The organism is Desulfuromonas thiophila (genome assembly GCF_900101955.1).
Classification (GTDB): Bacteria; Desulfobacterota; Desulfuromonadia; order Desulfuromonadales; family Desulfuromonadaceae; genus Pseudodesulfuromonas; species Pseudodesulfuromonas thiophila.
In genome coordinates, this window is sequence record NZ_FNAQ01000007.1 from 1 (window position 1) to 82,390 (window position 82,390).

An 82,390-nucleotide genomic window follows, 5' to 3' on the forward strand; every position below is an offset into this window, starting at 1 on the left:
CTACAACGAGCGAAGTTCAGCGGAGCGCTGCAATGGTCGCTTCAAGGATGAGTTTGGCGGCCGCAGCATTCAGGTTCGCGGCCCGGACAAGGTCATGATGCATGCCATGTTCGGTATCGTCACTTTATTTGCCGACCAGTTGCTCAAAGTCACTGGTTGCTGATGTCAAAGAACAAGAAACTGGAGCTCTGAGGGGGGACGTCCGTCCGGAAATCCGGAAAAGATCCCTTTCTGGCCTGATTTTCGGGCCCAAGCCGGCACTCATGTCCCCAGATCGTTTGTCAACGCCTCAGCTCAGAACTTTTTGCAAGAGGCTCTATAGAAAGATATTATTTGAAATGGCTTTTTAGTCATGTAGATTTTTTTTCCGAAATGATAGAGCCTTTAAGAGATGGAGAAAGCTATAGGAATTCTGAAAATATATTTTTTTCATTTTATAAAATACTTTGTGAACTTTTTTTAGTAAAAACTGATAGTCATAGCAGTCTTAAGAGTGATTCCTTAATATCTCTCGTAGAAAGAAATATCTCCTATCTGGATAATATTTTACTTGTTTCAGATGAACATGAAAAAAAAATAAAAAAAATAAAATATATGCAACATAAAAGTCAGTATCAGTTTGACAACCTCTTGAAAAATTTGTTGGGGAATGAAAGTGAGCATGCTTAGTATATTTAATAAATTAGGTGATATAATATTTGAACCGATAAATTTGGTTACCGACTGGGCGCGTGAGCCCCTTAAAAAAAGAGATCATCTTAGATGTCTTGAAGCTAAAGAACATGAGATGAACCTAGAGGTAAAAAAGAAGACTGAAATAGTGAAAATTATATCCGAAATTGAAGAAATCAGGAAGGATAAAGATTTTTCAAGGATGAAAGCTGTTTCGGATGCTATCATGCAATACCAAGAATGTCTGACAAAGTTAAATATCAATGCTATAAATGCTATTGGTCATATGCAGCTGGATTTAAGAGAGAAGGCGCAGACTTTGGTTTATGATAAAACTAGAAAGTATAAGCAGCTACAAGATGATGCACACCTGCAAGCGCAGGATGAAATAATTAAAATTGAAACGATGTTTTCTGGTAATGAATCGGCAAAGAATATCTTATATCGTTCAGTAGATATAAGACTTGCCAATATTATTTCGACAGCGCAAAATTTCTTAGTAGAGTTGAATAATGACATTACTGTTCTAAACAAAAGTATAAACTTATTAACTGAACAGGGCCAAACTTTTATAGAAAGCCATCTGCAGCAGTTTCATGTGGTTACAAATAGTGGTTTGCTTCCACCTGTAAACCAACAAAAAATAAGCAGTGATGGCTTAGAGGAATGACTTATAACCATTTTACACAAAGCTCCCACCGGACCTTGTCCGGCGAGGGCTTTTGCGTGTGAACTGCTATTGGGAATTAGCTCAGACTGAAGAGTTTCTTGCTGTTGGTTTTTTTTGCTGGCTGCCATGTGGTTTGTCCCTCGCCCGCAGTGCTCGTTATGGTCGTGCGGGCGAAGACTTTGGCGAGGGGGGGCGTTGGCTTCGGCATGACGGATCAAGCGATGCCGGAAAATCTGTTTTGCTCAATGACGATTTCAAGTGCATTGACGCGATAAACGTAGGGTTTTTCGGTGTCAATTCCCAGTTCCTTGAGCAAGGTAGCAACGACATGGGGTTTTTTGCCGATGATTTCTTTCAAGGGAATGGTGATAGACATGGTGAGATCTTCTTTTTGTCTGGTTTTCACTCTGCGAAACATGACAAGCAGCCTTCCGTTGGATGGATTGAGGCGGTTGAACCCGGTTGTCTTGTAGATGTTCATTCGCAAAGAGCGGGCCAAAGCCGGGCTGTGATCAGTAAGGTCTCATTCAAGTGCTTAAAATTGAAATAGATTTTTGAGGCAGATCTTTTGGTGAATGCTGAAACTGCTTCATTTTGCTTTGCGAAATGGGGATCATGCTGCGCTGTCGTCAGGTTGCCGGTGTTGCAAAGTTCGTCATTTGGCTCTGTTTGCCGGGCTGATTGTGTTTGAACTGGCCTTTTTGTCCACAACTCCTAGGGAAATCAGGGACACCGGGATATCCAGGGAGACAAAAAACAGAGGAACTCATGGTTGGGCGGGCTGAAAATGGTACCAGCAACATTCCGTCAAGCGGAAAAGTCCTTTCGGCGGTTGTTGCAATCTTGGGATTGCCCTTGGTTTAAGGCGCTGTGCCCGCATAAAAAAACCCGCCAGGCATGTTAGCCGGCGGGTTTTTTATGAACCTATTGCTATTGAAGATCAGCGCAGGTTGTAGAACACCTGACGGCCATTGAAGCGGGCAGTGGTGCCAAGTTCTTCTTCAATGCGCAACAACTGATTGTATTTGCAGATGCGGTCGGTGCGGCAGAGGGAGCCGGTTTTGATCTGGCCGGCGTTGGTGGCGACGGCCAGATCGGCGATGGTGGCATCCTCGGTTTCGCCGCTGCGGTGCGAGATGACGCAGGTGTAGCCGGCCCGTTTGGCCATTTCGATAGCTTCGAGGGTTTCGGTGAGGGTGCCGATCTGGTTGACCTTGATCAGGATGGAATTGGCGATGCCCTTGTCGATGCCTTCGCGCAGGATGGCGCTGTTGGTGACGAACAGGTCGTCGCCGACAATCTGGATTTTATTGCCGAGGCGTTCGGTCAGCAGCTTCCAGCCGTCCCAGTCGTTTTCGGCCATGCCATCCTCAATCGAGATGATGGGATAGCGCTCGACCAGGTCGGCGTAGAATTCGACCAGTTCGGCAGCGGTTTTGCGCGGCTGGGCTTCGTTTTCCAGCAGGTAGACGCCATCCTTGTACAACTCTGAAGAGGCCACGTCCAGTGCCAGCAGCACTTCTTCACCGGCCTTGTAGCCGGCGGCGGCGATGGCTTCCATGATGACCTGCAGGGCTTCCTCGTTGCTGCCGAGGTTGGGGGCGAAACCGCCCTCGTCGCCGACGGCGGTATTGTAGCCCTTGGCCTTGAGTACCTTCTTCAGGGCGTGGAAGATTTCCGCTCCCATGCGCAGCGCCTGGCTGAAGCTGACGGCGCCGGCCGGCATGATCATGAATTCCTGAATGTCGACATTATTGTCGGCATGAGCGCCGCCATTGAGAATGTTCATCATCGGCAGCGGCAGTTCCTTGGCGTTGGGGCCGCCAAGATACTGATAAAAGGGCAGGCCAGCTTCCTGGGCGGCGGCCCGGGCGCAGGCCAGCGACACGCCGAGCATGGCGTTGGCGCCGAGGTTTGATTTGGTTTCGGTGCCGTCGAGTTCAATCAGGTGGGCGTCGATACCGGCCTGGTCGCTGACTTCCCAGCCGATCAGGGCATCGCTGATGGTTTCATTGACATTGGCCACCGCTTTGAGCACGCCCTTGCCCAGATAGCGGGCGCCATCGCCGTCGCGTAGCTCCAGGGCCTCGCGCTCGCCGGTGGAGGCGCCGCTGGGGACGGCGGCGCGGCCCATGACACCGCTTTCGAGGTAGACATCAACTTCAACGGTGGGGTTGCCGCGCGAATCGAGGATTTCGCGGGCGTAAATGTCGAGGATGTTGCTCATGCAGATCTCCTTCATGTGCGCTGTGACGCCCGTCGGCGCCGTTGCCGGGGCGGACGGGCGGGCCGGAAAAGCCTGTTTGCGTCCGCCGGTTTCTGTAGTATAGTCGGGCGCTGTCTTTATAGCACAGGCGCCCGTAATTGGAACCTTCTTTTCCGGGCCGGCCGCTGTCCGCAGCGGCTTTTGCCGGCAAACGCAATAAGGCGGCGCCGGCGCCCTGTGTGTTCCGCCATCACGAGGTCTGGTTGAAGAACGACTCCCTCCGCTGCAGCGTTACGCCGTCTGATACGCGTATCGCGCATGCCCTGTTTGGCCAGCACAATTGCCATCTGCGCCAGATTGAAACCCTGCTGCCGGTTGCCCTGCACAGCCGCGGCCAGACAGTGACCATCAGTGCCGCCGATCCCCTGGCGGCCGAACTGGCCCAGCGTCTGCTGCTGCAACTGGCCGAGCTGCTGGAAAAGGGTTACCCCCTCTACCCGGCCGATATCGACTGCGCTCTCAATATCCTGCGTGCCGATCGTTCGGCACGGCTGGTCGAGATCTTCTTCGATACGGTGCTGATTTCGGCCCGCCACAAGATGATCGGGCCGAAAACCCTCACCCAAAAACAGTACATCGACGCCATCCGTCAGCATGACATCGTCTTTGGTGTCGGTCCGGCCGGTACCGGTAAGACCTATCTGGCCATGGCCCTGGCGGTGGCGGCCTGGCAACGCAAGGAGGTGCGCCGGATTCTGCTGGTGCGGCCGGCGGTGGAGGCCGGCGAGAAGCTTGGCTTTCTGCCGGGCGACATCGCCGAGAAGGTCAATCCCTACCTGCAGCCGCTCTACGATGCCCTGTTCGACATGGTTGATTTCAAAAAGGGCCAGGAACTCATCACCGAAGGCCTGGTCGAGGTGGCGCCACTGGCTTTCATGCGCGGCCGTACCCTCAACGATTCCTTCATCATTCTGGATGAAGCCCAGAACACCACCAGCGAACAGATGAAGATGTTCCTGACGCGGCTGGGGTTCGGCAGCAAGGCGGTTATCACGGGCGATACCACCCAGGTGGATCTGCCGGCCGGCCGACCCAGCGGCCTGCTCGAAGCCTTGCAACTGCTTGAGGGTGTCGAGGGCATCGCCCAGTGCCATTTCACCGATGTCGATGTGGTGCGCCATCCGCTGGTGCAGCGCATTGTCCGTGCCTATGACCGGGCCCAGGCGGCCGCAACCGCCGGCCGGCCGGCGCAGAGGATCAGCGGATGACCCATAAACGCAGGCGGGAGGCCCAGCGGGCAGCGCGTTTCAGCGGTCCGCTGCAACGGCGGTTGCTGCTGTTACTGCTGGCCCTGTGGCTGACAGTGCTGGTGATGCCCAAGGGTGGTTTCGTGCCCGATGATTACCGGCCGGGCGATATTGTGTTGCGCGACATCAAGGCGCCGCGCGATTTTCTGGTACCTGAGCCGGCGCTGACCGAGAAGAAGCGCCAGGAGGCGGCGACGGCGGTCGTGGCGGTATACGACTACGATCCGCGCCCCGGCCGCATGCTGCTGAAGAATTTGCATGATGTGCTCGTTGCTCTGCGGCCACTGCCGGAAGAGTCTCACGAGACGCAGGAGATGACCGAAGCGCCACCGGAAAGGGTGGCCATGACCACACCGCTGGGTCAGGCGGATATCGAGGCGCTGCTGGAAACGGAACTGAGTGCCGAACAGCTGGCGCTGCTGCAGCACCTGGCGGCCAATGACGACTTTGTCACCCGCATGGGCGGTGTTAGTCATACCGCCTTGCGCCAGCGTACCGTTGCCAGTCTGGATCTGTTTCGCGGCAACTGGCGCGGTGTCATGACGGTGCGCGACCTGGCCACCCAGCAGGAATACCGTATTGAACGAGCCGATGAGGTGATCGGTCTGAGCGACGCTCTTGACCAGTTGCGGCTGGCGCTGACGACCCCGGCGGTGCGGCGCAACGATCTCGACGCTTTTCTGGCACTGTTGCAGAAGCTGCTGCGGCCGAGCCTGACCTTCAACCAGAGTGAAACGGAGAACCGCCGGCTGGCGGCGGCTGAGGCGGTGCAGCCGGTGGTGCAGCAGGTCAAGCGTGGCGAGATGATTGTGCGCGAGGGTGACCGCGCCAGCGATGAGCAGATCCGGCGGCTGCAGGCCCTGCGCGACTCGGCCGATCTGGCCAAGGGCGTGCGCACGGCGGTTGGCCTGTTTGGCGCCATCGCGCTGTTGTTCTGGGTGGTACACCATTTCGCCCGTCGCAATATCCGCAAGTACGCGCCCAACACCCGCGACCTGTTGTTCATGGTGCTGGTGTTCGGTGTGCTGTTCATGCTGCTCAAGGTGGGCATCTTCGTGTCGGGCGCCATGCAGAGCGCCTTTCCCTACATCGATTCGGCCTGCTATTACTATGCGCTACCCTTTGCTGCCGGTGCCATGCTGGTGCGCGTGGTGCTCAATTCCGAGGTGGCGCTGGTCTTTTCCATTTTGCTGTGTCTGATGATCGGCCTGCTGTTTGGTGATAATCTGTTCATGGCTTTTTACGCCCTGGCCGGCAGTCTGACCGCCGCCCACTGGGTGCGCCATAGCAAGGCGCGCAGCAATCTGTATCGCGCCGGCGGCTATCTGTCGCTGGTCAATCTGCTGATGGTGCTGGCCATCCACGCCGTCGGCGGTCATCCCTACGACTCCCAGCTGCTCTACCGTCTCGGTTTTGCCGCGGTTGGCGGTTTTATCTGCGCCGTCATTGTCAACGGCACCATCGCCCTGATTGAATCGGTCTTCAAATACACCACCGATTTCAAGCTGATGGAGCTGGCCAACATGAACACGCCGATTCTGCGGGAATTGATGATCCAGGCGCCCGGCACCTATCACCACTCCATTGTCGTCGGTAATCTGGTGGAGAACGCTGCCGAGGCGATTGGCGCCAATCCGCTGCTGGCGCGGGTGGCGGCCTACTACCATGACATCGGCAAGATTCGCAAACCGCTCTATTTTGCCGAGAATATCCGTGGTCAGGAAAACCGCCACGACAAGCTGGCGCCGTCGATGAGTGCCTTGATCCTGATTTCGCACCTGAAGGATGGGGTCGAGCTGGCGCGCGAGAACAAGCTGGGGCGCGAACTCATCGACATCATTCGTCAGCACCACGGCACCTCGCTGATCAAGTTCTTCTACGACAAGGCGCTGCAGCGTGACAAGGACGGTCAGGTCAACGAACAAGACTACCGCTATCCGGGGCCCAAGCCGCAGACGCGCGAGGCAGCCCTGATCATGCTGGCCGACGCCGTTGAGGCCGCCGGCCGCACATTGTCCGATCCGACGCCGGCCCGCATCCAGGGGATGGTGCAGAAGATCATCAACAAGATCTTCATCGATGGCCAACTCGATGAGTGCGAACTGACGCTGAAGGATTTGCACGAGATCGCCAAGAGTTTCAACCGCATCCTGTCCGGTATCTTCCACCAGCGGGTGGAATATCCCGAACCGGCCTACAAGGAACGTGACGCCAAACGGGAGGTCAAGAAGAAAACCGGTGAAGATCTACCTCGAGAATCAACAGACGAACCAATGGTTCCCGCGGCCGCGCCTGCGGCGGGTAGCGCGGACGATCTTAAGCGCCTTGGCATGTCCTGAGGATGCCGAGCTGTCGGTCATTGTGGTCGATGATGCCCGTATCCGCGAGATTAACCGCGACTATCTGCAGCGCGACAAGAGCACCAATGTCATCTCCTTTGCCCAGCAGGAAGGCGAGGGCGGCCAACTCTGCCCCGGCCTGCTGGGGGATGTGGTGATCTCGGCCGATACCGCCGCGCGCGATGCCGCTGAAGCGGGCGTGCCGCTGTTTCACGAGCTGGCCTTTCTGCTGTTGCACGGCATTCTGCATCTGGTGGGCTACGATCACGAACGCGGCACGGCCGAGCAGGCGGCGGCGATGGAAGCGAAGGAACAGGAACTGTTCGGTCTGCTGCGCGACAGCGGGCTGCTGGATGTGAGCCGGTTGCGGCCGGCTGCGGCCGAGGGAGATTGATTGATCATGGACGGAAGCGACCCGGACGCGAAGCGTCCCTTCTGGCAACGTTTGTTCGGTTGGCGTCGCCAGCCGGTGTTTTCCGAGGAAGAGTTGCACGAGCTGATCCAGGCCTCCGAGCAGCAGGGGGTGATCAACGCCGAGGAAGGCGAGATGTTCAGCTCCATCATCGAGTTCGGCGAAACCATCGTGCGCGAGGAGATGATTCCGCGCACCGAGATGCACTGCTGTCCGGTGGACGCCCGCCTGAGCGAAATGATTGAAATCATCATCCGCTATGGTCATTCGCGTATTCCGGTTTATGAGCAGACCCTCGACCATATCATCGGTCTGGTCTACGCCAAGGATCTGCTCAAATACTGGGGTGCCAGCGACGAGGCTGTCAGTTTGCGGCAGATCATGCGGCCGCCCTATTTTGTGCCGGAAACCAAACGCATTGAGGAACTGCTGCACGAATTCCGCAGCCAGCGGGTGCATCTGGCCATCGCTGTCGACGAGTATGGCGGCACCTCGGGCCTGATTACGCTGGAGGACCTGATTGAAGAGATTATCGGCGATATCAAGGACGAGTATGATGTCGAGGAGGATCTGCTGATCGACGAGGGCGGCGGCGTGGTCAATGTGGATGCCCGGCTGAACCTGTATGAGCTGGAGGACCATTTCGATTTGCCGGAGATTCCGCGCAACCAGTTCGATTCCGTTGGCGGGCTGCTGCTGCATCAGCTGGGCCGGGTGCCCAAGACGGGTGAAAAACTGGCCTATGAGCAGCTGTGTTTCGAGGTGCTCGACAGCGATGCCCGTGCCATTCACCGGGTGCGGGTGTGGCGCTGTGGCGCCGTGGCGGCCGAGGAGACCTATGGCGCGTCCTGAAATGCTGGCGGCCATCGCCAGCGGTATTCTGCTGGCGCTGCCCTTTCACTGGCCGGCCTGTTATGGGCTGGCCTTTGTTGCGCTGGTGCCCCTGATGCTGCACGGCCGGCGCCGGCCCTGGCGCAGCGGTCTGTTGGCCGGGGCGGTGTTTTACGCCCTGGTGCTGTACTGGATCAACCTAGTGATGGTGCGGTTTGGCCAGTTGCCCTGGGCCCTGGCTCTGCCGCTCTATCTGCTGCTGGTGCTCTATCTGGCCGGCTTCTGGGGTGCCGCCTGCTGGTGCTGTGAGCGCCTGCGCCAGCGGTTGCGGCTGTCGCCGCTGTTGCTCTGGCCAGTGGTCTGGTTGGTGGCCGAATACGGCCGCAGCTGGTTGCTGACCGGCTTTCCCTGGGGCAATCCGGTCTATGCCCTGATGGGACAGCCGCTGCTGCTGCAGAGCGCCGATCTGGCTGGTTTGTGGCTGCCTCTGGCCCTGCTGTTGCTGGTCAACGCTCTGGTGGCGCAGCTGTGGACCTGCGTTCGCCAGGATCGGCCCTGGCCGCGCGGCGCCCTGCTGCTGACCGGGCTGCTGTTGCTGGCCAACAGCCTGTACGGTGTCTGGCGCGGGCAGTCCGTGGCCGAAGATGGCGAGCCGCTACGGGTGGCGCTGATTCAGGGCAATATCGACCAGGATCTCAAGTGGAACCCGGCTCATCTGGAAGAAACCCTGCAGCGTTACGAGAATCTCAGCCGGCAGGCGCCCGCCGCGGCACTGCTGGTCTGGCCGGAGAGTGCCACGCCGTTTTTCTATCAGAGTGGCGGCGCGGCGGCCGAACGTGTCCGCCAGCTGGCCCGGCAGGGCCGCCAGACGCTGCTGTTCGGTTCGCCGGCCTACGATAACGCTAGCGATGGCCGCCGCCGCTATCTCAACAGCGCCTTTGCCATAGATTCCGAGGGGCGGTTGCTGGGTCGCAGCGACAAGGTGCATCTGGTGCCCTTTGGCGAATATGTGCCCCTGGCGCGGCTGTTGACCTTTGTCGACAAGCTGGCGGAAGGCATCGGTGATTTTATGCCCGGCCAGATGCGACCTCTGCCGCTGGCGGGCGTGGCCGGCGGCGTGTTGATCTGTTACGAAGCCATTTTCCCCGAGTTGGCGCGCCAGCAGGTGGCCCAGGGAGCGCAGCTGCTGGTCAACCTGACCAACGATGCCTGGTTCGGACGCACGGCGGCACCCTGGCAGCATCTGGCCATGGCGCGGTTACGGGCCATCGAAAACCGCCGTTATCTGGTGCGCAGCGCCAACAGTGGCATTTCCGCCATCATCGATCCGGCCGGCCGTTTGCTGGCTCACTCGCCGCTGTTTGTCGCCACCTCGGTTGAAGGGGTGGTGTATGGCCGCACGGACTTGAGTCTGTACAGCCGGCTGGGCGATCTGGTGCCCCGCTGTCTGACCCTGGTGGTACTGCTGTGGTTGTGGCAGAGCCGCCGTTCCCTGCCCGCTTTCTGAGAAGCCCATGACCCTCGCCTTTGCCGACCCCTATACCGACAGTATCGCCGCCGATCTGCAGTTGCGGCCGCAGCAGGTGGCTGCCGTTCTTGAGCTGCTGGCCGATGGTGCCACCTTGCCCTTCATTGCCCGTTACCGCAAGGAACGCACGGGCAGCCTCGACGAGGTGGCCATTGCCGCCGTACGCGATGCCCACGCCAGTCGCGACGCGCTGGAGAAGCGCCGTGCCGCCATTGTGGCCAGTCTGTCCGAGCGCGAGCTCTATGTTGACGATCTTAAGGTCGCCATCGACAGTGCCATCAGTCTGCGCCAGCTGGAAGATCTCTACCTGCCGCATCGTCCCAAACGTCGCACCCGGGCCAGCGTTGCCCGTGAACGTGGGCTGGAACCGCTGGCTCGGCAGCTGCTGCACGAGGGTGCAGCGGAACAGGTCGCCGCCGCCTTTGTCGCCGCCGACAGCGCTGTGCCGACAGTGGCGGAGGCCTTGGCCGGCGCGCGCGACATCATTGCCGAATGGGTCAGTGAGGACGCGCCGACGCGAGCCGCCCTGCGCGAGCTGTTTGCCGCCAAAGCCTGTCTGACCAGTAGCGTCGTGGCCGACAAGACGGCTCAGGCGCAGAAATTCAGTGACTATTTTGACTGGTCGGAAAAGGCCGCCACTGTGCCATCGCACCGGCTGCTGGCCATTCTGCGGGGCGAAAACGAAGGGTGCCTGAAGGTCGGTCTGCGGCCCGAGGCCGACGAGGCGCTGGCGCTGTTGCAGCGCCGTTTTATCCGCCGGCAGCACAGCGTCGAACAGTTGCGTCTGGCTCTTGAGGATAGCTACCGCCGCCTGCTGGCGCCGGCCATGGAAACGGAGCTGCGCAACCAGCTTAAACAGAAGGCCGATAGCGAGGCCATCCGCGTTTTTCGGGCCAATCTGCGGGAATTGCTCATGGCCGCCCCCCTGGGCCAGAAGGCGATTCTGGCGATTGACCCGGGGTTTCGGACCGGCTGCAAACTGGTCTGTCTCGATCCGCAGGGCAAGCTGCTGCACCATGCGGTGATCTATCCCACCATGAGCGAACGGGCCGTCGCCGAGGCCGGCCAGTTGCTGCAGGAGCTGGTGCGGCGCCATGCCATTGAGGCCATCGCTATCGGCAATGGTACTGCCAGTCGCGAGACCGAGGCCTTTGTCCGCCGCTGTGGCCTGCAGCCGCAACCGATCATTGTGCAGGTCAGCGAGAGCGGCGCTTCGATCTATTCCGCGTCGGAGATTGCCCGCCAGGAGTTTCCCGACCTTGATCTCACCGTGCGCGGCGCCATCTCCATCGGTCGGCGGTTGGCCGATCCGCTGGCCGAACTGGTCAAGCTCGATCCCGGCTCCATCGGTGTCGGCCAGTATCAGCATGATGTGGATCAGGTTGCCCTGAAGGCGGCCCTTGATGACACGGTGGCTTCCTGCGTCAACAGCGTCGGCGTCGAACTCAATACCGCCAGTGCCGCGCTGCTGGCCTATGTGTCGGGACTGGGACCGCAGCTGGCTCGCAACATTGTCGCCCATCGTGATGCCCAGGGGCCCTTTGGCAGCAAGGCCGAACTGAAGAAGGTCAAGCGGCTGGGGCCAAAGGCCTTCGAGCAGGCTGCCGGGTTTCTGCGCATTCGCACCGCGGCCGATCCGCTCGACCGCTCGGCGGTCCACCCCGAGCGTTTCGCCCTGGTGCGCCGGATCTGCCGTGACCATCACACCTGTGTGACAGAGCTGATGGCCAGCGCCGAAAAACGTCAGGCTATTGATCTGCGGCCCTATTGCGATGACGAGGTCGGGCTGCCGACCCTGACGGATATTCTGGCTGAACTGGCCCGCCCCGGCCGCGATCCGCGCCAGCAGTTCGAGGTCTTTGCCTTTGCCGAGGGCATCGAGAAGATCAGTGATGTGCAGGTGGGCATGCGCTTGCCGGGCATTGTCACCAATGTCACCAACTTTGGTGCCTTTATTGATATCGGGGTGCATCAGGACGGCCTGGCCCATATCAGCCAGTTGGCCGACAGCTTTGTCGCCGATCCGGCGACGGTGGTGAAGGTGGGCCAGCGGGTACAGGCGCTGGTGATTGCCCTCGATGTGCCCCGCAAACGCATCAGCCTGTCGCTGCGGTCGGCGCCGGCCGCTGCCAATGGTGATCGGGCGGCGCCAGCAGCCCGCCGGCGTGGCTGAGACTTTCTCGCCCGCGGGCAGAAAAAAAACCTGTCCCCGGCAGGGGCAGATATGTCAGTATGGCGGGCTGTCACCACCCGGGCGGATGCCTCCGGCACCAAGGAGAGAAATGAAATGTTTCGCGAAGAACATGAACAGATGGATCAGCTGCAGACCAAGCTCGACGAGCTGAGGAGGTATCTTTGACCTCGATGGCAAACGGGAGCGCATCGCCGAGCTGGAAGCGGAAATCGCCCGGCCGGATTTCTGGAATCAGGGCGATCTGGCGCAGGAGCGCCTGAAGGAACGCACCGGACTGCACAAGCAGGTCGACGGTTGGGATAAGGCCAGCGCCGCGCTGGAAGAGGCGCGTCTGCTGGTGGAACTGGGCGAAGAGGAACGCGACGAAAGCGTGCGCCAGGAGGTCAGTGCCAATCTGGCCCAACTGCGCCGCCAGGTTGACGCCATGGAGTTTGCCCGCATGCTTAGCGGGCCGCATGACGCCAATGACGCGATCTTCAGCATCAATGCCGGCGCCGGCGGCACCGAGGCGCAGGACTGGGCTGACATGCTGTTGCGGCTGTATCTGCGTTTTTGTGAAAAAAAGGGTTTCAAGACCACCATCACCGACTATCAGCCGGGCGACGATGCCGGCATCAAAAGTGTGACCTTTACCGTTGAGGGCGATTATGCCTACGGCTGGCTGCGGCCGGAGATGGGCATTCACCGGCTGGTGCGCATTTCTCCCTTTGACGCCGCCTCCAAGCGCCACACCTCGTTCTGCTCGGTGTTTGTCTTTCCTCAGCTCGATGACAGCATTGAGGTCGATCTGCAGGAAAAAGACATCAAGATCGATACCTTTCGCGCCAGTGGCGCCGGTGGTCAGCACATCAACAAGACCGATTCGGCCATCCGCATCACCCATCTGCCGACGGGTATTGTGGTGGCCTGCCAGAGCCAGCGTTCCCAGCACAACAACAAGGCCGAGGCGTTGCGCCAGCTCAAGGCGCGACTGTACGAAATGGAGATGGAGAAGAAGCAGGAACAGGCCAATGCCCTTACCGGCGAGAAGAAGGAAATCGCCTGGGGCAGCCAGATCCGTTCCTATGTGCTGCATCCCTATCGCATGGTCAAGGATCATCGCACCGGCCATGAGGTCGGCAATACCGACGCCGTGCTTGACGGCGATATCGAGGATTTTATCGTCGCCTATCTGCTGGCCCGCTGATCCGGCGGCTGGCAGGGTGCGTCGCAGGGATTGCTGGCTGCAGACGCGCCCGCCAAAGAAAAGATGGTGGCGCAAAAACGCGTCAACGGCGGTGCTGCCGCCCTTGTTTCGTGGCTTCGACGGACGTTGCTTTCGCCGCGTTGCTCAAGCACTGGCCCGCCTTGCCTTTGCCGCTTTTTGCCTGGCCATCCAACGCGATGCGGTTTGTCAAAGCATCAAGGAAAGGAAATGCATCCCATGGAAGAACTCAACGAACAGGTAGCCCAGCGGCTGGCCAAGGCCGAGCAATTGCGGGACGAGGGAATCAACCCCTACGCCAACGATTTCAGGGTCGAACATCTGGCTGCCGAGGTGCAGCAACGCCATGCCGAGGATGACGGCGCGGCGCTGGAGCAGGCTGACCTGTCCTATGTGCTGGCTGGCCGCGTCATGGCGCGGCGTGATTTCGGCAAGGCCGCTTTTGTGCAGTTGCAGGACCGCAGTGGCCGACTGCAGATCTATCTGGCCAAAAACCAGCTGGGTGAAGCCGGTTTTGCCCTGTACCAGCGTCTCGATATCGGTGACATCATCGGTGTGGTTGGCGTGCCGTTCCGTACCAAGACCGGCGAATTGTCGCTGCGGGTCGATCAGCTGCGGCTGCTGACCAAGGCGCTGCAGCCACTGCCGGAAAAATGGCACGGTCTGACCGATGTCGAAACCCGCTATCGCCAGCGCTATCTCGATCTGATCGTCAATCCGCAGGTCAAGGAGGTGTTCCGCAAGCGCAGCCAGATCATCGGCCTGATCCGCAGCTTCATGCAGCAGCGCGATTTTCTGGAGGTGGAAACACCGATGATGCAGCCGCTGGCCGGCGGCGCCACGGCACGGCCCTTCGTTACCCACCACAACACCCTGAAGATGGATCTGTTCCTGCGCATCGCGCCGGAGCTGTATCTCAAGCGGCTGGTGGTGGGCGGTTTCGAGCGGGTGTTTGAAATCAATCGCAACTTCCGCAATGAGGGCATCTCCATCCAGCATAACCCTGAATTTACCATGATGGAGTTTTATCAGGCCTACGCTACCTACCATGATCTGATGGACCTGACCGAAGAGTTGATCTGTCAGGTGGCCCGCCAGGTCTGTGGCGGGCTGGTGATTCCCTATGGCGGCAAGACGGTCGATTTGACCCCGCCCTGGGATCGGCTGACGGTCAAGGAAGCCATCCTCAAATATGGCGATATCCGTGCCGCTGAGCTGGATGACCCGGCAACGGCGCTGGCCTACGCCCGTCGGCTGGGGCTGGAGCTTGCCGAGCCCATCGGATATGGCAAGCTGCTGACTGAACTGTTTGACGCCGTGGCCGAACCCCGGCTGTGGCAGCCGACCTTCATTACCGAATACCCGACGGAGGTGTCGCCGCTGTCGCGCAAAAACGACCAGCGGCCGGAGGTGGTCGACCGCTTCGAACTGTTCATTGTCGGCCGCGAGCTGGCCAACGCCTTTTCCGAACTTAACGATCCGCTGGACCAGAAGGCCCGTTTTCTCAAGCAGCTGGAGGAAAAGGAGGCCGGTGACGAAGAGGCTCACGCCATGGACGAGGATTACATTCGCGCACTGGAATACGGTCTGCCGCCGACGGCGGGAGAGGGTATCGGCATCGACCGGCTGGTCATGCTGTTGACCGACAGCCCGTCGATCCGCGATGTCATTCTGTTCCCGCAATTGCGGCGGGAGCTGCGTTGAACCTCATGCGATACGGCCTGTTTGCGTGCTGGAGGGACGGTCGCTGATGCGCTACGAATGGCTCATCGCCCTGCGCTATCTGCGGGCCAAGCGCAAGCAGACCTTCATTTCGGTCATTTCGTTCATCTCGGTGGCCGGCGTGACCCTCGGGGTGGCGGCACTGATTCTGGTGCTGGCCATCATGACCGGCTTTCACGATGGCGTGCGCCAGCAGATTCTCGGCAACATTCCTCATGTGCTGGTACAGGCGCAGGACGATCGGGCGCGGGACTGGCCCGAGCTGGCCGAACGTTTGCGGCAGGCCGATCCGCGGGTTCGTGCGGTGGCGCCCTTTGTCAGTCAGCAGGTTATGCTGCTGGCCGGCGACCAGGTGACGGCGGTCAACCTCAAGGGGATTGACGCCGACAGCCGGGTTTTGCAGCAGGACTATCAGACTCTTGACGGCCGCTCCCTGGCGGAGCTGTTGTTGCAACCTGCGGGCCGCTATCCCGGTCTGGTATTGGCGGCGGACACCGCCGCCACCCTGGGTGTGGGGCTGGGCCAGCGTGTTGATGTCATCCCGCCCGATTTCAGCCTGACCCCTTTCGGTGTGATCCCCAAGATTCGCCCCTTCGAGGTGGTGGCTATCGCCCGCCAGCGCGGTGGTTTTCTCGATACCTACTATGCCTATCTGGGATTGGAGGCGGCCAGCAGCCTCATCGGCCGCACGGCCGGTCAGCTCAGTGGCCTGGAGATCGAACTGGCCGGCTTTGACCAGGCGCCGGCGGTGGCGGCCCAGCTGCAGCAGCAGCTGGACGCTGGTTTGACGGTGCGCAGCTGGCAGGATCTGTTCGGTTCCTTTCTGGCGGCGCTGAAGCTGGAAAAGCTTGGCCTGTTCATTGTGCTGGCGATCATTGTGCTGGTGGCGGCTTTTAACATCGGCACCACCCTGATCATGGTTGTCATGGAAAAAAACAAGGATATCGCGATTCTGCGTTCCATGGGGGCCAGTGCCGGCAGCATCCTGGCCATTTTTCTGTTCAAGGGGTTGCTGATCGGTCTGTGCGGCACCGGCCTGGGTACCGCTCTCGGTCTGACCCTGGCGCTCAAGGCTGATGCCATCATCCGTGGCCTGGAACGCAGTCTGGGCGTCACCCTGTTTGATTCGGCTGTCTATGGCATGGAACGTTTTCCGTCGCAGGTGGTGCCGGCCGATGTTCTGACCGTGATGGCCACCGCCATGGCCATCTGTCTGCTGGCAACCCTTTACCCGGCCCTGCGGGCCGCCCGGCTTGATCCGGCCGAGGCGCTGCGTTATGAATGAATTCGCTTCGTCCGCTTCTGCGGTCGCGCCAGCCGCTGTGCCCCTGCTGCAGGTTGAAAAACTTGCCAAGGTATTTCAGACCTGTCACGGCCCGGTAACGGTGTTGCAGGATCTCGATCTGAGCCTGAACGCCGGTGAGCGCCTGGCCATTATCGGCGCTTCGGGGTCGGGCAAGACCACGCTGATGCAGATTCTTGGCACCCTGGATCGGCCGACGAGCGGCCGTTGCCGTTTTGCCGGGCGTGACCTGTTCGCCGCTACGGCGGCCGAGCTGAACCGCTTTCGCAATGCCGAACTGGGTTTTGTGTTCCAGTTTCACCAGCTGTTGCCGGAATTCACCGCCCTGGAAAATGTTCTGCTGCCACTGCTGATTGCCCGCCAGAATCGCCATGCCGCCTTGCCGCAGGCCGAGGCGCTGCTGCAGCGGGTGGGCCTGGGCCATCGACTGCACCACAAGCCGGGCCAGCTCTCCGGCGGCGAGCAGCAGCGGGTCGCCATTGCTCGCGCTTTGGTGCGACGGCCGCGCCTGCTCATTGCCGACGAGCCGACCGGCAATCTCGATGGTGATACGGCGCTGGAGATCTATCAGCTGCTGGACGATCTGCATCGCAACAGTGCCCTGACCCTGGTGGTGGTGACCCACAACGAGGCGTTGGCGGCGCGCATGGACCGCATCTGCCGGCTGGAACAGGGCCGTCTGGTGACGCTGGCATGATCCGCTTTGGGCTGGCCGCCGGCCGTCGTGGCGGACTCCAGCTTTTACGTTTACAGGCTGCCGGCCATTTCCTATAATGCCGGCCTTTGAACAGACCGACGCCGGCCTGTCGCCCTGGCGGCAGTGCTGCCTTTATCTGGCAAGGAGAATCATCCGCATGGTGAAACGCGCGAGACTGCTGGCATTGCTGCTTCTGTTGCCGTCGCTACCGGCGGCGGCCGAGGAACTGTCCTTCGCCAGCGTCCGGATTGACGGGGTGCAGCGGGTTGACCGCGCCGCCGTCGAGGCGGTGATCACCACCAGGGCACGTGAGCCGGTGACTGCTGAAACCATTGATGCCGATCTGCGCGCCATCTACGCGCTGGGACATTTCGATGATGTGCGGGCTGAGCAGCGTGACAGCGACGGCGTGCCTCAGCTGGTTTACCACGTCAGTGAACGTCCGTTGGTGCGGCGCATCAGCATTCGCGGCAACGACAAACTCAAGGTCAGTCAGGTGCGCGGCGTGGTGACGCTGCGTACTCCCGGCATTCTCAAAACCCAGGATCTGCAGGCCAGCGAAACGGCTATCCGTCAGCTGTACACCAACGAAGGCTACTACGCCGCCGAGGTGAGCTCGCAGGTGGAGATGCAGGGCAAGAATGAGGCGACCGTCTTTTTCGATATTGTCGAGGGGCCCAAGGTCACCATCGACAACATTCATTTCGAGGGCAACCGTGTCTTCTCCGACCGCAAGCTGCGCAAGTTCATGCAGACGAAACGCTGGTGGATCTTTTCCTGGCTGACCAGCAGCGGGACCTACAACGAGGAAATGCTGCAGAACGACCTGGAACTGATCAAGGAGGAGTATTTCAACAAGGGCTATGTCCGGGTCAAGGTCAAGCAGCCGCATATCCAGCTGTCGGATGACCGCTCGGAGATGGACATCTACATTGAAATCGAGGAAGGCGAGTCCTACAGTACCGGCCAGCTGAGCCTTAAGGGTGACCTGCTTGAAAGTGAGGAGGTTCTGCTCAAAGGGGTGCAGCTGCGCACCGGCGAGACCTTCAGCCGTGAGCTGTTGCGCAAGAGTATCAAGAACCTCAACGACTTCTATGCCGACCGCGGCTACGCCTATGTTAACGTCACACCGCTGACCCAGATTGACGACGACAGCCGCAGTGTTGCGGTTGCCTTTACCATCGAGCAGGGGGTGCAGGTCCACATTGATCGGATTGAGATCGGTGGTAACAGCAAGACCCGTGACAAGGTGGTGCGGCGCGAGATGGTGCTGGTGGAGGGCGATCTCTACAGCGCCAACCGCCTTGAAACCAGCCGCAAGCGTATCAACAATCTTGGCTTCTTCAGCGAGGTTAATGTGGATGCCGTGGCGCACCCGGATGACCCGACGCGGATGGATGTCCATGTCGATGTCAAGGAACAGCCCACCGGTACCTTCAGCGTCGGTTTCGGCTATTCCTCCACCGACGGCTTCATCGGTCAGGGCTCCATCAGTCAGGACAACTTTCTGGGCAATGCCTGGCGCCTGAATCTGGCGGCTTCCATCGGCGGTGATTACAACAATTATCGCATCGGCCTGCTTGATCCCTATTTTCTTGATCGCAATCTGGCCTTGGGTTTCGATCTGTACAAGACCGACCGGGAATGGGATGAATACGATGTTGAGACCACCGGCGGCCAGATCAAGCTCGGCGTGCCGCTGTCGTATGAAAACCGCCTGTTCTTTGTTTATAAATACGAACAGAAGGAGATCTACGATGTTGATCCCTGGTCTTCGGTCTATATACGCAGCCAGGAGGGTAGGTCGACGGTCTCATCGCTCTATGCCTCCATTTCACGCAATACCACCGATTTCCGGCCCGATCCCAGCCGGGGGTACATGTCGGAATTCTCCGTCGAATACGCCGGTCTTGGCGGTACCGAACGTTTTGTCAAAACCATTGCCGATCATCGCCATTTCTTTCCGCTGATGTGGGACTGGGTGTTTTCGCCCCACGGTCAGATTGGCTACCTGACCGAGATCGGCGGCCAGGAACTGCCCCTCGACGAGCGGTTTTATCTCGGCGGTATCAACACCATGCGCGGATTCGATACCCGCGAGGTCGGCCCCTGGCAGCCGCGTGGCTATCCGCAGTACGACGAAAGCGGTAATCTGATTGGCTACGCGCCGTCAGAAACCGAGCGCGATTATATCGGCGGGGTCAAGGTGGCCTTCTTCAACTTCGAACTCATCTTCCCCCTGCTTAAGGACGCTGGTCTCAAGGGTGTGCTGTTTGTCGATGTCGGTAACGCCTGGGGTGAGGACGAGGAGTATTTCTCCGACATGCGTTACAGCGCCGGCGCTGGTATTCGCTGGAACAGCCCGTTGGGGCCGCTGCGGCTGGAATGGGGCTACAACCTCGATCCGTATGACTATGAAGACAAGTCGAAATTCGACTTCTCCATCGGCAAGTTTTTCTAGTGACCCGCCGTCTGTGATGACGGCCTTTCGAAAGGACATCTCCGTATGAAAACCCTGCTCAGTCTGGCAACCCTGCTGCTGCTGTTGGCCACTGCCGCCGGCGCCGCCGATCTCAAGCTCGGCTATGTCGATCTGCAGAAGGCCCTGTCGGTGTCGGAAGCCGGCAAGGTGGCCAAAGCCAAGATCGAAAGCGAGATCGCTGCCATTGAGGATCAGGTACAGCAGCGCCAGAGTGATCTGTCGGCTTTGCAGGAATCGCTCAAGAAGCAGGCAGCCCTGCTGGCAGAGGAGGCCCGCCGCGACAAGGAACTCGAATTCCAGCAGCAGGTGAAGGACTATCAGCGCTACGTCAAGGACAAGCAGGATGAGATGCGTGGCAAGGAAGCGGCCTACACCCAGCAGATCCTGCGTGATCTTGGTGCCCAAGTGGTCGAGCTGTGCAAGAAGGAGAAGATCAGCATGATGATGGAGAAGAGTCAGCTGGTTTACGCCAGCGAAGCTCTCGACTTCACCGACAAGCTTATTGAAGCCTATAACCGCGCCTACAAGGACGGTCACAAGAAATAGCCCTTCCACGAACAGGATGAACCGCGCATGGTAACACTGGCACAGCTGGCCGAATGGGTCGGCGGCCGGGTGGTGGGGGACGACCAGCTCCGGATTGCGGCGCTGGCGCCCCTTGACCAGGCCGGTCCCGGCACCATTACCTTTCTGGCCAATCCGAAGTACCTGCCGGCCCTCAGAACGACGCGCGCCTCGGCGGTGATCATCGATAAACCGCTGGAGCGCGCCGATCTGGCCTATCTGGTGTGTGACAATCCTTATCTGGCCTTCGCCAAGGTGCTCACCCGCCTGCATGTCCGGCCGCCGGCGCCTCTCGGGGTGCTGCCCGGTGCGTCGCTGGCGCCGACAGCGGAGCTGGGCGAACAGGTCACCGTTCATCCCGGCGCGGTGATTGGCGAACGGGTACGTCTTGGCGACGGCTGCCTGATTCACCCCAACGTGGTGCTTTATGCCGATGTTCAGATCGGTCCCGGCTGCGTGCTGCACGCCGGCGTGGTGATCCGTGAAGGCTGCCGCCTCGGTGCCCGCGTCATTGTTGGGCCCAACGCTGTCATTGGCAATGACGGCTTCGGTTTCGCGCCCGAGGACGGGGGTTATTACAAGATTCCCCAGGTCGGAATCGTTGAAATTGGTGACGATGTTGAAATCGGCGCCTGCGCCTGTATAGATCGCGCCACCTTCGGTGTGACCCGTGTCGGCCGAGGCTGCAAGATCGATAATCTGGTGCAGATTGGCCACAATGTCACGGTGGGCGAGGATACGGTGATGGCTGCCCAGGCCGGTGTCGCCGGCAGCACCCGCGTCGGCCGGCATTGCACCTTTGGTGGCCAGTCCGGCACCGCTGGCCATATCCGCGTTGGCGACAACCTGACCCTGGCCGGTCGGGGCGGTATCGTCGGCAACATTGCCGGTGACCAAGTGGTGTCGGGTGTCCCGGCCATTCCGCACCGCGATTGGCTCAAGGCCAGCGCGGCCTTCGCCCAGCTGCCGCAGATGCGGCGCGAACTGGCCGATCTGCGCAGACAGCTGGCGGCACTGCAGCAGGGTCTGACCGTATCGGATAAGTGAGTGAATTCCATGTACCTGACGACAACCGAAATTATGCAACGTCTGCCGCACCGCTACCCGTTTCTGCTGGTCGATGCCATCGAAAGCTATGACCCGGCCGAGGGCTGCATTGTTGGCATCAAGAATGTGACCATCAATGAACCCTTTTTCCAAGGGCATTTCCCTGGTCACCCGATCATGCCCGGTGTGCTGATTATCGAGGCCATGGCCCAGGTCGGCGGCCTGTTTGCTACCTTAAGCGACGCCATTGGCGGCGACAAGGTGACCTATTTCACCGGTATCGACGGTGCCCGTTTCCGCCGGCCGGTGCGGCCCGGTGATGTGCTGCGCATGTCCCTGAAGCTGCTGCGCTGCCGCCGGGGCATCTATCAGTTCCAGGGTGAGGCCCGGGTGGGTGAAGCCCTGGTGGCCGAGGCCGAACTCAAGGCTACCTTTGCCGACAAGGAAGGTTGAACAACCGCTATGGCGATACATCCGACAGCAATCATCGAGCCTGGAGCGAAGCTGGCGGCCGATGTCGAAATCGGTCCTTACAGTCTGATCCGCAAGGATGTGGTCATTGGCTCCGGCTGCTGGATCGGGCCGCATGTGGTCATCGAGGGCTATACCGAGATCGGTCGCGACAACCGCATCTTTCAGTTTGCCTCGGTTGGTGCCGAGCCTCAGGATCTGAAGTTTCACGGCGAGATCAGCACCCTGAAGATCGGCGATCGCAACACCATCCGTGAATCGGTCACCATTCACCGTGGCACCGAGGATGGCGGCGGTGAGACCCGTATCGGTAACGACAACCTGCTGATGGCCTATAGCCATGTGGCGCATGATTGCCGTATCGGTGATCATGTGATTCTGGCCAATGCCGCCACCCTGGCCGGCCATGTCACCGTTGAGGATCATGCCATCCTCGGTGGCATGTCGGCGGTTCACCAGTTTACCCGCATCGGCTGTCATGTGATGGTCAGCGGCGGTTCGATGGTGGCGCAGGACCTGGTGCCCTATGTCATTGCGCAGGGCGACCGCGCCACGGTGGTGGGATTGAATCTGGTGGGGCTCAAGCGGCGCGGCTTTGATGAGTCAACCCTGGCAGCCCTGAAAAAGGCCTATAAGCTGCTGTTCCGCTCCAGTTTGCGGCAGGAGGAGGCTCTTGAAGCCATCCTGCAGCAGGATACCGACTGCACCGATCAGGTGCGCCATCTGGTGGATTTTGTCCGCGCCAGTGTGCGTGGCATTGCCCGCTGACCGCTGCGCTCTGCCCTGCCTCGATTCGCGGAATCGCCCATGTCTTCCATGCCGTCCCCATTCCCTTATGGCGCCAGTCCGCAGCTGAGTCTTGCCACCGATCCCGACTGTCGCCGGGTGTTGCTGGTGGCTGGTGAGGCGTCTGGCGATCTGCTCGGTGCCCATCTGGCCCAGGCCCTGCTGCGCCAGGATTCACGGCTGCAGCTCTATGGTCTGGGCGGTGAACGCATGGCGGCGGCCGGCTGCCGCTTGCTGGCACCGGCCAGCGCTTTGTCGGTCATGGGGCTGGTGGAGGTGGTGCGTCATCTGCCGCGGATTCTGGCGGTGTTCCGCCTGCTGACCGGGGCTTTGCGCGGTCCGCTGCGACCTGATCTGGTGATTCTGATCGATTCGCCGGATTTCAATCTGCCTCTGGCGACACGGGCGCGCCGCGCCGGTGTGCCGGTACTGTATTACGTCAGTCCCCAGGTCTGGGCCTGGCGCGCCGGCCGGGTCAGACGCATTGCCCGTGATGTTGCCAAACTGGCAGCCATTCTGCCTTTTGAACCCGCCTGCTATCAGGGCTTGCCTCTTGATGTGCGTTATGTCGGCCATCCTTTGCTGGATGAGGTCGATCGTGCCGGCGCCGAACCACCGCTGCCGGCGGCAGCCTGGCCGGAACGGACCACTGCCTGGCCGCTCATCGGACTGTTTCCCGGCAGCCGGCCGACGGAGCTGGCCTTTTCCGTGCCGCTGCTGCTGGAAACCGCCCGTCGTCTGCGCCAGATTTATCCGACAGCTGCGTTTATTGTTCCGCTGGCCCCCGGTCTGGCGGCCGCACCCCTGCGCCAGGCTATCACCGCCGCTGGTCTGCCGATTCGCCTGACCGACGCCAGTGTCTACGCTGTCGCGCGGTCGTGCACGCTGGTGCTGGCGGTGTCCGGTACCGTCACCCTGCAGGTGGCGCTGATGGAGACGCCTTTGATTCTGTTCTATCGCACGGCACCGCTGTCCTATGCTCTGGGCCGCCTGCTGGTGCGTATCCGCCATTTCGGCCTGCCCAATATCATTGCCGGTCGCCGGCTGGTGCCGGAGCTGCTACAGCATGAGGCCAGCCCTGAGCGGCTGGTGGCCGAGGCGCGGCGTCTGCTTGATCAGCCGGCCCTGGTTCGACAGCTGCGTGATGAACTGCGTGGTCTGCGTCAGCAGATGGGCACACCCGGTTGTGCCGAGCGGGTGGCCGCCATGGCCTTCGAATTGCTGGGACAGCGGCCATGAAGCCGCCGGTCCTGCAGGTCTATCGCCGGCTGCTGACCTACTCGCGACCCTACGCCCGCCGGATCGTTGTGGCCATGCTGGCTTCGCTGGGCGTGGCGGCGACGGATGTTGGTGTCGCCAAGCTGGTGCAGCCGCTGGTCGACGAGGTGCTGGTGCGGCGCGAGCTGTGGCTGGTCAACCTGGTGCCACTGATCGTCATCGGCCTGGCCCTGCTCAAGGGCCTGTCCCGTTATGTGCAGGAATACTTCATCAAGACCGCTGGCCAGCTGGTGGTGCAGGATCTGCGCAACGATCTCTATCGTCATTGCCTGCGCCAGTCGCTTGGCTTCTACAGCCAGACGCCGGCCGGTGCCCTGGTGTCGCGTGTGGTCAACGATGTCGGCATGCTGCAGAAGTCGGCTGCCGATGAACTGGTGGCCATGGTGCGCGAGGGCCTGACCCTGGTTGGTCTGGTGGGTCTGCTGTTCTACAATGACTGGCGCCTGGCGCTGGTGGCCTTTGTGGTGTTGCCGGTGGCACTGGTGCCGGCCAGCCATATCGGGCGGCGCATCAAGAAGTATGTCCACAAAAGCCTCTCCAACATGGGCAATTTGACCGGAATCCTGCACGAGGCCTTCAGTGGCATCAAGGTGGTCAAAGCCTTTACCGGCGAGGAGACCGAGCGGCGCAAGTTTGAGGATGAAAATCTGCGTTATTATCAGCGGCTGGTCAAGGTGATCCGTTACGATTCGGCCACCGCGCCGTTGGTGGAGTTGCTGGCCTCTTTTGGCGCCGCTGGCGTGCTCTGGTATGGTATTCATCGGGTGATGAACGGCGCCATCAGCCAGGGCGAGCTGTTTTCCTTTGTAACCGCCATGGGCATGATGTACGGCCCGATGAAGCGCCTGATCAAGACCAATAACGTTATCCAGAAGGCTGTCGGCGCTGCCGAGCGGGTGTTTGAAATGCTCGATCAGGCGCCCGGTCTGGTTGATGCCCCTGACGCGCTGACGCTGGCGCCGGTGCGTGGCCAGGTCTGCTTTGAACGGGTCTGGTTCGCCTATCAGGGCGAGGACTGGGTGTTGCGCGATTTCAGTCTGGTCGTGCCGCCGGGTCGGGTGGTGGCACTGGTTGGCGCCAGTGGTGCCGGCAAGTCGACCCTGATCGCGCTGCTGGCCCGTTTCTACGCCCCGCAGCGCGGCCGCATTCTGATTGATGGCTGCGACATCGCCGGGCTGACCCAGACCAGTCTGCGGGCCCAGATGGCGCTGGTGGATCAGGAAACCTTTCTGTTTCACGACAGTCTGCGCAACAACATCCGCTATGGCCGGCCGCAGGCGACTGATGCCGAGGTGGAGGAGGCGGCCCGGCAGGCCTATGCCGATGAGTTCATTCGTCAGCTGCCCGAGGGCTACGACACCCCGATCGGTGACCGGGGCGTGCGTCTGTCCGGCGGCCAACGCCAGCGCGTCTGTATTGCCCGCGCGATTTTGCGCGACGCCCCGATCCTGTTGCTTGACGAGGCTACCAGCGCCCTCGACAGCGAAAGCGAAGCGGTGGTGCAACAGGCGCTGGTCAACCTGATGCGGGGCCGCACCACCTTTGTGATCGCCCATCGGCTGTCGACCATTCGCCATGCCGACGAGATTCTGCTGCTCGAAGACGGCCAGCTGCTTGAGCGTGGCCGCCACGACCAGCTGCTGGCGGCGAGGGGCGCCTATCACCGGCTCTACAGTTTGCAGTTTCATGACCAGGTGGCGCCATGAAGGCGGTTGTCAACCGCCTGCTGTTATGGCTGGCGCCACCGCTGGCGGCTGTGCTGATTCGCTGTATTCATTACACCAGCCGCTGTACCGTGGAGGGCGCTGACCAGCTGGAGCGCCTGTGGCGCCAGGGCCACTACGCCATTTTGTCGTCCTGGCACGACCAGCTGTTACTGCTGGTGCGGGGCTATGGCGGTCAGGCCCGGATCCTGATCAGTCCGTCCTTCGATGGTGAACTCATTGCCCGCACCATGGCCTGTTTTGGCCATCAGGCGGTGCGCGGTTCGTCCAGTCGGGGCGGCCGGGCGGCGTTTCGCCAGTTGCTGCAGCTGGCGCGGCAGCCCGGTGAACTGGTGATCACGCCCGATGGCCCGCGCGGTCCGCGTCATCAGATCAAGGAAGGCGTCGTGCAGTTGGCACGGTTGTCCCGTCGGCCGGTGGTGCCGCTGGCGCTGGCCTGCAACCGGGGGCATCGCTTTGCCTCCTGGGATCGTTTTTTGCTGCCGTATCCCTTTGGCCGGCTGGTCTATGTTTATGGTGAACCGCTCTGGTGCGCTGCCGACGAGCCGCCGCAGGTGTTTCATGCCCGGCTGACGGCCGCGATGGCGGCGGCCAGCCAACGGGCCCGGCAGATTCTGGAGGCTCAGGGTGTATCTGCTGTATGATCTGCTTGTCAGCCTGACGCTGTTGCTGCTGGCACCCGGCTATCTGGTGCTGGGCTGGTTGCGTCGCAAGCCGCGCCAGGGTCTGGCCCAGCGTCTGGGATGCTTTCCGGCGGATCATTTTGCCGCCCTGCGCGGTCGGCCGGTAATCTGGATTCACGCGGTATCGGTTGGCGAGACCCGTGCTGCCGTACCGCTCATTCGCCACTTGCGGCAGCGCTGGCCACGGGCTGCGCTGGTGCTGTCCAGTGTCACCGAAACCGGTCACCAGATTGCCGGCGGCATTGCCGAGGTGGACGCGCGGCTGTATTTCCCGGTCGATAGCGGCCTGGTGATCCGCCGGGTGCTCGACCGGGTGCAACCTGACCTGGTGCTGATTGTTGAAACCGAGCTGTGGCCGCAGTTCATTCGGCAGTGCCATTTGCGACGGATTCCGCTGGCGCTGGTCAATGGTCGCATCTCCGATCGCTCGTTCCCGCGCTACCATGCCGTGCGCCGCCTGCTACGGCCGTTGTTGAGCCAGATCGCCTGTTTCTGTATGCAGTCCGCCATTGACGCCGAGCGTATTGCCCGCCTGGGCGCGCCGGCCGAACGCATTCTGACCACGGGCAATCTCAAATTCGATCCCGCTGGTGCCTGCCTGCCCGACCAGGATGACGCCGCTTTGCGGGTGCAGTTCGGACTGGCGCCGCAGGTACGGGTGCTGGTGGCTGGCAGCACCCACGAGGGCGAAGAGGAGGCGGTACTGAGCGCTTTCCGCCAGCTGCGCCAGCGCGGCCACGAGCTGCTGTTGATTCTGGTGCCGCGCCATCCGCACCGTTGCCGTGCCCTGGCCGACCTGCTCGACAAAAACGGCCTGCCCTGGCGGTTGCGTTCGGCCGCGCCAGCCGAGCCTTTGGGCGCTGGCGCCGTGCTGCTGGTGGACAGCATTGGCGAGATGCTGCACTTTTATGCCCTGGCCGAACTGGTGTTTGTCGGTGGCAGCCTGGTGCCGGTTGGCGGGCATAATCTGTTGGAGGCGGCGCTGCTGCAAAAGGCAGCCCTGCACGGCCCGCACATGCACAATTTTCGGGAGATCGCCGCCTGGATCGGTCAGGCCCAGGGATTCGGTCTGGTGCAGGACGTGGCCGATCTGACGGCGCAGCTTGACCATCTGTTGCGTGACCCCGAACGTTGCCGCCGCAGCGGTACCCAGGCTTGGCAGTTGCTGCAGCGTCACGCTGGCGCCAGTGCCCGTACCCTTGAGGCGTTGCAGCCGCTGCTGCAGCGGCGCGGAATCGACTCATGAAGCCGCTGCTTGAGTGCGGCTGCCGCCGAATGCTGCTGGAGGGGCCGACGACGCCAGCCGAAGCCGCTCTGTTGGCGGTGCTGGCTCCGCTGGGGCGAATCTATGGTGGGCTGATGGCGCTGCGCCGCTGGGTCTATGCCCAGGGTTTGCTGCCGCAGGTGACGCCGTCGGTGCCGCTGATTTCTGTCGGCAATCTGCTGGCGGGTGGAACCGGCAAGACACCGCTGGTCAGCTATCTGGTCGATCTGCTGCAGCGACACGGCTACCGGGTCGCCGTGCTCAGTCGCGGTTATGGCGCGAGCGGCCTGCGGCGCGACAGTGTGCGGCTGGTTTGTGCCGGTAACGGCCCGTTGCTCACGGCCGAACAGGCCGGTGACGAACCCTACCTGCTGGCTCGCCGCCATCCGGCCGCGGTGGTGGTCAGTGCGCCACGCCGCAGCGCCGGTTTGCGCTGCGCCCTGGCACAGGGCCCCATCGACCTGGTGCTGCTCGATGACGGTTTTCAGCATCTGGCCCTGCGGCGCGACCTTGATCTGGTGCTGCTCGATGCCCGGCGGCCACTGGCCACTGGCCGGGTGTTGCCGGCCGGTTTGCTGCGCGAGGCGCCGGCGGCCCTGCGCCATGCCGATCTTTTGCTGCTGACGCGCTGTCCTCTGCCATTGCCGCCACCGTTGGCGCTTCTGCCTGAGCGACCCCAGGTGCGCTTTGGCCAGCAGCTGGCGTCGCACATGCAGGATCTGGCCGGTGCCTGCCGGCCGCTGCACGACTGTCGGGGGGGCCGCGTGGTGGCTTTCGCCGGCATTGCCGCGCCGGAGGATTTTTTTGCTGCCCTGCGCCAGCAGGGTATCGTGCCGGCTGCTACCCTGGCTTTGGCTGACCACAGCCGATACGATAGGGCCCAACTGGAACGCATTCAGGCCCTGGCCGCTGGTGCCGACTGGCTGTTGACCACCGAAAAGGATGCCGTCAAGCTGCGTGCCACCGATTTTGACCGACCCTGCTATGCGGTTCCCTTGGAGCTGGTCTGTTACGATGAAGCGCTGCTGGCCGCGCCCTTGCTGACCCTGGCTGAGGCGGGCCGCCACCCAACAGGCTGTTGACAAACAGCCTGTAGAGCCCATGGACGGGAGACCAAAATCAATCCTTGCTCCGTAATGGATTGATTTTGTGAGCAAGACGGAACTCGCATTTTCGGCTTGCATCGTTGAAAAAGTCCCGGATGGGACTTTTTCAACCTCCTGCTGAGGAGTGAAGATTGATGGAACTGGAGACGATGATCGATCTGTTGGTATGTCCCCGCTGTCATGGAGGCTTGCAGTTGCAGGGCCAGCCGCCGCAGCAACTGCTGTGTCACGCCTGCCGGCTGGCCTATCCGGTGCGCGAGGGGATTGCGTTGCTGCTTGTTGAGGAAGCGCAGCCCCTGCCGGCGGAGGCGCGGTGAAACCGGCCTTTGCCGCCTTGCAGCCGCGTCATTTGCTGGTACGGCAGACCAATTGGATTGGCGATGCGGTCATGACCACGCCGGCGCTGGCGGCGCTGCGGGCCCATTTCCCGCACAGCCGCATCGTGGTGCTGGCCAATCCGCTGGTGGCGGAGCTGTTTGTTCACCATCCCCATGTGGATGCGGTACTGCGCTACGAGAAACAGGGCTGTCATGGCGGGGTCGCCGGTCTGTGGCGCCTGGGTCGCGAATTGCGCCCGCAGGGGTTTGAAGCCGCCCTGCTGCTGCAGAATGCCTTTGAGGCGGCGCTTATCGCCCGCCTGGCCGGCATTCCCTGGCGGGCCGGTTATCGCACCGATGGCCGTGGCCTGTTGCTCAGCCATGGCGTAGCACGGACGGCGGCGGATAAAAGACGCCACCATACCGACTATTATCTGGAATTGCTGCGTCGCTTGGGGCTAAACGCGCCGGCCGCGCCGTTGCTGCTGGCGTGTACCTCGGCCGAACAGGACGCGGCGCGTACCCTGCTGGCGGGCCAGCGGCCTGTTGCCATTAATCCGGGAGCGGCCTACGGTAGCGCCAAACGCTGGTTGCCGGAACGCTTCGCCGCCGTGGCCGATGCCCTGGCCGACCGCTACGGTGTGCCCATTGTGCTGACCGGCGGGCCGAACGAACAGGCCATCGGGGCGGACATTGCCGCTGCCATGCGTTTCCCGGTGCAGAATCTCATCGGCCGCACCAGCGTGCGTCAGTTGATGGCGTTGCTGCAGCAGTGTCGTCTGTTGGTGACCAACGATTCCGGTCCGATGCATGTGGCGGCGGCCTTTGGGGTGCCCTTGGTAGCGGTGTTCGGCTCCACCGATCACCGCACCACCTCGCCACTGGCGGCCAATGTGCGCATCGTGCGCCAGGCGGTGGATTGCGCTCCCTGTCTCAGGCGGCAGTGTCCGACGGATCATCGCTGTATGACAGCCATCAGCGCTGACATGGTCGTGGCCGCCGCCGGCGAGTTGCTCGATGGTCTCAGTGCTGAGGGAGCCGCGTGAAGATTCTGATTGTCAAGGTCAGTGCCCTGGGCGATGTGGTCCACGCCCTGCCAGTGCTGGCCTATATCCGGGCGGCGGAACCGGCTGCCGAGGTCGACTGGCTGGTGGAGGAGGGTTTCGCGCCGCTGTTGCGGGGCCATCCCCTGCTGCGGGCCGTGCTGCCGCTGCAGACCCGCCGCTGGCGCAAGCTGCCGCCGCTGGCCCTGGCGCGGGAGTTTTTTGCCTTTGTGCGTCGGCTGCGCGCCGAGCGTTACGATCTGGTGCTGGATCTGCAGGGCAACAGCAAAAGCGGTCTGGTCACCCTGCTGGCGCGGGCCACGGCCAAATACGGCTATGATCGCCGGGCCGTGCGCGAATGGCCCAACCTGCTGGCGACTCGCCAGCGGGTGAGCCTGGGAGCCGCCGATTACCACGTTGGTCAGCGTGCCCTGGCGCTGGTGCGGGCGGCCCTGCCGGCGGCGGTTCAGGTCGCTTGCGCTGGTCCCCTGACGGTTGATGACCAGGCCCGCCGCGAGGTGGCCGATCAGCTGCGCCAGCTGGGGTTGCCGGCGGGGCGGCGTCTGATTGTCTGCCACTACGGCACCACCTGGCGGACTAAGCTGTGGGCGCTGGAGCACTGGCAGACCCTGGTAGCGCAGTTGGCGGCGCGGCCGGACGCGGTGCCGCTTTTGACTTGGGGTAACGCCGAGGAACAACAGGCGGCTGCCGCGATTGCCGCGCTGGCGCCGGGCGCGCTGCTGTGGCCGCGTGGCAGTTTGCCACAGCTGGTGGCGCTGCTGGCCGTCGCCGATCTGGTGGTGGGGGGCGACACCGGCCCGGTTCATATCGCCGCCGCTGTTGGCACGCCGACGGTGTCCCTTTATCGGGTGACCGATGCCCGCCGCAATGGTCCGCTGGGAAGAGAACATCGCTGCCTGCAGGTGCCGCTGGCCTGTGCCGCCTGTCTGCGCAAAGACTGCCCGCAGCAGCAGGTTTGCGCCAGCGCGATTGCTCCGGCCACGGTGCTGGCGGCCATCAATGAGCTGCTGCCGGAAACCGGTCAGCCGCCTAAAGAAAAGAGTCTATGACATGGAAATAACAGAGAAAAACTGTATGGAAGCGAAGATCCGCCAGCATCTGCGGCGTCATATTGCCGTGTTCGAGCAGCAGGTGCTGCCCCTCAGTGGTCAACTGGCGGCCTGCGCCGAACGGCTTTGTGCCTGTCTGCGGGCCGGCCATAAGGTGCTGGTTATGGGCAATGGCGGCAGTGCCGCCGACGCCCAGCATCTGGCGGCCGAGCTGGTTGGCCGTTTTCTGAAGAATCGGGCGGCGTTGCCTGCAATCGCATTGACGACGGACAGCTCAATTCTGACGGCGGTCGGTAACGATTTTGGCTTCGAGCAAGTGTTTGCCCGCCAGGTCGAGGCTCTGGCCGGTGCCGGCGATGTTGTTATCGGTATTTCCACCAGTGGCAACTCGCCCAATGTGCTGCGTGCCATTGAAGTGGCGCGCCGGCGCGGTTGCGTTACCCTGGCCTTTACCGGTCGCGCTGGCGGCGAACTGGCGCGCCAGGTTGATCTGGCGTTGACGGTGGCCGTGCCGGAGACGCCACACATCCAGGAAGCTCACCTGACCTTCATCCATATTCTCTGTGATCTGGTGGAGCAGGAGCTGTTTCCGCAGGACTGAGGCGATGAAATGGTTGCCACCGGCCGAATACCAGCGGCTGGTGCAGAACAGTCGCCAGTTGGAGGCGGATGCCTTCGGGCCCAAGGTGCTGCTGACCGGCGAGGGCCTGGTGGTCAAGATCTTCCGCCGCAAGCATTTGTTGTCGCGCGAGTTGCTGTCGCCGGCGGCCTGGCGTTTTGCCCGTCACGCCCGTCGGCTGCAGCGCCGCGGTATTGCCAGCCTGCAGGTGGAACGGCTGGCCCGCTGTCGCCGGCCGGCCTGCAGCCTGGCCTGGTACGTCTGGCTCGATGGCGAACCCCTGCGTCAGCACTGTCGCCGGCCCGACACGGATCAGACGGCACTGCTGCAACGGCTGGGCACTTTCGTGGCGTTGCTGCACCAGCGTGGCGTTCTGTTTCGTTCGCTGCACTGGGGCAACATCCTGGTGCAGCCCGCTGGTGACTTTGCCCTCATTGATGTCCTCGACCTGCGTCTGCAGCGCCGCCCTTTGAGCCTGCGCCAGCGCCGGCGCAATTTCCTTCATCTGCTGCGTTATGCCCAGGATGCCCAGCTGTTCCAAAGCCAGGCCGAAGCCTTCTGGCGCGGTTACGCCATGATCACTGAGCTGTCGGCTGTGGCTCTGCAGGCGCTGCGGCAGACTCCGATCATCTCGCGAAAGTAACCGATTCATGCGACTGGCTTTTGCCCTGTTCAAGTATTTCCCCTATGGCGGCCTGCAGCGCGACTGCCTCAAGATTGCCCGCGAGGCGCAGCGGCGCGGCCATCAGGTGCAGCTTTTCGCTCTCGAAGCCCAGGGTGAACTGCCGGCCGATGTGCCGCTGACCTGTCTGCCGGTCAGCGCGCGGGTCAATTACCGGCGCTACGAGCAGTTTGCTGTTGCCTTGCAACAGCGCCTGCGGCAGGAACCCTGCGATGTCCTGGTGGGCTTCAACCGCATGCCCGGTCTTGATTTCTATTTCGCCGCCGATCCCTGTTTCGCCCTGCGGTTGCGTACCCGACCCTTCTGGTATGGCTGGCTGCCGCGCAGTCGCAGTTTTTTGCGGGCTGAGCGTGCCGTTTACGGCCGTGACAGCCTGACCCGCATTCTGACCCTTAGCACCTTTGAGCAGCCCGCGCTTCGGCAGATCTACGGCACCGCCGCTGAGCGGTTTTATCTGCTGCCTCCCGGTGTGGCGTCGGATCGGCTGGCGCCGCCGGATTATGACCAGCGGCGGGCCGGTTTTCGTCGCCAGCTGGGCCTCGGGCCGCAGCAGAAACTGCTGCTCATGGTGGGTTCCGGTTTTCGTATCAAGGGGGTCGACCGGGCTCTGACGGCCCTGGCCGCCTTGCCACAACCCCTGCGGCAGCGTTGCCAGTTGCGGATTCTCGGGCGTGACAACCAGCGCCCGTTTGAACGGTTGGCGCGTCAACTGGGGCTGGCGGAGCAGGTACAGTTTCTCGGCGGCTGCGATGACGTGGCCAATTTCATGTTCGCTGCCGATCTGCTGCTGCATCCGGCCCATCGCGAAGCCGCCGGCATGGTTCTGGTGGAGGCTATCGCCGCCCGCTTGCCGGTGCTGGTGACGGACAGCTGTGGTTACAGCCAGCATATCGCCGATTCCGCCGCCGGTCTGGTGCATCGCAGCCCCTTCGATGGCCGGCGCTTTGCCCGCGAGCTGGAACAGATGCTGACCAGCGACCCGGCTATCTGGCAGACGGCGGCGACAACCTATCTGGCACGCACCGATCTTGTCGGTCTGGCCGCGCGGGCCGTCGATCTCATCGAACAGGAGGCGTGATGCTGATTCTGCCGCCCGAGTGGCGCCAGCTGTGGCCGGATTGCGATCCCTTCGACGCCCTCTTCGCCCTGCAGGGTGAGGAATTCCGCAACATGGATGGTCGTCGCACCCTGCGTTTCGAGCTGCTCGGCCGCAGCTATTTCGCCAAGCTCTACAGCGGTCTGGGTTGGGGGCGGCTGCTGGGCAGTCTGTTGCGCTTGCGTCGGCCACCTGTGTCGAGCGCCTCCAATGAATGGCTGGCCTGCCAGATCCTCGCCCGGCTGGGAGTCGAAACCCTCAAACCGGTGGCCTACGGCGAACGCGGCCGTAATCCGGTGACGCGGCAATCCTTTCTGATCACCGAGGAACTCAAACCAACGATCAGCCTGGAGGATTTCTGCCGTGACTGGGCACGCCAGCCGCCGCCCGTGCGCCTGAAACGGGCACTGATCACGCGTCTTGCCCTCATCAGTCGGACGCTGCATGAACAGGGCATTAACCACCGTGATTATTACCTGTGTCATTTTCTGTTGCAGGTAGCGGACGGCGCGACCGTTGATCCCGCCGATTTTCATCTCTACCTTATTGACTTGCACCGGGTACAGTTCCGCCAGCGGCTGCCGTTGCGCTGGCGGATCAAGGATCTGGCCGGGCTGTACTTTTCCAGCCTGGGCATGGGCCTGACGGTGCGCGACTACTGTCGTTTTATCCGGCTGTACAGTGCGTTGCCCCTGCGCCAGGCCCTGCGCCGCCAGGCGCGTCTGTGGCGCCGCGTCGAACGTCGTGGCGTTCAGCTGCGGCGGCGTTTTGTCCGCAAATATGCGCCGGGCCTGTCATGAGCGAGCGGTTGTCGGCCATTGCCGGCCATCCCCGTCGCCTGCTGGGACTGATCCTGCTGCTGTCGCTGCTGCTCAAGCTGCTGCTGTTGTGGAGCGATCCGGTGGTCAACCGCGATGCCGCCGTCTATGTCGCGGCTGCCCGCCACTATGCTCAGGGTCAGTTTGGTGCTGGCCTGGCCCAGTATCCAATGCCGCTCTATCCGCTATTGCTGGCCGCAGTGCATGGCTTGGTGCCCGACTGGATTCGCGCCGGCCAACTGCTCAGCAGTCTGGCGCTGGTACTTTGCCTGCTGCCGCTCTACAGCCTTGGCCGTCGCCTGTTCAGCCCTGCGGCGGCTTTGGCTACCTGTCTGTTGTTTGCCCTGCTGCCGACGTATAATGAGGCGGCCGTTTTCTTGCTGCGCGATCCCCTGTTTCTGCTGCTGGCGCTGGCCTGCCTGGCACAGCTGGCGCGCTACAGCGCCCGGCCGGGGATCGGCGGGGTGTTTGTCACGCTGTTGCTGGCGCTGCTGGCCACGGCCCTGCGGATCGAAGGGCTGCTGTTGTTGGCTCTGCTGCCGCCGCTACTGCTGCTGATCACGGCGGCGAACCCGGCGCCGGGCTGGCGATTGAAGCAGGTCTTGCGGGCTGGCCTGTTGCTGGTGCTGCTGCTGGCGTTGTTCTGGGAGCTGGGGTGGCTGGAGCTGGCCGGGGTTTCGCGGCTGGGAGAGGCTCGCCAGTGGCTGGAAGGCCTGGTCCGGCTGGAGCTGTTCACCGATTACCGCCAGTTGCTTGACCAGATCAAGCAGCTGCAGCGGCAGCTGCCCGGCGGCCATCTGGCCAACAACCTGCTGGAAGTGACGCGCCACTATGCGCCACTGATCTACCTGCTGGGCCTGGTGGAAATGCTGGCCACGGCGCTGTTGCCGGGTACCCTGCTGGCTCTCTGGCCACTGTGGCGTGCCGGCCGAGGTTTCTGGTCTCCAGCCCGGCAAGTACTGCTCTGGCCGCTGCTGGCCTTCGTGGCACTCAATCTGCTGTTTTGCCTGGTGCACAATTTCACCACCGGCCGTTATCTATGGTTGCCGCTGGTGCTCTGCCTGGTGCTGGCCGGTGAGGGTCTGCAAGGCTGGCGGCAGTGGCTGGCGTCGCGTCCTGCGCTGCTGGCGCTGCTGCTGGTGCTGGTTTACGGGGTACCGGCGGCCAAGACCCTGGCCCTGGCGCAGCAGGCTGACAAGAACCACAGCATCCGCCAGGCCGGTTACTGGTTGCGGCACAACGATGCGCCGCAGCGTTTGCGGCTGCTCAGCAACGACAGCCGCTTTGGGCTCTATGCCGACCGGCTGGCTCTGCCGTGGGACAGGGAACTCGCTGAACGGTTGAGCTTTGCTGAGACGCTGCCGGCGGTTGATCTGGTGCTGCTGGCGCTGCCGGCGCGGCAGCGGCTGGTGTTGCCCGCCGGGCTGGTGGAACGGGCGACCTTTCACGATGGTACGATGCAGGTGCTGGTACTGGCGCCAGGCGACTGAGCGGTGTTGGCTGCAGGGGAAGCGAACGGCGAAAAGCGCTCAAAAAACCGGATAAGGGGAGAATGGCGTCAGCGTAGCGGAAAGGTGTCGTACAGCTGTTTTTGCACCTCGGCCAGGCCGGGACGCTGATAGGTGGCGCACCAGTCGGCTACCTCGGCGGGAGTCGTGGCGGGGCCGAAGGGCAGGGGGCGCAACGTTTCAAGGCCGAAGACGGAGTAGTAGTCAGCAAACTTGAAGTCGTTGCCGCGCACGGCGTCGGACAGCTTGATCCAGCCGTTGGGAATCTGCAGGGCGTCAGCCACGATCAGGCCGTGCAGGCTGGACGACAGGACGAAGTCACACTGACTGATCTGGCTGAGGAACTCACGGGTTTCGGAAAAAATGTCGATAACCTGTACCCCGGCCTGTTTGGCAAAGGTCGCTACTGCCGGATGTTGCTGATCCTTGTAGTGGGGTACGATGCCAACCCGCCAGCGCTTGGCGGACGCTTTGTCAGGCAGCAGCAGCGGGCAGAGCAGGCCGGGGTCGCCCAGAACCCTGATGCTGCGGTTGCGTAGTGCCGCCGCTGTCAGCCGGCCGCGCACGGCGTGGATGTGATGCGGCGTACGGAAGGGCGGCGCCTGACCGATCAGGCCGCTGCCCCAGACATGCACCCGGTGGCTCCAGAAGTGGTTTTTCAGCCGCTGCAGAATGCTGCCGACCGCCACCAGATCGCAGCGGTTGGGTTTGGCGTGAACTACTGGCCGGCCGCTGATAGCCTCGCACAGCACTGGCGAGAGCCAGTCGCCAAAATTCTTGCGGCCATCCTTCAGGCCCGACGACCAGTACAGCTTCAGCGGTTTTTTCATCGGAAACTCCGGCGTGGAGACCCCTGGATTTATCCATGGGGAGGAAACGCCGCTCCGCCGTCAGGCGGAGGGCTTGTGGTGGTAGCCGTAGCCGTCGGCCCGATGCAGACGGCGGCAATGTTGCTTAGCAGGATGTTGAAAAAGTCCCATCCGGGGCTTTTTCAACGACGCAAGCCGAAAATGCGATTTCCGTCTTACTCACAAAATCAATCCATTACGAAGTAATGATTGATTTTGGTCGCCCGTCCATGGGCTCCAGCAGGCTGTTTTTCAACAGCCTGTTAGACAACTCGCTGCTATCAATCTATCCTGATAGAAAGATAACTTGATAGCAGCGAGCAAGAGCCAAATGCTAGCAAGATATCTCGATAGCTGGCTAGCAAAAAACTGATAGAATGCTCAACAGATAGCGCTGAGAATAACATGAAATTTTATCGCGAGCTGAAATGGCATTTTACGATTTTTTGTAAATATTTGCTGTCGTTTTCGACCGGGCGGATGTGGTTTTCGACACAATGAAGATAGAAAATACAAATATCCAAATGGTCCAAGAATCCCTCGTGCCGAGGGAGAGCCGTTTAGCGGGCTGGGCGGCGTTAGGGACCGCTTTGTCTATTGAAGCCCCACTGCGACACCTCTCATGTGTTTCAGAAAAGTTTGTCCGTGGCAGCCGGAAGTCGGAAAGGGAATGGACCGTTTTCGACAAGCGCTATTGGCCAGGAGAAACCTTCGCCGATCATCTGACCTTTGCTTTGCGTCACGAGCCGCTTGACCTTCTTCTTCTGGTGAAGATTCTCAGAGTCGCGCCCCGAAAGCTCATCACGGATTATGTCCGTAATGCCCCGAGCGGTCAGCCGAATCGTCGCATCTGGTTTCTGTATGAGCATCTTACCGGACAAACCCTTGATCTTCCCGATGCCGAGCAGATAGCAGCTATCGACCTTCTTGACCCAAAGGATTATGTCACGGGGCAACCCGCTCTCTCGAAACGACATCGTGTTCGCAACAATCTCCTGGGCGTCCCCGGTTTTTGTCCCGTCATCCGACGAACACAACGCCTTGAAGCCTTCATGGCAGCCGGGTTGGACAAACAGGCGAGGCAAACTATCGGTCGAACGGGAGGACATTTGGTGGCGCGGGCTGCGAGCTTCCTTCTTCTGGCGGACAGCCGGGCAAGTTTTGCCATTGAGGGTGAGCGTCCGCCGCGCTCACGCCTTGAACGCTGGGGCCGGGCAGTGATGCAGGCCGGTCGGCATCCTCTGTCTCTGGATGAGCTTCTTCGGCTGCACGCAATCCTGATCGAGGATACACGATTCGTCCATGCGGGCCTCAGGCCTGATGGGGTTTTTCTCGGAGAAAGGGATCTCACAGGCGACCCTTTGCCCGAGTTTATTGGCGCCCGGCCGGAGGATCTGCCGGCCCTTATGCAGAAACTTATTGAGGCCAATGACAGAATGCGCCGGGATGGGATTGATGCGATTCTGCAGGCTGCGGCCACCGCCTTCGGGTTTGTCTATATTCACCCCTTTCAGGATGGTAACGGCCGCGTTCATCGCTGCATCATTCATCATGTCCTGGCGGAAAGAAACTTTACCCCAGCAGGAATGGTTTTTCCCGTGTCGGCGGTCATGTTAGACCGGATTGGCGCTTATCGCAAAACCCTGCAGCTCCATACCGCGCCAATTATGCCGTTCATCGACTGGATGGCTACCCCCGCAGGCAATGTCATGGTTCTGAATGAAACGAAGGACTTTTACAGATACTTTGATTGCACAGAGTCCGCCGAATTTCTTTATGAATGTGTCCAGCGAACCGTGAACCAGGATCTGCCCCGTGAAATCGAGTATCTGCGACGTCATGACGAAGCCATACAAAAGGTCATGGATACCGTTGAGATGCCAGACAACCTCGCCGACAACCTGGTTCTCATGATTCTGCAGAACAACGGCAAACTGGCAAAACGTCGCCGGCAGAAAGAATTTGAGGCCTTGACTGACGCCGAGGTGTCCGCGCTTGAGCAAATCGTTCAGAGCGTGTTTGAAGGATTTGCAGAAAATTCCTGTTCAGGAACCAATCCAGACGCTGTTCCCTGCTAGGCGCGCAGCGCCAGGCGTCCCTTTATCCGTTTTTCTCCGCCTTGGTCACCAGAATATCCTCCAGCACCAGATATTCCAGATCGCTGCCATAGAACATATTGAGGGCGTCCTCGGGTGAACAGACCATGGGTTCGCCGCGCCGGTTGAGGGATGTGTTGAGCACCACGGCGTTGCCGGTGAGCTTCTCCAGTTGCTCAATCAGGGCGTAATAGCGCGGATTGGTCGCCTGTTCCACCACATGGGCGCGCGAGGTGCCGTCTTGATGCACCACCTCGGGAATGCGGTCTTTCCAGGCGGGGTGGACATCGAAGGTGAAGGTCATGTAGGGCGCCGGATGGTCGGTCTGCAGCACCTCCGGCGCGATGCGGTCGAGCAGGCTGGGGCAGAATGGCCGCCAGCGCTCGCGGTATTTGATCTGTGCGTTGATGCGGTCGGCCACGCCGGCCACGCTGGGACAGCCCAGAATGCTGCGGCAGCCCAGTGCCCGAGGACCGAATTCCATGCGGCCCTGGAACCAGGCCACCGGATTGCCCTCGGCCAGTAGCTGTGCCGTGGCGGCGCAGACATCGGCTGGGCGCTGCCACTGGGGCCGCTCGGGATGCGCTTCGCAGGCGGCAATGCACTGATCGGTGCAGTATTTCGGTCCGAGATAGACATGGTGCAGCGGTTCGACCGCGATGCCGGCCAGATGGGCGGCGTAGGAGGCCGCCCCCAAGGCGGTGCCGGCGTCGGAAGCGGCCGGCTGGACGAACAGCTGCTTCACATAGGGCAGGGCCATAATGCGCTGGTTGAGCTTGACGTTGAGGGCGCTGCCGCCGGCGAAACACAGCTGGCCGGTTTCCGCCAGCACGTCCTTGAGGTAGTAATCAATCATCTGCAGCGCCAGATCCTCGAACAACTGCTGAACGCAGGCAGCATAGTCGATGTAGGGTTCATCGGCGTTATCGCCCTGGCGTTTTGGCCCCAGCCAGTCGATGAGTTTCGGACTGAAATAATAGCCCTTGCCGTTTTCCTTGTAACGTCGCCAGCCGACGGTGTTGACCAGACGGGTGTTGACGCGCAGCTCGCCGTTTTCGAAGCGGGCCAGGCGCGAAAAATCGTATTTGCGCGGGTCGCCGTAGGGCGCCATGCCCATCACCTTGAACTCGCCGTCGAGCATCTCGAAACCAAGGTATTCGGTCAGGGCGCCGTAAAGGCCGCCGAGGGAGTCCGGGTCGTAGAATTCCTTGATTTTGTGGATTTCGCCATTCTCGCCGTAGCCGAAGAAGGTGGTAGCGTATTCGCCCTTGCCATCAATGCCGAGAATGGCGGTTCGGCCTTTGAAACCGCTTAGATGGTAGGCGCTGCTGGCGTGAGCCAGATGGTGTTCCACCGGCACGAAGGCCACGGTTTCCCAGCGGATGCCCAACTGGGCCAGGGTTTCGCGCACATTGGCGACGTTACGGCGGTAATGGCGGTTGCCGTTGACCAGCGCCATCAGTGCCCGGTCGGGCGCATACCAGTAACGTTTGGCAAAATGCCAGCGCTCCGGCCGGTCAAGGCCGATGGCAGCAAAGGGGAAGGCGACGATATCGACATCGCGCGGCTGGATGCCGGCAAATTCCAGACAAAAGCGGGCCGATTCCAGCGGCAGGCGGTTCTTGGCGTGTTTGTCGCGGATGAAGCGTTCCTCTTCCGCCGCGGCGATCAATTTATCGTCGATGTAGAGGGCGGCCGAGGGGTCATGGGTGAGGGCACCGGACAGGCCGAGAATGACTTTGGACATACAGCGAAACTCCGTGAATTGCGGGCGTCGGCGGAAAAAACACATCCCGCCGCCGGCGTTAAGACGATTTTAAAGGTTGGCTTTCAGGGCAGCAGCCGGTCGAAATGGCGCCGCAACGGACTCTCGACCGGCCAATTGCGCAGAAAACGCTGCCGGTCGGCGGCGTAACGGCGCAGGAACAGCCAGCGCCAGCGGTATTCGGTCAGGGCGTCGAGATCGATGACCTGCACGGTATTGCCCTGCAGCAGAAAATTGCTGGCCTTGCAGTCGCCGTGACGGATGCCCAGCTGATGAAACTGGCGGAACAGATCGACCAGGCTGGTTATCCGGCTCTGCTGTTGCGGTAATTGTGTACCGTCCAGCTGAGCCGCACTCTCGCCGTCACACCGGGCCGTCACATAATAGCTGCTTCGCCGCCACAGGCCAAAGCGTTTTTCCAGCAGGGCGATGGCCTGGGGCGTGGCGATGCCACTGCTGACCAGGCGATGGGCATTGCGCCAGCTGATCAGCGCCCGGCTCGGCCGCAGGCCGCGGCTCAAGCCGTGCCAGAAGCCTTTGATGTTGTAGCGCTTGATCACCCAGTCGCCTGCCGCCGTGGTGACCCAGGCCACGGTGGCGCTGTTGCCGTCCTTGTACAGTGGCGCACCTTGCACAAAGGCGTCGGGGTCGTGCAGAAATGCCTGCAGAGCTGCGCTTTCGGCATCGCGGCGATAAAGGGCCAGCTGGCTGAAACGCTGTTGGCGGACGAATTCGCTGCAGCTGCGGCTGGCTTTTTTGACGTAAGCCTGCCGCCGCCGGCGCCGGGCCCGATCCAGCAGAGGGCGCAGCTGGGCGGCAAAGTCGGCCGCCAGCGGTTGCTGGCGTGCCAGGCCATAAAGCGGCAGAACCTCTGCCAGTAAACCATCATGGCGGCAGGGCAGCTGGGCCAACAGCAAGGCCAGATTGTCGCGGCAGAGCCGTTCCCTGAGGGGGGCACGGCGCTGGCGGATACCATCGCCATCAATGGCGTAAAGCCTGCCGTTGCTCAGCAGAAAATTTTCCAGGTGCAGATCGGTTTGCAGCAGCCCCTGGTGATGGCCCTGTCCGATCAGGCTAATCAGCTGCCCCAGCAGCGCCAGCCGTTCGCTGTCACTGGTGGCCTGTTGCCAGCAGGCTAGCGCGCTTTGCGGTTGCGGCAGATGCTCGAACAGCAGGACCGGGCTGCCATCCACCAGCAATCCGCTGTAGCACAGTTGCGGCGTGGCCAGGCCGGCCCGCTGCAGGGCCAGGCACCCCTGCTGTTCGCGTTGCCAATAGCGCCGTGCCCGGCGGCCGCAGAAGCGCTTGATCACCACCGCCTGCTCACCCCAGTGGCCGGCAAAGACCTCGCGCCGGCCTGGCAGCTGACGTAGCAGGGTGTTGGCCTGCAGCGGTGGCAGGCCGGTATCGGCAAGCTGAAGCGGTTGTGGCAGGCCGGTATCGGTGAAGTCGGCCCGGCGGGGCGGGCCGCAGCGCTGTGTGTCTGAAGCGGCAGCGGGCATGTCAGGACTCTTTTTCATCATGAAAGAACGCCAGCACCCGGCCGATCTGCTGTTTGCCGGCCGCATCAAGCCGTTCAAGCTTACGGTAATGCAGGTAGAAGCGCAGTCGCCGGCTGCGGCTGAGGTGCCGCCGGCCGAGTTTGTCGAGACAGGCCAGATCCTTGTCGGCGCCGCGTTGACGCAACCAGCCGAAGGGATGATGTCCCAGAGGGCAGTCGAAGAACAGCACCCGCGGGCCAGTGCCAGTACCCAGCCCTGTCGCCGAGTCGTCATCCACTAGCAGAATGTTGCGCCATTTCAGATCCCAGTGGACAAACCCCTGATGGTGCAGCTGCCGGCTGTAATCGGCCACCTGCTGCAGCACCCCTTCGAGCCAGGCACGCTGGCGAAAAAGTTGTGGCTGCTGTTGCGCCAGGCTCGCCAGATCGCGGGCGCCGACCACCTCGGCGGTTACCAGCACGGCCTGGCCCCGGCCAAAGGGCAGGCGGCCGCCCAGCCAGCCGGGCCGCTGCCAGCCGTAGGCCACCAGCGGCGGCGTCGGTATGCCGAGCTGGTCGAAATACCGCAGGTTCTGCCATTCGCCCTCGGCCCGGCTGCGCCCCAACCAGCGCCGCAGCCCCTTGCCGCGCCGCTGATAGCGTTTGACATAATAGGCCGCTGCAGCCCCTTGGGTGCGGATCAGAGAGCTTAAGGGATCGGCTGAAATCGCCTGGCCTTTTAATTGCAGACAGTGGCAGGCGCTGGCAAAGGTCTGCCGTTCGTCCGGCTGGCCGATAACCTGCCAGTGGGGCTGTGGCCGCCAGAGGCGTGCCAGGGCAGGTTGTGAAAAAAGATTTTTCCAGTTCACTGGAAATGTCCTCTTCTGAGCGTGTTGGCCCGTGGTGGTCCGAGCGGTTCGGTCCCTCTGGCCAGGCTGAGCTAAAATATGCCATTATGCCTGCATCGCTTTTCTATGGCCAGCCAGATTTCACGACGGCGTAACCCCGGCCACAGGCCTGGGCTGACGGCGCAGCACAAAAGTTTTGCTGTCGGCGGCCAGCTGGTTTAAGATGACCAGCATTGTTTGTCGGTCCGCCCTCTGTCAGCGCGGACCTGTTTTTTGCGCCCTGTCTTGGCGGCAGCACTGCGTTTGGTCGTGCAGGGCCGCCGGCGCGGCAGGAATCGATTCATTACGACGCCATCAACGGAACAGACCTTCATGACTGCCGAACAGCTGGAAACCTTTCTCAAGCGTCTGCCGCAGGTGCGTGCCCTGGTGGTGGGCGACCTGATGCTTGACGAATACCTGTGGGGCCGTGCCGGCCGCATCTCACCTGAGGCACCGGTGCCGGTGGTCGAGGTGCTGCGCGACGATCTGCGCCTCGGTGGTGCCGGCAACGTGGTCAACAATCTGCGTGTGCTGGGTTGCCCGGTGGCGGTCTGCTCGGTGGTGGGCGACGACGAGGATGGCCGTTTTCTCTGTGAGCGGCTGCGCCGCGCCCAGGTTGAAACCGGCGGGCTGTTGTTCGACTCTGGCCGCCGTACCAGTCGCAAGACCCGCATTCTGGCCGGTCATCAGCAGATGCTGCGCATCGATCGTGAGAGCCGCCAGCCGTTGGACGAGGCCACCGAGCTGGCTCTGTTGCGGGAGATCGGGGCCCGCCTGCCCGATTGCGATGTGCTGTTTCTGTCCGATTACGGCAAGGGGGTGCTGACCGACAGTCTGCTGGCCGCTGTCATCGCCCTGGCGCGCCAAGCCGGCCGGCCGGTGGTGGTCGATCCCAAGGGTGACGATTACCGCAAGTACCGGGGTGCCACCCTGCTTACGCCCAATCGCAGCGAGGCGGCCCAGGCTGCCGCTATGGCCATTGCTGACGAGGCCAGCCTGGCCCTGGTCGGCGCGCGGTTGCTGGCCGAGGCTGATCTCGCCGCCTTGGTGATTACCCGCAGCGAGGAAGGCATGAGCCTGTTCCGGCCCGACCAGCCACCGCTGCACCTGCCTACCCGTGCCCGCGAGGTGTTCGATGTTTCCGGCGCCGGCGATACGGTGCTGGCGCTGATTGGCGCGGGCCTGGCTGCTGGTCTGGCGCTGGAACAGGCGGCCGGCGTCGCCAACCTGGCCGCCGGCGTGGTGGTCGGCAAGGTCGGCACCTCCACCGTCAGCCGGCAGGAGATTCTTGAAGCCGCTGGCCTGACTGATGCCGACAGCAAGATTCAGGATGCCGCCGCCCTGCAGATCGTGCTGCGCCGGCTGCAGCAACTGGGTCGCAAGGTGGTGTTCACCAATGGCTGTTTCGATCTGCTGCACGCCGGTCATGTCAGCTATCTGCAACAGGCCCGCGAGCTTGGCCAGGTGCTGGTGCTGGGACTCAACAGCGATGCCTCGGTGCGGCGCCTCAAGGGGCCGAGCCGGCCGCTGGTGGCCGAGCAGGATCGGGCGACGGTGCTGGCGGCGTTGGCCTGTATCGACTATGTGGTGCTGTTCGATGAGGATACGCCCCTGCGTCTGATCGAAACTCTGCGGCCGGACATTCTGGTCAAGGGTGGTGACTATCAACCGGAAACCGTTGTTGGTCGTGCCCAGGTGGAAAGCTGGGGCGGCCGGGTGGCGATTCTACCCTTTGTCGATGGTCGTTCGACCAGCGGTATTGTCGCCAAGGTTCTATGTCAGCACGCCTGAAGTCCAGGCTTTACGTGCGATGAAGGGAGAATAGCGATGTTGATTCCCGTGATCCTTTCCGGTGGTATCGGTGCCCGGCTTTGGCCCGTTTCACGCCAGAGCCAGCCCAAGCCCTTTATGCAGCTGGCCGACGGCGAAAGCCTGATACAGAAAACCTTCACCCGCCTCGAAGCCCTCGGTGACCTGGCCGAGATCCTGGTGGTGACCAACCGCGACCACTACTTCCAGACCCTCGACGCCTATCAGGTGCTGCCGCTGTCGCAGCGCTGTGGCCTGCGTTTTGTGCTTGAACCCTGCGGCCGCAACACGGCCCCGGCCATTGCCCTGGCCGCCCTGCAGGTTGCCGAGCTGTATGGTGACAGCGCTCAGCTGCTGGTGCTGCCGGCAGATCATCTCATCGCCCGCACTGCCGATTTCGCTGCCGCCGTTGCCCTGGCGCGCCAGCTGGCCGCGCGTGACTATCTGGTGACCTTCGGCCTCAAACCCCAGCGGCCCGATACCGGTTTCGGCTACATTGAGGCGGGCGAGCCCTTCTGTGACTGTGCCGCCCCTGCCGGGCTGGAGGCCGCCGCCGTAAGCCGTTTCGCTGAAAAACCCAGCCAGCACAGGGCCGAGGAGTACCTTGCCAGCGGCCGTCATTTATGGAACGCTGGCATCTTCTGCTTCAGTGCCGGCGCCTTGCTGGCCGGCCTGCAACGTTATACGCCGGATCTGTTTGACGCCGTCAGCCTTTGCTGGCAGCAGACCCGTCGTGATATCGAACCGCTGCAGCTGCCGGCGCCCCTGTTCAGCGAGGTGCCTGATATCTCCATCGACTACGCCTTGCTGGAGCGGGCCGACAACGTCGCCGTGATCCGCTGTGATCTTGGCTGGGACGATGTTGGCAGTTGGGATGCGCTGGCAGCGCAACTGCCCGCCGATGCGCAGGGCAACCGGCGCGAGGGTGCGGGCGAGGTGCTGCTGCACGCTAGCCGCAATTGCTATGTGCGCAGCGAGGAGCGCCTGGTCACGGCTGTCGGGGTGGAAAATCTCATTATCATCGACACCGCTGACGCCCTGCTGGTGCTTGATCGGCGTCACTGCCAGGACGTCAAGGTCCTGGTCGATCAGCTCAAACGCCAGGGTCATCCCTGCTACCACAACCATCGCACCGTTCACCGGCCCTGGGGTACCTATACGGTGCTGGAGCAGGGCGAGCGCTTCAAGATCAAACGCATCGTTGTCAAGCCGGCTGCCAGCCTGTCGCTGCAGATGCACTACCACCGCTGCGAGCACTGGGTGGTGGTCAGCGGCACGGCCCGCATCATCAATGGCGACAAGGAAATGCTGCTCTGTACCAATGAATCGACCTATATCCCCGCCGGTCATCGTCACCGGCTGGAAAACCCCGGCCGGGTGCCGCTGGTGATGATTGAGGTGCAAAGCGGCGAATATCTTGAAGAAGACGATATCGTGCGCTTCGACGATGTTTATCAACGTGTCGGAAATACTATTTATGAATCTTGTTAGAGCTCTTTGGCAGTATCGGCAGTTTGTTTTCGGTAGTGTCAAGCGCGAGTTTCAGCTCAAATATCGTAATTCAATGCTTGGTGCGGCCTGGACCCTGTTGCAGCCCCTGGCCATGATTTTAGTCTATGCGCTGATATTTTCGCGGGTAATGCAGGCGCGCCTGCCCGGTGTTGACGGCCCCTTTGCTTATAGTATCTACTTGTGTGCAGGAATCCTGGCCTGGGGAATGTTTGCTGAAATTCTTGGTCGGGCGCAGAATATTTTTCTTGAGCAGGCCGGATTGATCAAAAAAGTCAATTTTCCACGCATGACTCTGCCTTTGATTGTTATTTTTTCGGCATTAGTTAATTTTTTGATTGTTTTTGGGCTTTTTCTGGTTTTTCTGTTGGTGGTTGGACAGTTCCCCGGCTGGGTGATTCTGTCCTTGTTCCCGGTGTTGTTCATCCAGATTCTTGTGGCTATCGGACTGGGCATGATCGCCGGGGTTCTTAATGTTTTTTTTCGTGATGTCGGACAATTGATCGTTATTGTGTTGCAGTTCTGGTTTTGGCTGACACCGATCGTTTATCCCGCAAGTATTTTACCGGCTTCGCTTCGTTCTTTGCTGGCATACAATCCTATGGCAGGGCTGATCGCTGCCTGGCAGGGTGTTCTTGTAACAGCCGTATCGCCACAGTGGTTTTCTTTGCTGTATCCGGCGCTGCTGGGGCTGGTGCTTTGTGCCTTTGGTTTTCATCTGTTCCGGCGCCGATCCGCTGAAATGGTGGATGAATTGTAATGGCGGCCATTCGCGTTGAGAATGTTTCGAAAGCTTACCGCTGCTATGCTGGACGCTGGTCTCGCCTGCTGGAATGGACACTTCCCGTCCTTGGCGCGCGTCACCAACAGGTTTGGGTGGTGCGGGATGTTAGTTTTTCGGTTTGGCCGGGAGAGGCCGTAGGAATTGTCGGCATGAACGGTGCCGGTAAAAGTACGTTGCTCAAGATGATAGCCGGCACCACGGTGCCCACGCATGGACAGATTTTCCTTCGTGGCCGAGTTGCTGCTCTGCTTGAATTGGGACTTGGTTTTCATCCCGATTTCACCGGGCGCCAGAATCTTTATATGGCTGGGCAGCTGATGGGACTTTCCAGTGATTTTATTGATGCCCAGATGCCTGAAATTGAAGCGTTTGCCGAAGTCGGTGATTATCTGGACAAGCCGGTAAGAGTCTATTCGAGCGGCATGCAGATGCGCCTGGCTTTCAGTATTGCAACAGCTCAGCGCCCGGATATCCTGATAGTTGATGAAGCTCTTTCCGTAGGGGATAGTTATTTTCAACATAAAAGTTTCGACCGGATTCGGCAATTTCGCCAGCAAGGAACAACTCTTTTGCTGGTTTCACATGATAAAAGCGCTATCCAGTCGATCTGCGACAGGGCGATTTTGCTCCATGAAGGCAGATTGGCCCTCGAAGGAGAACCCGATGCCGTGCTGGATTACTACAACGCCTTGCTGGCGCAACGGGGAGACTATGAACTCTGGCAGCAACGACAGGAGGGGGTAACCCGAACGTTCTCCGGTACCGGGGAGGCGTGCCTACTGCATGTAGGTTTGCTTGACGAGAACAACCGTCCCCTTGATGTCGTCGCGGTCGGCCAGAGGGTCTGTCTGCGGATTGTTTTTAGAGCGCAGGAAGCACTTCCCGAGGTTGTTCTCGGTTATCAGATCAGGGATCGTCTTGGTCAGGCAGTTTTTGGCACCAATACGGCTTATCTCAATCAGCCGTTGTACCATCTCGCGAAGGATGAAACGGTTGAGTACCGGTTTTATTTTGAGGCGATGCTGGGAGAGGGTTCCTACACGCTTTCCGTGGCGTTACATACCAGCGAAAGCCATGTCATGCATAATTATGCCTGGCATGATATGGCGTTGATGTTTTCGGTGGTCAACTCAAACCAGAAACGTTTTGTCGGTGTGGCCTGGCTGCCGCCGACCATGGAGTGTTTGCGGTAATGGCGGTGGATTTTTACCGGGTATTTGAAGATCGCTACCGGGGTTCCCGGCTGCTTATAAAAGAGCGGCAAAAAATCTATCTTGAATTTGTCGCGCCTCTGAGTCGTTGGCAACGTCCCCTGCGTTTGGTGGATCTGGGTTGCGGTCGCGGAGAATGGCTGGAATTGCTGCGGGAGCAGGGTTTCGAAGCATTGGGGATTGACAGTGATGATCAGATGCTGGCGGCCTGCCGTGAGCGGGGACTGACGGTTGCGACAGAGGATGTTTTGGACTGGCTGGTTCGGCAGAGCGAAAACAGCTGTGACCTAATCAGCGCATTTCATCTGGTGGAGCATCTTGCCGTGGAGCGGGTAGATGAACTCGTCTGCCAGAGCCTGCGTGTACTGCGTCCCGGGGGGCTTTTGTTGCTGGAAACACCAAATCCTGAAAACCTGTTGGTTTCAACCCACCTGTTTTATCTCGATCCGACACATCAGCGGCCATTTTCCCCTCACTTGCTGGCTTTTTTGCCGGAGTTTCATGGATTCGTGCGTACGCGTATTCTGCGACTGCATGGCCAGGAAGCCGATGCTGGTGCCGTCGTTCGGCTGCAGGATGTTTTGGAAGGAGCCAGTCAGGATTACGCTGTGATAGCTCAGAAAGCTGCCGCGACAGGAGTCCTAGAAGCGTTCGATGGGCCTTTTGCCATGGTGGATGGAATTGATACCACCACGCTGGCACAGCGGTATGACCAACAGCATTTCGCCGGTCTTCAGCAGGTGGACGAAGGGATACGGCAAATGCTTGAGCGTGAAGCTCTGTTGCGGCAACGGTTGCAGGCGGTGGAGCAGCAACAGCATTCCTTGCGACTGCAACTGGACCGGCTCTCTGCCCGTCGCAACTGGGGCATTTCTATCCGGTTGCGCGGATTGGCGGGCCATTTACGCCACCGAGCAGGTGCCGGGCTTTGGTTTTTTTTGCGGCGGAGCGAACGGGTTCCCTTCGTCGCTGTCTGGTTCTGGCGAGTAATGGGTCTTAGCCCTCCATTGTTGGCTCATTTGCGCTGTTTTGTTGCCTGCCGAGAACGGAATCGAGAGGTTTCTGTTGCTGCAGGCACCGCGCCCAAGTCAGAGAGGGGTGTTGAAAAAGAACCATTGCTCGATGAGCGACCGTTTCAGCAAGCCGAGGAGGCCATGCCAGCATCATTGTGCTTTCATGATGGTATGAGACAGGCTTATGCCCGGCGGCGCTCAGCCAAGGGAGCCGATGCGTGCGAATCCTGATAGATTTGCAGGCCGCTCAATCCCAGAGTCGTTTTCGGGGGATCGGTCGCTATAGTCTGGCTTTTGTCCGGGCGCTACTGCAGCAAAGAACCCAGCATGAAATCGTTATAGCCTTAAGCGGTCTTTTCCCCGAGACCCTTGATGCGATTCGTCTCTCTTTCGCTGATGTGCTTGCGCCCGAGCGATTACGGGTCTGGTATGCTCCCGGTCCGGTGCGAGAAGCGCAGTCCGTTAATGCCTGGCGTCGTGCTGTGGCGGAATTGACTCGTGAAGCTTTTTTGGCGGAGTTGCAGCCGGATGTTGTCCATGTTTGCAGTCTGTTTGAAGGCTTCTATGACGATCTGGTCAGCAGCGTTGGCTGCTGGGATCGTCAAACCCCGGTATCCATTTCCCTTTATGATCTGATTCCACTGGCAGAGGCGGAGCTTTATCTCAAGCCAGACCCGGCCTATGCTGCGCATTATCAGCGAAAACTGATGTTTGCCCGGCGCGCTTCCTTGTGCCTGGCAATTTCTGAACATACCGCGATGCAAGGACGGGAGCTGCTTGGCCTGGATGCCGAGCGGATTGTTAATGTCTCCGCTGCCGCCGACCGCATTTTCCGGCCCGTTTGTTTGTCTGATGCTGAAAAACAGGGATTATGCCGGAAGTTTGGCCTCGATCGTTCATTTGTTCTGTATACCGGCGGCGGGGATGAACGTAAAAATCTCACCCGCCTGCTGCAGTCTTTTGCCCTGTTGCCTCAAGCGATTCGGGATCGGTATCAGTTGCTTTTAGCAGGAAAGGCCCTCGAGGATCGCATTGAGAGGCTAACCGAGATCGGGCGCGACAATGGTCTTTTGTCTGATCAGCTGCGCTTTGCCGGTTATGTGGATGAAAAGGAGTTGGTAGGACTCTACAACCTCTGTGATCTGTTTGTGTTCCCCTCTTTGCATGAAGGATTTGGGCTGCCGGTTCTCGAGGCGATGGCTTGTGGTGCGCCCGTGATAGCGGCCCAGACAACCAGCCTGCCAGAAGTACTCGACAATCCAGCAGCCCTGTTTGATCCGTCTTGTGTTTTCAGTATGCGGGATAAGCTGTGTCAGGGTTTGACGGATACAGTGTTTCGTGAACAACTCAGAAAGGCAGGATTACAGCGGGCGCGGCAGTTTTCCTGGCAGCGTACAGCGGAAAAAAGCCTTGCGGCCTGGGAAACACTGGTCGAACGCGGCAGGCACAAGGGTCTTGCTTTGGGTGCGACATCACAGCCCAGACCACGCTTGGCCTTTGTTTCTCCCCTGCCGCCGCAACAGACCGGCATAGCCGATTACAGCGCCCGGCTATTGAAGGGGTTGTCACGATACTATGCCATTGAGCTGGTGGTGGCGCAAAAGGATGTCGACCTTCGGGCGATCGGCTGTGATCTGCCGGTGCGAGACGTTGATTGGTTGCTGGAACATGCCGCAGAGATAGATCGAATCGTCTATCAGTTGGGAAACTCTCCGTATCACAGGTATCAACTGCCCCTGTTGCAACAGTTGCCGGGAGTGGTGGTGCTGCACGATGTGTTTCTCAGTGCCCTGATGGCCTGGCGTGAAATTGAGGGACAAGAGAGTAACGCCTGGGTCGAAGCGCTTTACCGTTCGCATGGCTACATAGCCGTACAGCGGCGTTTTCGTGATGCCGAAGGGGCTCGACAGACCTATCCGGCTGGTTTTTCAGCGATTGAGCAAGCCCAGGGGCTGATTGTTCATTCCCGGCATGCGCAGGATCTGGTTCAGCGCTGGTATGGGGCGCAATGGGGACGTCGTTGTTTGCAGGTTCCCCTTGTCTGTGAGCGGCCGGCCGCCATAGAGGAGGAGCGTGCCTCTGCCAAGAAAAGGCTGGGATGCCGGGCAACGGACTTTCTGGTCTGCAGTTTCGGGTTTGTTGCGGCGACCAAACAATGTGACCGGCTTGTGCGCTGTTGGTTAGGCAGCGCCTTGGCTCGCGACCGACGTTGTCATCTTGTTTTCGTTGGTCAGGTTGATCAGGTCTCATATGGCGGTATTTTGCGGCAGCTGATTTCGGCTGCCGGCATGGATGAACATATTCATGTGACCGGTTATGTCGCCACGGAATCTTATCGGGACTATCTTGCCGCTGCTGATCTGGCGGTTCAACTGCGGACGGATTCGCGAGGTGAGACTTCGGCTTCCCTGCTGGATTGTCTGGCGGCGTCCGTTGCCGTGATTGCCAACGCTCATGGTTCCATGGCGGAAATGGATGCGCAAGGACTCTGGTTGCTGGCTGATGAGTTTACCGACCAGCAGTTGGTCGAGGCGTTGGAAACCCTTTGGCGTGACCCTGACAGGCGTCATGAGCTAGCCCGACGTGGCCAGTCAGGCATTGTTGCCCGACACCAGCCTGAACAATGTGCCTGTCACTATGTTGAAGCAATCGAATGGTTTTATTCCCGGCCGTTGCGACCACGGCACGGCTTGCCTGCCGCCATTGCTGCACTGGAGGGGCCTGAGCCGGAAGTGGCTGAAATTCTGACGCTTGCTGCTGCACTTGAGCAGACTTTTATTCCATGTTTGCCCGATTCCTGTCTGTTTCTTGATGTGACTGCTACCTGTAAACAGGATCGCCGGACCGGCATTGAGCGGGTCGTTCGTTCTTTGTTGCTGGTTTTGCTGCAATCACCTCCGCCCGGCTGGCGTGTCGAACCGGTGCGGTTGCTGTGCTGTGAAGGCACTTGGCAGTACTGTGCCGCTCGTCGCTACAGCTTGGAATTGCTGGGCTGCCCGACGACGGCTCTGCCCGATGGGCCTGTTATGCCCGGTCCCGATGATCTTGTCATGACCCTTGACCTGTCGGGCGACGCTCTGGTGCAGGCGGTGCAGTCAGGTTATTATCGCCAGCTCCGTGCGCAGGGAACGCGACTCTATGCCCTGGTTTTCGATTTGCTGCCGGTGCGCAGTCCCCAATGGTTCCCACCGCAGAGTGCGCAGTTGCACCAGTCTTGGCTTGAAGCGATAAGCACCTTTGATGGCGCACTGTGTATTTCCGCAACGGTGGCTGAGGACTTGCGGAACTGGCATGCCGCTGAAAAAAAGACCATCGACCTTGACCAGCCTTACCGCATCGACTGGTTTCATCTCGGGGCAGATCTTGACGCAGGCGTCTCTGGTGAGGGTTGTGCGGTGCAGGTCAGCAGGCTGCGGCAGCGTCTGGCCCGCTGCCCCAGTTTTCTGATGGTTGGAACGGTTGAGCCCCGCAAGGCCTATTTGCAGGCCGTGTCGGCTTTTACCTGTTTGTGGCAGCAAGGGGTCGATGTCAATCTGGTAATTGTTGGTCGGGAAGGCTGGCGCGATCTGCCCGAAGCCTTGCGGCGCGACATCCCGGCGACTGTTCAGTGTCTACGTCAGCATCCCGAAGCAGAACGCCGGCTGTTCTGGTTTGATGATGCCAGTGATGAAACGCTTGAGTGGCTTTATCAGGCGGCGGACTGTCTGCTGGCTGCGTCCTACGATGAAGGCTTTGGTTTGCCCTTGGTAGAAGCGGCATTGCGTGGTTTGCCGGTGCTGGCTCGCGATATTCCTGTCTTTCGTGAGGTTGCCGGTGATTGGGCTTGCTATTTCACTGCCCATGACGGGTGTGCGTTGGCCGGAGTGATCCAGGATTGGCTGGCATCGCAAGACCCGGGGCCGCAGTCTGAGAGCAGGCGGGTCGCGATTCAGACCTGGCAGCAGAGTGCGGGGAATCTCCTGACGTTTTGTGGCATTTTGCGTTCGGAACCTTGCGCACAGAGGGAGCAGGCAGATTGAAAAAAAAGATTCAGGTTGCAGAAAGAACCTTTCAGGTTGAATCGGATGACCAGTATCTGCAGCAGATGTCTGATCCTTTCGATCCGGCGCTGGTGGCTTTGTTATGGGCGTTGGTGCCACGCGATGCTGTCGTGGCCGACATCGGTGCCAATATCGGTTTGACTGTCTTGGCACTCTCGCAGATGGCGCGGGAGGTGCGGGCGTTTGAGCCGAGTCCGACAACCTTTGCTTTTTTGCAGCGCAATCTGGCGTGTTCCGGCGTGGTCAATGTCCATGTGAGCAATATCGGATTTGGCGCTGAATCAGCGCAATCGACGATTACTTTCGCTGCCAATAATCGGTCTGGGGGGTACGTCAGCACAAAGATTCGCCCTGAGAAAGATCATGTGACTGAGAACATAGTGATAGAAGTTTTTGATGTTTATTGTAAAAAAAATAATTTTTTCCCTAGTTTTATTAAAATTGATGTTGAGGGCTTTGAACTTGAGGTTTTATCTGGCGCAAATAAATTTATTGCAGAATACAAGCCAGTTGTTTTTTTTGAAATGAATCATTTTTGTCTTAATGTCTTGCACCGTGTGACGGTTCCAGATTTTATCGACAGCATAAAGAAAATATTTCCTTATCTTTATGCCATTGATCATGATAATTCTTCAATAGTTGATCTCTACGATCAAGAACTTTGTTACCGGGTTATGTATGAACATGTTGTAAACCATCGTTATCCCAACATTGTAGGGTGTTTTGATGCCTCAGTGCGGAATCGTCTTGCCAGCCTTGTTTCTGTGCCCGTAGCACAGGAAGCGCCGCCTTCCTCGTCTTTCCATTGTTTTATCAGCAGTAGGGATGTGTTGCGGGCAGCATGGCGCCGACTGAGGCATTTGTGCTGTTTCTGGAGACCGAAAATTCGCAACCCCGAAGGGATGTTGCAGGTAAGTGCCCTGCCTTCTGCCTGCCTGGCAGGAGAGTTGCTCGAAATTCCGTTGCGGGTATGCAATTCAGGGATGCAAAGTTGGTATGGTGTGGGCAGGTATCCGGTGCGGTTGAGCTATCATTGGCAAGATGATGCCGGAGCCAGCGTTGTCTACGAAGGATTGCGTACCCCTCTGCAGCACGACCGAATTAGTCCAGGTACAGAGGTTACAGAACGGATCCGGGTTCTGGCGCCGGATCAACCGGGAGTCTATACCCTGCAGCTGACCCTGGTGCAGGAGGCCGTTATCTGGTTTGAAAACGGTAGTTTTCGCAGTTGCTTTCACACGATCAACATCCTGCCCAATGATTGAGCCCGGCCGGGAGATTTGCTGCCAGGCTGGGACTGGCGCATCGCGCAGGCTCTGCAACTTGTTGGCTCGGGAATCTCAAAACAGGAAATACCAACACACAAGGAAATATTTTCGCAATGAAAACCGCTGTTATTACCGGTATCACAGGTCAGGATGGTGCCTATCTCGCCCAGTTGCTGCTGGAAAAGGATTATCGGGTCTATGGCGCTTACCGTCGGTCGAGTTCGGTTGCCTTCTGGCGGATCGCCGAACTGGGCATCGCAGACCATCCTCATCTGCATCTGGTTGAGTATGATCTTACCGACCTCTCCGCCAGCATTCGCCTGTTGCAGAACACCCGACCGCAAGAGGTCTACAATCTCGCGGCACAGAGTTTTGTCGGGGTGTCGTTTGATCAACCCCTGACCACGGCTGAAATTACCGGGCTCGGGCCGGTTCACCTGCTGGAGGCGATTCGTATTGTTAATCCGGAAATCCGTTTTTACCAGGCTTCCACCTCGGAGATGTTCGGCAAGGTTCAGGCGATTCCGCAGAATGAATTTACCCCGTTTTATCCGCGAAGTCCTTACGGTGTTGCCAAGCTGTATGCGCACTGGATGACAGTGAATTATCGCGAGAGCTACGGATTGTTCGCTGCCAGCGGAATCCTTTTTAATCATGAATCGCCCTTGCGCGGCAGCGAATTCGTGACCCGGAAGATCACCGCCGCTGTTGCTCGCAGGGCCACAGGACAAGTCGAGGTGCTTGAGCTCGGCAACCTTGATGCCAGACGCGACTGGGGCTATGCCCGCGAATATGTCGAGGGTATGTACCGCATGCTCCAAACGGACCAACCTGATACCTTTGTTCTGGCTACCGGTCGGACGGAAACCGTGCGCGATTTTGTCCGGCTGGCGTTTCAGGCCATCGATATCGACTTGGAATGGCAGGGTGTGGCAGAGCAGGAGGAAGGTCGGGATCGGCGCACGGGGCAGCTCTGCGTACGGGTTAACTCCTGTTTTTATCGCCCCGCCGAGGTTGATCTGCTCATTGGTGATGCCAGCAAGGCCCGCCACGAATTAGACTGGCAGGCGCGAACGACACTTGAGCAGCTTTGCCAGTTGATGGTTGATGCCGACCTGCGCCGCTGCCAGCACAGCGGTCAGCACTGATGTCGTCCAAGCGCCTGCTCATAACGGGTGCCGGTGGTTTTGTCGGTCAGAGGCTGGTGCGATTTTTGCGGCAGCAGGCCTCTTGGAACACCGCTGAACTGCAGTTGTGGGATGCCCATGCCAACGAAGGTGACACCATTAAGGTCGATTTGTGCCAGGCTTCGCTTGTCGACCGGGCGGTTGCTGATTTTTTGCCAACCGCTGTTGTTCATCTGGCGGCCCAATCGCATGTCCCTACGGCCTGGCAGCAGCCGGAACTTACCTGGCAGGTCAACTGTTTCGGTACACTGTCGTTGCTCGAAGCCTTGCGCCGTCATGTTCCCACAGCCGGAGTTCTCTTTGTCGGCACGGCCGAGGTCTATGGTGCTTCCTTTAAAACCGCAGTTCCCCTCGATGAATCCGCGTCGTTGCAGCCACTGAATCCCTATGCGGCCAGTAAGGCGGCTGCCGATCTCATGGCTGGCCAGTATGCTGCCGGCGGATTGCGTATCGTCCGCCTGCGGCCATTCAATCATATCGGTCCGGGGCAACGGGAAGACTTTGTCGCCTCCTCTTTCGCTGCGCAGATTGCCCGCATTGAATGCGGCCTGCAGCCGGGCGTCATCCGGGTCGGAAACCTTCAGGCGCAACGCGATTTTCTTGATGTTGCCGATGTGGTGCGGGCCTATGCCCTGGCCCTGGAACGTCTTGACTGGTTGCCGGCGGGTTTGGTGCTGAATCTGTGTAGTGGTGTGCCTCGTCGCATTGCCGAGATACTGGAATTGCTCTGCCGTCAAACCCGCTGCCCGATTCGCATCGAAACCGATCCTGACCGCCTGCGACCTGTGGACATCCCCCTGGCCTATGGTCGCTGTGACGCCGCGCAGCATTGGCTGGGTTGGGAACCGCAGATACCCTTTACCCACACCCTCAGTTTGCTGCTCGATGATTGGCGTGACCGGGTGCAACGGGACGGCCGATCTGGAAGTGTGTCATGAGGGTGCTTCATGTTTATCGCACCTATTTTCCTGACAGCCAGGGGGGGCTGGAGGAAGCGATACGTCAGCTGTGCCGTGCCACTACTTCTCGGGGCGTACAGAACCGTATTTTTACGTTGAGTCCCTGTCCGCGGCCGGCAGTTCTGCAACGTCCCGAGGCCGAGGTGCATCGTTTTCCCCGAACATGCGAAATCGCATCCTGTGGCATCTCGGTTTCCGCCTTGGCAGGATTCAGAGCGTTGGTGGATTGGGCCGATCTGGTGCACTACCAGTTCCCTTGGCCCTTTGCCGATTTTCTGCATCTGGCGGCTTGCGTGCGCAAGCCGGCGCTGGTTAGCTATCAAGCCGATATTGTACGGCAACAGGGCTGGCTGCGACTTTACCGACCCCTGATGCGGCAGTTTCTTGCCCGTATGGCTGCCGTTGTGGCCACTTCACCCCAGTACGCGGCCAGCAGCCCGGTGCTTTCTGCCATGAGGGATCGGCTCCAGGTGATTCCTCTGGGACTGGATCCGGCCAGCTATCCTGTGCCGAGTGCAGACCGGCAGCAGGAGGTGCTGCGGCGTTTCGGACGGGATTATTTCCTGTTTGTCGGTGTTCTGCGTTATTACAAGGGGCTGTCTTTTCTTCTGGAAGCCGCCCGGCACGCTCCTTTCCAGGTGGTTGTCGCCGGTAGCGGTCCGCTGGAGAGCCTGTTGCATCGACAGGTCCGTGAACTGGGCCTTTCCAATGTTCATTTTGCCGGGCATGTTGATGATGCGACCAAGGTGGCTTTGTTGCAGCAGGCGCGCGCCCTGGTTTTCCCTTCGCATCTGCGCAGCGAAGCTTTTGGCATGGCGCTGCTGGAAGGGGCCCTGTTTGCCAGGCCGCTGATCAGCTGCGAAATCGGATCGGGAATGAGCTATATCAATCAGCATAATCAGACCGGATTGATCGTGCCGCCAGAGGATCCATTTGCGTTACGTCAGGCCATGCTGCAACTGTATCAGGACGAGGTTCTTGCCGCGCGCCTGGGTGCAGGCGCATACCAGCGTTTTCTGCAGTTGTTTACTGCGGAACGCATGGCTGAACAATATCTTCATCTTTATCGCTGGATTCTTGGGTCCTCGCCATAGCGGCAGCTGGCTGCCGTCTCCTTCCTTGACAGCGTTATGCTAATTGTGCCACAGTCTCCCGCTGTCGCCAGAACATTTGTCCTGTAGCCGAAAGGCCCGATTTTATGAAGAGTTTTTTCAAGAAATGGCGTCCCTATCTGATTTTTGGGGCGCTGTTCAGCATGTTTATCAATGCCCTGCAGCTGACCTTTCCCATCTATATGCTGCAGATCTATGATCGCGTGCTGTCGAGTTACAGCATGCCGACGCTTTACGCCATTACACTGGCGGCGATAGTCTCCCTGATAGTGATGGCGGCGCTGGAGTTTGTCCGCTCGCGGCTGCTGGTGCGCTGCGGCGTGGCCATCGATCAGGCGTTGAGTCGCGATGTGCTTGACAGCGTCCTGAAACAGGCGGTCAACAGCACCCCGGCGCAGCAGCAGGCCAGCCTGCGCGATGTCAATGTGTTGCGCAACTTCTTTGGTGGCAACGCCATCTTCACGTTGTTTGACATTCCTTGGACGCCATTGTTTCTTGCGGCCATCTATATCCTGCACCCCCTGCTTGGCCTGGTGGCGACAGGCGGGGCTGTTTTGCTGATTGTTTTTGCGGTAATCAATGAAAAGGTTACCCGCCAGCCGCTGGATGCCGCCAACACCGTCAATGGCTTCTCAGCCAAGTTTGTCGAAGCTGCCCGCCGCAATGCCCAAACCGTCTACAGTATGGGCATGATGCCTGGCGTGACCCAGCGCTGGCAGGAATTTAATGACACCGTAACCAAATTGCAGACCCAGGCCAGCCGTCAGGCCGGCATGGTGCAGTCACTGTCGGGCTGGTTGCGTCAGTCCATGCAGGTGTTTATCTACGGTGTAGGTGCCTGGCTGACGCTGGAGGGGCAGGCTACCGCCGGCTGTATGATTGCTTCGTCGATTGTCATGGGCAAGGCGCTGGCTCCGGTACAAATGGGCATAGGTTCCTGGAAGAGCATGATCGAGGCACGGGGGGCCTGGAAGCGGCTTGATGCGCTATTTTCTCAGCCAAAGCCTGAAGACGGGATGGATTTGCCGGCGCCTCAAGGGGAACTGACCGCCGAACATGCCAGTTTTGCCATTCAAGGCAACGCCATTTTGCGTGACATTCATTTTGTTCTCCCGGCCGGAGAGTCTCTCGGCCTGATCGGTCCGTCCGGTGCTGGCAAAAGCACCCTGTGTCGTCTGCTGCTGGGGCTGTGGCCGGCCAGCGCTGGCAAGGTTCGTCTCGACGGTCATGATATCTATGCCTGGCAGCAGGAAAAACTCGGCCCTTATCTGGGCTATTTGCCGCAGGATATCGAATTGTTCAGTGGCACCATTGCCGAAAACATTGCCCGTCTCGGTACGGTGGATTCCGAGGAGGTCATTCGTGCCGCTCAACAAGCCGGCGTTCACGAATTGATCCTCTCCCTGCCCAAGGGCTATGACACCCGGGTGGGTGAGGGTGGACAGACCCTTTCGGGTGGTCAGCGCCAGCGTATTGGCTTGGCCCGTGCCCTCTATGGCCGGCCGCGTCTGGTCATTCTCGACGAGCCAAACTCCAATCTTGACGATGAAGGTGAGGGGGCGCTTCTTCGGTCGTTCGCCGCATTAAAGGAACAAGGCACGACGTTGGTCGTGGTTTCGCATAAACCAGCGCTGCTGGCCGGTATGGACAAACTGTTGCTGCTCAAGGCCGGGCAGATGTCGCTTTATGGGCCACGCGACGCGGTATTGGCCAAGTTGATGGAAGCCCGCAATGCCCAGCAGGTGGCGGGTTGACGGGCGGGCGCGGTTTTTTGCCATCACTGCCGCTTTGTTTTTCTTATAGCACTCATCCTGCGAAGGTCATTATTCCATGTCCGATTCCGACAATGAAAACCAGCAAGATCATTTAACTCCTGACAAAGCATCGATTCGCTGGTGGCAGCGTCTGCGTAAAAACCGCATCAGCGCCGAGGAATATGCCCAGTTGCAGGACGAGACCACGCCGCCGCCGAGTCTGCCGATTCAGTTCAGTGACAGCCGTCGCATCATCCTCTGGGGGTTGCTGATCATCGGTCTGTTTTTCGGCCTGGGCGGCCTGTGGATCAGCCTGGCCGAGATCAGCGGCGCGGTCATTGCCAATGGCGAGGTGCGTATCGATACCGAGCGTAAAACGGTTCAGCATCTTGAGGGCGGCATCATCCGCGAGATCCTGGTGCGCAACGGCGATGTGGTCGAAGCCGGCCAGCCGTTGATCCTGCTCGACAGCTCGCGGGTGACGGCAGCCACGGATCAACTGCGACTGCAGATCATGGGTGCCAAGCTCGACGAGGTGCGGCTGCAGGCGGAAAAGGAGCTGGCCACGCGGGTTGACTGGCCGGCAGCCATCGAGGGTGTCGCGCCGCAGCAGTATGCCGAACTGCTCGATAGTGTGCAGAAGGTGTTCAGCAGTGGCCGGCAGGCGCTGGAGACTCAGACCGATCTGCTGCGCAAGCAGATTGATCAGCTCAGCGAGCAGGACCGCAGTCTGGCTGCCCGTCAGCAGGCCGAGGAGCAGATCATCGCTGCCTTGCAGGAAGAACTCGATGCCAAGCAGGTGTTGTACGAAAGCCAGTACATTGATAAGACCCATATTCTCAGTTTGCGGCGCGCCATTGCCGAGCATCAGGGCCTCAAGGCCCAGCTGCAGGGCAATCAGGCCGAACTGCGCGAGAAGATCGCTGAGTTCCAGTTGCGTATCAGCGGCCTCGAAACGGATTATCGCCAGCGAGCCAGCAATCGACAGGCCGAGGTGCAGCAGCGGCTGTTCGATCTGCAGCAGCAGCTGTTGCCGCTGCTGGATGCCAGTGCGCGCCTGACGGTAACGGCGCCGGTGGCTGGCGAGGTGGTCGCCTTGCAGGTCCATTCGCGTGGCGGTGTCATCAGCCCGGGTCAGCCGCTGCTGGATATCGTGCCCAAGGACAGTCCGCTGATCGTCGAAAGCCAGATCATGGTCAAGGATATCACCCATCTGTACAAGGGCCAGCCGGCCGATGTGCAGCTGCTGGCCTTCAGTCAACGCACCACGCCCAAGGTCGATGGTAAGGTGGTGTACATCTCTGCCGACCGCTTGCTGCAGAAAACCCCCTATGGCGATCAGCCGGCCTACATCGTTCATATCGAGATTGACAAGCAGATGCTCTACGATAACGATCTGTATCTCACTGCTGGCATGCCGGCGGCGGTGTTTATCCGTACCAAGCCACGCACGGTGCTTGATTACATCATCGAGCCGCTGAAAGAAAACTTCGACCGTGCCCTGCGGGAGAACTGATGGTGGCGCAGGCACAACCAACGAACCGCAGCGAGGTTTCCATGCTGAAACAGTTGATCATCCTGGCCCTTGCCGTGCTGCTGCCGGTGCCGGTTCTGGCGGCGCCGCCGGCGGCCCTGACGGGCAACCTGACGCTGGAGGATTGCATCCAGCAGGGCCTGACCTACAATCCCCAGGTTCACGCCTACGCCCTGGCGATTGATGAAAGTGACCAGGCGGTGCTGGAAGCCTGGGGTGCCTTTCTGCCGACCCTGAGCCTGGGTTACAATGTCAACGATCTGTCCAACAACAGCGACACCGAACGCGATACCGATTATCTCGACCAGAACAGCCAGAGCCTCAATGTGCGGCTGACGCAACCGTTGTTCACCAGCTTTTCCGGTGTGGCCGGTGTCAAACGGGCGCGCCAGTCGCGCGATTATCGCCGCGCCGAGCTCGATTTCATGCGCCAGCAACTGGTGCGGGAAGTCTCTACCAGCTTCTACAGCCATCTGCAGGCCAGCCAGCGCGCCGCCCAGTGGCAGGCTTCCGTCGAACGTTTGCAGCGCCAGAAAGAGATTGCCGCCGCCTGGGTGGCCCAGGAACTGGCGCCGCGCCTGCGCCTGCTCGAAACCGAGGTGGAATTGTCCAATGCCCGTCACGAACTGATTCGCGCGCAATCACAGCAGCAGATCGCCGCCGCCCAGCTGCGCCAGTGGCTGGCCCTCGATGCTCGCGCACCGCTGAACCTGCAGGGCGAGTTCGCGCCCGAGCAGAGCCTGTCGCCCTGTGGTCAGCTCGGTGACTGCCTGCAGTTGGCCCTGCAGCAGCGGCCCGATCTGCAGCTGGCTCAGCTCAGCATCGAGATGGCGCGGCAGGATGCCCACGCCGTCCTGGCACGCAATCTGCCCCAGGCGCAGATCGAAGGCGGCTGGACCGACTACCAGCGCGAATACGATGATCCGCTCTATCCCGAGGACGATCGCGAATATTACAGTGTCAGCCTCAACCTGAGCATGAAACCCTTTCAGGGCGGCCGCAATCTGGCGGCCTGGCGCAAGCAACGTATCGCCGTCGATCGCTACAGCCACCAGCTGGCGGCCACCCGCCACCAGATCACCAGCGACGTTGAAACCCGCTACCAGCAGCTGCAGGAAGCCGGCGCCCGCATCCACACCGCCGAAACCGCCCTTAACGAGGCGCGTGCCGCCTATCAGGTGGCTGAACGTTCGGCCGAGTTGGGCATCGTCTCGCTCGACGATCTGCTCAATGCCGAACTGCGCCTGACCCGCGCCGAAATCAACCTGATCGATTCCCGCGCCGAAGCCGCCCTGGCCCGCGTGCAGCTCGATTACGCCATTGGCACGCCGGTACGCTGATTGTTCGTTGTGATTTCAGGTGTGCCCGACACGTTCGGTCAAGTGCTGCACCAGACCGTTGCTGCCTCGATTTTAGCCCGCCCCTAAAGGCGGGTTTTTTGTTTTTAAAATTAGCCATTTCGCTCATGTGTTAAAAAAAAAGATTAAAGCCACAGATTCTTGTTTGACAGTCGCGTTATTCCTGCTAAAAATCAGCCGATAGTGATTAAAGGGTTTGTAGCCGTCTGTCAGCAGACCTGCCAGTTATTTAGCCTTTGAAAAAGCAGGGGCCTCATCAGGTAGGAAGTCGCGAAAGGATTATTCATTCTTGTAAGCTCTTGTTTTTATTTAAGATAATTTGAAAACGTGATGTAATCAAAACAAGTATAGTTGGTCTTCCCCAAACACAGGAGTTGTCTCATGGCTTTGACCCAGACCCAGGTTTCGCAGTTGTATGTTGCTCTTTTTGGTCGTGCCTCCGAAGGTGAAGGCAACGCCTTCTGGCAGCAGAGCAGTTCGATGCTTTCAGCTGCCAATGCCATGCTGGGAACGGATGCCGCCGCTGAGTATTTTGGTGATACGCTCAATGACAATCAGGCCTTTATCGAGTTTATCTATGCCAATACCCTAGGAAAAACCATCGAGCAGGATCCTGCGGGGATCGCGTTCTGGGTTACTGCGCTGAACACGGGAACGACCAAGGGAGAGGTAGTCACAGCCCTGATCGATGCAGTTTATCAATATGCCGACTCGACGGACCCGCTGACCAAGGCGGCTTACGATCAGTTTGTCAACCGGGTCGAGGTGTCCAATTACGCTGCTGAGAAAATCGCTCAGTTTACCGATGTTTATGAGGATTTTACCAGCATCAACAACGCGGTGACCGCAGAGGGCGCTGAAACCGGCAAGGCTATGGTCGATGCACTGCTGTCGGCGGGCCGCCGCTTTGTCCTGACCCAGAGCGAGTCGGAAGGAACGCCAGCCTCCACGGCGTTGTACTGGGGCTATACTCCCGGCAGCGCCGGCGAGGAAGGGATTCCTGCCGAGGAACTGCTGAACTTTCTTACCAGTATTACCGGTATGGAACTTGCGCAGCTTGGCTTGATTGATGCCGATGGCCAGAGCAGTCTGGCCAACCTGAACTCTCTGGAAATTGATCTGACTGATAACGAACAGGCCGCACTGCTGATGCATTTCGCTGACGGCACCACCCTCAGCGCGGAATGCTGCCTCGGAACCCAGTATTTCAGCTTTCTCAACAATCTGCTGTTTAACGAGAACGGCAAGTCCCGCCTGTTTGAAAAAATCATTGAGGAGGGCACCTCCGCAGCCGCTTTGCCTCTGGTGTTGACGCCGACAGAAAACAACGGCTCCACAGCTGTTTTCGGTTACACCACGCCGGGAGACGATGAAATTCTGGCCGCCAGTCTGGATCTGCTGCATCAGGCCCGTATCGATGGTGGTGGCGGTTATAATAGCCTTCAGGTAACCGCCAATGGCGCTTATGCCCAGCCTGTTGATCTGGTCAATATCCAGGAAATCCGGATTGATAATCAGCCCAACACCACCGCTGGCCAAGCCAGTCTGATCGATCTGAGCAGCGCTTCGCAGTTGCAGCAATTGCTGATCTCTGAAAGTGCTTCTGCGGAACTTGGCGGACTGGTGGTCATCGGCATCCCGGATGACAATGCCGAAATCCCTTTGCAGACGATTCTCCAGGGAGGTTTTAGTGCCGATGTGACGCTGCACTACAGCTCCGTGCTGGGTAGCGGTGTTGCTCTGGTGCTCGACAATGTCGATTTTCAGCCAGGAGCAGACCTGAATGTCGCCCACAATGGCGATACCCTTAATCTGCAGTCCATTGGTGGCGGCAATACCCTGGCCAGCGGTTTTCTGGGTGGCCAGATCAGCACCCTGAACATTACTGGCGATGCGACCCTGTTTATTGCCGGCGATCTGGGCGAAAGTCTGCACCGGGAAAATCCCGTCACCATCGATGCCAGTGCCAACACCGCCGGTGTCAATCTGAATCTCAGTGGTCCCGAAAGCGTAACCTTCCTGGGCTCCCAGGGAGATGACCGCTTCAGTGTTGATACCAGCAGCGCGGTGGCCACGGATGACAACCTTGCCGACAACGACGAGGTTGTGACCATTCAGGCGGGTGCCGGTAACGATGTTTTCGAGGTCACCACCCAAAAGGCCAGCATCAGCCTGGCCGATGGCAACAACAATGTTGAATTGGTCGTCAACCAGGCAGTAATCACTGCGGCCGACGGCAATAATTTTATCGAAGGCTCGGTCAGTAAAAACCTCAATGCCACGTTTGGCGATGGTGCCAATAAAATCCAGCTCGACGGCAGTGGCCTGACCTACAGTATTCTGGTCGGCGCTGGTGACAACAGTATCGCTGTCCGGGCCGATGAAGTGGCCGTCAGTGCCGGTGATGGCGATAACGCCATTGCTGTCACGGCGCAGCAGATCAGTATTACGGCAGGTGCGGGTGACAATGCGATTGAAGTTTCGGGGACAGCTGCAGTGCCCGGCTCCCTCGCCGTCGATGGCGCCCTGCTGGATATCCAGCTGGGCGCGGGCAACAGCAGCATCGAACTCAATGGCGTCACCGCGCTCTCAGGCTCCAGTATCAGCGGTGAGAACATCAGGCTGCTGGTAGAAAATCCCAGCGACCTGCAGGCAGTGGAACTGTCCGGCATTCAGGGCGTCGAGCTGAATTACGACATCAGTTCGTCGATCAACGCCGATGTTGAAAATTACGCCGTAGCTCCGGTTTTGACCCTCACCTCTGACCAGTTTGTCGCTATTGGCGCGGAAAACTTCGACGTTGTGGGTTCCGTATTCAGTACCTATGCTCAGATCAAGATTATCGTCACCGAGTCCACCTCGCTGACGGCCCTGGGCGTTGACAGCCTGCCGCGCAACATCGATCTGCAGCTGGAAATCCAGGATGGCGTTACCCTGGAAATGACCGCTGAGCAACTGCATACCAAGGTCGCTCCTGCGGGTATTGCGTTGGCGCAGGATCATGACACCGATCTGGGCAATGGCAAGGTCGTCATTACCGGGGCAGACGATGCCTTTGATCCGTTCAATACCAGCGATACCGTCAGAACCAATATCGACGGTACCATCTACTATGGCGGCTCCCTGTCCGACGACTTTATGCAGGAGGGCCAGTGGTTCAATGTCAGCTTTACTGCTGGCACCACCTACGATGAAAACGGCAATGAAATCAAGGGCTACGACCGCCCGGTTGATGTGCCGGTACAGACCGTTTTCCGGATCAATACCGGTAGTGGGACGAACAGCGTTACCGACGATGGCGTCACCTCCTGGCACACCAATCTGGAAATCACTGGCGAGCGTGATATTCATTTCACCGGTCCGATCCAACTGGGTCAGCTCCAGGGTGCCTCCGTTAATCCGTTCACCATTGATTTCTCTGAACTGCAGGGCGTTGTCTCGGGTATGACCATCGATCACTTCGAGCAACTGGCCCAGGGTGGAGCGATTTACGGCAACAGCGCCAACGGCTACGAAACCGAGGTTTTGATTCAGCTTGCGGCCGATGTCGCGGACGATGGCCTTGGTTTTGATGAAGCGGATGCCGGCAGTCTCGTTTCCAAAGGTGTAACCCGTTATGTGGTGACACAGATCGACGGCCCGACAGCTCCAGGCAGTACCGGTAACACGGCCACCATCAAGCTGTGTGACAGCACGGAAGATCTGGACGTTATCGCTCTGCGCGGCAATTACAATGACACCTTGGTGGTGCAGGACGCCGCTTGGGGGCTGGCCTTTGAATTGCAAGGGGGTGGCACGGCCAAGGCCGATGGTCCCACCGGAACCGCCAACGTCGGACAACTGGTGGCCAACTACGAATGGCCGGGTGCTGTGGCCGTGGTTGGCCTGACCCACTCGGTTGAGGGCGATGACCGTCCGTTGCTGATTGAAGGTATCCGTATTGAAAATGCCAAAACCCTCAGCCTCGATGCTGAAGGTCCGGCAGTTACTCTCAGGAGTCTGGTGGCCGAGGATGCCACAACGCTCGATATCGATGCCGATGGCGCTGTCAGCATTGAGGGGGTCCTGCCTTCGGGTCTGACGAATATTGATGCCGCCGATGTTGCCGGCACCTTCAATGCCGCCATTGTCAATCCGGCGGCGGATTTCAGTTTTATCGGCTCCACTGGAGGATCCAGCCTGACCTTGGCGGATGTTGTCGCCGGTGAGCAGACCAGCCTTGATGGCGGTATTGGCGGCCTGACCCTGATGATTGCTGACGACGCCAGCCAGGAAAACGATCAGGTTGATCTCAGCGCTGCCAGCCTGGTTTCCATTGCCGCCATCGTCCTTGATGAAGGCGCGACCCTGCAGTTGACCGTAGCCCAGCTGGATGCTCTTGGCGCCGACCGTATTGCTTTGGCCGATGACGCCGCGCAGGCGACCCTGAATCTCTATGGTCTCGATGGCGAAGCCTTCAGCCTGGCAGCGTTTGCTTCCGGCATTGCGGTTTCCGTCATGACCATCGCTTCCGAACCGGTTGTGACCCTTGACCCGGCAACCGATCTCAGCGGTATTGCTACCCTGAACGTTCCGGCTGGAACTGTCCTCAACCTTACAGCGGCCCAGTATCAGCAGCTGACCGATGCCGGTGCCATCCAGGGCGTGGCCGGCACAACGGATTACAGCGTCAACATCACCGGTCTGACCCAGGCCGATGTTGCCGCTGGTTTCGATCTTAGCGGGATCAGTACGACTGCTGTCAGTCTGACTCTGTCTGAAGATGTCAGCCTGTCGGCTGCGGATATGCTGGGCAATGCCAGCATTGTCAACCTTGGAGACGACCTGACCCTGACCCTGGGCGATATCGCCCAGGCGGATGGTCTGACCATCAGCGGCGGCACCGGCAGTGTCCTGGCGTTTACCGATACCGATGCCGGCGCTCTTGCTGCAATTGACGCCGCAGGGTTCAATGTTGCGACCTTGCGCGTGCTGAATGTCCTCATCGATGATTGCGATGTCGAGCAGTTGTTCAGCAACCTGCCGGCCACCGTACAGATACAGGTTTACAACGATCTGGGCTTTGTCGATGGTGTCGATCGCGTCGTGACGCTGGAGGAAGGAACGACGATTCCCGGCTTCACCGCGTTTAACCCGTATACCGATGACAGTGAGATCCTGAACCTGCAGCTTAACCTGCAGGGCGGCACCGAGATTTCCGGTGATCTGAACCTGGCCACGACGGATAAGGCCACCAACCTGATCCCGCAGCACTTCAAAACCCTGACCATTGTTTCCACCGGCACGGCGGAAAATCTGCTCAGCGGCACAACGGCCAACGTCATTAGCGGTGATATCAGCCCGCTGGCGCTGGGCGCGGGCACGGCGGAAAATAATCTCAAGACGGTCGTCATCAATGCCGCCCAGGATTTTATTCTGCGCGGAAGTCTTGTTTTCAATTCCGTCACGGGCAATGACGCGGTTACCGCCAATGACGACGATGCCGCCATCGTCAGTCTGACCGTTACCGGCAGCGGCGATGTTACCCTCGGTGGGGTGGATACCTCCGATGCCGATGTTGTCGGTCTTACCGTCGCCAATACAGGCGTCGGTACCCTGAGCCTGACCCTTGATGGCGCGCAGATTGATGCGACCGATGCCCTCAGCTTCACCGGTGGCAACATCGAATTGACTCTTGTCGGTAATCTCGACCTGGCCGCTGCCAACCTGGCCGCTGTTGAGCAGATCACGCTTTCCACCGGTGCCTCGTTGACGCTCAACCAGGCCCAGTTCAGCGCACTGGCAGGCGATCTGCAGGTTGAAGACGCGGCTCAACTGCACGTTGTCGCCGTCGACAGCACAGCGTTCGATGCAACGACGGTACCTGCCGGACTCAACATTGCCAGCATTACCCTCGCGCCGGGCGCGACCGTTCTCGATGCCGCAACCGATCTGACCGGCGTCGACGAGATCATCGTGCCGCAAGGCAGCAGCCTGACCTTAAGCGCCGCCCAGTATCAGCAACTTGACGGCAGCGGCACCATCAGCGGCGGCGGCACCGTCAACATCACCGGTCTGACCCAGGCCGACATCGACACCGCCGGCGGTTTCGACCTCAGTGGCGTCAGCGCCGTCAACGGCACCTTAAGCCTGGCCGCCGATGCGGATAACGTGCTTCTGCGTGTCAACAGCCTGGCCTACGACCTGACCGATTTGGCCAGTTTCTCCATCGTGCTGGCGGTCGATCAGAGCATCACGCTGTCCAACGAAGCCCAGGCCGACGGCCGCACCATCAATGGCGCAGCGGGCAGCACCGCCGTGCTCGGTTTTGCCGCCACCAGTGATGACCGTCTTGACTTGCATGACTACAGCGTTGCCCGTATCGAGGTGCTTGATCGTCTCATCGAGAATGCCGCCCAGAATGGCACCACCAATGTTGAAGACTTGCTGCTTGGTGTTGATAGCGCCACAGCTGTGCATGTTTTCTCTGTTGGTCAGCTCGCCGTCGATCCGGCAGCCGTTTACGCTACCGAACGTGATTTCACCGTCAACGCCGACACCACCATCGATAACGTCAACCTGGCCTTCAGCCAGATGACCGCCGGGCAGGAGATTTCCCAGCTGACCCTGACCCTCGCCGGCAACGCCATCATCGAGGGCGCCGTTGACATCGCCGCCATCAATCACGGCGTCAACGCCGACGGCCAGCCCTATGATCCGGCCTACTTCCAGACCTTGATCATCAACTCGGCAGGCGAAGCCGCCAACGCCATCGAAGGCGTCATCACCGGCAGCGGTGCCTACGTCAGCGGCGGCGTCGAAAACAACCTGCTGAACGTCGAAATCAACGCCACGCAAGACCTGAGCCTCGCCGGCATCGACTTCAGCTCCCGCACCGACGGCGCCGAGGCCGAACTGACCATCGACACCGCCGCCGGCGTCAGCGTCAGTATTGGCGATCTCGACACCGACGATGACCAAGTCGACGCCCTCAGCGTCACCCACACCGGCGCCGGCAGCCTCGAAATCGGCCTGTCGTCCCTCGCCACCGTCGACGCCAGCGACAACCTGAGCATCACCGGCAGCGCAGAAGGCACCACCATACTGAACATCAGCGGCAGCCTCGATCTGTCCGACGACAGCCTGAGCAACATCGCCGCCGTCAACCTGGCCGACGGCGCCGAGTTGACCCTGAGCCAGACCCAGTACAACGCCATCGGCGGCAGCGCCATCAGCAGCAGCGGCAGCGCCGAGTTGCAGCTGGTTGGCGTCAGCGGCGACATCGACGCCAGCCTCATTGGCAGCGGCGTCAACATCGCCAGCCTCACCCTCAGCGGCAATGTCATTTTTACCTCTGCCACCAATCTGACCGGCGTTGATGAAATCATCGTGCCGCAAGGTAGCAGCCTGACCCTAAGCGCTGCCCAGTTCCAGCAGCTCGACGGCGTCGGCACCCTCAGCGGCGCTGGCACCGTCAACATCACCGGCCTGACCCAGGCCGACATCGATGCCGTTGGTGGCTTCGACCTCAGTGCTATCAGTGCCGTCAACGGCACCCTGAGCCTGGCGGAAGACGTTATCCTGCGCATTGACAGCGTCAACTATGATTTGACCGATCTGGCGAGTTTCTCGATTGTGCTGGCGGCCGATCAGAGCATCACCCTGTCCAACGAGGTTCAGGCCGACGGCCGCGTTATTAACGGTGCCACCGGCAGTGTTGCCGTGCTGGGCTTTGCCGCCACCAGCGATGGTCAGCTCGATGCTTCCGGTTATAGTGTCAGCCGTGTCGAAGTTCTCGACCTGCTCATTGAAAACTCTGCCGCCAATGGCACCACCAATATCGAGAATCTGCTTGATGGCCTTAACCAGGTCGATGTGCATGTTTTCTCTGTTGGTCAACTCGCTGTCGATCCGGCAGCGATTACCACCACGATTCGCAGTTTCACCGTCAACGCCGATACCACCATTGACAACGTCAACCTGGCGTTCAGCCAACTGAGCGCTGGTCATGAAATCTCGCAGCTGACCCTCAATCTTGCCGGTAACGCCGTCATTGAGGGCGCAGTAGACATCGCCGCCATCAACCACGGCGTCAACGCCGACGGCCAGCCCTATAACCCGGCCTATTTCCAGAAGCTGATCATCAATTCCAGCGGTGACGAAGCCAACGCCATTGAAGACGTCATCACCGGCAGTGGCGTCTATGTCAGTGACGGCGTTGAAAACAACCTGCTCGAAATCGAAATCTATGCCACGCAGGATCTGAGCCTCGCCGGCATCGACTTCAGTTCCCGTGCCGACGGCGCCGAGGCCGAACTGATCATCGACACCGCCGCCGGCGTCAGCGTCACCATTGGCGATCTCGACACCGACGATGACGAAGTTGACGCTCTCAGCGTCACCCACACCGGCGCCGGCAGCCTTGAAATCGGCCTGTCGTCCCTCGCCACCGTCGACGCCAGCGACCACCTCAGCATCACCGGCAGCGCCACCGGCACCACCATACTGAACCTCAGCGGCAGCCTCAATCTGTCCGACGACAGCCTGAGCAACATTGACGCTGTGGTTCTCAATGAGGGCGCTGAACTGACCCTGACCCAGGGCCAGTACAACGCCATTGGCGGCGCCGATTTCAGCCTGCAGGGGGCCGCAGCCGATCTGCACCTGCTCTCTGTGGTTAGCGGTGTCTTTGACGCCAGCCTCTTGGCACCTGGTATCAATGTGGCCAGTCTTACCATCCAGGGGAATCTGACCTTCTCTGCCGCCAGCGATTTTACCGGCGTCGACGAAATCATCGTGCCGCAAGGCTCAAGCCTGACCATCAGCGCTGCCCAGTTCCAGCAACTCGAAGGTGCTGGCACCATCAGCGGCGGCGGTATGGTCAACATCACCGGCCTGACCCAGGCCGATATCGACGCCGAAGGCGGGTTTAATTTGACCGGCATTGAAGCGGGAGCGATCACACTCACCTTAAGTGAAGATGTGAATCTTGCTGATAACAGTCTTCTGGGTGATTTGAGTAATCTTGAGGTTTATGTTGCAACAGATCAAACGTTGGGTCTTGATAATGCTTCCCAGGCCGATGGTCTGGTGGTGAACGGTCCTGTCGGTTCCACGGTAGTCTTTATGTTCGATGACGTTGTTAAGGGTTACGTCGATTATATCGACGCGTCCGGTTACAATATCGATACCCTCAAGGCACTGAACACCTTCGTCGACGGCCGCAATATCGAACAGATATTGCAGGATCTGGATAGTGAAATCACACTCAGCCTGTATCATTCACCGGAAAGTCTCGGCTTTGTCAGTTCCACCGATCGAATCCTGGTTGTCGAGCCAGGCGTCACGGTGCCGGGCTTTGTCGTGGTGAACGATCTGGGAGGGGACACGGCGGTGCGTAATCTTGCCATTACCCTGCAGGGTGGTGCGGAAATCGACGGCAGCGTCTACCTTTCTACTGTTGAAGCAAGTGATGGTCTGATCCCTCAATACTTCCAGAAGCTTTCCATTTTGTCTTCGGGAACCGCTGCCAACCGGATCGATGGGGATATTACTGCGCAACCTGGTCCGGATGCCGGCATGATCGAGAATAATCTGCGCGATGTTTTCATTATTGCAGAACAGAATTTGGTCATCGATGGGGATATCGTGTTCAGCTCTGTTGATGCTGAGGACTTTCCAACGGCAGCACTGGTGATTATCGGTACGGAGAATATTACCATCCAGCAGCTCGACATTTCCGATGATGAACTGACGAGCTTTACCATTGACCACCAGGGTAGCGGCTCCCTGACACTGACCGGTTCCTCGCCCTCGCTGTTCGATGGAGATTCGGATGGTACCTACACTACCGATACCGTCGGCAATCTGGAAACCCTCACGCTCAAGGGGACAGGCAATATCGATCTGGGAACCGAGGACGGTGGTTGGGGCATTACGGCCAGCGGTTTGTCGGTGCTCAATGCTGCCGCTCTTTCCGGCAACCTGAATCTGGGCGAAATCCGCGATATTGACTCGGCTGATTTCATCTTTACCGCTGGCACCGGAGTCACCACGCTGAAACTTGTCGGTGACAGCCTGGATACAAGCGTTGACCAGAACGGCTGGACCTTCAATTTTGCCACTGCCGCGGCGGGCAGCGTTCTTGAACTGGGCGCTACCGACTGGCTGGGCGGCAAACTTAACATTGATCTTGGCGCCAATACCCAATTACGGATCACGGCCGATACCGACCTGAGTGATCTGCTTCTGACGCTGGCGGGTTCCGGTACTCCGGCAGATAACCAGATCATTGTGGAAGACGATGTCATCCTTACGCTGACCGCTGCCCAGGCCGATGCAATCAATGATGCGGGTCTGACCCTCATCGGTGAAAACGGTATGGATTCGACGGCAGTTGTCAATATTGTCGAACTCGGTACCGCAGAGTACGATTTCAGCCACATCCAGGCGGATATCGCTGGTACCGCCACCCTGGCCGACACCGATGTCACGCTTGATGCAAACACCGATCTGGGTGCGTTCTCCATCACGCTGACGGCCCAAAGTATCGATAATGACGATCTCTCCGGCCAGACCATCCGCTTCCAGACTCAGGAACAGGCCGAGCGGGCTGTTCTTGTTGTGGGCGCTGAAGGCGACAGCGACAGCACCAACAGCACCAATGTGGTCTGGCTGTTCGAATCCGTTGCAGACAAGGTGGAAACCGTAGACTATGCCGACAACCTCGGTCGGTTGTGGATCAATCCGGTACTGGCAGCTTTGGGCAGCATTGAGGATCTCTACACCACGCTGCCCGAAAGCATCGTTCGAGTCGAGTTTTCCAGCCTGACCCAGTTGGATATTTTGTTGCTTTCCTCCGAGGTACACCGCACGGTCGAGTTTGTGGCCTTTACCGATCTGGCAACCAGCGGTGTGGTGTTCAGCGACAGTGATCTGGGCGAACACCTCGAAACCCTGACCCTGCGTCTGGGCGGCGAGGTTGCGTTGGGTGATCTGGAACTGGGTAATACCACGGATGGCACTTATGACCCTGCCGCGATCAGTTTCGAAGGGCTCACCATCGAGTCGCGCCGGGCGCTGCACACCGATAACCCGTTGGCCAGTGAGCAGTATGTCAATGACAATGATGGCACGGACGAAACCGGCGAACATCAGCAGCCAGCCAACCTCAATACCATTGGCGGCATCAGTATTAACGATTCCGGGTCAGCAACCTTCGATCTGCTCGATGTCACCCTTGATACCGGTGCGCTCTCCGTCGAGGGTGATGGTTCTCTTGGCGCCGGCGCCGATCTGACGGTCGGCACCATCACCTTTGATGCCGATGGGTCCGACTCTGCCGCCACCCTCACCGTGCGCGGTGCCAATACCACCACCATCGCTTCGCTGGATACCTCCGATCCTGAGATCATCAGCCTTAGCATCGTCAATGAAGGGCCGGGCACACTGACCATCACTGGCGCCAGCCCGGCGGCTTCGGTCGATAATGCCACCTTGGCAACCCTCTCCGGCACCGAGACTCTGTCTATCGACGCCACCGGCGATGTAATCCTGGGCACCGCAGGTGTTTTGACCAAACCCGGCGTCGCCAGCAATGAACTGAGCCTGATCGACGTTGACGGCAGCGGCGATGTCGATCTGGGCGTGCTGGCCCAGCTTGATAGTCTTGCTTTCACCCTCGATGCCACTGGCAACAGCGGCAGTGTCAGCGCTGTTCTGATGGATGACGACAGTGCCTACACGCTGGAAATTTCCGAAAATGGCGCTTGGCTGTTCGATAATTCCGGTTCTACCGGCGTGTTGAACATCACCCTGGATGACAGCATCACCTTGGGCGAGGGAACCCTCAGCTTCAATAACGTCGCTCTGACCCTCACTGGCGCCATCGACTTCACCACCCTTGCCGAACTGAGCCTGACCGATACCACCATTGAGGTTCCGGCCGGCTCCAGCCTGACCCTTCTGGCCGAGGATGCCAGTGGCCTGACCGTTACTGGTGCTGGCGGTGTTGTGATTGAACACCTCGAGTTGACCCCGGACGCTGATCTGTCCGGCATTATGACCAGCGATGGCGACACTGGCACCGTTGTTGCCGAAGTCAGCACCGTAAATGGTACGCCGGTAGTGTTTACCGGTGACTTGGGTGTGGCTACCGTCCAGATTGCCGGTGATGGTATCTTCGATATCACCGAAGGGGAGGTTGGCGATGCGGTCTTCGAAGTCGGTGCCGGTACAACCCTGATCCTCACCGCTGATCAGGCCGATGACCATGAAGCTACAGGTGCTGGCACGACTGAAGTTGAAGATCTCGGTCAAGTCGCCGATGCGGCGGATTCCGATATCGATCTGTCCGGTATTGCCACAGCCAACGTTTCTATCGCGGTGGATTCCGTCGTCACCCTCAATAGCGACGCAGACCTGGGTGCCGCCGGTGCAACCCGCGTCATCACGGTCGGCCTTGATGCGGTGCTGCAGTCCGCTGCTTCCGTCATCGATGGCCAGTATATCGATGGCGCCGGTACCCTGTTGCTGGATGATGAGAATGATAACGGCAATGACGATGTGGCGCCGGCGGATACGGCGATAACCGCTGATCTGACCTATGTGGATGTACTCAATATCACTCTGGTTGAAAGTGCTGTAGCCGGTGCTATTATCTTCCCCGCACTCTATGGAACGGCACCCGCAGCAGTGCAGACCGTTACACTGACCGCGGTGCAGGCCAATGGCCAGGATATCGAAGGTGCTACTGCTGTTGAAGGCGCCGTCGTAGTGAATAATCTTGGAGAGGAATTCACTGATCTTTCCGGTATTGGTGATGGTACTGGCGTTGGTGTCTTGATCGCCTATGTGCCGGAAACTGCTGAGCTGGATGCCGCTACCGATCTTGGAACCTTTGATGTTGTACTACAGGACGATGCCACCACCTCGGTGGCTCTGACCCTCACAGCGGCACAGGCCACTGGCCTGTCCATTACGGATTCCGCAGATAACGGTGCCGTCCATGTGACTGCCCTCGAACTCACTCTGGGTGCAGACCTGTCTGCAGTTGTAGCTGCTACGGAAACGGCCACCATTGATATCGAAGGTAGCGTAACCTTTACCGGCAATCTCGGCAGCAATATGGAAGTCCATGTGACGGATTCCGATACTGGCACAGCTGATTCACTGACCATTGATGCTGCAGCCGATTTTGTTTCCGGCTCAACCATCTTCAACCTGGACAGCAACGGCGTTGAGCTGATCCTTGATGCCGATGATGCCCATCTGCTGACCGTTAATGATAACGCCGATGCTACTGCGGTAACCGTCAATGGCATTGATGGGGATCTTTTTGATCTCAGTGATATAGCCGCCGACACGCTGACCGCTAATGTACCAGCCACTGTGACGCTGGATACTGATTCTGATTTCGGTGATTTTGCTGTAGTCTTAGCAGAGGGTGTCGCGCTGACTCTTACGACGGCCCAGCTGCTTGATACAGGCGAAGAAGACTTCTCCGGCACCAATCCTGGCGACGAAACCCTCATTGTTACCGGCTACAACGGTGAAGATATCCAGACCGATGAGCTGGGGCCGGATGTCACCATTGCCCAGCTTCTGGTCGAGGATACCGATGGCATCGTGCAGATCGATACCAACGCCGATCTTTCGGATATTCAGGACATTGTTATTCCAGCCGACACCACCCTGGTCATGACAGCGGATCAGTTCCAGCAATTGCCGACAGGTGTGGTCAGCGGCGCCGGTACCCTCAACCTGACCCATTTCGATAACGACAATGCTGATATCGATCTCAGCACAGTCGTCGCCAACGCCGGCACCATTACCCTGGATGCCACAGTCGCCAGCGTCGTTCTCGATCCGACTGCCGTGCTCGACGCCAGCACCACGGCCTTCAGCCTCGTTTTCTCGGCCGATGAGCAGAACTTGACCCTCTCCAGCGAAACCCAGGCCGATGGCCGTGGCCTGGCTGGCGGCAGCTTTGACGCTACCGTTCTGACCCTTGGTTTCACCCATGCCGATGCAACGGATGGCGATGCGGTGCTTGATGCCAGCGGTTTCGATGTTGAAAATATCTGGCTCGTCAGCGAATATCTCTACAACGAATTCAGTCTGTCCAACCTGCCGGCCAACATTGAGGAGATTCTGGACGGTCTGCGTGATCAGGCCAGCAATGGCGACCCGTTGGTGATTACCCTCAAGGATGCCGCAACCCTGCTGTTGGAGGGCTATGCCGATCCTGCCGCACTGGATACAACCGACCGCTTCATTGTCATCGACGAAGACACTACCGTCGATGCCTCCCTGGCCTTCATGGAACTGGCGGCGGCTCAGGAGGTCAGCAGCCTGACCCTCACCCTGCAAGGCGGCTCCGTCCTGACCGGCAACCTGGAATTGCCGCAGGATAAAGATCCGCTGGATACCCTGGTCGATAGCGGTAAACTGCCCGGTTTGTTCAAAACCTTGACCATCAATTCCGAGGGTTCCGGCAGCGATCCGAATGTCATCAGCGGCAGCATCTTTGCCGACGATGAAACCGATGGCGCCCTCAGCGAGTCTCGTGCTGAAACCTGGCAATTGACGATTACCCTGAGCGCGTCGCCGCTGGCCACCGAAGAGTCCATTGCTTTTGACGGAGCTTTCATTGTTTTGGATGCGGGTGATACCGCTGCGGATATCGCTGCTAAATTGGAGTCGGCAAGTTACGACAACTGGACTGCGGAGGACGTAGGCGGTGGGGTAGTCGAGTTTACCTATAAGATTGCTGGTGACTACGATGATTCAGTAGATGGTGGAGCAGACGACTTGGGTGATTTGACAGTCGTCAGTGCCGCAACTGCTGCTATTAACGAGATGAATCTCAGTGGTGGACTGGTTGTTGGAGACTTCGTATTTAACAATACTGTCGACGGCACTCTGGTCGCTGAAGAAAACAATCTCTACAACATCATCATCAATGCCGATCACGATCTGGTCATCACCGGCGAGTTGGAGCTGAGTTATCTCACCCGCTCCAATGTGCTGCACGATGAAACCGTGGTGGCCACTATCACGGTCAATGGCGATGCCGATGTCACCATTGGCTCGGTCAATTCCGATGATGAACATATCACCGGGGTAACCCTGGTGCACAATGGCACCGGTACCGTCACCGCGCCCGGCACCAGCCCCGGCGCGGCCTTGGGCGATACCGAAACCCTCACCATCAACACCATGGGTACGGTGCTGCTGGGCACCGCCGGTGATGACACCAAGCCGGGTGTTTCCGGCGCCGAGTTGAGCGCTATCAACATCAACACCGATGGCACCTCCACCGGCACCGTCAATCTGGGGGTCATCGACGCTATCGATGGTACCAGCTTCATCCTGACCGCTGGTGGTGGCCAGGTCTACCTGCAACTGGGTTATCCGGCTAACGGCCAGCCCGGCGGCCCCACCCTGGCAGAAGGTGGCTCCTGGTCCTTCATTGGTACGGGCGATAATCTTCACCTGACCATTACCGATGGTGTTGTTTTCCAAGGTGGTAGTCTCCTCCTGGAAAATGTCGATCTGACCATCGAGGGAGATGTTGATTTTTCAGCTCTGGATGATTTCGACTTCAGCGCCCTGGGCGTCATCGAAATCACCGAGGGCAACAGCCTCATCCTCACCTGCGCCCAGGCCGACGGTCTGTCCATCACCGGGGCGGGAACGCTGTATCTGATAGACCAGGAAGACAATGACCATGACTTCAGCGGTCTGGCGGTGGAGAATATTAATCTGTCCGGTATTACAGGTGCTGAGGAAAGTGCTGTTACTAACGCCGGAGATGTCGTGCTGGATCTTCACGGACACGATGGCATCGACTTCACCGTCACCGGTTCCACTTTTGCCGATATCATCACCACCGCTGACGGTGCGGACAATATCACTGGCGGAGCCGGTGACGATATTATCGATGGCGGAGCCGGCGCCGACACCATTGATGGCGGAACAAGTGAAAACGGCAATCGGATTATCTACGATGCGAATGATGAGGAAGTGGATGGTGGCGATGGCACATCTGACATCCTCGATGCCTCCGGCGCACTTGCCGGTGTCACCATCGATCTGTCCGATGGCTCTGATGCCTTTAGTGCTTTCGAAAACATCATCGGCAGTGACTACGCCGATAGCCTGACAGGCGATGCCTCGGACAACAACATCCAGGCCGGAGGCGGCGACGATCTGATCACTGCGGGTTCGGGTGATGATACCATCGCTGCCGGCAGTGGCGACGACACCATCATCATGGGTGCCAACCTCACGTCTCTTGACACCATCGATGGCGGCGCCGGCTATGATGAGTTAACCTTTACCTATGCAAGCGCAGACAGCGGCGATGACGATGCCCTTGATCAGGTCACCAATGTTGAATTGATTACCCTGGGTGACCCGGGTTCGGGAGCGACCTACATCACTACGCTCGATGATCTGGTTGCCGCCGGGGCGACCCTCGAAGTCGATGCCTCGGCATTCAGTGCCACTAGTGGTCTGTTCTTTAACGGCAGCGCGGAAACCGACGGCCGTTTCATCATCACCGGCGGCGCTGGCGACGACACTCTTATCGGTGGTGACGGCGACGATATCTTCACCGGCGGAGATTCACTCAACATTGCGACGGATTATTACACCGGCGGTGCCGGCAACGACACCTTCAACGTCGATCTCGGCCATGACCATATCTACGACCTGTCCGGCAATGACGTGCTGGTGGTCAGCGCCGGGGCCTTCGCAACGGCGGACGTGACGGCCGATTTCACCGCCACCAGCGCCACCCGCAATGACAGCGTTATTACAGAAGCGGGCAACCCCTTAATTGGTATGCCGGCTGCCTGGCTGGAGGTTGGCAATGGGGTAGACGTCGACCTCTCGGCCGTGACTGAAGGCACCTATGGTTTCGTTGTTGCTGCCGGAGGCGTTTTTGGCGAGGGCAATCTGCTCGCTTCGACCCTCATCGGTTCCGCCTTTGACGACTGGCTCATCGGCGGCGAGGATGATGATGTGCTCACCGGCGGTGCCGGCGATGATCTGCTCTTTGGCGGCAGCGGCGAAGATACCTTCAATGTCGATGCCGGCAGCGATATCATCGATGACCTGGGTAATGCTTTAGTCGGTGCCGACGTGCTGGTGGTTTCGGCCGGCGCGACGGCCAATGCCACGGTGAGCGATGACTTTAACGCCACCGCGGCTACCCGCAACGACGGTGTCGCCATCCTGACGGTTGACGAGGATGTCGATGTCGATCTGTCCGCCGTGGTCAACGGCGCCAACGGTTTCACCCTCGATGCCAGTGCCAATACCGCGGCTTCGGTGCTGGTGGGCTCTGCCCTTGATGACACCCTTCTGGGTGGCGATGGCGCCGATACCCTCACTGGCGGCGCCGGTATCGATTCGCTTAACGGTGGCGAAGGGGCGGACCTCCTGTTGATCACCGCCACCAGCGATGATGCCGTGGGCGAAACCTACGATGGCGGTGATGCGGCTTCCACCGATACCCTGCGCATTACCGGCATCACCAGCGTCGATCTGTCGGATGACACCATTGCCAACATCGAGGTGCTCGACCTGACCACGGATACCAACGGTCAGACGGTCATCCTCACGGATGATCAGCGTCAGCTGCTCACCACGGTGCTGGCGACCATGGATGACAAAATCACCTGGCAGGCCGACGCCATCGCCGATGAGATTGCGGCGACCGATGCCCAGGATACCTTCGAGATGACATTGGACGACAGCTATTCCTACGCCTACGCCATCATTACCGACATGGCGGTGGACGACCGGGTCAGCCTCAACATCCTCGATGGCGCCGCTCCGCAGCTGTATTATGAAGTCGAAAGCGGCGCGGTCGATGAGGCTGGTAAATGGCATTGGGAGGATGCGACCAATACCCTTACCTACTGGAACAGCTTTACGGGAAGCAGCGCCACGGTGCTGCTGGCCGGTGTCGCCGATGTCGAGGTGGCCAGCCCCGGCCTGTTTGTGGTGACGGCCCTTGATGTGCCGGATACAACCGACCCCACGGCCTCGAACTTCACCGCCACGGCCACCACGGTCGGCGCCACTTCGGACGAGGATGGCTGGCTGGGCCTGTACCAGACCGCAACCTATGATCTGATCGCTTCAACCAGCATCACCGGCATGGCTGCCGCCACTCCGACAACCCTGACGGTTGCCGCCCAGTCCGCTCCCACCTATGCCACCCTGCGGGTGTCGGACCTGGCCGGTAATTTCGATGATGTCAACACCCACAGTGTCATCCTTGGCACCGGTTCGAACGACAATGCCGGTTCGGCCCTTGCCGGTACGGCCGCGGACGACTATATCTACGGCTTTGGCGGTGCTGATGTGATGGATGGTGCCAGTGGCGATGACGACCTGTTCGGCGGCGCCGGCAACGACATTCTCGAAGGCGGCAGCGGCGACGATACCCTTGATGGCGGTGAAGGTGCGGATGTCCTCTGGGGTGGTGCCGGTGCTGATAGCATGACGGGCGCTGGGGAAACCGTTGATGCCGTCGATCAACTGATCGTGGTGGGTGATCTCAGCACGGCGGATGTTACGAAACTGGCTACCATCAACAGTACCCTGACGACCCTGCTGGGCTATAACCCTGGGCTTGATAATAGCTACACCACCAGCGATGTTGCTACCGGCGGTAGCCTGACCTTCGATGCCAGCGGCAACGATGAACTGCATGCCTTCGGTACCGTAGACCTCAGCGGTGTCACCATTACCGGCAGCTATAGCGCGTTTACCTACTCAACCCTGACCCTGACGCAGGATCAACTGGCGCAGATGACCTCTCTGACCCTGATGGGCAGTTCAGCGCATAACCTCGTCATCACCAATGCAGCGGGAGAACCCTTGACGGACGCGGCTCAGCAGGCGGCCTTCAGCGCCTGGCTCGAGGATGTCGGGCTGCTGGTTGCGGCCGATCCGGCGCAACCGCAACTGATCGTGGGTGGGGCCGAAACGGATTACAATTATTACTTCGGCACTTCAGGCGAGGATGTGCTGACAGGGCAGGAGGCTGAAGCCAACTACATCTACGGTTTTGGTGATGCTGACACCCTCACCGGTGGCGATGTGGCCGATGAAATCTACGCCGGTGAGGGGGGTGACACCATCATCACCGGTGCCGGCGCGGATTACGTCGATCTTGGCAGTGATGAGGATAACGATATCGTTCGGTATAGCGTTACGGACGCAGCAGGGTGGCAGACCGCAGCGGATTCTCCCGCCTATGGCGCCGATACCGGCTACGATACCCTGGTGAATTTTGTTACAAATAATGATGTCATTGATTTCCGGAACCTTCTCTTTACGGGCTCTCGTGACCTCGATGGCACCGTACAGTCGGCTACTGCGGCCAACCTTGATGCCAATGCTGCCATTGCCAATACCGCCGGCTTGCTGGTGGTGAACAATTCGACAGTCACCACCACGGGTGATCTGACGGACAATATTGCCGTTGCCCTGGCTTCAGCCTTCGACCTGTCTTCGCTGGCCGATAGCGAGGAAATGCTGTTCAGCGTCAAGGCCGCTGACATGGATGACGACGAAAGTACCGATCAATACTGGTTCGGTATCTTCCACAATGTAGGGACAGACGATGCTGATCTGGGCAACGAAATTCAGGTTGTCGGTCTGGTAACCGGATTTTCAATTGATTACGACAATTTCTCTGCGACAGCCATGCCTGACTAATTTTACTTAATAAGATTCCCTGCCTTTCAGCAGGGGTAAAGCGGCCCGGCTTCCAGCGAAGCCGGGCCGTTCTTTTCATCAATAACCTGAACCAGCCATCGCAACCATTGTGGGAGCGGCTTGCAGCCGCGATTGTTTTTTTTTGTATTGTTTATGTGGCAGCGGTTTTAATCGCGATATTCCCTGCACTTGCCATCGCGGCTGCAAGCCGCTCCCACAGGGCCAGAATCACCAGCCCAGGTGGTTTTAGCAGCAGTGGTTTTTCATGGTTGTGGTGGCACTTTGCAACTGCGACAATCCTTGCACCAGCCCATGGCAATCAGTTGTAGGAGCGGTTTGTAACCGCGATATTCCCTGCACTTGCCATCGCGGCTGCAAGTCGCTCCCACAGGGGTAGGGCCACCAGCACCG

Annotated in this window: 51 protein-coding genes; 45 read left to right on the forward strand and 6 right to left on the reverse strand. The window is 59.5% G+C overall.

What is annotated here, in order from left to right; translation table 11 throughout:
• Positions 1-333: 333 nt before the first annotated feature.
• Positions 334-669, forward strand: coding sequence for a hypothetical protein (locus BLR80_RS12695; protein WP_143012107.1), 336 nt, complete (start codon positions 334-336; stop codon positions 667-669).
• On the forward strand, positions 662-1,342 hold the full coding sequence (locus tag BLR80_RS07480; RefSeq protein ID WP_092078103.1) for a hypothetical protein: 681 nt from the start codon (positions 662-664) through the stop codon (positions 1,340-1,342). Before BLR80_RS12695 ends, BLR80_RS07480 begins: the two co-directional genes overlap by 8 nt.
• 214 nt (positions 1,343-1,556) lie before the next feature.
• Here the strand turns inward: BLR80_RS07480 and BLR80_RS12940 are convergent, their stop codons facing one another.
• Positions 1,557-1,718, reverse strand: a complete 162-nt coding sequence (locus BLR80_RS12940; RefSeq protein WP_171906364.1) for a hypothetical protein — start codon at positions 1,716-1,718, stop codon at positions 1,557-1,559.
• A 564-nt stretch (positions 1,719-2,282) separates the two neighbouring features.
• On the reverse strand, positions 2,283-3,569 hold the full coding sequence (gene eno, locus BLR80_RS07485; RefSeq protein ID WP_092078106.1) for a phosphopyruvate hydratase: 1,287 nt from the start codon (positions 3,567-3,569) through the stop codon (positions 2,283-2,285).
• Positions 3,570-3,811: 242 nt separating this feature from the next.
• Between eno and BLR80_RS07490 the strand changes: the two genes are divergently transcribed.
• The 28 genes from BLR80_RS07490 (at position 3,812) to BLR80_RS13320 (ending at position 35,625) form a co-directional block, all read left to right on the forward strand.
• On the forward strand, positions 3,812-4,816 hold the full coding sequence (locus BLR80_RS07490; protein WP_092078240.1) for a PhoH family protein: 1,005 nt from the start codon (positions 3,812-3,814) through the stop codon (positions 4,814-4,816).
• Positions 4,813-7,194, forward strand: a complete 2,382-nt coding sequence (locus BLR80_RS07495) for an HD family phosphohydrolase (protein WP_092078109.1) — start codon at positions 4,813-4,815, stop codon at positions 7,192-7,194. The genes BLR80_RS07490 and BLR80_RS07495 overlap by 4 nt, the downstream gene beginning before the upstream one ends.
• On the forward strand, positions 7,181-7,588 hold the full coding sequence (gene ybeY, locus BLR80_RS07500; RefSeq protein WP_245691408.1) for an rRNA maturation RNase YbeY: 408 nt from the start codon (positions 7,181-7,183) through the stop codon (positions 7,586-7,588). The genes BLR80_RS07495 and ybeY overlap by 14 nt, the downstream gene beginning before the upstream one ends.
• Positions 7,589-7,594: 6 nt before the next feature.
• Entirely contained in the window at positions 7,595-8,458 is an 864-nt protein-coding gene (locus tag BLR80_RS07505) for a hemolysin family protein (protein ID WP_092078246.1), read from the forward strand.
• Entirely contained in the window at positions 8,445-9,944 is a 1,500-nt protein-coding gene (gene lnt / locus BLR80_RS07510) for an apolipoprotein N-acyltransferase (protein WP_171906365.1), read from the forward strand. The genes BLR80_RS07505 and lnt overlap by 14 nt, the downstream gene beginning before the upstream one ends.
• Before the next feature lie 7 nt (positions 9,945-9,951).
• Positions 9,952-12,138, forward strand: coding sequence for a Tex family protein (locus BLR80_RS07515; RefSeq protein WP_092078114.1), 2,187 nt, complete (start codon positions 9,952-9,954; stop codon positions 12,136-12,138).
• 114 nt (positions 12,139-12,252) lie between these two features.
• Positions 12,253-13,345, forward strand: a protein-coding gene (gene prfB, locus BLR80_RS07520; RefSeq protein ID WP_143012108.1) for a peptide chain release factor 2 whose coding sequence is annotated in 2 segments (ribosomal slippage) — positions 12,253-12,321 and positions 12,323-13,345 — 1,092 coding nt in all. Because the reading frame shifts where the segments join, the coding sequence is not laid out codon by codon here.
• Positions 13,346-13,582: 237 nt separating this feature from the next.
• Positions 13,583-15,067, forward strand: coding sequence for a lysine--tRNA ligase (lysS, locus tag BLR80_RS07525; RefSeq protein ID WP_092078117.1), 1,485 nt, complete (start codon positions 13,583-13,585; stop codon positions 15,065-15,067).
• Between the two features lie 46 nt (positions 15,068-15,113).
• On the forward strand, positions 15,114-16,370 hold the full coding sequence (locus BLR80_RS07530) for a lipoprotein-releasing ABC transporter permease subunit (RefSeq protein ID WP_092078120.1): 1,257 nt from the start codon (positions 15,114-15,116) through the stop codon (positions 16,368-16,370).
• Complete coding sequence (locus tag BLR80_RS07535) at positions 16,363-17,085, forward strand: ABC transporter ATP-binding protein (protein WP_092078123.1); 723 nt, start codon at positions 16,363-16,365, stop codon at positions 17,083-17,085. The genes BLR80_RS07530 and BLR80_RS07535 overlap by 8 nt, the downstream gene beginning before the upstream one ends.
• A gap of 157 nt (positions 17,086-17,242) precedes the next feature.
• Positions 17,243-19,546, forward strand: a complete 2,304-nt coding sequence (gene bamA / locus BLR80_RS07540; RefSeq protein WP_092078126.1) for an outer membrane protein assembly factor BamA — start codon at positions 17,243-17,245, stop codon at positions 19,544-19,546.
• A gap of 45 nt (positions 19,547-19,591) precedes the next feature.
• Positions 19,592-20,113, forward strand: a complete 522-nt coding sequence (locus BLR80_RS07545; protein ID WP_092078129.1) for an OmpH/Skp family outer membrane protein — start codon at positions 19,592-19,594, stop codon at positions 20,111-20,113.
• Between the two features lie 27 nt (positions 20,114-20,140).
• Positions 20,141-21,178: a UDP-3-O-(3-hydroxymyristoyl)glucosamine N-acyltransferase gene (gene lpxD / locus BLR80_RS07550; protein WP_092078132.1), complete on the forward strand. Its 1,038-nt coding sequence runs from the start codon at positions 20,141-20,143 to the stop codon at positions 21,176-21,178.
• Positions 21,179-21,187: 9 nt separating this feature from the next.
• Positions 21,188-21,631, forward strand: a complete 444-nt coding sequence (fabZ, locus tag BLR80_RS07555) for a 3-hydroxyacyl-ACP dehydratase FabZ (protein WP_092078135.1) — start codon at positions 21,188-21,190, stop codon at positions 21,629-21,631.
• A gap of 9 nt (positions 21,632-21,640) precedes the next feature.
• Complete coding sequence (lpxA, locus tag BLR80_RS07560; RefSeq protein WP_092078138.1) at positions 21,641-22,417, forward strand: acyl-ACP--UDP-N-acetylglucosamine O-acyltransferase; 777 nt, start codon at positions 21,641-21,643, stop codon at positions 22,415-22,417.
• A gap of 39 nt (positions 22,418-22,456) precedes the next feature.
• Positions 22,457-23,674 carry a lipid-A-disaccharide synthase gene (lpxB, locus tag BLR80_RS07565; RefSeq protein ID WP_245691410.1) on the forward strand — a complete coding sequence of 406 codons (1,218 nt, stop codon included), beginning with the start codon at positions 22,457-22,459 and terminating at the stop codon, positions 23,672-23,674.
• On the forward strand, positions 23,671-25,419 hold the full coding sequence (gene msbA / locus BLR80_RS07570; protein WP_092078141.1) for a lipid A export permease/ATP-binding protein MsbA: 1,749 nt from the start codon (positions 23,671-23,673) through the stop codon (positions 25,417-25,419). Before lpxB ends, msbA begins: the two co-directional genes overlap by 4 nt.
• Positions 25,416-26,081, forward strand: a complete 666-nt coding sequence (locus BLR80_RS07575; protein WP_092078144.1) for a lysophospholipid acyltransferase family protein — start codon at positions 25,416-25,418, stop codon at positions 26,079-26,081. Before msbA ends, BLR80_RS07575 begins: the two co-directional genes overlap by 4 nt.
• Positions 26,065-27,366: a 3-deoxy-D-manno-octulosonic acid transferase gene (locus BLR80_RS07580; protein WP_092078147.1), complete on the forward strand. Its 1,302-nt coding sequence runs from the start codon at positions 26,065-26,067 to the stop codon at positions 27,364-27,366. The genes BLR80_RS07575 and BLR80_RS07580 overlap by 17 nt, the downstream gene beginning before the upstream one ends.
• Positions 27,363-28,466, forward strand: a complete 1,104-nt coding sequence (lpxK, locus tag BLR80_RS07585; protein ID WP_092078150.1) for a tetraacyldisaccharide 4'-kinase — start codon at positions 27,363-27,365, stop codon at positions 28,464-28,466. The genes BLR80_RS07580 and lpxK overlap by 4 nt, the downstream gene beginning before the upstream one ends.
• A 158-nt stretch (positions 28,467-28,624) precedes the next feature.
• A complete protein-coding gene (locus tag BLR80_RS07590) occupies positions 28,625-28,807 on the forward strand; it encodes a Trm112 family protein (RefSeq protein WP_092078153.1) in 183 nt (60 codons plus the stop codon).
• On the forward strand, positions 28,804-29,853 hold the full coding sequence (gene waaF / locus BLR80_RS07595; RefSeq protein WP_245691412.1) for a lipopolysaccharide heptosyltransferase II: 1,050 nt from the start codon (positions 28,804-28,806) through the stop codon (positions 29,851-29,853). Before BLR80_RS07590 ends, waaF begins: the two co-directional genes overlap by 4 nt.
• Positions 29,850-30,920, forward strand: a complete 1,071-nt coding sequence (gene waaC / locus BLR80_RS07600; RefSeq protein ID WP_092078155.1) for a lipopolysaccharide heptosyltransferase I — start codon at positions 29,850-29,852, stop codon at positions 30,918-30,920. Before waaF ends, waaC begins: the two co-directional genes overlap by 4 nt.
• 25 nt (positions 30,921-30,945) lie before the next feature.
• The gene (locus BLR80_RS07605) at positions 30,946-31,521 is read left to right on the forward strand and encodes a D-sedoheptulose-7-phosphate isomerase (protein ID WP_092078255.1); all 576 of its coding nucleotides are present in this window, start codon (positions 30,946-30,948) and stop codon (positions 31,519-31,521) included.
• Between the two features lie 4 nt (positions 31,522-31,525).
• Entirely contained in the window at positions 31,526-32,182 is a 657-nt protein-coding gene (locus BLR80_RS07610; RefSeq protein ID WP_092078158.1) for a lipopolysaccharide kinase InaA family protein, read from the forward strand.
• A gap of 7 nt (positions 32,183-32,189) precedes the next feature.
• Positions 32,190-33,299, forward strand: coding sequence for a glycosyltransferase family 4 protein (locus tag BLR80_RS07615; protein ID WP_092078161.1), 1,110 nt, complete (start codon positions 32,190-32,192; stop codon positions 33,297-33,299).
• Positions 33,299-34,117: a lipopolysaccharide core heptose(I) kinase RfaP gene (rfaP, locus tag BLR80_RS07620; protein WP_092078164.1), complete on the forward strand. Its 819-nt coding sequence runs from the start codon at positions 33,299-33,301 to the stop codon at positions 34,115-34,117. The genes BLR80_RS07615 and rfaP overlap by 1 nt, the downstream gene beginning before the upstream one ends.
• Complete coding sequence (locus BLR80_RS13320) at positions 34,114-35,625, forward strand: glycosyltransferase family 39 protein (RefSeq protein ID WP_092078166.1); 1,512 nt, start codon at positions 34,114-34,116, stop codon at positions 35,623-35,625. The genes rfaP and BLR80_RS13320 overlap by 4 nt, the downstream gene beginning before the upstream one ends.
• Before the next feature lie 68 nt (positions 35,626-35,693).
• Here BLR80_RS13320 and BLR80_RS07630 read toward each other — a convergent pair whose 3' ends face one another.
• Positions 35,694-36,473 carry a polysaccharide pyruvyl transferase family protein gene (locus BLR80_RS07630; RefSeq protein WP_092078169.1) on the reverse strand — a complete coding sequence of 260 codons (780 nt, stop codon included), beginning with the start codon at positions 36,471-36,473 and terminating at the stop codon, positions 35,694-35,696.
• A 515-nt stretch (positions 36,474-36,988) separates the two neighbouring features.
• Between BLR80_RS07630 and BLR80_RS07635 the strand changes: the two genes are divergently transcribed.
• Positions 36,989-38,569, forward strand: coding sequence for a Fic family protein (locus tag BLR80_RS07635; RefSeq protein ID WP_092078172.1), 1,581 nt, complete (start codon positions 36,989-36,991; stop codon positions 38,567-38,569).
• A gap of 22 nt (positions 38,570-38,591) precedes the next feature.
• On the opposite strand, the gene BLR80_RS07640 is transcribed toward BLR80_RS07635, so the two are convergent.
• From BLR80_RS07640 to BLR80_RS07650, 3 genes are all read right to left on the reverse strand, one after another.
• Positions 38,592-40,334, reverse strand: coding sequence for a carbamoyltransferase family protein (locus BLR80_RS07640; protein WP_092078175.1), 1,743 nt, complete (start codon positions 40,332-40,334; stop codon positions 38,592-38,594).
• A gap of 83 nt (positions 40,335-40,417) precedes the next feature.
• Positions 40,418-41,854, reverse strand: a complete 1,437-nt coding sequence (locus BLR80_RS07645; RefSeq protein ID WP_143012109.1) for a lipopolysaccharide kinase InaA family protein — start codon at positions 41,852-41,854, stop codon at positions 40,418-40,420.
• Between the two features lies 1 nt (position 41,855).
• On the reverse strand, positions 41,856-42,701 hold the full coding sequence (locus tag BLR80_RS07650; protein ID WP_171906366.1) for a lipopolysaccharide kinase InaA family protein: 846 nt from the start codon (positions 42,699-42,701) through the stop codon (positions 41,856-41,858).
• 351 nt (positions 42,702-43,052) lie between these two features.
• On the opposite strand from BLR80_RS07650, the gene hldE reads away from it, so the two are divergent.
• From hldE to BLR80_RS07720, 14 genes are all read left to right on the forward strand, one after another.
• Positions 43,053-44,513 carry a bifunctional D-glycero-beta-D-manno-heptose-7-phosphate kinase/D-glycero-beta-D-manno-heptose 1-phosphate adenylyltransferase HldE gene (gene hldE, locus BLR80_RS07655; RefSeq protein ID WP_092078184.1) on the forward strand — a complete coding sequence of 487 codons (1,461 nt, stop codon included), beginning with the start codon at positions 43,053-43,055 and terminating at the stop codon, positions 44,511-44,513.
• 30 nt (positions 44,514-44,543) lie between these two features.
• Positions 44,544-46,022: a mannose-1-phosphate guanylyltransferase/mannose-6-phosphate isomerase gene (locus tag BLR80_RS07660; RefSeq protein ID WP_092078187.1), complete on the forward strand. Its 1,479-nt coding sequence runs from the start codon at positions 44,544-44,546 to the stop codon at positions 46,020-46,022.
• Positions 46,000-46,800, forward strand: a complete 801-nt coding sequence (locus tag BLR80_RS07665) for an ABC transporter permease (RefSeq protein WP_092078258.1) — start codon at positions 46,000-46,002, stop codon at positions 46,798-46,800. Before BLR80_RS07660 ends, BLR80_RS07665 begins: the two co-directional genes overlap by 23 nt.
• A complete protein-coding gene (locus BLR80_RS07670; RefSeq protein ID WP_092078190.1) occupies positions 46,800-48,017 on the forward strand; it encodes an ABC transporter ATP-binding protein in 1,218 nt (405 codons plus the stop codon). Before BLR80_RS07665 ends, BLR80_RS07670 begins: the two co-directional genes overlap by 1 nt.
• Positions 48,017-49,279, forward strand: coding sequence for a class I SAM-dependent methyltransferase (locus BLR80_RS07675; RefSeq protein ID WP_092078193.1), 1,263 nt, complete (start codon positions 48,017-48,019; stop codon positions 49,277-49,279). The genes BLR80_RS07670 and BLR80_RS07675 overlap by 1 nt, the downstream gene beginning before the upstream one ends.
• Positions 49,267-53,067, forward strand: coding sequence for a glycosyltransferase (locus tag BLR80_RS07680; protein ID WP_143012110.1), 3,801 nt, complete (start codon positions 49,267-49,269; stop codon positions 53,065-53,067). Before BLR80_RS07675 ends, BLR80_RS07680 begins: the two co-directional genes overlap by 13 nt.
• Positions 53,064-54,353: an FkbM family methyltransferase gene (locus tag BLR80_RS07685; protein WP_092078198.1), complete on the forward strand. Its 1,290-nt coding sequence runs from the start codon at positions 53,064-53,066 to the stop codon at positions 54,351-54,353. Before BLR80_RS07680 ends, BLR80_RS07685 begins: the two co-directional genes overlap by 4 nt.
• Positions 54,354-54,469: 116 nt before the next feature.
• Positions 54,470-55,504, forward strand: a complete 1,035-nt coding sequence (gene gmd / locus BLR80_RS07690) for a GDP-mannose 4,6-dehydratase (protein WP_092078201.1) — start codon at positions 54,470-54,472, stop codon at positions 55,502-55,504.
• Positions 55,504-56,481 carry a GDP-mannose 4,6-dehydratase gene (locus BLR80_RS07695; protein ID WP_092078204.1) on the forward strand — a complete coding sequence of 326 codons (978 nt, stop codon included), beginning with the start codon at positions 55,504-55,506 and terminating at the stop codon, positions 56,479-56,481. The genes gmd and BLR80_RS07695 overlap by 1 nt, the downstream gene beginning before the upstream one ends.
• Positions 56,478-57,596 (forward strand): glycosyltransferase, encoded by a 1,119-nt coding sequence (locus BLR80_RS07700; protein ID WP_092078207.1) that lies wholly within the window; start codon positions 56,478-56,480, stop codon positions 57,594-57,596. The genes BLR80_RS07695 and BLR80_RS07700 overlap by 4 nt, the downstream gene beginning before the upstream one ends.
• A gap of 104 nt (positions 57,597-57,700) precedes the next feature.
• Positions 57,701-59,368, forward strand: coding sequence for a type I secretion system permease/ATPase (locus tag BLR80_RS07705; RefSeq protein ID WP_092078210.1), 1,668 nt, complete (start codon positions 57,701-57,703; stop codon positions 59,366-59,368).
• A gap of 76 nt (positions 59,369-59,444) precedes the next feature.
• Positions 59,445-60,884: an HlyD family type I secretion periplasmic adaptor subunit gene (locus BLR80_RS07710; RefSeq protein ID WP_092078213.1), complete on the forward strand. Its 1,440-nt coding sequence runs from the start codon at positions 59,445-59,447 to the stop codon at positions 60,882-60,884.
• A 41-nt stretch (positions 60,885-60,925) separates the two neighbouring features.
• On the forward strand, positions 60,926-62,242 hold the full coding sequence (locus tag BLR80_RS07715) for a TolC family protein (protein WP_171906368.1): 1,317 nt from the start codon (positions 60,926-60,928) through the stop codon (positions 62,240-62,242).
• Positions 62,243-62,641: 399 nt separating this feature from the next.
• Positions 62,642-81,979 carry a calcium-binding protein gene (locus tag BLR80_RS07720; protein WP_092078219.1) on the forward strand — a complete coding sequence of 6,446 codons (19,338 nt, stop codon included), beginning with the start codon at positions 62,642-62,644 and terminating at the stop codon, positions 81,977-81,979.
• The last annotated feature ends 411 nt before the right edge of the window (positions 81,980-82,390 follow it).

Bases quoted from the DNA above. Each gene is read 5' to 3' on its own strand.
- BLR80_RS07480 (WP_092078103.1), top strand. From the start codon at position 662: ATGCTTAGTATATTTAATAAATTAGGTGATATAATATTTGAACCGATA.
- BLR80_RS12940 (WP_171906364.1), bottom strand. From the start codon at position 1,718: ATGTCTATCACCATTCCCTTGAAAGAAATCATCGGCAAAAAACCCCAT.
- eno (WP_092078106.1), bottom strand. From the start codon at position 3,569: ATGAGCAACATCCTCGACATTTACGCCCGCGAAATCCTCGATTCGCGC.
- BLR80_RS07495 (WP_092078109.1), top strand. From the start codon at position 4,813: ATGACCCATAAACGCAGGCGGGAGGCCCAGCGGGCAGCGCGTTTCAGC.
- BLR80_RS07505 (WP_092078246.1), top strand. From the start codon at position 7,595: ATGGACGGAAGCGACCCGGACGCGAAGCGTCCCTTCTGGCAACGTTTG.
- lnt (WP_171906365.1), top strand. From the start codon at position 8,445: ATGGCGCGTCCTGAAATGCTGGCGGCCATCGCCAGCGGTATTCTGCTG.
- BLR80_RS07515 (WP_092078114.1), top strand. From the start codon at position 9,952: ATGACCCTCGCCTTTGCCGACCCCTATACCGACAGTATCGCCGCCGAT.
- lysS (WP_092078117.1), top strand. From the start codon at position 13,583: ATGGAAGAACTCAACGAACAGGTAGCCCAGCGGCTGGCCAAGGCCGAG.
- BLR80_RS07530 (WP_092078120.1), top strand. From the start codon at position 15,114: ATGCGCTACGAATGGCTCATCGCCCTGCGCTATCTGCGGGCCAAGCGC.
- BLR80_RS07535 (WP_092078123.1), top strand. From the start codon at position 16,363: ATGAATGAATTCGCTTCGTCCGCTTCTGCGGTCGCGCCAGCCGCTGTG.
- bamA (WP_092078126.1), top strand. From the start codon at position 17,243: ATGGTGAAACGCGCGAGACTGCTGGCATTGCTGCTTCTGTTGCCGTCG.
- BLR80_RS07545 (WP_092078129.1), top strand. From the start codon at position 19,592: ATGAAAACCCTGCTCAGTCTGGCAACCCTGCTGCTGCTGTTGGCCACT.
- lpxD (WP_092078132.1), top strand. From the start codon at position 20,141: ATGGTAACACTGGCACAGCTGGCCGAATGGGTCGGCGGCCGGGTGGTG.
- fabZ (WP_092078135.1), top strand. From the start codon at position 21,188: ATGTACCTGACGACAACCGAAATTATGCAACGTCTGCCGCACCGCTAC.
- lpxA (WP_092078138.1), top strand. From the start codon at position 21,641: ATGGCGATACATCCGACAGCAATCATCGAGCCTGGAGCGAAGCTGGCG.
- lpxB (WP_245691410.1), top strand. From the start codon at position 22,457: ATGTCTTCCATGCCGTCCCCATTCCCTTATGGCGCCAGTCCGCAGCTG.
- msbA (WP_092078141.1), top strand. From the start codon at position 23,671: ATGAAGCCGCCGGTCCTGCAGGTCTATCGCCGGCTGCTGACCTACTCG.
- BLR80_RS07575 (WP_092078144.1), top strand. From the start codon at position 25,416: ATGAAGGCGGTTGTCAACCGCCTGCTGTTATGGCTGGCGCCACCGCTG.
- lpxK (WP_092078150.1), top strand. From the start codon at position 27,363: ATGAAGCCGCTGCTTGAGTGCGGCTGCCGCCGAATGCTGCTGGAGGGG.
- BLR80_RS07590 (WP_092078153.1), top strand. From the start codon at position 28,625: ATGGAACTGGAGACGATGATCGATCTGTTGGTATGTCCCCGCTGTCAT.
- BLR80_RS07605 (WP_092078255.1), top strand. From the start codon at position 30,946: ATGGAAGCGAAGATCCGCCAGCATCTGCGGCGTCATATTGCCGTGTTC.
- BLR80_RS07610 (WP_092078158.1), top strand. From the start codon at position 31,526: ATGAAATGGTTGCCACCGGCCGAATACCAGCGGCTGGTGCAGAACAGT.
- BLR80_RS07615 (WP_092078161.1), top strand. From the start codon at position 32,190: ATGCGACTGGCTTTTGCCCTGTTCAAGTATTTCCCCTATGGCGGCCTG.
- rfaP (WP_092078164.1), top strand. From the start codon at position 33,299: ATGCTGATTCTGCCGCCCGAGTGGCGCCAGCTGTGGCCGGATTGCGAT.
- BLR80_RS13320 (WP_092078166.1), top strand. From the start codon at position 34,114: ATGAGCGAGCGGTTGTCGGCCATTGCCGGCCATCCCCGTCGCCTGCTG.
- BLR80_RS07630 (WP_092078169.1), bottom strand. From the start codon at position 36,473: ATGAAAAAACCGCTGAAGCTGTACTGGTCGTCGGGCCTGAAGGATGGC.
- BLR80_RS07635 (WP_092078172.1), top strand. From the start codon at position 36,989: ATGAAGATAGAAAATACAAATATCCAAATGGTCCAAGAATCCCTCGTG.
- BLR80_RS07640 (WP_092078175.1), bottom strand. From the start codon at position 40,334: ATGTCCAAAGTCATTCTCGGCCTGTCCGGTGCCCTCACCCATGACCCC.
- BLR80_RS07645 (WP_143012109.1), bottom strand. From the start codon at position 41,854: ATGCCCGCTGCCGCTTCAGACACACAGCGCTGCGGCCCGCCCCGCCGG.
- hldE (WP_092078184.1), top strand. From the start codon at position 43,053: ATGACTGCCGAACAGCTGGAAACCTTTCTCAAGCGTCTGCCGCAGGTG.
- BLR80_RS07670 (WP_092078190.1), top strand. From the start codon at position 46,800: ATGGCGGCCATTCGCGTTGAGAATGTTTCGAAAGCTTACCGCTGCTAT.
- BLR80_RS07675 (WP_092078193.1), top strand. From the start codon at position 48,017: ATGGCGGTGGATTTTTACCGGGTATTTGAAGATCGCTACCGGGGTTCC.
- gmd (WP_092078201.1), top strand. From the start codon at position 54,470: ATGAAAACCGCTGTTATTACCGGTATCACAGGTCAGGATGGTGCCTAT.
- BLR80_RS07695 (WP_092078204.1), top strand. From the start codon at position 55,504: ATGTCGTCCAAGCGCCTGCTCATAACGGGTGCCGGTGGTTTTGTCGGT.
- BLR80_RS07700 (WP_092078207.1), top strand. From the start codon at position 56,478: ATGAGGGTGCTTCATGTTTATCGCACCTATTTTCCTGACAGCCAGGGG.
- BLR80_RS07705 (WP_092078210.1), top strand. From the start codon at position 57,701: ATGAAGAGTTTTTTCAAGAAATGGCGTCCCTATCTGATTTTTGGGGCG.
- BLR80_RS07710 (WP_092078213.1), top strand. From the start codon at position 59,445: ATGTCCGATTCCGACAATGAAAACCAGCAAGATCATTTAACTCCTGAC.
- BLR80_RS07715 (WP_171906368.1), top strand. From the start codon at position 60,926: ATGCTGAAACAGTTGATCATCCTGGCCCTTGCCGTGCTGCTGCCGGTG.
- BLR80_RS07720 (WP_092078219.1), top strand. From the start codon at position 62,642: ATGGCTTTGACCCAGACCCAGGTTTCGCAGTTGTATGTTGCTCTTTTT.